This window comes from Stenotrophomonas sp. Steno-Z4 (genome assembly GCF_056393145.1).
This window is the reverse complement of sequence record NZ_JBWJPC010000001.1, coordinates 796,373-909,439: the sequence shown is the minus strand read 5'-3', so window position 1 is coordinate 909,439 and position 113,067 is coordinate 796,373. Positions and strand designations below refer to the sequence as shown.

General features: G+C 66.8%; 101 protein-coding genes and 1 pseudogene (2 of these 102 only partly in view). 68 read left to right on the top strand and 34 right to left on the bottom strand.

Going from position 1 to position 113,067, the window contains the following annotated elements; translation table 11 throughout:
* Together AC06E7_RS04025 and AC06E7_RS04020 are read right to left on the bottom strand one after the other, a co-directional pair.
* A protein-coding gene (locus AC06E7_RS04025; protein WP_095362992.1) for a DUF1415 domain-containing protein crosses the window boundary here: on the bottom strand, window positions 1-353 show its 5' portion. Its footprint begins 241 nt before the window's first position; 353 of the gene's 594 nt are visible here — the first part of the coding sequence; it begins with the start codon at window positions 351-353; the stop codon falls past the left edge of the window.
* A 6-nt stretch (window positions 354-359) separates the two neighbouring features.
* The gene (locus tag AC06E7_RS04020; protein ID WP_095362991.1) at window positions 360-842 is read right to left on the bottom strand and encodes a YajQ family cyclic di-GMP-binding protein; all 483 of its coding nucleotides are present in this window, start codon (window positions 840-842) and stop codon (window positions 360-362) included.
* A gap of 78 nt (window positions 843-920) precedes the next feature.
* On the opposite strand from AC06E7_RS04020, the gene AC06E7_RS04015 reads away from it, so the two are divergent.
* The 5 genes from AC06E7_RS04015 to AC06E7_RS03995 all read left to right on the top strand — a co-directional run bounded on the left by AC06E7_RS04015 (window position 921) and on the right by AC06E7_RS03995 (window position 4,368).
* Entirely contained in the window at window positions 921-1,817 is an 897-nt protein-coding gene (locus AC06E7_RS04015) for a DMT family transporter (protein ID WP_095362990.1), read from the top strand.
* Window positions 1,818-1,949: 132 nt separating this feature from the next.
* Window positions 1,950-2,957 (top strand): methionine ABC transporter ATP-binding protein, encoded by a 1,008-nt coding sequence (locus tag AC06E7_RS04010; RefSeq protein ID WP_217535859.1) that lies wholly within the window; start codon window positions 1,950-1,952, stop codon window positions 2,955-2,957.
* Window positions 2,954-3,643 (top strand): methionine ABC transporter permease, encoded by a 690-nt coding sequence (locus AC06E7_RS04005; RefSeq protein ID WP_217535714.1) that lies wholly within the window; start codon window positions 2,954-2,956, stop codon window positions 3,641-3,643. Before AC06E7_RS04010 ends, AC06E7_RS04005 begins: the two co-directional genes overlap by 4 nt.
* A gap of 132 nt (window positions 3,644-3,775) precedes the next feature.
* Window positions 3,776-4,054 (top strand): type II toxin-antitoxin system RelE/ParE family toxin, encoded by a 279-nt coding sequence (locus AC06E7_RS04000; protein ID WP_068854073.1) that lies wholly within the window; start codon window positions 3,776-3,778, stop codon window positions 4,052-4,054.
* 11 nt (window positions 4,055-4,065) lie between these two features.
* A complete protein-coding gene (locus AC06E7_RS03995) occupies window positions 4,066-4,368 on the top strand; it encodes a HigA family addiction module antitoxin (RefSeq protein WP_478063108.1) in 303 nt (100 codons plus the stop codon).
* Here the strand turns inward: AC06E7_RS03995 and AC06E7_RS03990 are convergent, their stop codons facing one another.
* The gene (locus tag AC06E7_RS03990; protein WP_068854071.1) at window positions 4,369-4,971 is read right to left on the bottom strand and encodes a lipocalin family protein; all 603 of its coding nucleotides are present in this window, start codon (window positions 4,969-4,971) and stop codon (window positions 4,369-4,371) included.
* A gap of 164 nt (window positions 4,972-5,135) precedes the next feature.
* Here AC06E7_RS03990 and AC06E7_RS03985 point away from each other — a divergent pair, with 164 nt between their 5' ends.
* Complete coding sequence (locus AC06E7_RS03985) at window positions 5,136-5,492, top strand: hypothetical protein (RefSeq protein ID WP_478063106.1); 357 nt, start codon at window positions 5,136-5,138, stop codon at window positions 5,490-5,492.
* 34 nt (window positions 5,493-5,526) lie between these two features.
* Complete coding sequence (locus AC06E7_RS03980; protein ID WP_478063105.1) at window positions 5,527-7,620, top strand: prolyl oligopeptidase family serine peptidase; 2,094 nt, start codon at window positions 5,527-5,529, stop codon at window positions 7,618-7,620.
* Window positions 7,621-7,755: 135 nt separating this feature from the next.
* Here AC06E7_RS03980 and AC06E7_RS03975 read toward each other — a convergent pair whose 3' ends face one another.
* Entirely contained in the window at window positions 7,756-8,943 is a 1,188-nt protein-coding gene (locus tag AC06E7_RS03975) for a pyridoxal phosphate-dependent aminotransferase (protein WP_478063103.1), read from the bottom strand.
* A 133-nt stretch (window positions 8,944-9,076) separates the two neighbouring features.
* Between AC06E7_RS03975 and AC06E7_RS03970 the strand changes: the two genes are divergently transcribed.
* The 8 genes from AC06E7_RS03970 to hslU all read left to right on the top strand — a co-directional run bounded on the left by AC06E7_RS03970 (window position 9,077) and on the right by hslU (window position 16,662).
* A complete protein-coding gene (locus tag AC06E7_RS03970; RefSeq protein WP_478063102.1) occupies window positions 9,077-11,158 on the top strand; it encodes a S9 family peptidase in 2,082 nt (693 codons plus the stop codon).
* 57 nt (window positions 11,159-11,215) lie between these two features.
* Window positions 11,216-11,632, top strand: a complete 417-nt coding sequence (locus tag AC06E7_RS03965; protein ID WP_068854066.1) for a YbaN family protein — start codon at window positions 11,216-11,218, stop codon at window positions 11,630-11,632.
* A gap of 127 nt (window positions 11,633-11,759) precedes the next feature.
* Window positions 11,760-12,005, top strand: coding sequence for an LPS translocon maturation chaperone LptM (lptM, locus tag AC06E7_RS03960; RefSeq protein WP_068854065.1), 246 nt, complete (start codon window positions 11,760-11,762; stop codon window positions 12,003-12,005).
* Entirely contained in the window at window positions 11,998-12,849 is an 852-nt protein-coding gene (dapF, locus tag AC06E7_RS03955; protein ID WP_478063100.1) for a diaminopimelate epimerase, read from the top strand. Before lptM ends, dapF begins: the two co-directional genes overlap by 8 nt.
* Window positions 12,846-13,523, top strand: coding sequence for a DUF484 family protein (locus AC06E7_RS03950; RefSeq protein WP_068854063.1), 678 nt, complete (start codon window positions 12,846-12,848; stop codon window positions 13,521-13,523). Before dapF ends, AC06E7_RS03950 begins: the two co-directional genes overlap by 4 nt.
* A 22-nt stretch (window positions 13,524-13,545) precedes the next feature.
* A complete protein-coding gene (xerC, locus tag AC06E7_RS03945; RefSeq protein ID WP_093533981.1) occupies window positions 13,546-14,436 on the top strand; it encodes a tyrosine recombinase XerC in 891 nt (296 codons plus the stop codon).
* A gap of 91 nt (window positions 14,437-14,527) precedes the next feature.
* Complete coding sequence (hslV, locus tag AC06E7_RS03940) at window positions 14,528-15,079, top strand: ATP-dependent protease subunit HslV (RefSeq protein ID WP_017356659.1); 552 nt, start codon at window positions 14,528-14,530, stop codon at window positions 15,077-15,079.
* 209 nt (window positions 15,080-15,288) lie between these two features.
* Window positions 15,289-16,662 carry an ATP-dependent protease ATPase subunit HslU gene (hslU, locus tag AC06E7_RS03935; RefSeq protein ID WP_095362980.1) on the top strand — a complete coding sequence of 458 codons (1,374 nt, stop codon included), beginning with the start codon at window positions 15,289-15,291 and terminating at the stop codon, window positions 16,660-16,662.
* Window positions 16,663-17,086: 424 nt separating this feature from the next.
* On the opposite strand, the gene AC06E7_RS03930 is transcribed toward hslU, so the two are convergent.
* A complete protein-coding gene (locus AC06E7_RS03930; protein WP_068854060.1) occupies window positions 17,087-17,755 on the bottom strand; it encodes a TetR family transcriptional regulator in 669 nt (222 codons plus the stop codon).
* A 160-nt stretch (window positions 17,756-17,915) separates the two neighbouring features.
* Here AC06E7_RS03930 and smeD point away from each other — a divergent pair, with 160 nt between their 5' ends.
* From smeD to AC06E7_RS03915, 3 genes are read left to right on the top strand one after another with little or no spacing between them, the layout of a single operon-like run.
* The gene (gene smeD / locus AC06E7_RS03925) at window positions 17,916-19,091 is read left to right on the top strand and encodes a multidrug efflux RND transporter periplasmic adaptor subunit SmeD (RefSeq protein ID WP_478063097.1); all 1,176 of its coding nucleotides are present in this window, start codon (window positions 17,916-17,918) and stop codon (window positions 19,089-19,091) included.
* Window positions 19,092-19,103: 12 nt separating this feature from the next.
* Complete coding sequence (gene smeE / locus AC06E7_RS03920) at window positions 19,104-22,280, top strand: multidrug efflux RND transporter permease subunit SmeE (protein ID WP_478063095.1); 3,177 nt, start codon at window positions 19,104-19,106, stop codon at window positions 22,278-22,280.
* Entirely contained in the window at window positions 22,273-23,667 is a 1,395-nt protein-coding gene (locus AC06E7_RS03915) for an efflux transporter outer membrane subunit (RefSeq protein ID WP_478063093.1), read from the top strand. Before smeE ends, AC06E7_RS03915 begins: the two co-directional genes overlap by 8 nt.
* Here the strand turns inward: AC06E7_RS03915 and AC06E7_RS03910 are convergent, their stop codons facing one another.
* The 3 genes from AC06E7_RS03910 to AC06E7_RS03900 form a co-directional block, all read right to left on the bottom strand.
* On the bottom strand, window positions 23,668-24,060 hold the full coding sequence (locus tag AC06E7_RS03910; protein ID WP_478063092.1) for a low affinity iron permease family protein: 393 nt from the start codon (window positions 24,058-24,060) through the stop codon (window positions 23,668-23,670).
* A 69-nt stretch (window positions 24,061-24,129) separates the two neighbouring features.
* The gene (locus AC06E7_RS03905) at window positions 24,130-24,462 is read right to left on the bottom strand and encodes a hypothetical protein (protein ID WP_068854055.1); all 333 of its coding nucleotides are present in this window, start codon (window positions 24,460-24,462) and stop codon (window positions 24,130-24,132) included.
* Between the two features lie 199 nt (window positions 24,463-24,661).
* Window positions 24,662-25,114, bottom strand: coding sequence for a nucleoside deaminase (locus AC06E7_RS03900; RefSeq protein WP_478063090.1), 453 nt, complete (start codon window positions 25,112-25,114; stop codon window positions 24,662-24,664).
* Between the two features lie 71 nt (window positions 25,115-25,185).
* Here AC06E7_RS03900 and ubiE point away from each other — a divergent pair, with 71 nt between their 5' ends.
* The 3 genes from ubiE (at window position 25,186) to AC06E7_RS03885 (ending at window position 28,871) form a co-directional block, all read left to right on the top strand.
* Complete coding sequence (gene ubiE / locus AC06E7_RS03895; protein ID WP_068854053.1) at window positions 25,186-25,947, top strand: bifunctional demethylmenaquinone methyltransferase/2-methoxy-6-polyprenyl-1,4-benzoquinol methylase UbiE; 762 nt, start codon at window positions 25,186-25,188, stop codon at window positions 25,945-25,947.
* 150 nt (window positions 25,948-26,097) lie between these two features.
* Window positions 26,098-28,029 carry a M1 family metallopeptidase gene (locus AC06E7_RS03890; RefSeq protein WP_478063088.1) on the top strand — a complete coding sequence of 644 codons (1,932 nt, stop codon included), beginning with the start codon at window positions 26,098-26,100 and terminating at the stop codon, window positions 28,027-28,029.
* A gap of 110 nt (window positions 28,030-28,139) precedes the next feature.
* Entirely contained in the window at window positions 28,140-28,871 is a 732-nt protein-coding gene (locus tag AC06E7_RS03885; RefSeq protein ID WP_320457949.1) for a hypothetical protein, read from the top strand.
* A 251-nt stretch (window positions 28,872-29,122) separates the two neighbouring features.
* Here AC06E7_RS03885 and AC06E7_RS03880 read toward each other — a convergent pair whose 3' ends face one another.
* Window positions 29,123-30,061 carry a carbohydrate kinase family protein gene (locus tag AC06E7_RS03880; RefSeq protein WP_095362973.1) on the bottom strand — a complete coding sequence of 313 codons (939 nt, stop codon included), beginning with the start codon at window positions 30,059-30,061 and terminating at the stop codon, window positions 29,123-29,125.
* Window positions 30,062-30,335: 274 nt separating this feature from the next.
* Between AC06E7_RS03880 and AC06E7_RS03875 the strand changes: the two genes are divergently transcribed.
* The 8 genes from AC06E7_RS03875 (at window position 30,336) to AC06E7_RS03840 (ending at window position 40,335) form a co-directional block, all read left to right on the top strand.
* Window positions 30,336-31,382: a rod shape-determining protein gene (locus AC06E7_RS03875; RefSeq protein WP_038686189.1), complete on the top strand. Its 1,047-nt coding sequence runs from the start codon at window positions 30,336-30,338 to the stop codon at window positions 31,380-31,382.
* Between the two features lie 159 nt (window positions 31,383-31,541).
* On the top strand, window positions 31,542-32,546 hold the full coding sequence (gene mreC / locus AC06E7_RS03870) for a rod shape-determining protein MreC (protein ID WP_478063085.1): 1,005 nt from the start codon (window positions 31,542-31,544) through the stop codon (window positions 32,544-32,546).
* On the top strand, window positions 32,543-33,028 hold the full coding sequence (gene mreD, locus AC06E7_RS03865) for a rod shape-determining protein MreD (protein WP_068854048.1): 486 nt from the start codon (window positions 32,543-32,545) through the stop codon (window positions 33,026-33,028). Before mreC ends, mreD begins: the two co-directional genes overlap by 4 nt.
* A gap of 1 nt (window position 33,029) precedes the next feature.
* Window positions 33,030-35,093 carry a penicillin-binding protein 2 gene (gene mrdA, locus AC06E7_RS03860; RefSeq protein WP_478063083.1) on the top strand — a complete coding sequence of 688 codons (2,064 nt, stop codon included), beginning with the start codon at window positions 33,030-33,032 and terminating at the stop codon, window positions 35,091-35,093.
* Window positions 35,090-36,202, top strand: a complete 1,113-nt coding sequence (gene rodA / locus AC06E7_RS03855; protein ID WP_068854046.1) for a rod shape-determining protein RodA — start codon at window positions 35,090-35,092, stop codon at window positions 36,200-36,202. Before mrdA ends, rodA begins: the two co-directional genes overlap by 4 nt.
* A gap of 465 nt (window positions 36,203-36,667) precedes the next feature.
* Window positions 36,668-37,813 carry a lytic murein transglycosylase B gene (gene mltB / locus AC06E7_RS03850; RefSeq protein WP_449324540.1) on the top strand — a complete coding sequence of 382 codons (1,146 nt, stop codon included), beginning with the start codon at window positions 36,668-36,670 and terminating at the stop codon, window positions 37,811-37,813.
* Window positions 37,810-39,057, top strand: coding sequence for a septal ring lytic transglycosylase RlpA family protein (locus tag AC06E7_RS03845; protein ID WP_320457952.1), 1,248 nt, complete (start codon window positions 37,810-37,812; stop codon window positions 39,055-39,057). Before mltB ends, AC06E7_RS03845 begins: the two co-directional genes overlap by 4 nt.
* Before the next feature lie 60 nt (window positions 39,058-39,117).
* Window positions 39,118-40,335 carry a D-alanyl-D-alanine carboxypeptidase family protein gene (locus AC06E7_RS03840; protein WP_478063079.1) on the top strand — a complete coding sequence of 406 codons (1,218 nt, stop codon included), beginning with the start codon at window positions 39,118-39,120 and terminating at the stop codon, window positions 40,333-40,335.
* 373 nt (window positions 40,336-40,708) lie between these two features.
* Here the strand turns inward: AC06E7_RS03840 and AC06E7_RS03835 are convergent, their stop codons facing one another.
* Window positions 40,709-41,770 (bottom strand): lipid A deacylase LpxR family protein, encoded by a 1,062-nt coding sequence (locus tag AC06E7_RS03835; RefSeq protein WP_093533521.1) that lies wholly within the window; start codon window positions 41,768-41,770, stop codon window positions 40,709-40,711.
* Window positions 41,771-41,962: 192 nt separating this feature from the next.
* Here AC06E7_RS03835 and AC06E7_RS03830 point away from each other — a divergent pair, with 192 nt between their 5' ends.
* From AC06E7_RS03830 to gnd, 7 genes are all read left to right on the top strand, one after another.
* Window positions 41,963-42,241, top strand: a complete 279-nt coding sequence (locus AC06E7_RS03830; protein ID WP_068854041.1) for a DUF493 family protein — start codon at window positions 41,963-41,965, stop codon at window positions 42,239-42,241.
* Window positions 42,229-42,936, top strand: a complete 708-nt coding sequence (gene lipB / locus AC06E7_RS03825) for a lipoyl(octanoyl) transferase LipB (protein WP_478063077.1) — start codon at window positions 42,229-42,231, stop codon at window positions 42,934-42,936. Before AC06E7_RS03830 ends, lipB begins: the two co-directional genes overlap by 13 nt.
* 18 nt (window positions 42,937-42,954) lie before the next feature.
* Window positions 42,955-43,965 (top strand): lipoyl synthase, encoded by a 1,011-nt coding sequence (lipA, locus tag AC06E7_RS03820; RefSeq protein ID WP_068854039.1) that lies wholly within the window; start codon window positions 42,955-42,957, stop codon window positions 43,963-43,965.
* Window positions 43,966-44,572: 607 nt separating this feature from the next.
* Window positions 44,573-46,750, top strand: a complete 2,178-nt coding sequence (locus AC06E7_RS03815) for a carboxy terminal-processing peptidase (protein WP_184125654.1) — start codon at window positions 44,573-44,575, stop codon at window positions 46,748-46,750.
* 116 nt (window positions 46,751-46,866) lie between these two features.
* Complete coding sequence (locus tag AC06E7_RS03810) at window positions 46,867-47,559, top strand: DUF2242 domain-containing protein (protein WP_478063074.1); 693 nt, start codon at window positions 46,867-46,869, stop codon at window positions 47,557-47,559.
* A gap of 13 nt (window positions 47,560-47,572) precedes the next feature.
* Complete coding sequence (locus AC06E7_RS03805) at window positions 47,573-48,859, top strand: hypothetical protein (protein ID WP_478063072.1); 1,287 nt, start codon at window positions 47,573-47,575, stop codon at window positions 48,857-48,859.
* Window positions 48,860-48,862: 3 nt separating this feature from the next.
* Window positions 48,863-49,768, top strand: coding sequence for a phosphogluconate dehydrogenase (NAD(+)-dependent, decarboxylating) (gnd, locus tag AC06E7_RS03800; RefSeq protein ID WP_478063070.1), 906 nt, complete (start codon window positions 48,863-48,865; stop codon window positions 49,766-49,768).
* Window positions 49,769-49,770: 2 nt separating this feature from the next.
* Here the strand turns inward: gnd and AC06E7_RS03795 are convergent, their stop codons facing one another.
* Window positions 49,771-50,814: an oxidoreductase gene (locus AC06E7_RS03795; RefSeq protein ID WP_478063068.1), complete on the bottom strand. Its 1,044-nt coding sequence runs from the start codon at window positions 50,812-50,814 to the stop codon at window positions 49,771-49,773.
* Between the two features lie 171 nt (window positions 50,815-50,985).
* On the opposite strand from AC06E7_RS03795, the gene AC06E7_RS03790 reads away from it, so the two are divergent.
* From AC06E7_RS03790 to AC06E7_RS03775, 4 genes are all read left to right on the top strand, one after another.
* The gene (locus tag AC06E7_RS03790) at window positions 50,986-51,363 is read left to right on the top strand and encodes a BON domain-containing protein (protein WP_184125644.1); all 378 of its coding nucleotides are present in this window, start codon (window positions 50,986-50,988) and stop codon (window positions 51,361-51,363) included.
* Between the two features lie 192 nt (window positions 51,364-51,555).
* On the top strand, window positions 51,556-53,379 hold the full coding sequence (locus AC06E7_RS03785; RefSeq protein WP_320457956.1) for a sensor histidine kinase: 1,824 nt from the start codon (window positions 51,556-51,558) through the stop codon (window positions 53,377-53,379).
* On the top strand, window positions 53,376-53,816 hold the full coding sequence (locus AC06E7_RS03780) for a response regulator (protein ID WP_184125640.1): 441 nt from the start codon (window positions 53,376-53,378) through the stop codon (window positions 53,814-53,816). The genes AC06E7_RS03785 and AC06E7_RS03780 overlap by 4 nt, the downstream gene beginning before the upstream one ends.
* 3 nt (window positions 53,817-53,819) lie before the next feature.
* A complete protein-coding gene (locus tag AC06E7_RS03775; RefSeq protein WP_184125638.1) occupies window positions 53,820-55,340 on the top strand; it encodes an ATP-binding response regulator in 1,521 nt (506 codons plus the stop codon).
* 50 nt (window positions 55,341-55,390) lie between these two features.
* Here AC06E7_RS03775 and AC06E7_RS03770 read toward each other — a convergent pair whose 3' ends face one another.
* Complete coding sequence (locus tag AC06E7_RS03770; protein WP_184125636.1) at window positions 55,391-56,128, bottom strand: proteasome-type protease; 738 nt, start codon at window positions 56,126-56,128, stop codon at window positions 55,391-55,393.
* Between the two features lie 84 nt (window positions 56,129-56,212).
* Here AC06E7_RS03770 and folK point away from each other — a divergent pair, with 84 nt between their 5' ends.
* Complete coding sequence (gene folK / locus AC06E7_RS03765) at window positions 56,213-56,695, top strand: 2-amino-4-hydroxy-6-hydroxymethyldihydropteridine diphosphokinase (RefSeq protein WP_478063063.1); 483 nt, start codon at window positions 56,213-56,215, stop codon at window positions 56,693-56,695.
* 288 nt (window positions 56,696-56,983) lie between these two features.
* On the opposite strand, the gene AC06E7_RS03760 is transcribed toward folK, so the two are convergent.
* Window positions 56,984-57,721 (bottom strand): pteridine reductase, encoded by a 738-nt coding sequence (locus AC06E7_RS03760; RefSeq protein ID WP_478063061.1) that lies wholly within the window; start codon window positions 57,719-57,721, stop codon window positions 56,984-56,986.
* 55 nt (window positions 57,722-57,776) lie between these two features.
* Here AC06E7_RS03760 and AC06E7_RS03755 point away from each other — a divergent pair, with 55 nt between their 5' ends.
* Window positions 57,777-58,961: a class I SAM-dependent methyltransferase gene (locus AC06E7_RS03755; protein ID WP_068854809.1), complete on the top strand. Its 1,185-nt coding sequence runs from the start codon at window positions 57,777-57,779 to the stop codon at window positions 58,959-58,961.
* Window positions 58,962-58,977: 16 nt separating this feature from the next.
* Complete coding sequence (locus tag AC06E7_RS03750; protein WP_478063059.1) at window positions 58,978-59,352, top strand: VanZ family protein; 375 nt, start codon at window positions 58,978-58,980, stop codon at window positions 59,350-59,352.
* A gap of 94 nt (window positions 59,353-59,446) precedes the next feature.
* Here the strand turns inward: AC06E7_RS03750 and AC06E7_RS03745 are convergent, their stop codons facing one another.
* The 3 genes from AC06E7_RS03745 to AC06E7_RS03735 form a co-directional block, all read right to left on the bottom strand.
* Entirely contained in the window at window positions 59,447-61,783 is a 2,337-nt protein-coding gene (locus AC06E7_RS03745; protein WP_478063057.1) for a family 20 glycosylhydrolase, read from the bottom strand.
* A gap of 115 nt (window positions 61,784-61,898) precedes the next feature.
* Window positions 61,899-64,562, bottom strand: coding sequence for a TonB-dependent receptor (locus AC06E7_RS03740; RefSeq protein WP_068854026.1), 2,664 nt, complete (start codon window positions 64,560-64,562; stop codon window positions 61,899-61,901).
* 62 nt (window positions 64,563-64,624) lie between these two features.
* Window positions 64,625-65,596, bottom strand: a complete 972-nt coding sequence (locus tag AC06E7_RS03735) for a glucokinase family protein (protein ID WP_068854807.1) — start codon at window positions 65,594-65,596, stop codon at window positions 64,625-64,627.
* 414 nt (window positions 65,597-66,010) lie between these two features.
* On the opposite strand from AC06E7_RS03735, the gene AC06E7_RS03730 reads away from it, so the two are divergent.
* The 6 genes from AC06E7_RS03730 to AC06E7_RS03705 all read left to right on the top strand — a co-directional run bounded on the left by AC06E7_RS03730 (window position 66,011) and on the right by AC06E7_RS03705 (window position 74,795).
* Complete coding sequence (locus tag AC06E7_RS03730) at window positions 66,011-67,303, top strand: sugar MFS transporter (protein ID WP_068854025.1); 1,293 nt, start codon at window positions 66,011-66,013, stop codon at window positions 67,301-67,303.
* A 42-nt stretch (window positions 67,304-67,345) separates the two neighbouring features.
* Entirely contained in the window at window positions 67,346-68,413 is a 1,068-nt protein-coding gene (locus AC06E7_RS03725; protein WP_068854805.1) for a LacI family DNA-binding transcriptional regulator, read from the top strand.
* A 7-nt stretch (window positions 68,414-68,420) separates the two neighbouring features.
* The gene (locus AC06E7_RS03720; protein ID WP_068854024.1) at window positions 68,421-69,449 is read left to right on the top strand and encodes an SIS domain-containing protein; all 1,029 of its coding nucleotides are present in this window, start codon (window positions 68,421-68,423) and stop codon (window positions 69,447-69,449) included.
* Entirely contained in the window at window positions 69,449-70,597 is a 1,149-nt protein-coding gene (gene nagA / locus AC06E7_RS03715) for an N-acetylglucosamine-6-phosphate deacetylase (protein ID WP_093533536.1), read from the top strand. The genes AC06E7_RS03720 and nagA overlap by 1 nt, the downstream gene beginning before the upstream one ends.
* Window positions 70,594-71,661: an acyltransferase family protein gene (locus tag AC06E7_RS03710; protein ID WP_478063052.1), complete on the top strand. Its 1,068-nt coding sequence runs from the start codon at window positions 70,594-70,596 to the stop codon at window positions 71,659-71,661. The genes nagA and AC06E7_RS03710 overlap by 4 nt, the downstream gene beginning before the upstream one ends.
* Before the next feature lie 152 nt (window positions 71,662-71,813).
* On the top strand, window positions 71,814-74,795 hold the full coding sequence (locus AC06E7_RS03705; protein WP_478063050.1) for an autotransporter family protein: 2,982 nt from the start codon (window positions 71,814-71,816) through the stop codon (window positions 74,793-74,795).
* A gap of 181 nt (window positions 74,796-74,976) precedes the next feature.
* On the opposite strand, the gene AC06E7_RS03700 is transcribed toward AC06E7_RS03705, so the two are convergent.
* A complete protein-coding gene (locus AC06E7_RS03700; protein ID WP_478063049.1) occupies window positions 74,977-76,197 on the bottom strand; it encodes a multifunctional CCA addition/repair protein in 1,221 nt (406 codons plus the stop codon).
* Window positions 76,198-76,260: 63 nt separating this feature from the next.
* Complete coding sequence (locus AC06E7_RS03695; protein ID WP_478063047.1) at window positions 76,261-78,240, bottom strand: transglycosylase SLT domain-containing protein; 1,980 nt, start codon at window positions 78,238-78,240, stop codon at window positions 76,261-76,263.
* A 205-nt stretch (window positions 78,241-78,445) separates the two neighbouring features.
* On the opposite strand from AC06E7_RS03695, the gene AC06E7_RS03690 reads away from it, so the two are divergent.
* The 8 genes and pseudogenes from AC06E7_RS03690 (at window position 78,446) to AC06E7_RS03655 (ending at window position 86,055) form a co-directional block, all read left to right on the top strand.
* Window positions 78,446-78,853: an ExbD/TolR family protein gene (locus AC06E7_RS03690; RefSeq protein WP_068854013.1), complete on the top strand. Its 408-nt coding sequence runs from the start codon at window positions 78,446-78,448 to the stop codon at window positions 78,851-78,853.
* Between the two features lie 378 nt (window positions 78,854-79,231).
* Window positions 79,232-79,366 carry a polymorphic toxin type 37 domain-containing protein gene (locus tag AC06E7_RS03685; RefSeq protein ID WP_478063620.1) on the top strand — a complete coding sequence of 45 codons (135 nt, stop codon included), beginning with the start codon at window positions 79,232-79,234 and terminating at the stop codon, window positions 79,364-79,366.
* Window positions 79,363-79,683 carry a hypothetical protein gene (locus AC06E7_RS03680; protein ID WP_478063045.1) on the top strand — a complete coding sequence of 107 codons (321 nt, stop codon included), beginning with the start codon at window positions 79,363-79,365 and terminating at the stop codon, window positions 79,681-79,683. The genes AC06E7_RS03685 and AC06E7_RS03680 overlap by 4 nt, the downstream gene beginning before the upstream one ends.
* A gap of 229 nt (window positions 79,684-79,912) precedes the next feature.
* Window positions 79,913-80,302: pseudogene (locus AC06E7_RS03675) on the top strand (IS3 family transposase); the annotation flags it as partial.
* Window positions 80,303-80,383: 81 nt separating this feature from the next.
* A complete protein-coding gene (locus AC06E7_RS03670) occupies window positions 80,384-80,824 on the top strand; it encodes an ankyrin repeat domain-containing protein (RefSeq protein WP_478063043.1) in 441 nt (146 codons plus the stop codon).
* A 416-nt stretch (window positions 80,825-81,240) separates the two neighbouring features.
* Complete coding sequence (locus AC06E7_RS03665; protein ID WP_478063042.1) at window positions 81,241-81,612, top strand: hypothetical protein; 372 nt, start codon at window positions 81,241-81,243, stop codon at window positions 81,610-81,612.
* Window positions 81,613-82,375: 763 nt separating this feature from the next.
* The gene (locus AC06E7_RS03660) at window positions 82,376-82,981 is read left to right on the top strand and encodes a hypothetical protein (RefSeq protein WP_478063040.1); all 606 of its coding nucleotides are present in this window, start codon (window positions 82,376-82,378) and stop codon (window positions 82,979-82,981) included.
* A gap of 203 nt (window positions 82,982-83,184) precedes the next feature.
* Window positions 83,185-86,055, top strand: a complete 2,871-nt coding sequence (locus tag AC06E7_RS03655; protein WP_426804300.1) for a TonB-dependent receptor — start codon at window positions 83,185-83,187, stop codon at window positions 86,053-86,055.
* A 75-nt stretch (window positions 86,056-86,130) separates the two neighbouring features.
* Here the strand turns inward: AC06E7_RS03655 and fhuE are convergent, their stop codons facing one another.
* Complete coding sequence (gene fhuE, locus AC06E7_RS03650) at window positions 86,131-88,293, bottom strand: ferric-rhodotorulic acid/ferric-coprogen receptor FhuE (RefSeq protein WP_478063038.1); 2,163 nt, start codon at window positions 88,291-88,293, stop codon at window positions 86,131-86,133.
* 310 nt (window positions 88,294-88,603) lie between these two features.
* Here fhuE and AC06E7_RS03645 point away from each other — a divergent pair, with 310 nt between their 5' ends.
* Window positions 88,604-89,083: a VOC family protein gene (locus AC06E7_RS03645; protein ID WP_478063036.1), complete on the top strand. Its 480-nt coding sequence runs from the start codon at window positions 88,604-88,606 to the stop codon at window positions 89,081-89,083.
* A gap of 48 nt (window positions 89,084-89,131) precedes the next feature.
* Window positions 89,132-90,010 (top strand): EamA family transporter, encoded by an 879-nt coding sequence (locus AC06E7_RS03640; protein WP_093533549.1) that lies wholly within the window; start codon window positions 89,132-89,134, stop codon window positions 90,008-90,010.
* Between the two features lie 162 nt (window positions 90,011-90,172).
* Here the strand turns inward: AC06E7_RS03640 and betA are convergent, their stop codons facing one another.
* From betA to AC06E7_RS03605, 7 genes are all read right to left on the bottom strand, one after another.
* Window positions 90,173-91,843: a choline dehydrogenase gene (gene betA / locus AC06E7_RS03635; RefSeq protein WP_478063034.1), complete on the bottom strand. Its 1,671-nt coding sequence runs from the start codon at window positions 91,841-91,843 to the stop codon at window positions 90,173-90,175.
* A gap of 25 nt (window positions 91,844-91,868) precedes the next feature.
* Window positions 91,869-93,341 (bottom strand): betaine-aldehyde dehydrogenase, encoded by a 1,473-nt coding sequence (betB, locus tag AC06E7_RS03630; protein ID WP_478063032.1) that lies wholly within the window; start codon window positions 93,339-93,341, stop codon window positions 91,869-91,871.
* A 37-nt stretch (window positions 93,342-93,378) separates the two neighbouring features.
* The gene (gene betT, locus AC06E7_RS03625; RefSeq protein ID WP_478063030.1) at window positions 93,379-95,358 is read right to left on the bottom strand and encodes a choline BCCT transporter BetT; all 1,980 of its coding nucleotides are present in this window, start codon (window positions 95,356-95,358) and stop codon (window positions 93,379-93,381) included.
* 80 nt (window positions 95,359-95,438) lie between these two features.
* Complete coding sequence (locus AC06E7_RS03620; protein WP_176472599.1) at window positions 95,439-96,176, bottom strand: endonuclease/exonuclease/phosphatase family protein; 738 nt, start codon at window positions 96,174-96,176, stop codon at window positions 95,439-95,441.
* Between the two features lie 53 nt (window positions 96,177-96,229).
* The gene (locus tag AC06E7_RS03615) at window positions 96,230-97,054 is read right to left on the bottom strand and encodes a thiol:disulfide interchange protein DsbA/DsbL (protein ID WP_478063029.1); all 825 of its coding nucleotides are present in this window, start codon (window positions 97,052-97,054) and stop codon (window positions 96,230-96,232) included.
* A 106-nt stretch (window positions 97,055-97,160) separates the two neighbouring features.
* Window positions 97,161-97,814: a thiol:disulfide interchange protein DsbA/DsbL gene (locus tag AC06E7_RS03610; protein ID WP_306987540.1), complete on the bottom strand. Its 654-nt coding sequence runs from the start codon at window positions 97,812-97,814 to the stop codon at window positions 97,161-97,163.
* Between the two features lie 108 nt (window positions 97,815-97,922).
* A complete protein-coding gene (locus tag AC06E7_RS03605) occupies window positions 97,923-98,723 on the bottom strand; it encodes a c-type cytochrome (protein WP_095362934.1) in 801 nt (266 codons plus the stop codon).
* Window positions 98,724-98,878: 155 nt separating this feature from the next.
* On the opposite strand from AC06E7_RS03605, the gene yihA reads away from it, so the two are divergent.
* Window positions 98,879-99,502, top strand: coding sequence for a ribosome biogenesis GTP-binding protein YihA/YsxC (yihA, locus tag AC06E7_RS03600; protein ID WP_068853999.1), 624 nt, complete (start codon window positions 98,879-98,881; stop codon window positions 99,500-99,502).
* 64 nt (window positions 99,503-99,566) lie between these two features.
* Here the strand turns inward: yihA and AC06E7_RS03595 are convergent, their stop codons facing one another.
* Both AC06E7_RS03595 and AC06E7_RS03590 read right to left on the bottom strand, forming a co-directional pair.
* The gene (locus AC06E7_RS03595; RefSeq protein WP_478063026.1) at window positions 99,567-100,544 is read right to left on the bottom strand and encodes an MBL fold metallo-hydrolase; all 978 of its coding nucleotides are present in this window, start codon (window positions 100,542-100,544) and stop codon (window positions 99,567-99,569) included.
* A gap of 101 nt (window positions 100,545-100,645) precedes the next feature.
* Complete coding sequence (locus tag AC06E7_RS03590; RefSeq protein WP_414715861.1) at window positions 100,646-101,470, bottom strand: helix-turn-helix transcriptional regulator; 825 nt, start codon at window positions 101,468-101,470, stop codon at window positions 100,646-100,648.
* Window positions 101,471-101,706: 236 nt separating this feature from the next.
* Between AC06E7_RS03590 and AC06E7_RS03585 the strand changes: the two genes are divergently transcribed.
* On the top strand, window positions 101,707-103,071 hold the full coding sequence (locus AC06E7_RS03585) for a glutamate--cysteine ligase (protein ID WP_184125583.1): 1,365 nt from the start codon (window positions 101,707-101,709) through the stop codon (window positions 103,069-103,071).
* A gap of 41 nt (window positions 103,072-103,112) precedes the next feature.
* Here the strand turns inward: AC06E7_RS03585 and AC06E7_RS03580 are convergent, their stop codons facing one another.
* Complete coding sequence (locus AC06E7_RS03580) at window positions 103,113-104,165, bottom strand: NAD(P)-dependent alcohol dehydrogenase (RefSeq protein WP_093533557.1); 1,053 nt, start codon at window positions 104,163-104,165, stop codon at window positions 103,113-103,115.
* A 104-nt stretch (window positions 104,166-104,269) separates the two neighbouring features.
* Here AC06E7_RS03580 and AC06E7_RS03575 point away from each other — a divergent pair, with 104 nt between their 5' ends.
* The 3 genes from AC06E7_RS03575 (at window position 104,270) to AC06E7_RS03565 (ending at window position 105,932) form a co-directional block, all read left to right on the top strand.
* Window positions 104,270-105,160: a LysR family transcriptional regulator gene (locus AC06E7_RS03575; RefSeq protein WP_095362930.1), complete on the top strand. Its 891-nt coding sequence runs from the start codon at window positions 104,270-104,272 to the stop codon at window positions 105,158-105,160.
* A 65-nt stretch (window positions 105,161-105,225) separates the two neighbouring features.
* On the top strand, window positions 105,226-105,627 hold the full coding sequence (locus tag AC06E7_RS03570; RefSeq protein ID WP_478063024.1) for a glutaredoxin family protein: 402 nt from the start codon (window positions 105,226-105,228) through the stop codon (window positions 105,625-105,627).
* 110 nt (window positions 105,628-105,737) lie between these two features.
* Complete coding sequence (locus AC06E7_RS03565; protein WP_320457984.1) at window positions 105,738-105,932, top strand: hypothetical protein; 195 nt, start codon at window positions 105,738-105,740, stop codon at window positions 105,930-105,932.
* Between the two features lie 17 nt (window positions 105,933-105,949).
* On the opposite strand, the gene AC06E7_RS03560 is transcribed toward AC06E7_RS03565, so the two are convergent.
* From AC06E7_RS03560 to AC06E7_RS03540, 5 genes are read right to left on the bottom strand one after another with little or no spacing between them, the layout of a single operon-like run.
* On the bottom strand, window positions 105,950-106,765 hold the full coding sequence (locus AC06E7_RS03560; RefSeq protein WP_478063022.1) for an SDR family NAD(P)-dependent oxidoreductase: 816 nt from the start codon (window positions 106,763-106,765) through the stop codon (window positions 105,950-105,952).
* Between the two features lie 11 nt (window positions 106,766-106,776).
* Window positions 106,777-107,334 (bottom strand): thioredoxin family protein, encoded by a 558-nt coding sequence (locus AC06E7_RS03555; RefSeq protein ID WP_478063020.1) that lies wholly within the window; start codon window positions 107,332-107,334, stop codon window positions 106,777-106,779.
* A gap of 11 nt (window positions 107,335-107,345) precedes the next feature.
* Window positions 107,346-107,762, bottom strand: a complete 417-nt coding sequence (locus tag AC06E7_RS03550; protein ID WP_478063019.1) for an organic hydroperoxide resistance protein — start codon at window positions 107,760-107,762, stop codon at window positions 107,346-107,348.
* A 33-nt stretch (window positions 107,763-107,795) separates the two neighbouring features.
* Complete coding sequence (locus tag AC06E7_RS03545; RefSeq protein WP_478063017.1) at window positions 107,796-108,851, bottom strand: alpha/beta fold hydrolase; 1,056 nt, start codon at window positions 108,849-108,851, stop codon at window positions 107,796-107,798.
* Window positions 108,852-108,869: 18 nt separating this feature from the next.
* Window positions 108,870-109,610, bottom strand: a complete 741-nt coding sequence (locus AC06E7_RS03540; protein ID WP_478063016.1) for an SDR family NAD(P)-dependent oxidoreductase — start codon at window positions 109,608-109,610, stop codon at window positions 108,870-108,872.
* Window positions 109,611-109,854: 244 nt separating this feature from the next.
* Here AC06E7_RS03540 and AC06E7_RS03535 point away from each other — a divergent pair, with 244 nt between their 5' ends.
* From AC06E7_RS03535 to AC06E7_RS03520, 4 genes are all read left to right on the top strand, one after another.
* Entirely contained in the window at window positions 109,855-110,598 is a 744-nt protein-coding gene (locus AC06E7_RS03535) for a response regulator (RefSeq protein ID WP_478063015.1), read from the top strand.
* On the top strand, window positions 110,595-111,959 hold the full coding sequence (locus tag AC06E7_RS03530; protein ID WP_478063013.1) for a sensor histidine kinase: 1,365 nt from the start codon (window positions 110,595-110,597) through the stop codon (window positions 111,957-111,959). The genes AC06E7_RS03535 and AC06E7_RS03530 overlap by 4 nt, the downstream gene beginning before the upstream one ends.
* A 37-nt stretch (window positions 111,960-111,996) precedes the next feature.
* Window positions 111,997-112,980, top strand: coding sequence for a glycoside hydrolase family 43 protein (locus AC06E7_RS03525; protein WP_249833089.1), 984 nt, complete (start codon window positions 111,997-111,999; stop codon window positions 112,978-112,980).
* 62 nt (window positions 112,981-113,042) lie between these two features.
* Window positions 113,043-113,067, top strand: partial view of a DUF2845 domain-containing protein gene (locus AC06E7_RS03520; RefSeq protein WP_143584386.1) — the 5' end (the start) only. Its footprint extends 245 nt past the window's final position; only the first 25 of its 270 coding nucleotides appear in the window; its start codon is at window positions 113,043-113,045; its stop codon lies off the right edge, out of view.

Here is a 113,067-nt window from a genome sequence, read left to right as displayed (position 1 = left end):
ACCTGCAGGATGCCCTGCAGGTCCAAGGCTTCGATCGCGGCATCGGCGTTGTCGAGGAAGTCGTTGTAATCCAGGAAATCGGTCAGCACGTCCGGGTGCACGATCAGCGTGGTGTCGATCTGCTCGGCCGGGGTATCGCGCAGCAGCACCAGCTCTTCGGCGAGTTCTTCCACCAGCGCTTCGACGGTGGTGGCGTCGCTGAGCACGAAGCGCACCTGGTCCTTCACGTACACCGCCTTGGCGAACGGGCACAGGTTCAGGCCGATGACGATCTGCTCCAGCCAACGCCGGGTTTCCGCGATGGGATCGCTGCCGTCCGGCGCGGTGTCGGCGATGAGGGGCATGTCATTCATGGGCAATCAGTCGCGGAAATTGTCGAACTGCAGAGGTACCTCGAACGTTCCCTTTTTCAGCAGGGCCATCACGTCCTGCAGGTCGTCGCGCTTCTTGCCGGTCACGCGCAGCTTGTCGCCGTTGATCTGGCTGTCGACCTTGAGCTTGGCTTCCTTGATTGCCGCAGCGATCTTCTTGGCGACCTTCTGTTCGATGCCCTGTTTCACGGTGATCTTCTGGCGGGCGCCGGCGAGGTTGGTTTCGATATCGCCGAACTCCAGGCAGGCAGCGTCGATCTTCCGTGCGGTCAGGCGCTGGCGCAGGATGTCGGTCATCTGCTGCAGTTGGAAGTCGCTGGGCGCGGACTGGCTGATGACGCTGTCTTCCAGCACGAACTTGGCATCCACGCCCTTGAAATCGAAGCGGGTAGACAGCTCGCGGTTGGCCTGGTCGACCGCATTGGTCAGCTCGTGGATGTCGACTTCGGAAACGACGTCAAAAGAGGGCATGGGGCAAACTCCTGCAGGTGAAGCCGCCATTCTAACAACCCTGCATGGACGTCCCGGCAAGGGCGGTGATAATGGGCCATGGAATCCCAACGCACCCCCACCCGTGCCGTCGCCTGGATGCTCATGGCCGTGGCCTGCTTCTCGCTGATGGATGCGGGCATGAAGCAGTTGTCCTCCAGCTACCCGACCCTGCAGGTCACCTTCCTGCGTGGCGCGGCGTCGCTGCCGTTCGTGCTGGTCTGGGTGCTGGCCACGGCCGGGCCGCGCTCGCTGATCCCGGTCCGGTGGGGCCTGCACCTGCTGCGCGGGCTGCTCGGCATGGCCATGATCGGGTGCTTCGTGTTCGCCCTGCGCAGCCTGCCGCTGTCCACCGCCTACACCATCTATTTCGTCGCGCCGCTGCTGATCGCCGCGCTGTCGGTGCCGCTGCTCGGTGAATACGTCGGGCCGCGCCGCTGGATCGCCATCGGCATCGGCCTGGTTGGGGTGCTGGTGGTGCTGCGTCCCGGCGTGGATGGCTTCATTTCCATTCCGGGCCTGATGGTGCTGCTGGCCGCCACCGCCTATGCGGTGGCGGCGATCACCGTCAGCATGCTGACCCGCACCGATACGCCGCAGTCGATGGTGGTCTGGTTCCTGGTGATCCTGGCGCTGGGCGCCGGGTTGCTGGCGATCCCGGACTGGCAGCCGCTGCAGCTGCGCCATGGCTGGCTGATCGCCGGCATGGGCCTGGCCGGGGCGGGTGGCCAGGTAGCCCTGACCCGCGCCTTCCAGCTGGGCGAGGCCTCGCTGATCGCCCCGCTGGAATACACCGGGCTGGTCTGGGTGATCGGCTGGGACCTGTTGTTCTGGGGCGTGCTGCCGGACCGCTTCACCTGGCTGGGCGCGGCGATCATCGTGGCCTCCGGGCTGTACCTGCTGCACCGCGAGCGGGTCCGCCAGGTGCGGGCGCCGCAGCCGCTGGACCATCCCTGAGCGCCGCCGGGCGGGCGATGACGCCGCCTTATAATCAAACGGAATATGATTCGCTGCTGCCGCGCGGGCCAGGGCCGTCCCGCGCTGGTAGGCTGCACGCCCCCTCCCGTCGATGCCCCGGTTGACCGCGAAGTGATCGAGTTCCAGCGCCTGCACAAATCCTATGCCGTCGGCGGCCGCGCGATCGCCGCGCTGCAGCCGCTGGACCTGACCATCGAGGCCGGCGAAGTGTTCGGCATCATCGGCCATTCCGGCGCGGGCAAATCGACGCTGATCCGGCTGATCAACCGGCTCGAAGAACCCACCGGTGGCCGCCTGCTGATCAACGGCGAGGACGTCACCGCGCTGGACACCGACGGCCTGCGTGCGCTGCGCCGGAAGATCGGCATGATCTTCCAGCACTTCAACCTGCTGTCCTCGCGCACGGTGGCGGCCAACGTGGCCTTCCCGCTGGAACTGGCCGGTACCCCGCGTGCGGACATCGACGCGCGCGTGGACGAACTGCTGCACACCGTGGGCCTGGAGGCGCACGCCAACAAGTATCCGGCACAGCTGTCCGGCGGCCAGAAGCAGCGCGTCGGCATCGCCCGCGCCCTGGCCACCCGGCCGCAGATCCTGCTGTGCGACGAAGCGACCAGCGCGCTCGACCCGCAGACCACCGCCTCGGTGCTGAAGCTGCTGGGCCGGATCAACCGCGAGCTGGGCCTGACCATCGTGCTGATCACCCACGAGATGGATGTGATCCGCCGCGTCTGCGACCGCGTGGCCGTGTTGGATGCTGGCCACCTGGTGGAAACCGGCCCGGTCACCGAGGTGTTCCTGCACCCGCAGCACCCGACCACGCGCCGCTTCGTCAACGAATCCGAGCAGGTCGACGAAGGCGAGCTGCACAAGGATTTCGACGCCGTGGCCGGGCGCATCGTGCGCCTGACCTTCCTCGGTACCGATACCTATGAGCCGGTGCTGGGCCGCATCGCCCGCGAGACGGGGGTGGACTACAACATCCTGTCCGGCCGCATCGACCGGATCAAAGACACCCCGTATGGCCAGCTGACGGTATCGCTGGTCGGCGGCGACGTGCAGGCCGCGCAGGCCGGCTTCGTTGCCGCCGGCGTTCACCTGGAGGAGCTGCGCCGATGATCATCGCTACTGCGGGTGGGTTCTTCCGCCACCTCGACGCCGCCAAATGGGCCGATATCGGCCAGGCCACCGTCGACACCCTGCTGATGCTGGCCGGCTCACTGCCGCTCACGCTGGCCATCGGCCTGCCGCTGGGCGTGCTGCTGTTCCTGACTGGTTCGCCGCAGCTGCACCGCAAGCCGGTGCTGTATGGCGGGCTGGCGCTGCTGGTCAACCTGCTGCGCTCGGTGCCTTTCATCATCCTGATGATCGTGCTGATTCCGATCACGCTGTGGATGATGGGCACCTCGCTCGGCGTGCGCGGCGCGATCGTGCCGCTGGTCATCGGTGCCGCACCGTTCTACGCGCGCCTGGTGGAAACCGCGCTGCGCGAAGTGGACCGCGGCGTGATCGAAGCCAGCCAGGCGATGGGCGCCACCACTTGGCAGCTGGTCAGCCGGGTGCTGCTGCCCGAAGCACGGCCGGGCCTGATCGCCGGCGCCACCGTCACGGTGATCGCCCTGATCGGCTTCACCGCCATGGGCGGCGCGATCGGCTCCGGTGGGTTGGGCGACCTGGCCTTCCGCGACGGCTACCAGCGCTCGCACACCGATGTGGCCCTGGTCACCGTGGTGCTGCTGCTGGTGCTGGTCCAACTGCTGCAGATGCTGGGTGACTGGCTGGTGGGGCGGTATTCGCGCAAGTAAGGGGGGCACCTGGCGCAATCATTGAGCCTGGCGATACGAACCGGCGATCGGATTGATCCGACGTTCGACCGCGTCGGCATTGCGTGATCTGCGTCTGTGCTATATTCCGTTCAGCGTATTACGCTAAACGGAATGATCCAGTCCTTCCGCTGCCGCCATACGCTTGCCCTGTTCGAAGGCCGATGCCCACGGCGGTTCCGCAGCATCCAGGCGGTTGCCGAGCGCAAGCTGCAGATGCTGGACGCGGCGCAGACCCTGCAGTTCCTGCGCAGTCCGCCCGGCAACCGTCTTGAAGCGCTGGCGGGCGAACGACGAGGGCAGTTCAGCATCCGCATCAATGTCCAATGGCGCGTGTGTTTCACCTGGACGGATGCAGGTCCGTGCCATGTCGAAATCGTTGATTACCACTGAGGATGCCGACCATGAGCCGTGCCGCCAACAAACTGAGGGCCATCCACCCGGGCGAAATCCTGCGGGAGGAATTCATGGTGCCGCTCGAGCTGAGCATCAATGCGCTCGCGCGTGCCCTGGACGTGCCGGCCACCCGGCTGCATGCCATCGTGCATGAAACCCGGGGCGTCACCGCAGATACGGCGGCCCGGCTGGCGCGCCATTTCGGCGGTGACGCCGCCTCGTGGCTCGCACTGCAGGCCGAATACGACCTCAAGACCCTGTCTACGTGGCCGGACATCGAACGCAGGGTCATGCCGCGCGTTGCGGCCTGATCACCTTACGTTCGGAACCTCGTAGCCCAGGCGGTCCACCTGCTCGGGGTGCTGCGGCACGCGCTTGAGCTTGTCGGTGTTGACCCCGTACTGGTCGCGCAGGCGGGTGGCCAGTTCCTTGTACAGGTCCTTGTCCATGTCCGGCTTGCGCGCAAAGATCCAGGCCATCTCGCGGCCCGGGTACCCCAGCATCGCCCACGAATAGTCCGGCGCCACTTCCAGTACGCGGGTATGGGTCGGCACCACCTTGTAGAACCAGGTGCGCCAGTTGTGGTTGCCGCTTTCCTCGTCCACGGAGGCGCGCACGGTCAGTTCCTGCTGCGGCTGCGAGAAGCCATCGCGGAAGCGATACGTGATGGCCACCTTCTGGTCGCCGCGCAGCGTGTACTGGTTGACGCTGGCCACGTGGCCGCGCTCGACCGGGTTCGGCACGCGGCCGATGACGTACCAGGTACCCATGAACTTCTGCAGGTCGATCGGCGCGCTGGCCGGGGTGCTGACCGTCGGCACCGGGGTCGGCTTGCTGTCGCCGAACGCACAGGCGGACAGCAGCGACAGCGTCGACAGCAGCAGGACAACGCGAAGCGGGCGGTTCGAAGACATGCGGCGAAAAGCTCCAGTGGTGGTACAGGCCATGGGTCGGTCAGCGTGGCTGCAGGCATGGTGGGTGGGACGGAAGAGAACGTCAATGGCGGGAATGCGAAGGTCGCAGCCTGTGAGATGGCAGCACGGCAAGGTGACGCATCACTTTCGCATGGAGCCCTGTCATGACCCTGTCGTCTTCGCGCCGTTCCCGCACCCCGCAGCCTGGCACCCGCGCCCTGCAGGCCCCCGATCCCCGCGTCCTGCGGGGCGTTCGCCAGGTGGCCTTGGCCGGTCTGGCCGTGGTGCTGGTGTGGCCGGCCGCGCGTGGCAGCAGTGAATGGGTGGGGTGGTTGCCGATGTGGCTGGTCGGCATGCCGTGCCTGGCGTGGTGGAGCCTGTACCGCTTCCGCCTGCCGACGTCGCTGTTGGCCTGGCAGGCCCGCCGCCGGCGCGGCCCGCAGGCGCGGCGCCGGGTGCGCCGCGCGGCTCCCCGCCTTCGCCCTGACCTTCGACAGGGGGGAGCGGGGCAGGCCGTGTGATAGCGTCCGGGGGATATGACCGCCTGGAGCCGCAATGTCACGACTCGCCTCTGCCTGCCTGATGGCAGGCCTGTTCTCTGCTGGTGCCGCTGGAACCGCGATGGCCGCTGAGACCCCCGCCGATCCCTACGCCTGGCTGGAAGATGTCACCGGCGACACGTCCTTGGACTGGGTCAAGCAGCAGAACGCCAAGTCCGAAGGCCGCCTGGCCCAGACCCCGGCCTTCAAGCAGATGGAAGCCAGCATCCGCGAGGTGCTCGATTCGGATGCCAAGATCCCGGGCGTGCAGAAGATCGGCGAGTACTACTACAACTTCTGGAAGGACAAGCAGCACGAGCGCGGCCTGTGGCGGCGCACCACGCTGGATGAGTACCGCAAGCCGGCCCCGAAGTGGGAGACCGTGCTCGACCTGGACGCGCTGAACAAGGCCGAAGGCGAGAACTGGGTGTGGCACGGTGCCGAATGCCTGCGCCCGGAGTACACCCGCTGCCTCATTGCGCTGTCGCGCGGTGGCGCCGATGCCGACGTGACCCGCGAATTCGACCTGGCCAACAAGCGCTGGATCAAGGACGGCTTCTTCCGTCCCGAATCCAAGGGCGGGCTGGGCTGGATCGACCGCGACACCGTGTTCGTCTACACCGATTTCGGCAAGGACAGCATGACCACCTCCGGCTATCCGCGGGTGGCCAAGCTGTGGAAGCGCGGCACGCCGCTGTCGGCGGCCAGCGTGGTCTACGAAGGCAAGTCCGATGACATGTACATCGCGGCGATGCACGACGACACGCCCGGCTATGAGCGCAACCTGGTCAGCCGCACGCTGGCCTTCTACAACAACGAGATCTACCTGCGCGCCGACGATGGCACGCTGACCAGGATCGATGCGCCGAACTCGGCCGAAAAAGGCCTGCGCAAGCAGTGGCTCACCCTGGAGCTGCGCGATCCGTGGACGGTGGGTGGCAAGACCTATGCCGCCGGTTCGCTACTGATCACCAAGCTGGACGACTTCATTGCCGGCAAGCGTGACTTCGAGGTGCTGTTCGCCCCCACCGCGACCACCTCGCTGGCCGGCTCGAGCTGGACGAAGAACCACCTGGTGCTGAACGTGCTTGATGACGTCAAGAGCCGCCTGCAGGTGCTGACGCCGTCGGCCGAGGGCTGGAAGAAGAGCGACTTCACCGGCGCGCCCTCGTTCGGCACCGTAGCGGTAGGCGCGGTGGATGCCGACGAAAGCGATGCGGTGTGGATGACCGTCACCGACTACCTGACCCCGACCACCCTGGCGCTGGCAGAGATCGGAAAGCAGCCGGAAGTGCTCAAGACCATGCCGGCGTTCTTCGATGCCGAAGGCAAGGTGATCGAGCAGCACTTCGCCACCAGCAAGGACGGCACCCGCGTGCCGTACTTCGTGGTGCATGCCAAGGACATGAAGCTGGACGGGTCCAACCCGACCCTGCTGTACGGTTACGGCGGCTTCGAGATCTCGCTGACCCCGTCGTACTCCGGCGGCATGGGCCGCGCCTGGCTGGAAAAGGGCGGCGTGTACGTGGTGGCCAACATCCGTGGCGGTGGCGAGTACGGCCCGCGCTGGCACCAGGCGGCGCTGAAGCAGAACCGGCACAAGGCGTATGAGGACATGGCTGCAGTCGCCCGCGACCTGGTAAGCCGGAAGATCACCTCGCCCCGGCACCTGGGCGTGCAGGGCGGCAGCAACGGTGGCCTGCTCACCGGCAACATGCTCACCCAGTACCCGGAGCTGTTCGGGGCGGTGGTGGTGCAGGTGCCGCTGCTGGACATGAAGCGCTACAGCCACCTGCTGGCCGGCGCCTCGTGGATGGCCGAATACGGCAACCCCGACACCGCCGACTGGGCGTACATTCAAACCTTCTCGCCGTACCACCTGTTCGATCCGAAGAAAACGTATCCTCCGGTGCTGTTCACCACCTCGACCCGTGACGACCGCGTCCACCCGGGCCATGCCCGCAAGATGGCGGCGAAGATGATCGAGGCGGGCAAGGACGTGACCTACTACGAGAACATCGAAGGCGGCCACGGCGGCGCGGCGAACAATGCGCAGGCCGCGCACATGTCGGCGCTGGCCTACAGCTTCCTGTGGGAACGGTTGAAATAAGAAGGTGTGCCGACCAACGGTCGGCACCTACCCTCGGTAGCCACCGACCGTTGGTCGGTGCACGCCTCCGGGTGGTGGGGCGTCTGGTTGGCTCCACCCCTTTTGAACGCCGCGCGTGATGCGCGGCGTTTTTTTTCAGCCCTTCCAGGTTTCCAGGCCGCGCGTGATCCTTGCCACGGCTTCTTCCAATCGCGGAATTTCCTGCGTATACGCCAGCCGCACGTGCTGGTTGGCGCGGTAATGCCCGAAATCCAGGCCCGGGGTGAATGCAACGTGCTCGGTTTCCAGGAAGTGCGCGCAGAAGGCCTGCGCGTCATCGGTGAACCCGCTGACGTCGCAATAGAGATAGAACGCGCCTTCCGGTTCGACCTCGATGCGGAAGCCCAACGCCCGCAGGGCGGGCAGCAGGTAGTCGCGACGTGCCTGGAAGGCGTGGCGGCGCTGCTCGAAGACGGCGATGGTGTCCGGCTCGAAGCAGGCCAGCGCGGCATGCTGGGCGATGCTGGAGGCGCTGATGTACAGGTTCTGGGCCAGCTTCTCCAGGTCCGCCACGGCCTGCGGCGGTGCCACCAGCCAGCCCAGCCGCCAGCCGGTCATGCCGAAGTACTTGGAGAAGCTGTTGAGCACGAACGCCTCGTCGTCGACCTGCAGCACGCTGGGCGCATCCATGCCGTAGGTGAGGCCGTGGTAGATCTCATCCACCACCAGGTGGCCGCCACGCGCCTTCAACGACTGCGACAGCGCAGCCAACTGCGCCGACGACAACACCGTACCGGTCGGGTTGGCTGGAGACGCCACCAGCGCACCGACGCTGGCGGCATTCCAATGGGTGTCCACCAGGGATGGGGTCAACTGGTAGGCGGTGTGCGGCCCCACCGGCACCAGTTGCGCCGTGCCTTCCACCAGCCGCAGGAAATGGCGGTTGCACGGGTAGCCCGGGTCGGCCAGCAGCCAATGGCGGTCGGGATCGACCAGCAGGCTGCTGGCCAGCAACAGCGCGCCCGAGCCGCCCGGGGTGACCAGGATCCGCTCCGGGTCCAGGTCCAGGTTGTAGCGGGTGCCGTAGAACCCGGCGATGGCTGCACGCAGGGCCGGCAGCCCGCGCGCGGCGGTGTAGCGGGTATGCCCGGCGGCCAGCGCGGCCTGGCCGGCCTGTACGATGGGCGCGGCCGTGGTGAAGTCCGGCTCGCCGATTTCCAGGTGGATCACATCATGGCCGGCCTGTTCCAACGCCTGCGCGCGGGCCAGCAGGGACATCACGTGGAAGGGTTCGATTTCCTGGCTGCGGCGGCTGTAGCCGGCCGTGGGGATGCGGGTGCTCATGCACCCCATGATAGGCGAGGGCCTGCGCGCTTGCCGTGGGTGCCGCCGCGCCGCCAGACTGGCCACCATTGCATTCACTGGCAAGGAGCCCTATCTCGTGAAATCCCCCATTCCTTTTCTGGTTGCCACCCTGATGACCGCTTCCGTGCATGCCGCCCCCGCGCTGACCCCACCCGACGCCGAGAAGCATCCGCACGCGGTCACCACTCCGTTCGGTGCGACCCGCAATGACGATTACTACTGGCTGCGGGACGACAAGCGCGAAGCGCCGGCCATGCTGGCCTATCTGAATGCGGAGAACGCCTACACCGACCAGGTGATGGCCCCGCTCAAGCCGCTGCAGGACACCCTGTACAAGGAGATCGTCGGCCGCATCAAGCAGGACGATGCCAGCGTGCCGGCGCGCGAGCGCGGCTACTGGTATTACAGCCGCTACGAAACCGGCAAGGACTACCCGATCCAGGCGCGCCGCAAGGGCAGCATGGACGCGCCGGAAGAAATCCTGCTCGACCTCAACGTGATGGCCGAGGGCAAGGGCTACTTCGACGTGGGCGATGCCGACGTAAGCCAGGACAACCACCTGCTGGCCTGGGCCGAGGACGACGTCGGCCGCCGCCAGTATGTGATCCGTTTCAAGGACCTGCGCACCGGTGAGGTGCTGCCGGACCGCATTGAGAATGTCTCGGCCAACGTGGTCTGGGCCGACGACAACCGCACGCTGTTCTACGTGGAAAACGACCCGGAAACCCTGCTCACCGTGCGGGTGAAGAAGCACGTGTTGGGTACCCCGACCCGCAGCGACGTGCTGGTGTACGAGGAAGCGGACGACAGCTTCTACATGGGCGTGGGCCGCACCCGTGACGACCGCTTCATCACCATCGACCTGCACAGCACCGTCAGCTCAGAAAGCCGCTACGCACCCGCCGCCAACCCGCAGCAGTTCACGGTGCTGGCGCCACGTGCGCGCGATGTGGAATACGACGCCGACCATTTCGGTGGGCGCTGGGTGATCCGCACCAACGATGCCGGTGCGAAGAACTTCAAGATCGTCACCGCGCCCACCGATGCCACCGCACGCAGCCAGTGGACCGACTGGGTGGCGCACGATGACAACGTGCTGGTGGAGGGCTTCGAATTGTTCGACGGCTTCACCGCGATCGCCGAGCGCTCCAACGCGCTGGAGCGGGTGCGCCTGCTGTTCGCCGATGGGCGCCAGGACTACGTCAAGGCCGACGAGCCGGCGTATTCCATGGGCCTGGCCGCCAATCCCGAAGCGGATACGCCGTGGCTGCGCTATGCCTACACCTCGCTGACCACGCCGACCACCACCTACGAGCTCAACACCACCACCGGTGAGCGCCGCCAGCTCAAGCAGCAGCCGGTGATCGGCTATGACCCGGCGCAGTACACCACCGAACGGGTGTGGGTGACCGCGCGTGACGGCGCCAAGGTGCCGGTGTCGCTGGTCTACCGCAACGGTTTCAGGAAGGACGGCACGGGCGCGCTGTATCAGTACGCCTACGGCAGCTATGGCATGTCGATGGACCCGGGTTTCAACCAGACCGTGGTCAGCCTGCTCGATCGCGGCGTGGTGTATGCCATCGCGCACATCCGCGGCGGCGAGGAAATGGGCCGTGCGTGGTACGAGGACGGCAAGCTGTTGAAGAAGCAGAACACCTTCAACGACTTCGTCGATGTCACCCGCGAACTGGTCCGGCAGGGCTATGCCGCCAAGGACCGGGTGGCCGCGTCCGGTGGCAGCGCCGGCGGCCTGCTGATGGGTGCGGTGGCCAACCAGGCCCCGCAGGATTACCGGGTGATGGTGGCACAGGTGCCGTTCGTGGACGTGGTGACCACCATGCTGGATGCCAGCATCCCGCTCACCACCAACGAATACGACGAGTGGGGCAACCCGGAAAACCGCGAGTACTACGACTACATGCTGGGTTACTCCCCGTATGACAACGTGCAGCGCCAGGCCTACCCGTCGCTGTTCGTCGGCACCGGGTTGTGGGATTCGCAGGTGCAGTACTGGGAGCCGGCCAAGTGGGTGGCGCGCCTGCGCGACGACAACACCGGCACCGCGCCGATCGTGTTCCGCACGAACATGGAAGCCGGCCACGGCGGCAAGTCCGGCCGCTTCCAGCGTTACCTGGAGCTGGCCGAGTCGTATGCGTTCGTGCTCGACCAGCTGGGCATCGATACGGCGCCGTAACGCTGCGTGCCGGCGCCGACCATCGCGGTCGGCGCCGGGCCTCGCTATCCTCACGGCATGACCCTGCCCGAACGCCCCGAGCACCCCGATGCCGCCCCTGCGCGGCCATCGGTACGCTTCCGCTGGGCCTGGTGGTTGCTTGCCTATGCCAGCCTGGGCACCGGCATCGTCGGCATCTTCGTACCCGGCCTGCCGACCACGGTGTTCATCCTGATTTCGGCCTGGGCCGCCTCACGCGGTTCCGAGCGCCTGCACACCTGGCTGCTGCAGCACCCACGGTTCGGCCCGGCCATCGGCAACTGGCAGGCGCATGGCGCGGTCAGCCGCAAGGGCAAGTGGATGGCCACCCTGACCATGGCGGTATGCGCCGGCATCATGCTGTGGTGCGTGCCGATCGCCTGGGTGAAGTGGCTGTCGATCGGCTGCATGACGGTGGTGGCGGCGTGGCTGTGGACCCGGCCGTTGCCGCCCTAGCACTGCCCGGGCCGGCCAACGGCCGGCGCTACCCATGGCGGCAGTCACCGGTCCGGGCGCACCGGTCCCATCTGGGCGTTCATTGAATCGGCACACCTGTCCTTTCGCGCGCCGCTATACTCGGGCCATGAGCATCCCCCATCGCAATCGCATCCTGATTCCGTTGGCAGCGCTGGCGCTGCTGTTCCTTTCGGCCTGTGGCAACAAGGGCCCGCTGGTCATGCCGCAGAAGCCGGTGCCGGTCGAAGAGCAGGCCGTCGAGCCGGCCGCCGATGCCGAGGCGGTGCCGGAAGACACCAACGCCACCGACGATCCGCCGGTCGTGCCCGATCCGGTCGACCCGCAGCTCAACTCCGACGACGGGAATGAGTAAGGCCGCCTCCACCGCGCTGCGCTTCAGCAAGATGCACGGCGCGGGTAACGACTTCGTCGTGCTCGACCTGCGCGACGGTACCCCTGCACCCACCCCGGCATTGGCGGCCCAGCTGGCCAACCGCCACACCGGCGTCGGTTGCGACCAGATCCTGACCATCGAACCGCCGCGCGCGGACGGCTCGGTTGCGGCCTACCGCATCTGGAATTCGGACGGCTCGCAGTCCGAACAATGCGGCAACGGCGCGCGCTGCGTCGCGGCCTGGCTGGTGCGCGATGGTGCGGCGCAGGGCGAACGTTTCAACATCGACAGCCCGCTGGCCACCCACGCCATTGAACGTATCGGCGCCGATCACTACGCGGTGGCCATGGGCGTGCCGCGCTTCGAGCCGGACCAGGTGCCGTTGCTGGGCTTTGCCCGTGCGCGCGAGGAATACCTGCTGCCGCTGCAGGGCGATACCGTGCGCTTTGGCGCGGTCTCCATGGGCAACCCGCATGCCGTGATCGAAGTCGGCCTGGTCGACGCCGCACCGGTCGAACGGCTGGGGCCCCTGCTGCAGCAGCACGCGACCTTCCCGCAGTCGGTCAATGTCGGCTTCGTGCAGGTGGTCGATCCGCAGCATGCGCGCCTGCGCGTGTTCGAACGCGGCGTCGGCGAAACGCTGGCCTGCGGCAGTGGCGCCTGCGCCGCCGCCGTGGTGATGATGCAGCGCGGCCGCCTGCAGCGTGACGCCACGGTGTCGCTGCCGGGGGGCGACCTGCGCCTGCGTTGGCCGGCCGACGACGCCCAGGTGGTGATGTCCGGACCGGCCGCATTCGTCTTCGAAGGGGAGTGGAACGCATGAGCGACACCATCGAGAAGATCGGCGCACATGAAGTCGCCGCGTGGCTGCGCCGGCACCCGGCGTTCCTGAAGCAGTTCCCGGACCTGGCCTTGACCCTGGTGGTGCCGCGCGACGATGGCCCCACCGCGTCGCTGGCCAGCTACCAGCTGGAAGTGCTGCGCGACAAGAACCGCGAGCTGTCGCGCCGGCTGGCCGACCTGGCGGCCAACGCGCAGGTCAACGAACGCCTGGCCGTGCGCACCCACCAGCTCACGCTGGCCCTGATGAAGCAGGACAGCGCCGCCGATACCCTGCGCGCGATGGCCGCCTCGCTGGAGGAAGACTTCGCCGGTGACCTGGTGCGGCTGGTGGTGTTGCACCCGGTGCAGGGCCTGGAGCAGGCGCCGTGGCTGCAGGTGATCGAAGAAGGCAGCCCGCTGCTGGCCTCGTTCCGCGATTGCCTGAAGGATGGCGAGCCGATCTGCGGCCGCCTGCAGCCGGAGAAGAACACGGTGCTGTACGGCGGGCGCGTGGATGAAGTGCAGTCCAGCGCATTGCTGCCGTTGCCGGGCGTGGGCCTGATCGCGGTGGGCAGCCATGATGGCAACCGCTTCTACCCGGGCATGGGCACGCTGTTCCTGCGCATGATGGGCGAGGCGCTGGCCGTGGCCCTCAAGCGCTTCGACCCGGCCTGAGACCGCGCCGGCGGCATCCCGCATGAACGCCGTCCAGGATTTCCTCGGGTACCTGCAGGTGGAGCGCCGCGCATCGGCGCACACGCTGGATGCCTACCGCCGTGACCTGGCCGCGCTCGATGCCTGGGCGATCCAGCAGGAGGGCAGCGCGGAAGGGCTCGATGGCGCGCAGCTGCGCCAGTTCATCGCTGCCGAACACCGCCGCGGGCTGGCGCCAAAATCACTGCAGCGCCGGCTGTCGGCCTGCCGCAGTTTCTACGCGTGGCTGCTCAAGCACCATCGCATCGCAGTCAGTCCCGCCGCCGGCCTGAAAGCCCCGAAGGCACCGCGAAAATTGCCGCAGGTGCTCGATGCCGACGAAGCGGTGCGCCTGGTGGAACTGCCCACCGATGCACCGCTCGGTCTGCGCGACCGCGCGCTGCTCGAACTGTTCTATTCCTCCGGCCTGCGTTTGAGTGAACTGTGCGCGCTGATCTGGCGCGACCTGGATTTCGCCACCGGTCTGGTCAACGTGCTCGGCAAGGGCAATCGCCAGCGTCGCGTGCCGTTTGGTTCGCACGCACGCGAGGCGCTGCTGGGATGGCGTGCGGAGAGCGGCGGCGGCGACGCGCAGCCGGTGTTCCCCGGGCGCAAGGGCGGGCCGATCACCCAGCGCGCCGTGCAGATCCGCATCCGCCAGCTGGCCCAGCGCCAGGGCCTGTTCAAGCACGTGCACCCGCACATGCTGCGGCACAGTTTCGCCAGCCATATCCTCGAATCCTCCGGTGACCTGCGCGGCGTGCAGGAGCTGCTGGGCCATGCCGATATCGCCACCACGCAGATCTACACCCACCTGGATTTCCAGCACCTGGCCAAGGTCTACGACGCCGCGCACCCACGGGCAAAGCGGCGCACGGGCGACAACGAAAGCTGAACCGGACCACTGCGTCACCCGGGCGCAGGGCAGGGCGGCTTGAAGGATCGGCCGGTGGCCCCACCTCTGTTCTTGTCACCCCGGAGGCTCCATGGACCCCAGTCAGAACCCCAACGTGTTTCACGCCACCACCATCATTTCGGTGCGCCGCAACGGTCATGTCGCCGTCGCCGGCGATGGCCAGGTCACCCTCGGCCACACCGTCATGAAGGGCAACGCGCGCAAGGTGCGCCGCCTGGGCCGCGAGGGCCAGGTGCTGGCCGGATTCGCCGGTGCCGCCGCCGACGCCTTCACCCTGTTCGAGCTGTTTGAAGCCAAGCTCGAAAAGCACGGCCAGCTGCAGCGTGCCGCCGTGGAGCTGGCCAAGGATTGGCGTACCGAACGCCGCCTGGGCAAGCTCGAAGCCCTGCTCGCCGTGGCCGACAAGGACACCTCGCTGATCATCAGCGGCACCGGTGACGTTATCGAACCGGAAGACGGCATCATCGCGATCGGCTCCGGCGGTTCCTACGCCTTGTCCGCCGCGCGCGCACTGCTGGCGCACACCGAACTGGATGCGCGCACCATCGCCACCGAATCGATCAACATCGCCGGCGACATCTGCATCTACACCAACCGCAACGTGGTGGTCGAGGAGCTTTGACCCTGCGGGTCAAATCGGTAGAGCCGACTGTTGGTCGGCAGCATGGATCAGCCGTAGTGCCGACTGTTAGTCGGCAGCATGGATCAGCAGCCGACTAACAGTCGGCTCTACCGGTCGGCTCTACCAGTCGGGTCCACCTCACCGTTACGTCAGTGCCGCAGGCCCGGACAGCCCTGCCATTTTCCCCAGAATTTTTTGTGAGCGCACCCATGCCGCACAACAACGAATCATCCTCCGCCACCATGACCCCGCGCGAAATCGTGCAGGAGCTGGACCGCCACATCGTCGGCCAGCACGACGCCAAGCGCGCCGTGGCCATCGCCCTGCGCAACCGCTGGCGGCGCATGCAGCTGCCAGCCGAGCTGCGCGATGAAGTGATGCCCAAGAACATCCTGATGATCGGCCCGACCGGCGTCGGCAAGACCGAAATCGCACGCCGCCTGGCCACCTTGGCCAAGGCCCCGTTCGTCAAGGTGGAAGCCACCCGCTTCACCGAAGTCGGCTACGTCGGCAAGGACGTCGAACAGATCATCCGCGACCTGGCTGATACCGCCGTCAAGCTGTACCGCGAAATGGCCAAGGTGCGCGTGCGCAACCAGGCCGAAGAGCGTGCCGAAGACCGCATCCTCGACGCACTGCTGCCGCGTCGTGCCGGCGGCATCGGCTTTGATCCTGAAGCCGCCCGCAACGAACCCTCCGCGCAGGACAACGAAACCCGCATCAAGTTCCGCCGCATGCTGCGCAACGGCGAGCTGGACGAGCGCGAGATCGAACTGGAAGTGGCCGCCAACATCGGCGTGGACATCATGACCCCGCCGGGCATGGAGGAAATGGGCCAGCAGCTGCGCCAGATGTTCTCCAGCCTGGGCGGCGGCAAGGCGCAGAAGCGCACCGTCACCATCAAGGCCGCGCGCCCGCTGCTGGTGGAAGAGGAAGCCGGCAAGCTGGTCAACGAAGACGACATCCGCAGCGCCGCGATCGAAGCCTGCGAACAGCACGGCATCGTCTTCATCGACGAGATCGACAAGGTCGCCAAGCGCGGCGACAACGTCGGCGGCGGCGATGTCTCCCGCGAAGGCGTGCAGCGCGACCTGCTGCCGCTGGTGGAAGGCTCCAACGTGTCCACCAAGTACGGCACGGTCAAAACCGACCACATCCTGTTCATCGCTTCCGGCGCGTTCCACCTGGCCAAGCCGAGCGACCTGATTCCCGAACTGCAGGGCCGCTTCCCGATCCGCGTGGAACTGGGTGCCCTGAGCAAGCAGGATTTCGTCCGCATCCTGACCGAGCCCAAGGCCGCGCTGACCAAGCAGTACGAAGCGCTGCTGGCCACTGAAGGCGTGACCGTGAACTTCACCGAAGACGCCGTGGATCGCCTTGCCGAAATCGCGTTCCAGGTCAACGAACGCCAGGAAAACATCGGCGCACGTCGCCTGCACACCGTGTTGGAACGCCTGCTCGATTCGCTGAGCTACGAAGCCCCGGACCGCGACGGCGAAACCCTGGCCATCGATGCGGCCTACGTCGACAAGCACCTGGGCGAGCTGGTCAAGGATCCGGACCTGAGCCGGTACATCCTGTAAGCGGCGGGTCAACGAGGCAGAGCCGGGCTTTGCCCGGCTGCTCTTCGCTCGAACGTCATGGCGCCTGATGGGCGGCTTCGGAACCTCTAAACGCCGGAATGTTGGCCGTGATCGTCGCGCAAACGCCTTCGGACGGTTGGTCCGCGCTACGCGCGGTGTCCGGCCAACGGCCGGGGCTACGAGTTGTTACGTAACGTCCGGAGATCTGGATATGCCAGCCGACGCCGATGGTTGATTGATCCCGATCCCAATGGCCCCGTAGAAATTCGTAGCCCCGGCCGTTGGCCGGACACCGCGCGCAGCGCGGCCCGAATGTCCGGAGCCGGTGACGTGCCCGGTCGGATTCATGCGTCCGGGTGTAAACCCAGACCGAAACCACCCACCAGTCACCCTTGTCGCCAGCACACGGGCGACATCGGACCAATCACGCCTCGTCGTCGGTCGGCAGGGCTTCGGGTGGGGCGCCCGGTACGAATACGCCAGGCTTTACGAAGGCGCCGAAAACGGCGTCCAGGGTCTGGGTGCCGTCGCGCTGCAGCTCGAACAGTTCCGGTTCCAGCATCGCGCTGTACAGCACGCCGGTCAGGCTGGTGCTGATGATGCGGGCTACCGTGTCCACGTCCACGCCCTCGCGCAGTTGCCCCAGCTCGCGCGCGCGCTCGAATGCCGCGCTGAAAATCGCCAGCTCCTCACGCGACGCCTCCAGCTGCAGCTGCTGCATCGCCTGGCTTTCCACCGAAAGGTCGTTGCGCAGCATGATCTCCATCATGTTGCGCAACCGCTCGTCCGTGGCCAGTTCCCGGAAGGAGACCAACAGCGCCGAGCGCAGGTCCAGTACCGGCGTGTTGCGCCGTGACGAGGTCGTCCGCCGCAGCCGCTCGATGAACGGCACCCGCTCGCGGTCGATCATCGCCGTCAGCACTTCGGTCTTGTTCTTGAAATGCCAATACACCGCGCCGCGGGTATAGCCCGCGCGCTCGCCGATCATCGCCAGGCTGGTGTTGGCGACCCCGAATTCGTGGAAGCAGCTCTGGGCCGCATCCAGGATGCCTTCCCGGGTGGCCTGCGCCGCTTCTTTGGTTTTTCTGGCCATGGCGCTGTGTGCACGTGCTGGATGAAACCGGCCTGAATTGTACCCGTTTACAAACAAACATGCATGTATGTATATTTACGCCCCACTGCTATCCGGTGAGGCGTGCGCGTACCCGCGCGGGCCCGGCCACCCCCATTCCCGTTCCTGCTGCGAGCCTCCCATGTCCCGTACCCCGTACCGTCTTCTCGCGCTGTCCCTCGCGATCGCCCTGACCGTGTCCGCCTGCGGCGGGGGAGGTGAAGAGGGTCCGCAGGGCGGGCCGGGGCAGGTCACCGTGGCCACCCTGAAGGCCGAACAGGTCGGCCTCACCCGCGAGCTGCCCGGCCGCACCAATGCCTTCCTGGTCGCCGAAGTGCGCCCGCAGGTCAGTGGCATCGTCGCCAAGCGGCTGTTCACCGAGGGCGGCCTGGTCAACGCCGGCCAGCCGCTGTACCAGGTCGATGACGCCAGCTACCGCGCCGATGCCAACAGTGCCCGTGCCCAGCTGGCCCGCGCCGAAGCCACCGCCAACGCCGCCCGCCTGAGCGCCAAGCGCATCACCGAGCTGGCCAAGGTCGATGCAGTCAGCCAGCAGGACCTGGAAAACGCCGTGGCCGCCCAGAAACAGGCCGAAGCCGATGTCGGCGCCGCCAAGGCCGCCCTGGACGCGGCCAACGTCACCTTGGGCTTCGCCCGGATCACCGCACCGATCAGTGGCCGCATCGGCAAGTCCAGCGTCACCCAGGGCGCGCTGGTCAGCGCCGGCCAGGCCGACGCGCTGGCCACGGTGCAGCAGCTCGACCCGATCTACGTCGACCTGACCCAGTCGGCCAGCGAACTGCTGCAGCTGCGCCGCGAACTGGCCAGTGGCCGCCTGCAGGACAACCAGAGCCTGCCGGTGACCGTACTGCTCGACGACGGCACCGAGTTCGACCACAAGGGCACCCTGGAATTCTCCGAAGTCAGCGTCGACCCCACCACCGGCAGCTACGCGCTGCGGGTCAAGGTCGCCAACCCCGACCAGGTGCTGATGCCCGGCATGTACGTGCGTGCGGTGGTCGGTAGCGGCGTGCGCGACAACGCGCTGCTGGTGCCCATGCAGGGCATCGCCCGCGACGCCAAGGGCGACACCAGCGCCATGGTGGTCGGCAAGGACAACAAGGTCGAAGTGCGTCCGGTCAAGGTCAGCCGCGCGCTGGGCAGCAGGTGGCTGGTCGAAGACGGCCTGAAGCCCGGCGACAAGGTCATCGTTGAAGGCCTGCAGAAGATCCAGCCGGGCATGCCCGTGCAGGCCACCGAGATGGGCGCCGCGCCGGCCAAGCCGGCAACGCCGGCGGCCGCGGCCGACAAGCAGTAAGCGGAGAATTCCATGGCTCGTTACTTTATTGATCGCCCCATCTTCGCGTGGGTGATTGCGATCATCATCATGCTCGCCGGTGCGCTGGCGGTGCTCAAGCTGCCGGTGTCGATGTACCCGGAAGTGGCACCGCCCGCCGTCGAGATCAGCGCGTCCTACCCGGGCGCATCGGCCAAGGTGGTCGAGGACTCGGTGACCCAGATCATCGAGCAGAACATGAAGGGCATCGATGGCCTGATCTACTTCTCCTCCAACAGCTCGGCCAACGGCCAGGCCACCATCACCCTCACCTTCGAGAGCGGCACCGATCCGGACATCGCCCAGGTCCAGGTGCAGAACAAGCTGCAGCTGGCCATGCCGCTGCTGCCGCAGGAAGTACAGCGCCAGGGCATCAACGTGGCCAAGTCCAGCAGCGGCTTCCTGCAGGTGATCGGCTTCGTCTCCAACGATGGCAGCATGGATGCCAACGACATTTCCGACTACGTCGGCTCCAATGTCGTCGATCCGCTCAGCCGCGTGCCGGGCGTGGGCAACATCCAGGTGTTCGGCGGCAAGTACGCCATGCGCATCTGGCTGGACCCCAACAAGCTGCACACCTACAAGCTGTCGGTGGACGAGGTCACCGCGGCGATCACCGCACAGAACGCCCAGGTGGCCATCGGCCAGCTCGGCGGCGCGCCGTCGGTGAAGGGCCAGCAGCTCAACGCCACCATCAACGCGCAGGACCGCCTGCAGACCCCGGAACAGTTCCGCAACATCCTGGTCCGCGGTGGTGCCGATGGCAGCGAGCTGCGCTTGGGCGATGTGGCCCGGGTCGAGCTGGGCGCCGAAAGCTATGACTTCGTGACCCGCTACAACGGCAAGCCGTCCAGCGGCATCGCGATCACCCTGGCCACCGGCGCCAACGCGCTGGATACCGCCAACGGCGTGCGCGCCGCGCTGGAGGACCTGAAGGAAAACTTCCCGGCCGGGCTGGAATCGGTAGTGCCGTATGACACCACCCCGTTCGTGCAGGTCTCGATCAAGGGCGTCATCAAGACCCTGATCGAAGCCATCGTGCTGGTGTTCGTGGTGATGTACCTGTTCCTGCAGAACTTCCGCGCCACCCTGATCCCCACCATCGCCGTACCGGTAGTGCTGCTGGGCACGTTCGGCATCCTGGCCGCGCTGGGCTTCTCGATCAACATGCTGACCATGTTCGCCATGGTGCTGGCGATCGGCCTGCTGGTGGACGATGCCATCGTGGTGGTGGAGAACGTCGAACGCATCATGTCCGAAGAAGGGTTGTCGCCGTTGGAGGCCACCCGCAAGTCGATGAGCCAGATCACCGGCGCGCTGGTCGGCATCGGCCTGGTGCTGTCGGCGGTGTTCGTCCCGATGGCCTTCATGAGCGGCTCCACCGGCGTGATCTACCGACAGTTCTCGGCCACGATCGTGTCCGCGATGGCACTGTCGGTGCTGGTCGCCATCGTGCTCACCCCGGCGCTGTGCGCCACCATGCTCAAGCCGCTGAAGAAGGGCGAGCACCACGTGGCGCACAAGGGCTGGTCCGGGCGCTTCTTCGGCGGCTTCAACCGCGGCTTCGACCGTTCCAGCGAAACCTACCAGCGCGGGGTCAAGGGCATCCTGGCGCGGCCGTGGCGCTTCATGGCCATCTTCGTGGCATTGGCCGTGGCGATGGGCGTGCTGTTCGCGCGCCTGCCCAGCTCGTTCCTGCCCAATGAAGACCAGGGCATCCTGATGGCGCTGGTGCAGACCCCGGTCGGCGCCACCCAGGAACGTACCCTGGAGGCGATGTACAAGCTGGAAGACCACTTCCTGAAGAACGAGACCGAAGCCGTGGAGTCGGTGTTCTCGGTGCAGGGCTTCAGCTTCGCCGGCATGGGCCAGAACGCGGGCATGGCCTTCATCAAGCTCAAGGACTGGAAGGAGCGTGATGCCGACCAGGGCGTAGGCCCGATCACCGGGCGCGCGATGGGCGCGCTGGGCCAGATCAAGGACGCCTTCATCTTCGCCTTCCCGCCGCCGGCCATGCCGGAGCTGGGCATCGGCTCGGGCTACACCTTCTTCCTGAAGGACAACAGCGGCCAGGGCCACGAGGCCCTTCTCAATGCGCGCAACCAGCTCCTCGGCGGCGCCGGGCAGAGCAAGCTGCTGGCCAACGTGCGCCCGAACGGCCAGGAAGACACCCCGCAGCTGCGCATCGACGTGGACGTGGAAAAGGCCAATGCACTGGGCCTGTCGACCAGCGCGATCAACAGCACCCTGGCCGCCGCGTGGGGCAGCAGCTACATCGATGACTTCATCGACCGGGGCCGGGTCAAGCGCGTGTACGTGCAGTCCGATGCGCCGTTCCGCATGAACCCGGACGACTTCAACCTGTGGTCGGTGAAGAACAACGCCGGTGAAATGGTGCCGTTCAGCGCCTTCGCCTCCAAGCGCTGGGACTATGGTTCGCCGCGCCTGGAGCGCTACAACGGCGTGTCGGCGATGGAAATCCAGGGCGAGCCCGCACCGGGCGTGGCCTCGGGCGATGCCATGGCCGAGATCGAACGCATCGCCAAGGACCTGCCGCCGGGCTTCGAGATCGAATGGACTGCGCTGTCCTACCAGGAACGCCAGGCCGGTTCGCAGACGCCGCTGCTGTACACGCTGTCGCTGCTGATCGTGTTCCTGTGCCTGGCCGCGCTGTATGAAAGCTGGAGCGTGCCGACCTCGGTGCTGCTGGTGGCGCCGCTGGGCATCCTCGGTGCGGTGCTGGCCAATACCCTGCGTGGCATGGAACGCGACATCTACTTCCAGGTGGCGATGCTGACCACGGTGGGCCTGACCAGCAAGAACGCGATCCTGATCGTGGAGTTCGCCAAGGAAAACCTGGAGAAGGGCGCAGGCGTGCTGGAAGCCACCATGCACGCGGTACGCGACCGCCTGCGGCCGATCATCATGACCTCGCTGGCATTCGGCCTGGGCGTGCTGCCGCTGGCCATCGCCTCGGGCGCCGGTTCGGGTGCGCAGCGCGCGATCGGTACGGGCGTGCTGGGCGGCATGATCGTCGGCACCGTGCTAGGCCTGTTCTTCATTCCGCTGTTCTTTGTCGTGGTGCAGAAGCTGTTCAACCGCGGCACCAGGAACGGTGGGTCCCGGCCGTTGGTCGGGACGAACTCCAATGAAGGTGACACCCATGAATAAGGCTTTCCTTGCCCTGGCCATGACCGCCGCCCTCTCCGGCTGCGCCATGCTCGAGCCACGCAGCACCGAGGTCGCCCCGGCGATCCCGGCACAGTGGCCGGCCACCACCTCCACCGCTGAGGCGGTGGAGGTGGCCGACATCGGCTGGCGCGACTACTTCGTCGACGAGCGGCTGCAATCGCTCATCGCCCAGTCGCTGGAGAACAATCGCGACCTGCGCGTGGCCGTGCTCAATGTGGACAAGGCGCGTGCGCAGTACCGCATCCAGCGTGCCGACCGGGTTCCCGCGCTCGGCGTGCAGGGGCAGATGACCCGCAGCGGTGGCGATGTGCCGGTCACCGAGCAGTTCAGCGCCAACCTCGGCGTGGTCGAGTTCGAACTGGACCTGTTCGGCCGTGTGCGCAACCTGAGCCAGGCGGCGCTGCAGCAGTACTTCGCCGAGGCGGCCAACCGCCGCAACGCGCAGCTGTCGCTGGTGGCCGAAGTGGCCAACGCGTGGTTGACCCTGGGTGCCGACAGCGAGCAGCTGAAGATCGCCGAGGCCACCCTGGCCACCCATGAGGATTCGCTGCGCCTGAGCGAGGCGCGCCACCAGCTGGGCGGTGCCTCGGCGCTGGAACTGAGCCAGACCCGCACGCTGGTGGAAACCGCGCGCACCGATGTTGCCCGCTACCAGGGCCAGGTCGCGCAGGACCGCAACGCGCTGGCGCTGCTGGCCGGTGGCCCGATCGACGAGGCGTTGCTGCCCGCCAGCGAAGCCACCGACGTGGCCGCCGTGCGCGCGGTGCCGGCGGGCGTTCCCGGTGAGGTGCTGCTGCGCCGCCCGGACGTGATGGCGGCCGAGCACACGCTGCTGGCGGCCAACGCCAACATCGGCGCCGCACGCGCGGCGTTCTTCCCGTCGATCAGCCTCACCGGCAGCGTTGGGTCCACCTCGTCGGAGCTGTCGGGGTTGTTCGATGCCGGCACCCGCGCGTGGAGCTTCATGCCCACGTTGAACCTGCCGATCTTCCAGGGCGGTAAGCTGCGCGCCGGGCTGGGCGTGGCCAATGCCAACCGCGATATCGCGCTGGCGCAGTACGAGAAGGCGATCCAGTCCGGGTTCCGCGAGGCCGCCGACGCACTGGCGCTCAACGACAGCCTGGATGCGCAGCTGGCGTCACAGCAGGCGCTGGTGGCGGCGGCCGAACAGGCACGGACGCTGTCGCAGGCGCGCTATGACGCTGGGCTGGACAGCTTCCTGACCCTGCTGGACGCGCGGCGGACCGCGTACACCGCGCGGCAGTCGCTGGTGACCACGCAGTTGAACCGGTTGTCCAACCAGGTGGCCCTGTACAAAGTGCTGGGTGGCGGGTGGTATGAACGCGGCGATGTGGCCGCGCGGTAACTACCGACTCCGCGCCTTTTCCAGGGCTTTGGTCGCATCGCGCGCCATCTGTTCGTAGGTGCGGCGGATCTCTTCCAGCCGCTCCTCGTCCAGTTCTTCAAGATCCAGCAGTTCGTTGTTGGCCGCCGCGGTCACCCGGATCAGCTCGTCGAGCTTGATCTGGATGGCGGCGGTGTCGGCGTTCTGGCTGTGCTGGATCAGGAACACCATCAGGAACGTGATGATGGTGGTGCCGGTGTTGATCACCAGCTGCCAGGTGTCGTTGAACTTGAATACGGGCCCGGTGAGGGCCCAGATCAGCACGATGCTGACCGCACCGAGGAAAGTCCACGGCGTACCCGCCGCGTAGGACGCCTTCTTGGCGACGAGGTTGAACACGCTGCGAAGTTTCATGGGAACCGGAACACTGGAACGGGTCCCATCAATGGCAGGCGCCCCGTGTAGGCGCCGTGCAGCCGTGGCTCAGGCGCTCGCGCTCAGGCGCGGACGCGCATTCTGGTCATGCTGGCTCATCAGGTAGACGTGTTCCCAGACGTCCTCGACGAATTTCCGCGCGTCATCCACGCTGAGTTTGGCCATGATCTGCGCCGCGTACTGGTGCTGGAAGGCTTCTTCGCGCTCTTCGTCGGAGGCCTTGGGGTGGGTGATCAGCGAATCGCAGGCGAACTTGATCCAGGGGATGTAATGCCCGAAGGACGCGGATTTCAGCTCGTCAGCGACATGCTTCTCGCGCCAGTAGTTCACCTCGGCCTCGACATTGATAACGGCGGGAATGGAGCGTGGGACGGAGGACATGGCTGCTTCGATTCGAAAGGAAGGAAGGGAAAGGCAACCTGATAGTGCGTAAAACCCGGTGCATGGCGCGTCATGGCGGTGTGCAGCGCGCGTGCGCGCACTGCCATTCAACTGAAGCATTCATGACTGCGTGGCGCCACACGCAGGCGGTGTGGCGCATCTGGCATGTTTCGCTACGCGGCCGCGCAGGAACCGGCGCTTACTCGCCGATGTCTTCGTTCCACACCTCGGGATGGGCCGAGATGAATCCGCCCAGCAGGTCGATGCATTCCTGGCTCTGCATGTCGATCACTTGCACGCCGTTTTCGCGCAGCCAGTCGATACCGCCCTGGAAGGTGACTGATTCACCCACCACCACCGTGCCGATGTTGAACTGGCGCACCAGCCCGCTGCAGTACCAGCAGGGGGCCAGGGTGGTGACCATGATGGTTTCCTGGTAGCGGCGCTGGCGGCCGGCCTTGCGGAACGCGTCGGTTTCACCGTGCACGGACGGGTCGCCCTCCTGGACCCGGCGGTTGTGGCCGCAGCCGAGCAGGCGGCCGTCGTTGTGGTACAGGGCAGCGCCGATGGGGATGCCGCCTTCGGCCAGGCCCTGGCGGGCTTCGGCGATGGCGGTTTCAAGCAGGGCGGCGTAGTCGGGGGTGGTGATCATGGGCGGTCCGTTCAACTGAAGGGGCCATCATAAGGTGCCGCCGGCCGGCCAGCGGTGCGATAATCGGGGCCATGAGCGAATCCCCCTACAAGACTGGCACCACCCATTTCGGCTTCCGCGATGTCGCCGCCAAGGACAAGCAGAAGCTGGTGGGCGAAGTGTTCACCTCGGTCGCGCGCAACTACGACCTGATGAACGACCTGATGAGCCTGGGCATCCACCGGGCGTGGAAGCGCTACTACGTGGCCACCGCGCAGGTGAAGCCGGGTGACAGCGTGCTCGACCTGGCTGGCGGCACCGGCGACATCGCCGCGCTGCTCAAGGAGCGCGTGGGCGACGACGGCCAGGTGGTGGTCGGCGACATCAACGCCGGCATGCTCACCGTGGGCCGCGACCGCCTGACCAACCGCGGCCTGGTGGCCGGCCTGGACTTCGTCCAGTGCAACGCCGAGGCGCTGCCGTTCCCGGATGCCAGCTTCGACCTGGTGACCATCGCCTTCGGGCTGCGCAACGTGACCGACAAGGACGCCGCCCTGCGCGAGATGTACCGCGTGCTCAAGGTGGGCGGCCAGGCGCGGGTGCTGGAGTTCTCCGAAGTCACCGCCGACTGGTTCAAGCCGATCTACGATTTCCATTCGTTCAAGATCCTGCCCAAGCTGGGCCAGCTGTTCGCCCGCGACGGCGACAGCTACCAGTACCTGGCCGAGAGCATCCGCAAGCACCCGCCGCAGGAGCAGCTCAAGACCATGATGGGCGAGGCCGGTTTCGCGCGCTGCCATTACAAGAACCTGACCGGCGGCATCGTCTCGATCCACTCCGGTTACAAGGTTTGAGACACCGGTCCGGTTCCCGCTGAGCCAAGGCGGCCGGTGGGGCGCGCCTGCCGTGCGAGGGTGACTGAATGGGGAATGGGTAGCCGGTCACATCCCGGGCGGGCGAAGTCAGGGGTAAACTGGCGGTTTCACCCTGATCGGTCCCGATTCATGCGATCCCCGTTCCTGCTGATTCCCCTGGCCGTCGCGCTTGCCGCCGGCTGCTCCAAAGAGCCCGCCGCCCCGACCGCGGCCCCCGCCGCCCAGCCGAGCGCCGACACTGCCGTGAAAGCCGTCAACCGCAGCCACGATGAAAGTTCCTACGCCGAACCGGACAAGGTCGTCATCAAGGACCTGGGCCTGGACCTGAAGCTGGATTTCGACAGCAGGCAGATCGGCGGCACCGCCACCTACACCCTGGAGTGGAAGGACAAGGCAGCCAAGCAGCTGGTGCTGGACACCCGCGAGCTCACCATCGAGAAGGTCGAAGCCGTCGCCGCCGATGGCAGCGCCGCGCCGCTGCAGTTCGCGCTGGCGCCGGCCGACAAGGTGTTCGGCAGCAAGCTGACCATCGACGCCCCGGCCCAGCCGGGCAAGGTGCGGGTGACCTACCACACCGCGCCGACCGCCTCGGGCCTGCAGTGGCTGGAGCCGTCGATGACCGAAGGCAAGCAGCTGCCCTTCATGTTCAGCCAGTCCCAGGCCATCCACGCGCGTTCGTGGGTGCCGCTGCAGGACACGCCGAGCGTGCGCTTCACCTACAGCGCGCACGTGGCTTCGCGCCCGGACGTGATGGTGCTGATGAGCGCCGACAACGACCCCAAGGCCGCGCGTGACGGTGATTACACCTTCAAGATGCCGCAGCCGATTCCGTCCTACCTGCTGGCCATCGCCGCCGGCGACCTGGTGTTCGAGCCGATCTCCGGTCGTTCCGGCGTCTGGGCCGAACCGACCATGGTCGGCAAGGCCGCCAAGGAATTCGAAGACACCGAGAAGATGATCGGTGCGGCCGAAAAGCTCTATGGCGAATACCGCTGGGGCCGCTACGACATGCTGGTGCTGCCGCCGTCGTTCCCGTTCGGCGGCATGGAGAACCCGCGCCTGACCTTCGCCACCCCGACCGTGATCGTGGGCGACAAGTCGCTGGTCTCGCTGGTGGCCCATGAACTGGCGCACAGCTGGTCGGGCAACCTGGTGACCAACTCCAGCTGGAAGGACATCTGGCTCAACGAAGGCTTTACCACCTACGTGCAGGGCCGCATCACCGAAGCGCTGTATGGCCAGGAAATGGCCGAGATGGAGCGCGAGATCGACCAGAACGACCTGCTGGCCGAGGTCAAGGACATGAGCCCGGCCGACCAGGCCCTGGCCCTGCCGCCGCTGACCGAGCGCGACCCGGACGAGGCGCTGAGCAACGTGGCCTACGTCAAGGGCTCGTGGTTCCTGCAGTTCCTGGAGCAGCGCTTTGGGCGTGAAGTGTTCGATCCGTTCCTGCGTGGCTGGTTCGATGACCACGCATTCCAGAGCGCCAACACCGACCAGTTCGTCGAGTACCTGAAGAAGAACCTGCTGTCCAAGAAGCCGGGCGCGGTGACCGACGCCGAGCTGAAGGCATGGCTGGACGAGCCGGGCATTCCGGCGTTCGCCACCAAGGCGCGTTCGCGCAACTTCTCCATCGTCGATACCGCGCGCATTGCATGGCAGGGCAGTGGCACGCTGCCGAGCGCGCAGATCACCAGCGAATGGGGTACCCAGGAATGGGTGCACTTCATCGACGGCATGGGCAAGACCCTGCCCGTGGACAAGCTGGCTGCGCTGGACAAGGCGTACGCGTTCACCGGTACCGCCAATGGCGAGATCGCCATGCGCTGGTACCCGCTGGCGATCCGCAGCGGTTATCAGGAGGCCAATGAAGCGGCCGGTGCCTTCATCGAACGCGTTGGCCGGCGCAAGCTGATCCTGCCGATCTACGCCGAACTGGTGAAGACCCCGGAAGGCCTGGCGTTCGCCAAGGCGGCCTTTGAAAAGGCCAAGCCCAGCTACCACCCGATCACCACGGCATCGGTGCAGGACATGCTGGACAAGGCAAGCGCGGGCAAGTAACCGCCAGCGCTGCGTTGAACAGGAACGGCGGGGGAAAACCCCGCCGTTTTTCATTGTTAAAGTAGGTAGGTGACGCCTCTTGGCGTCCTCGCTGACACCTGGAGCCCGTAATGAAACGACTGATCCTTGCCGCGGCCTGTGCACTGGCCCTGGCTGCCTGCAGCAACCCGGAAGAAGAGCGCAAGGCGCAGGAAGCCGCGACCGCCGCCGCCAAGGCGCAGCAGGAAGAAAAAGCCGAAGGCGTGGCCAAGCAGTACGACATGGCCGTGGCCGCGCAGGACTGGGAGCGTGCGCGCATCCATGGCGGTTCGCTGCTGGACCAGTACAAGGACACCGACGTCGCCGCGCGGATCGAGCCCGGCTACGCCGAGGTCAAGGCCAAGGCCGAAACCGCGCGCGAACTACGCCGCATGCAGGGCCTGTGGCAGTACAACCAGGTGCCGGTGGGCAGCAAGGGCAACCAGGTCTCGGCCTCGATCTACAGCAAGGAGCGGGTGGACGTGGACGGCAGCGGCCCGACGACGGTGCAGTTGATCTTCCGCGACCACCCGGAGTGGAAGCGCCACGCCTACCTGGTGCTCCAGGCCGGTGATTTCCGCTGCCCGCAGTGCACGGTGAAGGTGACGGTCGACGACGGCAAGCCGATCTCGATGGCCGCCTGGCGCCCGAAGACCGACGAGGCCATCGCGATGTTCATCACCGACCAGAAGGCGCTATGGAAGCTGGCCCGCAAGGCCAGATCCATCACCATCGAATTCCCGGTCAAGGCCGGCGGCACCCGCACCGCAGTATTCGAAACCGGCGGCGTAGACGCCAGCCGAATGCCGAACTGGTGGAATTAACCGAGCGGTGAGGCAAAGTGCCGACCAACGGTCGACACCTACCAACCTTGCGTGTCCCGGTAGGTACCAACCTTGCGTGTCCCGGTAGGTACCGACCGTTGGTCGGTACAGTCGGCGCGGTGCACCTCGCTGGAGGAACAGCCCCCTTTTGTTAAGGGGGCGCGCCGAAGGCGCGGGGATAGGAGACATGCCACGGGGCCCAGAATTCGCCGGAGGCGAATTCTGGGCGAGCAGGTCAACCAGCGATTCGGTTACGCGCCCAGCGCGTAACCGAATTGCTGTTTGAACTGCTCGTTGAATTCTTCGAAGGTGAACCGCTGGTTCTGCGTGCCCGGATGCTCCACCTTCAGCGCGCCCATCAGGTTGCCCATGCGGCCGATGGTCAGCCAATCGTAGCCCTTCTCGATGCCGTAGATCAGGCCGGCGCGGAAGGCGTCGCCACAGCCGGTCGGATCCACCACGCGGCGCTCGTGCGCCGGCGGGATGTCGTAGGTCTTTTCCGGGGTGTGGATGACCGCGCCCTTGGGGCCGCGGGTGGTGATGTAGGCCTTGACCCGGCTCACGATCTCCTTTTCGTCCCAGCCGGTGCGCTCCTGCAGCAGGTTGGACTCGTAGTCGTTGACCACCACGTAGTCGGCCTGCTCGATGAAGGTGCGCAGCTCCGGCCCGTTGAACAGGGGCATGGCCTGGCCCGGGTCGAAGATGAACGGCACGCCGGCCTCGAAGAACTCCTGCGAGTTCTGGATCATGCCCTCGCGCCCGTCCGGGCCGACCAGGCCCAGGGTCACGCCCGGCACGTCCTTCACATGGTTCTCGTAGGACCGCATCATCGCGCCCGGGTGGAAGGCGGTGATCTGGTTGTTGTCGTGGTCGGTGGTGATGAACGCCTGCGGGGTGAACAGCTCGTCGATCACCTTGATCCGGCTCAGGTCGATGCCCAGGCCCTGGAAATACTCGCGGTACGGGCCGAAGTCCGAGCCCACCGTGCCCATCGGGATCGGCTCGCCGCCCAGCAGGTGCAGGTTGTAGGCGATGTTGCCTGCGCAGCCGCCGAACTCGCGGCGCATGCGCGGCACCAGGAACGACACGTTCAGGATGTGCACCTTGTCCGGCAGGATGTGATTCTTGAACTGGTCCGGGAACACCATGATGGTGTCGAAGGCAAGAGAACCACAGATCAAAGCGGACATCGATTAAGGCCTATGCGGAAGGGGTTTGAGGCCCGGCAGGCGGGCAACGAAACGGCGCCCTGAGGCGCCCAATGGCGCAAAGGTTAACGGGTGCGGCGCCGCAGGGCCAGAACCCCGGCTGTCCGGATTGGGCTGAATGGCCGCCAAGGCTGGCGTTGACGGACATTTCTCCTTGCTCGCGCACAGGGGGATTGCTAGGCTTGTCGACCTCGAATTCTGCCCAATTTTTCGCCATCCCGCGTTGGGCGCGACACCCCTCAGGATCAACTCCCAGATGTTCAAGAAACTGCGTGGCATGTTCTCCAATGACCTGTCCATCGACCTGGGCACGGCCAATACCCTCATCTACGTGCGCGGGCAGGGGATCGTGCTGAACGAACCGTCGGTCGTGGCCGTTCGCCAGGACCGTGCCATCGGTGGCACCCGCTCGGTGGCCGCCGTCGGCGCCGAAGCCAAGCAGATGCTGGGCCGTACCCCGGGCCACATCACCACCATCCGCCCGATGAAGGATGGCGTCATCGCCGACTTCACCTACACCGAGGCGATGCTCAAGCACTTCATCAAGAAGGTGCACAAGTCGCGCTTCCTGCGCCCGAGCCCGCGCGTGCTGGTCTGCGTGCCGGCCGGTTCGACCCAGGTCGAGCGCCGCGCCATCAAGGAATCGGCCGAGGAAGCCGGTGCCCGTGACGTGTTCCTGATCGAAGAGCCGATGGCCGCCGCGATCGGCGCCGGCATGCCGGTCACCGAAGCCCGTGGCTCGATGGTCATCGACATCGGCGGCGGCACCACCGAAGTGGCCGTGATCTCGCTGAACGGCATCGTCTATTCGGCCTCGGTGCGCATCGGCGGCGACCGCTTCGACGAGTCGATCACCAACTACGTGCGCCGCAACCACGGCATGCTGATCGGTGAGGCCACCGCAGAGCGGATCAAGGTCGAGCTGGGCTGCGCCTACCCGCAGGCCGAGGTCATCGAGATGGAAATCTCCGGCAGGAACCTCGCCGAGGGCGTGCCGAAGATGATCAAGATCAACTCCAACGAAGTGCTCGAAGCGCTGCACGAACCGCTCTCGGGCATCGTCAGCGCGGTCAAGCTGGCGCTGGAGCAGACCCCGCCGGAACTGTGCGCCGACGTCGCCGAGCGTGGCATCGTGCTGACCGGTGGTGGCGCCCTGCTGCGCGACCTGGACCGCCTGATTTCCGAGGAGACCGGCCTGCACGTGCAGGTGGCCGACGACCCGCTCACCTGCGTGGCCCGCGGTGGCGGTCGTGCGCTGGAGCTGGTGGACATGCACGGCAACGAGTTCTTTGCGCCGGAGTAAGCCGTACCGGTCCTGTGTGTTGGACGCGCCCCTGCGGCGTGATGCCCGCTGCGTGCCTGCCACGCCGGGCATCGCAGCGCCGGGGCGTTGTTGCATCCCGGTGCCGCCGCACGTGGCGGCCCCGCGCTCCCTTTCCACCTTGTCCAGTCGAAGCCAGTCGTGCCGCCCTACGCCGGTCCTCCCGTAGCCTCCCGCCAGGGTGATGCCAGCAGCCCCCTGCGGCTGCTCGCCTATTTGGCCCTGGCCATCACCCTGATCGTGCTCGATGACCAGGCCGGCTGGCTGGCGCGCGCGCGCGCCCAGGCCAACGTGCTGGTGCAGCCGGTGTGGGCGCTGGCCGGCCTGCCGGGCCGGCTTGGCACCCAGGTCAAGGACAATGCGGCCAGCCACGGCCAGCTGGTCGATGAGAACCGCGAGCTGCGCAACCAGCTGCTGATCGCCAATGCGCGCCTGACCCGCCTGCAGACCGCCGCGCTGGACAACGCCCAGCTGCGCGAACTGCTCAACGTGGCCGAACGCAGCGGGCTGGACGTGCAGCTGGCGCCGATCCTGGACATCGACCTGGACCCGGTCCGGCAGCGCCTGGTGCTGGCCGCCGGCACCCGCGATGGCGTGCACATGGGGCAGGCGGTGATCGACGCCGGCGGCCTGATGGGGCAGGTGATCGCCACCACCGCCAGCAACGCCACCGTGCTGCTGCTCACCGATCCGGACCACGCGGTGCCGGTCACCGTGGCCCGCAACGGCGTGCGCCTGATCGTCTACGGCCGCGGCGACACCCTGGAACTGCGCGACATTCCGCTCAGCGCCGGGGTGGAAGTGGGCGACGAGATCGTCACCTCCGGGCTGGGCGGCCGTTTCCCGGCCGGCTTCCCCGTCGGCAGGATCACCGCCCTGCGCCCGGACGACACCCATGCCTTCCTGGTCGGCGAACTCAAGCCCGCCGCCCAGCTCGACCGCGGCCGCGACGTACTGCTTCTCCGCCCCGGCGCAGCAATTCGCGTTCCGCCCAATGTGCAACTGTCCGAAGCCGCAGGCGGACCGGCAGCGCCTGCACCTGCGGCGGCAACCCCGGTAGCGCCGACTGTTAGTCGGCCCACGGAAACCGCGCCACAACCGGCCCAACCCGCACCCCAGCCATCCCCAACCGGGCCCACCCCATGAGCCGCCTGCGCGACAAACCCTGGGTGCTCCCGGTCAGCATCGTGCTGGCGCTGCTGCTCGGCCTGCTGCCGTTGCCGGTGCTGCTGCAGCCGCTGCGCCCGTACTGGCTGGCGCTGGTGCTGGCGTACTGGGTCATCGAAGCCCCGGACCGGGTTGGGCTGGGCGTGGCCTTCGCCTGCGGCGTGATCGCCGACCTGCTGTACGGCGGCGTGCTCGGCGAACAGGCGCTGCGGCTGGTGATGCTCACCTTCATCCTGCAGCGCTTCCGTGCGCGCATCCGCTTCTTCCCGATGTCCCAGCAGGTGCTGGCCATCGGTGGCCTGCTGTTCAACGACCGCATCGTCAGCGCCGTGGTCCACATCGCCGTGGGCGAACCGACCCTGCCGTGGTCGTACTGGTGGGCGCCGCTGCTGGGCATGGGGCTGTGGCCGCTGGTGTTCGTGCTGCTCGACGCCGTGCGCTTCGGGCGCCGCGGGCGCTGACATGTACGTGCGCCGCCAGGCCAAGAATCCGCGCGCCGAAGCCGAGCAGTTCCGGCGCCGCGCCGCGCTGGGCTTCCTCGGCGTGCTGGTCTGCCTGGTCGGGCTGGGCGGGTGGTACTTCAAGCTGCAGGTGCTGGACCACGACACCTACGCCACGCGTTCGGAAGCCAACCGCATCAAGCCGCGGCCGGTGGTGCCCGGGCGCGGCATGATCTATGACCGCAACGGGCGGCTGCTGGCCGAAAACGTGCCCGCGTTCCGGCTGGACATCACCCCGGACAAGGTCAAGGACATGGACGCCACCCTGGCCGGGTTGGCGAAGATCCTGACGATCACGCCGGAAGACCTGGAAACGTTCAACAAGTCACGCAAGGCGCGTCGCAGCTTCCTGCCGGTGACGCTGAAGCTGCGGGTCACCGACGAGGAAATGGCGCGCTTCGCGGTCGACCGCTGGCGCTATCCCGGCGTGGAGCTGGAACCCTACCTGACCCGCCGCTATCCCTACGGCGATCTGTTCGCGCACATCATCGGTTACGTCGGCCGGGTCGATGACAAGGACCTGGAAACGCTGGGCGAGGGCAATGCCGCGTTGACCCATATCGGCAAGTCCGGCCTGGAGCGCTATTACGAGCAGCAGCTGCGCGGCAAGGTCGGCTACGAGCAGGTTGAAACCAACGTGCAGGGCCGCGCCATCCGCACCATCGGCCGGGTCGCGGCGCAGTCGGGCAACGACCTGCGCCTGTCCATCGATGCCGACCTGCAGCGCGCCATGGTGGCGGCCTTTGGCGATTTCGACGGCGCCGGCGTGGCGATGGATCCGCGCACCGGCGAAATCCTGGCCATGGTCAGCCTGCCGTCGTACGACCCCAACCTGTTCGTCAACGGCATCTCGCATGCCGATTTCAAGGCCCTCAACGACAACCCCTCGCGCCCGCAGTTCAACCGCCTGGTGCTTGGTGGCGTGGCACCGGGTTCGACCATCAAGCCGCTGATCGGCCTGGCCGGGTTGGACAGCGGGGTGCGCAAGCCCGAAGACAAGATCCTCTCCACCGGCATGTTCTACCTTCCGGGCACCTCGCGTGGCTGGGGCGATGCCAACCGTGGCGGCCACGGCTGGACCGACCTGCGCAAGTCGATCACCCAGTCGGTCAACACCTATTACTACAAGCTGGCGCTGGACCTGGGCATCGAGCGGTTCGACCACTACATGGGCTATTACGGCTTCGGCGAGCCCACCGGTATCGACCTCACCGGCGAGATCGGCGGCATCCTGCCGTCGCCGCAGAACAAGTACAAATCCCGCAAGGAACGCTGGTATCCCGGCGATACGGTCAACGTCAGCATCGGCCAGGGCGACTGGAAGGTCACCCCGCTGCAGCTGGTGCACGGCGTGGGCGGCATTGCCGACGGCCAGCTGCGCACCCCGCACCTGGTGATGCAGCAGCGCGAAAGCTTCGATTCGGACTGGGTGCCCACGCCGGCCGGCACGAGCAAGCCGGTCAGCCCGAGCCCGGGCAACCTCCAAGCCGTGCGCGAAGGCATGATGGGCACCATGCGCCCGGGCGGCAGCGGCGCGCGCGCGGCGGCCGGCGCGCCGTACACCATCGCCGGCAAGACCGGCACCGCGCAGGTGATCAGCCGCCGCGGCACCGCGGCGGTGAACCCCAAGAGCCTGCCGATGCACCTGCGCCACCGCTCGCTGTTCGTGGGCTTTGCGCCGGCCGAAAACCCGGTGATCGTGCTGGCCATTGCGGTCGAGGGCGGCGGCTACGGCGGCTCGGCGGCAGCGCCGATCGCGCGCAAGCTGTTCGATGCCTGGCTGCTGGGCAAGATGCCCGAGGGCATGGAGCCGCTGGACAGCCTGCGCGGCACCACCGCGATCGGCATCACCGCATTCGAGGGCGACAGTGCCGCGCGCGAGGCCGGCGATGCCGCTGCCGCCGTGCTGGAATCGCTGCCGGTGCTGGTCGGCCTGCCCGAACCGGTTCCCGCGCCGCCACCCGTGCCTGGCGAGCCACTGGCGCCCGCGGCCCAACCCCCCGCACCGCCGGAGCGCAGCCGATGAAGGATTTCCTGCGCTGGGCCAGCGACATGGTCGTGCGCTTCAGCAGCACCCTGGACTGGGTGCTGTGCCTGGCGCTGGGCGCGTTGATGCTGATCGGGCTTGCCGTGCTCAAGAGCGCCGGCGGCGATTCGCTGGTGTTCGCCCAGGGCGCGCGCTTCGTGGTCGGGCTGGGCGCGATGTGGGCGATTTCGCGCATGCCGATCCTGCGCATCCGCTCGGCCACCCCGCTGATCTACGCGGTGTCGATGATCCCACTGCTGGCCGTGTTCGTGCTCGGCACCGGCAAGTACGGCCGCCAGTGGCTGGACCTGAAGCTGTTCTACCTGCAGCCGGCCGAGCTGCTCAAGGTCAGCCTGCCGATGATGGTGGCCTGGTACCTGCACCGCATGCCGCTGCCGCCGCGCTTTTCCACGGTGATGGTCAGCGCGGTGATCATCGGGGTGCCGACCGGGCTGGTGATGCTGCAGCCGGACTTCGGTACCGGCGTGCTGATCGCCGCCAGCGGTGCGTTCGTGCTGCTGCTGGCCGGCCTGCCGTGGTGGTGGGTGGGCGTGGCCGTGGGGGGCGTCGCCGCCGCCGCACCCGTCGCCTGGATCTGGCTGCTGCGTCCCTACCAGAAAGACCGCATCATGATGTTCCTGGACCCGGAGATGGATGCGCTGGGCGCTGGGTGGAACATCATCCAGTCCAAGATCGCCATTGGTTCGGGCGGTTTCGATGGCAAGGGCTGGGGCCAGGGCTCGCAGTCGCACCTGAACTTCATTCCCGAGCAGACCACCGACTTTGCCTTCTCCGTGCTCAGCGAGGAGTTCGGCTGGATCGGCGTGGCGCTGGTGCTGTTCCTGTACCTGGTGGTGATCGGGCGCTGCCTGTGGATCGCCTCGCAGTCGCGCGATTCCTATTCGCGCCTGTTGGCCGGCGCCACCGGCCTGGCGTTCTTCGTCTACGTGCTGGTCAACGGCGGCATGATCTCCGGCCTGCTGCCGGTGGTGGGCGTGCCCATGCCGCTGATCAGCTACGGCGGCACCTCGGCGGTATCGCTGCTCGCCGGGTTCGGGCTGGTGATGGCCGCGCGCAGCCACAACCCGGTACACGGCGGCTACAGCTGACCGTCAAAAGATCGGCAAGTCGAGACGGGATCTTGCGCAGATTCGTTATTGGAGCGTGACGAATATGCTGAAATCGGCGGCGTGGGTGCAGAAGGTGTCAACAACCTGTCGGCAAACTGAGATGCAGCGCACAAATATGAATGCGCTTGATCAGGATCAATGGACTTGTCGTAAACGGCCTGCACAATGGCGGCCCGCAAGCAGCTGCGCATCGAGCCAAGCGACGCGCAAGGCGCTGCGGGACGTAGTTGACCCAACGGGTACAGGGGGTGCGGCGTTGCGCTGGGGAGTAGCGCGTCGCACCAGTATCGACCGGGTCGGTAGCCCGGTTGCGCCCATGGGGATGGGGGCGCAGCCGGAATACCTTTACACACGCTCTTAACGAACCCCCGAAACTTCGGGCAAATCGTTGGGATTCATGGTGTTAGGGGTTTTATTTCATCTTTGACCTGCTAACCTGCGGCGATGATTCGACGCACTTTGGCTTGCATGCTTACGCTCGGTTTGGTTGCCTGCGCGACCCAGCCGCACTCCCCGTCACCGCCGCCGCAGGCGTCAGGTGCGCCCAACAAGCCGGGAGTTGCCCACAAGGGGCCTGCCGAAGCCGCGCCGGAAGGGGCCGCAGCGACCGCGCCGCCGGTTGACCTCACCCCGGTGCCGTTCGAAGTGGCACGCGCCAACTTCGTGCGCGATACCGCCGCCCGCTACGGCATTCCCGCTGCGCAGATCGAGGCCACGCTCGCCCAGGCGCAGGTGCGCGCTCCGATCATTGCCGCCATGTCGCGCCCGGCCGAGCGGGTCAAGCCGTGGAACGAATACCGGCCGATGTTCATCAGCCAGGCGCGGATCGACGGCGGCAGGAAGTTCCTGGCCCAGCACCGCGATGAGTTGATGCGCGTGCAGGAACGTACCGGGGTGCCGGCTGAAGTGATCGTGGCGATCATCGGCGTGGAAACCAGTTACGGCGCCAACACCGGCAGCTACCGCGTGCTCGATGCGCTGTACACGCTGGCCTTCAATTACCCGCGCAGCGGCGACCCGGCCAAGCTGGAACGCGAAGTGCGGCGCGAACTGTTCTTCCGCGATGAGCTGGCGCGCCTGTTCGCGCTGAGCCGCGACGAGAAGCTGGACATCCTGTCCATCAAGGGCAGCTATGCCGGCGCGATGGGCATGGGCCAGTTCATGCCGTCCAGCTACCTGGACTTCGCCGTGGACGGCAACGGTGATGGTCGCCGCGATCTGTTCACCAGCTACGACGACGTGTTCTCTTCCATCGCCAATTACTTCGTCAAAAAGGGCGGGTGGGTGCGCGGCGGCCCGGTTGCGGTGCCGGCCACCTTGGCGCCCGGCCGCGCGCCGTTCGACCCCACCGACTGGACCCCGACCTGGACGCTGTCCGACCTGGCCCAGCGCGGCTACCAGCCCGCGGCATCTGTCCCGTCCGGGCTGACGGCCACCCCGATCACGCTGGAGGGCAGCACCGGCAAGCAGTACTGGCTGGGCTTCCAGAACTACTACGCCATCACCCGTTACAACCTGTCCAAGATGTACGCGATGGCCGTGTACCAGTTGTCGCAGGCCATCGCCGGCCAGGAGCTGCCGCCGGCATGAACGCACGCGCGCGCTGCAGATGGGCGGTTCCCGGCCTGCTGATCCTGGCGCTGGCCGCCTGCAGCAGTGCACCTAAAAAGCCGCCCAGCGCGAGCGGCACTACCGGCAAACCGTCGGGCGCGCTGGTGCAGGGGCAGGGCAAGGGCAAGGGCAACCGCCCTGCGCATTGCCCTGAAGGCTCGCCGTACAAGGCCGCGTCGGAGGATCCCAGCACGCGCGGCGATTACCGCGCGGGCGGGCTGTACAAGCCGGGCGTCAACGACAGCACGCCGACCTACATTCCCAACGTGGCCTGCATTCCCGAACCGGACGTGGTGGACCTGCCACGCTCGGCGATCGGCAACAAATCGCCTTACGTGGTGCTGGGCAAGAGTTACCAGGTACTGGACCGGCCCAAGGGCTATGCCGAAAAGGGCACGGCGTCCTACTACGGTGCCAAGTTCCATGGCCGGCTTACCTCCAACCGTGAGGTGTATGACATGTACGCCTTCACCGCCGCGCACAAGACCCTGCCGCTGCCGAGCTTTGCGCGGGTCACCAACCTGGACAACGGCGAATCGGTGATCGTGCGGGTCAACGACCGCGGCCCGTTCCACGACGGCCGGGTGATCGATCTCAGCTACGCCGCCGCCGTGCGCCTGGGCATCACCCAGCGCGGCACCGGCAACGTGGAAGTACGCGCGCTGACCCCGGGCGAGGACAACCTGCTGGCCGACAAACCCTCGCGCCGTGAGCGCCGTGCGGCGGAAGCGGCCGCGACCGTGGCGGCTGCAACGCCGCCGGCCACGGTGCGCCGCGCCAGCGACATGGACAAGCTGGTCGGCGCATTGCCGGCGCCTGCCGCGCGTCCGGCCGGCCCGGCCCAGCCGGCCGCGACCCAGGCGGCAACGCTGGAGACGGGCCCGGTCACGGTGAGCGCGCTGCCGGCGGCTGCGCCGGTGGCTGCCGCTGCCCGCCCCCTGCCTGCGCCCGTCCCGGCCGCCACACCCAGCCCCTCGTTGCAGCAGCAGGTCGGCAATGTGCTGCTGCAGGTGGCCAGCTTTGCCAGCCGCGAGAACGCCACCAAGGCCTTGGGTCAGCTGTCCTCGGCCGGCATCGTCGGCGCCAGCATCAGCGACATCGTCAGCGGCGGCCGCACCCTGTGGCGCCTGCGGGTGCCGGCGGCCGACCATGCCAGCGCCTCGGAACTTGCGGGCCGCATTGTCGGTCTGGGATTCGGGTCGCCGCAGATCGTGAAAGAGTAAACGACCTACAATGACCGTCCCCTGTAATTCCCTTGGCGCCCTCCTGGAGCTTGCTGTCCGATGAAATTCCGCTTTGCCGCTGCTGCCATGGCCACGACCCTGTTCGTGGGCATGGTCTCCGCCCAGACCCCCTTGCCGACCCCGGCCCCGGCACCCGCTCCTGCCGCCGCCGCCCCCGTTACCGTGGCCACCCCGCCGGCGCCCAAGCCCAGCGTGGCCAAGGCCTGGGTGCTGATGGATTACGCCACCGGCCAGGTGCTGGCCGGCGAGAACATCCATGAACAGCTGGCCCCGGCCAGCATCACCAAGGTGATGACCTCGTACGTGGTTGCCGCCGAAGTGAAGAACGGCAAGGTCCGTGCCGACGACCAGGTGATGATGAGCGAGCGTGCCTGGCGCGAAGGTGGCGCCGGCACCGACGGCAGCTACAGCGGCTTCCCGGTCAACCAGACCGCGCGTCTGGAAGACATGGAAAAGGGCATGGCGATCCAGTCGGGCAATGACGCCGCCATCGCGCTGGCCGAACATGTGGCCGGCAGCGAAGAAGCCTTCGCCTCGCTGATGAACAGCTACGCCGCCAGGATCGGCATGAAGGACTCGCACTTCGTCAACGCCCATGGCCTGAGCGCCGAAGGCCATCGCACCACCGCCTACGACCTGGCGCTGCTGGGCCGTGCGTTCGTGCGCGACTACCCGGAAACCTACGCCTACAACAAGGTGAAGGAATTCACCGTGGGCAACATCACCCAGCCCAACCGCAACCTGCTGCTGTGGCGCGACCAGAGCGTGGACGGCATCAAGACCGGACACACCTCCGAAGCGGGGTACTGCCTGATGAGCTCGGCCCAGCGGGGCGACCAGCGCCTGATCGCCGTGGTGCTGGGCGGTGCTTCGGAGAAGCAGCGCGCCGACGACAGCCTGGCGCTGCTCAACTGGGGCTTCCGCTTCTTCGAAACGCACCGTATGTACGAGCCGGGCAAGGCCGTGGCCGAACACAAGGTGTGGAAGGGCAAGGCCGATACGCTGCAGCTGGGCGTGGCCCAGCCGCTGCTGGTGAGCGTGCCGCGCGGCCGCTACAACGACCTCAAGCCGAGCATCGACGTGCCCAAGACCCTGGAAGCCCCGTTCACCGCGGGCCAGGCAGTGGGTACGCTGAAGGTGACCCTGGACGGCAAGGTGGTGGCGCAGGCCCCGCTGGTGGCGGTGGCCGCGGTGGAAGAAGCCGGCTTCTTCAAGCGCCTGTGGGACAGCTTCTGGATGTGGTGGGAATCGGAATAACGGTTCCGCCCGTATTCAATGAAAAAAAGACCGGCTCGCGCCGGTCTTTTTTTTCGCGCAATGGGTCCGTAACGGTTCCTTGCTCTTGGTTGATTGATCCCGATCCGGGGACGTTACGTAAAAATTCGTAGCCCCGGCCGTTGGCCGGAAACCGCGCGCAGCGCGGCCCAGGTATCCGGAGGCGGTTGCGCAACGATCGCGGTCAACGTCCCGGCGTTTACACGTTCCGAAGCCGCGCGTCGGGCGGTCATGACCGTGGAACGAAGAGCAGCCGGCCAACGGCCGGGGCTACGAATTCATACGTTCCGATCGGGATCCGGATCAATCAACCACGAGCCCGTCACCGTCACGGGCCCGTGGGGATTCCGGTCGCTCAGAGCGACCGGCTGATCGTGAAGGACCCGTAGATCGGCGACTGGTCCTGCAGGTCGAACTCGCGGGTGCTGTGGTAGCGGGCGAGGGCGAACTTCCAGCGGTTGTACATCACCGCCAGGCCGTAGCCGCCCTGGGCCACCCAGTTGCGCTTGTCCACGCTGTGGCTGTTGCGGAAGGTGTTGCCGTCCAGGGTGATGTCGCGGATCACCCAGGCCGCGTCGGTGGTGGCGAACAGGTGGAACGACCAGCCGGTCGGCTTGCCGCCGCGGGTCGGCGCAGTGTTTTCGCCGGCCGGGCGCAGCGGGGTGCTGCCGAAATCGTCCGGCAACTTCCAGCCGAAGCGGACTTCGCCGCCGGCATTGAGGTGGGTGGCGAGGTTGCCGACCGCACCGCCGTAGTGGCTGATCGCATCCCAGCCCCAGCCGGCCAGGTTGTCCTCGGCATCGCCCCAGCGGTGCATGCGCTCGTGGGTGAGCATGAACACCGGCTCGTTGTGCAGCTGGTTGTCCCAGCCCTGGAATTTCTCATCGCCCAGCGCGTCATGCACGGCGTCCTGCACTTCCTTGCCCAGCGCCCACGGCCCGACTACGCCGAGCGCGAGCTGGGTGGTCTGCAGGCGGTCGCCGCGACGGGCGTTGTAGCCGAAGCTGCCGATCAGCACGCCGGCATACGGCCGATCGTCCTCGATCACGTCGCGGCGGGTGAAGTCCTTGGGGGTGTAGATCTGCTGGGCGAAGCTGAAGATCATGTTCTGCTGCTCGAACTCGCCGGGGGCCAGCCGTTCGAGGTGGCGGTTGACCCAGCGGGCAAGCTTCGGCAGGCACGGATCGTCGGTGTAATCGACCAGGTTGGGCGAGACGAAGGTGATCTGCGCCCCGTTGGTGTAGCCCTGGTCCTGGTCGGCGCCGCCGAACAGATCGTTGTCGACGCGGAAGTTGACCTGCGGCGGGTGCTCGCGCATGGCGTCGGGCCCGCATTGTTCGGCTGCCTGTACCGCAGGCGCGGCTGCTGCAAGAACACCGGCAAGTGCGGCCGGTAACGCGAATCGCTTCAGAAGCATAAGATTCCCGCGGATGGTTTATTCATTTTTAAGCGGGAGCAGGGTATTCACGGCGTGATGCCCTGACCAGCACCGCGCACGCACTGGTGCGTCTTGTTCGTGAAGGCCGATCTTCACGTATCGTTCGGCGCAGCTGTGCGCACGATCATGCAGGTCTTGGGTTCAGACGCTTCCGTCCCCATAATCGCGGTCATGGAAATCAAGTCTGACAATCCCGAACACGGCTTCCAGTTCCCCGGTCAATTCGAGCTCAGCGCCATGGGCGCCGCGAACATCGGTCTGGAGCACGAACTTCCGCAGCTGCTGCATCTGGCCGGCATCCAGGTGCTCAAAGAGCGCATCACCTGGAAGACCTCGTCCAACGGCAAATACGTGTCCGTGAAGCTGGTCTTCATGGCCGAAAGCCGCGAGCAGCTGGACCTTGCCCACACCGCGCTGCGCGATCACCCGGAAGTGAAGTGGACGCTGTAACCAGCTGCGAAACCAGCGCTGCACCGGGCCAGCGCCCGGCGCAGCCGGCGATCGTGCGCGACCTGGGCCGCCAGCCCTATGCGCCGGTCTGGCATGCAATGCAGCGTTTCACCGATGCGCGCAACGACGACACCCCGGACGAGCTGTGGGTGGTCGAGCACGATCCGGTGTTCACCCTGGGCCAGGCCGGCAAGGACGAACACGTGCTGGCCCCGGGCGATATCCCGGTGCTGCACGTGGACCGCGGCGGCCAGGTGACCTACCACGGGCCGGGCCAGATCGTGGTCTACCCGCTGCTGCAGCTGCGCCGGCTGGGGATCGGGGTGCGCGATTACGTGTGCCGGATCGAGCAGGCGATCATCGACACGCTGGACGAATGGAATATCGGGGCTGAACGGCTGGACGGCGCGCCGGGGGTCTACGTGGGCGGGGCCAAGGTGGCCGCGCTGGGCATCCGGGTCCGCCGCGGCTGCACCTTCCATGGGCTGGCCTTCAACGTGGCGATGGACCTCGAGCCGTTCCACCGCATCAACCCCTGCGGCTACCAAGGGCTGCAGGTCACCTCGATGGTAGACTTGGGGGGACCGTCCGGCATGGCGGCCGTCAAGCCGGTACTGCTGGGCCATCTGGCCCGCCAGTTCGGGTTGGACCTCCAGCCTGCCACGGACCTGCCCGATCTGACTGACGCGGCCTGAGCGCCGCCGACCAAGGCCATGACTGAAACCACCGCTCGCATCATTCCCCTGCAGGTCGTGCAGGGCGACACGCCGTCCGCCGCGCCGTTGCAGGCCGGGGTCAAACAGCTGGGCGGTGACAAGATCGGCCGCTCGCCGGTGCAGTTCGCCGACGCACCGGTGCTGCGCAAGCCGTCGTGGATCCGGGTCCGGATTCCGTCGGGCAACGCGGTGCAGACGCTGAAGGCCAAGCTGCGCGAGAACCGCCTGGTGACGGTCTGCGAGGAAGCCAGCTGCCCGAACATCCATGAGTGCTTCAGCCACGGCACGGCAACGTTCATGATCCTGGGCGAGGTCTGCACGCGGCGCTGCTCGTTCTGCGACGTGGCCCACGGCCGACCGAAGCCGCCGGACGCGGGTGAACCGGCCAGCCTGGCCCAGACCGTGGCCGACATGGGCCTGAAGTACGTGGTGGTGACCAGCGTGGACCGCGATGACCTGCGCGACGGCGGTGCCCAGCACTTCGCCGACTGCATCGGGGCGATCCGCGCCAAGTCGCCGAACACCCGCATCGAAGTGCTGACCCCGGACTTCCGCGGCAAGGGCCGCATGGAGCGGGCGCTGGACATCCTGGCGACCAACCCGCCGGACGTGTTCAACCACAACATCGAAACCGTGCCGGACCTGTACCGCAACGTACGCCCGGGTGCGGATTACCAGTGGTCGCTGACCCTGCTGAAGAACTTCAAGGCGCAGCACCCGTCGATCGCGACCAAGTCCGGCATCATGCTGGGCCTGGGCGAGGACATGGACCAGGTGCGGGCAACCATGCGCGACCTGCGCGCGCACGACGTGGACATGATCACCATCGGCCAGTACCTGCAGCCGACCGCACACCATCACCCGGTGCTGCGCTACTGGACGCCCGAGGAATACAAGGAACTGGAGGTCTACGGTTACGAGCTGGGCTTCAGCCACGTGGCCTCCGGCCCGATGGTGCGCTCGTCGTACCACGCCGACGTCCAGGCAAAGGGCGCAGGCGTCGCCTGAGCCTTGGTGCTTCTCCCGTCTGATGGGAGCGCGCGCTCCGATCAGACGCGGCTGCCGGTGAATCGAGCGCCGGGCCCCCATGCCCTTTCCGGCGAATGTCCCCCGGCGTCGGCCTGCGGCCGACACCTCCTCCTTCAATTCGCCTCCAAGGGCATGGCGACCCGACACTCGACCCACCGGCGTTGGCCCCCAGGCTCCTGCTTTTCCAGTGCGAACCGCAAGCCGAGCCCCGTCGCGGCCGGCAGGCTCCTGGCAAAGTAAAGGAGGAGGCCGTCGCCGCAGGGCGACCGCCGGGGGACATTTGCACAGGGGCCTGCCGGCCGCGGCGGGGCCCTCAACGCGCGCGATGGACCTGGTCGAAGACCATCAAGCTGCTCCGGCCTGAATGCCTGCCGACCGCCAAATGGTCCAGACCGCCGCGCGGTTCAGCCCGTAAACCCCATTGCCCGCGGCAATTCCGCGTCATTCACAATTTGATACAGCCCCGCGTTTAGGCTGGAAATCCGCGTTCTGACGCGGTGGATGACAAACCCCGCAACTTTCGGCACTGTCGTGTGGTCTGATCCGCACGCAGTCTCCCCGTTGGCAAGGTGCCATGAGCAAGTCGATGAAATTCAAAGCCCCCGCATTCCTGATGGCCCTGGCGCTGACCGCGCCGCTGGCGCTGGCTGCCTATGCCGATTCGCCGGCCCTGCCGTCGGCGGCCACGGCCGACCAGGTGACGACCTCCAAGCTGGTGTACGGGCTGCTGTCGGACAGCCGCTATGCGTACCGGCCGCGCGCGCTGGATGCGGCGACCTCCAAGGACGTGTTCAAGCGTTACCTGGAATCGCTCGACGGCAGCAAGCAGTTCTTCACCCAGGCGGACATCACCAGGTTCGCCCCGTTCGAATCGAATATTTCGTCCGCCATCCGCGGCGGCGAGCTGGAGCCGGCGTTCCAGGTGTTTGCGGTCTACAAACAGCGGGTGGGCGAGCGCGTGGGTTACGCGCGCAAGCTGCTCAAGCAGGATTTCGATTTCAGCAGCGATGAGCGCTTCGAGTACGACCGCAAGGACGTGCCGTGGGCCGCCAGCAGCGCCGAACTCGATGACCTGTGGCGCAAGTCGGTGAAGAATGACTGGCTGCGCCTGAAGCTGGCCGGCAAGCAGCCGGCCGACATCCGCAAGACGCTGGACAAGCGCTATGCGCAGCTGGAGAAGTCGGTCAATGAGCTGAAGGGCGAGGACGTGTTCCAGTTTTTCCTCAATTCCTATACCAGCGCCGTTGATCCACACACCGATTACTTCACCCCGCGCACGGCCGAGAACTTCAACCAGGCCATGTCGCTGTCGCTGGAAGGCATCGGCGCGCAGCTGCAGCGCCAGGACGACATGGTGGTGATCCGCGAGATCATCGCCGGTGGGCCGGCCTCGGTGAACGGCACGCTCAAGCCCGGTGACCGCATCGTGGGCGTGGGCCAGGGCAAGTCCGGTCCGGTCGAGGATGTGATCGGCTGGCGCATTGACGACGTGGTGGCCAAGATCCGCGGCAAGAAGGACACCCAGGTGCGGCTGGAATTCATTCCGGCCGAAGAGGGCGTGGACGGCAAGCCGCACATGCTGGTGCTGACCCGGCAGAAGGTGCGCCTGGCCGAGCAGGCCGCCAAGGGTGAAACGCTGACCATCCCGGCCAAGGATGGGGCGCCGGCGCGCAAGGTGGGCGTGATCAAGCTGCCGACCTTCTATCAGGACTTCGAAGGCCGCCGCCGCAACGCGACCGATTACGCCTCGGCCACGCGCGATGTGGCCAAGCTGCTGGCCGGCTTCAAGAACGACAAGCTCGATGGCGTGGTGCTGGACCTGCGCAACAACGGTGGCGGTTCGCTGGATGAGGCGATCGAGCTGACCGGCCTGTTCATCGAACAGGGCCCGGTGGTGCAGGTGCGCGAATCCGGTGGCCGCGTCACGGTCAACAACGACCGCAGCGAAGCGGTGGCATGGGACGGCCCGCTGGCCGTGCTGATCAACCGCGGTTCGGCCTCGGCCTCGGAAATCTTCGCCGGTGCCATCCAGGATTACGGCCGTGGGTTGGTCATTGGTGAAACCACCTTCGGCAAGGGCACGGTGCAGAACATCGTGGACCTGGACCGTTGGCCCAGTGGCGAAGCCCAGCGCTTCGGCCAGGTCAAGCTGACCATCGCGCAGTTCTTCCGCGTCAGCGGCAGCAGCACCCAGCACAAGGGCGTGGTGCCGGACCTGGCCTTCCCGGCCAGCGTGGATGCCAGCGAGTACGGTGAAAGCACTTACGACAACGCGCTGCCGTGGACCCGCATTGCCGCCGTCCCGCACACCCAGTACGGCAACTTCGGCCCGCTGCTGCCGAAGCTGGAAACCCTGCATGCCTCGCGCATCGCCTCCGACAAGGAGTTCCAGTGGTGGAACGAGGACGTGGAGCAGTTCCGCACCGAAGCGGCCAAGAAGTACATTTCGCTCAACGAGGCCGAGCGCCGCACCGAGCGTGAGCGCCAGGAAACCCAGCGCAAGCAGCGCCAGGCCACCCGCAAGGAACTGGGCCTGGACCTGGACCCGCTGGCCGATGACAGCAACGATGATGGCCTGACCGGCAACGAGCGCGACATCGTCAAGGATGCTGCCCGCGAGAAGGCCGCCGAGAAGCGCCCGGACCCGCTCCTGCGCGAGTCCGCCGCGATCCTGGCCGACGCGGTGAACCTGCTGGCCGAAGACCGCCCGCTGTCGGCGCAGGTGCTGCCGCAGTCGACCGCCGCAGGCCGCTGGGCCGATTGATCGGGTGAATCAAGTGAAAACGAGGGGCCGGCGGAAACGCCGGCCCTTTGCTTTTAGACCCCACGCATACGCTGCCGGGCCTATGCTTGCGCAATCATCCTCCTGCAGGAGCGCCCATGCGGCTGTCCCATGCACTCCCGGCCGGCCTGCTGGCCCTTGGCCTGTCCGCCTGCGGCGGCAAGGCCGCTGACAGCACGCTGCTGCGCGAATCCTTCGATTCGGGCGACACGTACTCGCGTACCGTTCCCGGCACGCCGGCGCAGGCCTGCGAAGCCGCGCGGCGTACCCTGCTCAGCCAGGGCTATGCGATCGCACGTGCCGACGCCGACGCGGTGGAAGCGAACAAGAACTTCCAGCCGACCGAGGACTCGCACGAGCAGCTGGTGCTGCGCATTTCCTGCGCCGCGCGGGGCGACGAAGCACTGGTGTTCGTCAGTGCCGTGCAGGACCGCTATGCGCTGAAAAAGAGCCCCACCTCGGCCAGTGTGGGCGTGGGCGCGCTGGGCTCGGTGTCGCTGCCGTTCGGCAGCAACGACGATTCGCTGGTGAAGGTGGCCAGCAGCACCGTGCAGGACGGCGACTTCTACCGCCGCTTCTTCACCCGCCTGCAGCAGTACCTGCCGGCGGCCAAGACCAGCACCCCGGAGCCGGTACCCGCGCCGGTTCCGCCGGCCCCGGCGCCGCCGGTGACGCCTGTTCCCGAGCCTGCGCAGGCGCCGGTTCCTGCATCGGTCCCCGCACCACCTGCCGCGCCGACGCCAGCGCCGCCCCCGGTTCCTGCCAGCGATACGCCAGACGACGCGCACTGAGCGGGCGCGAAGCATGCCGGGCAGGGGTCGTCATCCCTCGCGCAGGCTGCGCGCAGTGGGCGTTCTGCTGACTGCGGTGATGGGCCTGCTTCCGGCGGCGGAAGGTCGCACGGACCCGGGCGCCTGCGTGCAACGGCTGATCGAACGACTCGGCTGGCAGCTCCAGGACGCCGACATTGCCACGCCGCGCGTGCACGGTGGCCCCGTCTGTGAACGGGCCGACCTGTCCCAGGCGCAGGCTGCCGGCGATCTGCGCGTGCAGCTGCCGCGTGCCTGGGCCGCCCCGCAGCGCGAGCGCTTCCTGCAGACGCTGCTGGACGATCCGGCGACCGTGTGCGCCTACGCCTTCGAGCTGGGCAAGGCCACCCGCCGCGCCGCCACGCGCCTGCAGGACAACCCCGGTTACCGGTTCTCGGCGCTGCAGCTGGGCTGGATCGGCTTCGGCCCCGGCGGCGCCCGGTCGCAAGGCTGGGAGGGCTTTCGCAGCTTCGGCCGCGGTTACCAGCCGCACGGGTCCAACAGCGCGGCCGTGCAGGCGTTCTATGACGGCCGGGTGCGCAGTGAATGCGGGGTGGGCCGGCAGGTGGCGCAGCTGGCCACCCAGCGCGAGCTGTATGGCGATGCCGCCTTCGATGCCGGGTTCACCCCGGGCGAACTGTCCATCGGCACCTTCCTGACCCTCCATGACACCGACAGCATTCTGCTCGGCCATCACGCCGGCGAGTTCTTTGCCGATGGCAAGGCCGTGCGCACCTCGCAGCGCGGCCGCCAAGCGTTCGTGGGCGCCCCGGGCTTCATCGAACATGTGTTCGATCCGGTGTACCTGGACGACATCAACAACCAGGCCGAGAACTTCGTGATCGTCGACGTCGGCGCAGGCGCAGCCAAGGCGCTGCGCGAGCACGGCGGCTTCGCCCACTACGACCGCATCAACCGCCGCATCTGGGAGCTGGCCAGCCGCATGCCCGGCCCCGGGCTGCGCCGCTTCGAGCGCCTGCTGTTCGAACGCGACCCGGCCCTGCGCGCGGCACTGCCGGCCGGCCAGCAGCCGCTGCTGGCTGAACTGGACGCGCTGCTGGACGATCCGTTCTATCGGGAGTTCGTGATTTATGTGCACCCACGCGGTATACGTCCGGTGGGCTATCACATCGCACGCCTGCTCGACCGCAATCCGCGCACGCCGTTCGCGTTCGAGCTGGGCCTGCACAACCTGCACACCACGCTGTACCGCCGCTGGATCCAGTCGCAGCTCCAGCAGTGCGCGGCAGCGTCGACACATTCGCAAACCGAGCAAAGGTGAGACATGGAAATTGCAATGATTGGACTGGGGCGCATGGGCGCCAACATGGCCGAGCGGCTGCACCGCGGCGGCCACCGAGTGATCGGCGTGGACCCCGGTGAAACGGCCCGAGCCAGTGCCGCTGCGCGCGGCTTCGACGTAAGCGCAACGGCGGCCGAGGCGCTGGCGAAGCTGTCGGTGCCGCGCGTGGTCTGGCTGATGGTGCCGGCCGGTGAGGTGGTCGACCAGACCCTGGCGTCGCTGTCGCCGCACCTGTCCGAAGGTGACGTGGTGATCGACGGCGGCAACTCGTATTACAAGGATTCGATGCGCCGCGCCACGCAGCTGCTGGAAGAAGACGTGACCTACCTCGACTGCGGCACCAGCGGCGGGGTGTGGGGGCTGCAGGAAGGCTACAGCCTGATGATCGGTGGCGATGCGGCGGCCGTCGAGCGCGTCGGTGCGATCTTCCGCACCCTGGCCCCGGCCGAGGATCGCGGCTGGGTGCACGCGGGGCCGAGCGGGGCCGGGCACTTCTGCAAGATGGTCCACAACGGCATCGAGTACGGAATGATGCAGGCCTATGCCGAAGGCTTCGCGCTGATGCAGCGCAAGACCGAATTCAACCTCGACCTGGGCCAGGTCGCGGCGGCCTGGCAGCACGGCAGCGTGGTGCGGTCCTGGCTGCTGGACCTGAGCGCCGACGCCTTGACCCGCAACCCGCAGCTGGACGGCATCGCGCCGTTCGTGCCCGATTCCGGCGAAGGCCGCTGGACGGTGGCTGAAGCGATCGACCTGGACGTCTCCGCCCCGGTGATCACCCTGTCGCTGCTGGAGCGGCTGCGCTCACGCGAAAAGAATTCCTTCAGCGACCGCATGCTCTCCGCACTGCGCAACCAGTTCGGCGGCCACGCGATGGTCAAGGAATAACCTTACCGAAGATCCACGCGCCGGCCGCTGCCGGCGCTTTCGCGGCCTGCTTCCAGCAGCCGCATCAGTTGCAGTGCTTCTTCAGTACTGACTGGCGCTTCGCCCTCGCCGAGCATCGCATCGCGGAACGCGGCGTAGAACCGGCGATAGTCGCCGACAGCATTGTCCACAGTCTGCCGATGTACCTTTCCTTCGGCATCCACCTGCACCAGCAGCCCATGCTGCGGATCCAGACCCCAGCCCGGCGCGCCGGGAGCGATGCCCTGGCGCAGCTGGTCTTCCTGCACATCCAGGCCTTCCTTCAGGTAGCTGCCGGCGCTGCCGTGCACGGCAAACCGTGGCGCCGATGCGGCCACCAGTGAACCGGCGTGCACGATCGCGCGCATCGCGGGGTAATGCAGCACCGCATGGAAATAATCATCACTGCGCGCGCCGTCGCGCTGCGCGGTGATGTCGGCACTGATCGCTTCGGGCCAGCCGAACAGCTGCAGCATCTGGTCCAGCAGGTGCGGGCCCAAATCCATCCACAATCCGCTGCCGGGTGCATCGCTCTCGCGCCAGCGATCGCGCACCTGCGGGCGGAAGCGGTCAAAGTGCGAATGGCATTCGGCAACGCGGCCCAGCGTACCGGACGCCAGCACACTGCGCAGGCTGAGGAAGTCGGCATCGCAGCGGCGGTTCTGGAACACGCACACCACGCGCTCCGCGTCGCGCGCGGCATCCACCACCGCCACCGCTTCGGCCGCGCTCAACGCAAACGGTTTGTCGACCAGCACGTGCTTGCCTGCACGCAATGCCGCCAGCGCGAGGGGTGCGTGCTGTTCATTGGGCGTCGCGATCACCACCGCGTCCACCGCCGGGTCGGCCAGAAGAGGCGCCACATCCGCGTGGATGTGCACATCGGTGAAGCTGCGCAGCAGCCGCTCGCGCTGCGAACTGACGATGCTGTGCAGCGCCAGGCCCGGCGTGTGCTGGATCAGCGGCGCATGGAAAACGCTTCCAGCCAGCCCGTATCCGATCAATCCCACTTGTGCGATCGTCGCCATGTGCGTACCTGCCGTGTTGCCTTGGATAAGAATAGTTGCAAATGATGCAGTGCGGGAAACCTGAACTGTTGGGATTGAACCTGACCGGTTCACGGCAACGTGATCTTGCAGCGACGTGCTGTCCACGCATCGCAGCCGACACTGGGCCCACTAACCAGGGAGACACCGCACATGACCAACACTACCCGTAATCTGCTTGCTGCTTCGCTCGCTTTCGGCATGCTGCTGGGCACCTCGGCGGCAATGGCCAAGGATCCGCCGAAGACCACCGACAAGGCGGCGATGACCCACGCAGACATGCATGATTCTGACGAGCCGGTCACCGACACCTGGATCACCACCAAGGTCAAGAGTGACCTGCTGGCGAGCAGCAAGGTTCCCGGCACGGAAGTAAAGGTCGAAACCGTGAACGGCGTGGTATCGCTGTCGGGCACCGTGGCGACCAAGGCCGAGCATGACAATGCCATTGCCAAGGCCAAGATGATCAAGGGCGTCAAGAGTGTGGACGCCAGTGCACTGAAGGTCTCCGCGGCCGCTGCCAAGCGCTGATCCGCGACAGCACCTGCACAGACACCGGGGCGCGCCGTCAGGCGCGCCCTTTTTCGTGGACGGCGCCGCTGTCCGGTCCCGTCCCGTATTCACGTTGGTGTGGAGTATATTCAGGACTTCGCCCCTGCGGGCGTCGTTCCGGCACCGGGGTGGCGCAGGCGGGGAGGGGAGCATGCAAGCCAACGAGGGTCTATGGCACTGGTTTTCAGTGATGAACGCTGGGACCGCTGGCGGTTGCCGGCCCTCGGCCTGGCGGCTGTGGCCATCATCGTGGTCCCATGGCTGACCCTGCGCAGACTTTCCGCAGACAATCTCGACGCGATGCGCTGGGTCACCCATACCCAGGACGTCGGGGTTGCCGTGTACCAGCTGCAGGCCGACGTCCGCGACGTGGAATCGGCGGCGCTGACCCTGTCCAAGGGCATCGATGCCCCCGGGTTGCGCGAGCGGCTTGGGCAGGCCCGCCACATTCCGGCGCGGCTGGCGCGGCTGACCGAGCTGACCCGCGACAATCCCGAACAGCTGGTGCGCATCGGGCGCATCCAGTCACTGCTGGACCGGCGCATGGAACTGGCCGGCGAGCTGGCGCGCTCCAGCCCCGACGACGAACAGCGCCAACTGGTGCAGGACCTGACCACCCGGTATCCGATCCGCGGCCTGATCGAGGAACTGCAGGACCGCGAGGAGGAACTGCTGGCCCAGCGTTCAGCCGTGTTCGCCCAGCAGCAGCGGCAGGGCGAGCTGGTGTCGTGGACCGCGCTGGTCGTGCAGCTGCTGCTGCTCGGGCTGGTGCTGTGGCTGTTGCATCGGCAGATGCTGCACCGGGCCACCGCCGAGCGTGCCACGCGGCGCGCGTCGGCACGTGCGGCATCGGTGCTGCATACCGTACGGGAGCCGATCGTGCTGCTTGACCGCGAACTGAAGGTGCAGCTGCACAACCCGGCGTTCTCCGAGTTGTATGGGCTGCACGATGACGCCACCACCGACGGCCGCGCCCTGGAAACGCTGGGTGATGGGGCATGGAGTGATCCGGCGGTACGCCAGCGGCTGATGGACGTGCTGCTGCGTGGCCGTGAACTGTGGGACTTCGAACACCAGCAGCGCACCGACGACGACCAGGTGCGCACCCTGCTGATCAACGCCCGCCGCATGCCGTTGCCGGACCGCGACGACGAAGTGGTGCTGATGACGATCAGCGACGTCACCGTGCAGCGTGCCGTTCAGCAGCGCGTGGAAGAACTGAACCGCCAGCTGGAGGGCAAGGTCGAGCAGGTGTCGGAGGTCAACCGTGAACTGGAGGCCTTCAGCTACTCGGTGTCGCACGACCTGCGCGCGCCGCTGCGCCACGTGGCCGGCTTCTCGGACAAGCTGGCCCGGCACCTGGGCGAGGACGCGGACGAGAAGTCGCGCCATTACCTGGACGTCATCTCGGGCTCGGCGCGGCGCATGGCGACACTGATCGACGATCTGCTGGTGTATTCGCGGCTCGGCCGGGCGGCGATGCGCCTGCAGGCGGTGGACATGCAGTCGCTGGTCGCCGACACCCGCGCGCTGCTGGATGCCAACGTGAAAAGCGAAGCCGAACACGGCGGCGCGGCGCGGCGCATCGAATGGAAGATCGCACCGCTGCCGATCCTCGTCTGCGACGACAACATGATGCGGCAGCTCTGGCTGAACCTGCTGGGCAATGCGGTGAAGTACTCGGCCAACGCCCATCCTGCGCGGATTGCGGTGGAGTACGCGCGCCAGCCTGATGGCAGCCACCTGTTCAGTGTGCGCGACAACGGTGCCGGCTTCGACATGGCCTACGCCGACAAACTGTTCGGCGTGTTCCAGCGCCTGCACAAGGCCAGCGAGTACCCCGGCACCGGCATCGGCCTGGCCAGCGTTCGCCGGGTGCTGGCCCGCCACGGCGGCCGCATCTGGGCCGAAGCGGCGCTGGACCAGGGCGCCACGTTCCACTTCCTGCTGCCTTCCTCTCTCGACGCACTCAACCACAAAGGTCCCGTCCCATGACCGCTCTGCGTACCATCCTGCTGGCCGAGGACAGCCCCGCCGACGCCGAAATGGCCATTGATGCGCTGAAGGAAGCGCGCCTGGCCAACCCGATCGTGCACGTCGAAGACGGCGTGGAAGCGATGGACTACCTGCTGCGCCGCGGCGCTTTCGCACACCGCGAGGAAGGCCTGCCGGCGGTGCTGCTGCTGGATATCAAGATGCCGCGCATGGACGGGCTGGAAGTGTTGCGCCAGATCCGCAATGCCGAGGAGCTCAAGCGCCTGCCGGTGGTGATCCTGTCGTCCTCGCGCGAAGAGAGTGACCTGGCCCGCAGCTGGGACCTGGGCGTCAATGCCTATGTGGTCAAGCCGGTGGACGTGGACCAGTTTTTCGGTGCGGTGCAGACGCTCGGCAAGTTCTGGGCGCTGATCAACCAGGCCCCGGAGGTCGAGTAACCCATGCCGCTCACCGGCCCCTCGCTGGGACACCTGCGCATCCTGCTGGTGGAGGATTCGCCCGAAGATGCCGAGCTGATGTGCGGGCAGATGCTCGACGCCGGGCTGGAGGCCAGCTTCGAGCGGGTCGAGACCGCTGCCGAACTGCGCGATGCGTTGCTGCGGTTCGCGCCGGACATCGTGCTGTCCGACCTGGCCATGCCCGGTTTTTCGGGCAACCAGGCGCTGGAGATCGTGCGCGGCTGGCACCCGGACGTGCCCTTCATCTTCGTGTCGGGCACGATCGGCGAAGAGAATGCCGTGGCCGCGCTGCACCAGGGCGCCAACGACTACATCATCAAGCACCAGCCGGCGCGGCTGCCGTCGGCGGTGGCGCGTGCCGTGCGCGAGGCGCGCGGCACCATCGACCGCCAGCGGGTGGAAGCCGAGCTGATGCGCGCGCAGCGACTGGAAAGCCTGTCGCTGCTGGCCGCCGGGCTCAGCCACGACCTGCGCAACATCCTGCAGCCGCTGCTGATCATGCCCGAGCTGCTCAAGGCCCGCACCGATGATCCGCAGCTGCACCACCTGGCCGACGTGATCGCCGAATGTGGGCGGCGCGGGCATGAAATGGCCGAATCCATGCTGTCGTTCGTGCGCGGCTCGCGCACCCCGAGCGAGCGGATCCAGATCGCCCACCTGTTCGAGGCGATGGAACTGCTGCTGCGCAGTACCTTGCCGGCGCAGGTGAGCCTGCATCTGGACGTGGACGACCCGGCCCTGGCGGTGGATGCCAACTACACCGAGCTGCAGCAGGTGCTGTTGAACCTGGCGCTCAACGCGATCCAGGCCATGCCCAATGGCGGGCGCTTGTCCTTGCGCGCGGCGGCCGCCCCGGATGCGCATGGCCAGGACTGGCTGCACATCTCGGTGACCGACGAGGGCGTGGGCATGAGCGCCGAGGTGCTGGCGCACCTGTTCAACCCGTTCTTCACCACCAAGGTCAACGGCACGGGGCTGGGCCTGATCTCCTGCAAGCGCATCATCGAAGGCGCCCAGGGCAGCATCCGGGTGGAAAGCACGCCGGGCGTGGGCAGCCGGTTCGAACTGCGGCTGCCGATGCGCCAGGCGCCTGTCGATGCGGCCCCACAGGCACAGCCGGTAGCGGCGGGTGCGGGGCAGTCGATCCTGGTGGTCGATGGCGAAGCCACCCGGCTGTCGCTGCTGGGCAATGCCTTGTCCAGCCAGGGGTATCACCTGCAGCTGGCCTCCGATGGCGGCGCTGCGCTGCGCTGGATGCAGCAGGAGGCGATGCCGGCGCTGGTGATCGCCGATGCAGGGGCAAAGCTGCTTTCAGCCAGCCACCTGCTCGATGAGATGGCCACCTTGGGCTACCGCGGCCCGGCGCTGGTGCTGGAAGACGCCGAGGTTCCGGTGCCGCTGGACGCGTTCCCCGAGGGCGTGGAGGTGCACGTGCTGCGCAAACCGCTGGAAATGCAGCAGGTGTTCCGCTCGGTGGCCGAGGCGCTGGCGTTCACGCGGTAGGTCACGACCGTTGGTCGTGACGCTGGGGAATACCGACCAGCGGTCGGTATCTACGCATCTTCCCACGGGAAACTGGGCAGGCTGGCCACGGCGTGTTCCAGCCGCCGCGACCAGTTGCCATGGATCTCCGCGTACAGCGGGCTGTCGCCGGCCAGGCGCATGCGGTGGCTGATGCGCAGGTCGCCAGCGCGCAGCAGTACCAGGTCGACCGGCAGGCCCACGGAAAGGTTGGAACGGATGGTCGAATCCAGCGACACGATTGCCGTGCGCGCGGCATCGTCCAGCCGGGTCTGCGGGCGGATGATGCGGTCCAGGATCGGCTTGCCGTACTTGGATTCGCCGATCTGCAGGAACGGCGTTTCCGGCGAGGCGGCAATCGCGTTGCCCAGCGGGTAGATCATGTACATCCCGGGGTGTTCACCGCCGACCTGGCCGCCCAGGATCAGGGTCGCCTGGGTGTTGACCCCGTCATGGCCGTGTTCGGGATTGCTGCATTTGACCTGGCTGTCCACCAGCACCCGGCCCACGTACTCGGCCACCTCGAACAGGTGCCGGTAGGCGCGCAGGTTTTCCGGCCGCTGTTCCTCCACGTCGCGGTGGAGCCGCGAGATCAGCAGCTGGGTGGTGGCCAGGTTGCCGGCGGCCATGATGACGAAGACCGCTTCGCCCGGAAACTCGAATTCGTGCAGCTTGCGGTGCACGCGTACGTCGTCCAGCGACGCGTTGGTACGGGTATCGGCGGCGAAGACAAGGCCCTCGTCCACCGCAATGCCGACGCAATAGGTCATGTCGGTGTCCTATGATGTGCACCCCGATTCTATGCGGAGCCCCTGTTGGCCCCGTGTGGATTCGCCCCACGTACGCTGAATACCATGACCACTGTGCTCCTGAGCCTGGGCAGCAACCTGCAACCGCAGCAGCATCTTCACGCTGCGGTGGCCGCGCTGCGCGGGCGTTTCGGCGATATCCGGGTGTCCCCGGCCTACCGCACCGCCGCCGTGGGCTTCGATGGCCCGGCCTTCCTCAACAACGCGGTGGCAATCAAGACCGACGAGCCATTGGAGGACCTCGACCGATGGCTGCATGCCGTGGAAGACGCCCATGGGCGTGACCGCAGCGGGCCGCGTTTCAGCGACCGTACGCTGGACATCGACGTGGTGTTCTACGGGAACCTGATCGTGGAAGGCCCGGGGCACCTCCGGATTCCGCGGCCGGAGCTGAAGCACGCGTTCGTGCTCAAGCCGCTGGCCGATATCGCGCCGGACTTCATCGACCCGGTCAGCGGCCTGGACCTGGCCACGTTGTGGCGGGCGCATCGGCAGTTCGGTGACGCGTTCGAGGTGGTCGAGCTGTGACGACCAACGGTCGTCACCTACCTGCGGTGGCCGTGGGTCGATACGATCCCGCGGTGGCCGTGGGTCGATACGATCCCGCAGTGGCCGTGGGTCGATACGATCCCGTGGTGGCCGTGGGTCGATACGATCCCGTGGTGGCCGTGGGTCGATACGATCCCGCGGTGGCCGTGGGTCGATACGATCCCGCAGTGGCCGTGGGTCGATACGATCCCGCGGTGGCCGTGGGTCGATACGATCCCGTGGTGGCCGTTGGTAGGTATCGACCGTTGGTCGATACGATCCCGGCGGTCAGGTCAGCTGCCGCCCGCCGTCCACCCGCAACGTGTGCCCGGTTACGAACGGGGCGTCGTTGACCAGCCAGTAGACGGCCTCGGCGATCTCCTCCACCGCCCCGGTGCGGCCCAGCGGGGTGCGTGCCAGCAGCGCCTGCTGGGCGAAATCGTCCTTGCCCTGTTCGGGCCACAGGATCGCGCCCGGCGCCACGGCGTTGACCCGGACTTTCGGCGCCAGTTCCAGCGCCAGCGAGCGGGTGATCATTTCCAGCGCGGCCTTGGCGGCGGCGTAGACCGGGTGGTCTCGCATTGGCTGGGTGCCGTGCAGGTCGGTGAGGTTGACGATGCAGCCCTGGTGGCGGCGCAGCTGCGGCGCGGCGGCCTGCGCCAGCAGCAGCGGCGCGCGGGCGTTCACCGCGAACAGGTCGTCCCACTGGTCGGCGGTGATCTGGCCGAGCAGGGTGGGGTAGAAATTGGAAGCGTTGTTGACCAGCGCATCCAGCCGCCCGAACTGGGCCACGGTCTGTTCGACCAGGTCGGGCAGGGCATCGGCGTCGCGCAGGTCGGCCTGCAGGGCCAGCACACTGCCCGGGCGCAGCATGTCCAGGTCGAAGGCCATCTGCTGCAGCTCGGCGGTGGAGGTGTGTGCGTGCAGCACCACCGACCAGCCACAGGAATGGAACTGGCGGGCGATGGCGGCGCCGATCCGGCGCGCGCTGCCGGTGATCAGCACGGCGGGTGTGGTGGCGGTCATCGGGGCTCCTTCCTGCTCGGCTATGCTGTGCATTGTCACCGCAATCGCCCGCACCATGCATACCTCCCTGCCCACGCCCGACGCCGACGCCCTGGCCCACAGCGACGAACTGGCCGCTGCCCTGCGCGCGGAAATCCTCGCCAATGGCGGTGCCATGCCATTTGCCCGGTTCATGGAACTGAGCCTGTATGCACCTGGCTGGGGTTATTACAGCGCCGGTGCCAGCAAGTTCGGTGCGGCGGGGGATTTCACCACTTCTCCGGAACTGGGCCCGCTGTTCACCGCCACCGTGGCCAACGCAGTGGCCCCGGTCATGCAGCAGCTGGGGCCGCAGGCGCGCTTCCTGGAACTGGGCGGCGGCAGCGGTGCGTTCGCCGAGATCCTGCTCAAGCGCATGCTGGAACTGGATGCGCTGCCGGAGCGCTATGCGATCCTGGAACCCAGCGCGGACCTGCGCGAGCGCCAGCGCGAGCGCCTGGAGAAGGCGCTGGTGCCGCCGCTGTTCGCCCTGGTGGAATGGCTGGACGGCCCGTTCGACGACGACTGGGACGGCATGGTGTTCGCCAATGAAGTCATCGATGCGCTGCCGACCCCGCGCTTCCTGGCGCGCGACGGCATGGTCTACGAAGAAACCGTGGAACTGGATGCCGACGGGCGCTTCATGCGCGGCGCGCAACCGGCCGATGCCATGCTCACCTCGGCCGTGCGCCATCTGGAACGCTACCGTGAGAAGCCCTTCGCCGATGGCTACCGTTCCGAACTGCTGCCGCACCTGCCGTACTGGATCCAGGCGGTCGCTGGCGGGCTGAAGCGCGGCGCGATGCTGTTCGTGGATTACGGCTACCCGCGCAACGAGTACTACCGCGATGACCGCGATGACGGCACCGTGCGCGCCTTCTACCGTCACCATGTGCACAACGACGTGTTCCTCTGGCCGGGCCTGCAGGACCTGACCGCGTCGGTGGATTTCACCGCGCTGGCCGAAGCGGGCACCCATGCCGGCTTCGAGTTGGCCGGCTACTGCACCCAGTCCAGTTTCCTGCTCGGCAACGGCCTGGATGGGTTGCTGGCATTGGCCGAGGAACGTGCCGACGAGATCGGCAAGCTGCGCCTGCGTGACCAGGTCAAGAAACTCACCCTGCCCAGCGAGATGGGCGAGCGCTTTCAGGTGATGGGCTTCCAGCGCGACGTGGACTTCGATCCGGCGTTCCTGCTTGGCGACCTGACCTGGCGGCTCTGAAATGACTGCGACCGGAATGTTGAAGCCGCTGCGCTTCCCGCGCGTGTGGCTGGGGCTGTGGTGGTTGGCGATCGCGGTCACGATCGTGGTCTGCCTGATCCCGCCACCGCCGCTGGCATTGCCGCAGAACAGCGACAAGGTCGAGCACTTCCTTGCGTACTTCCTGCTGGCCTCGGCGGCGGTGCAGATCTACCGCACGCGCGCGGCACTGCTGTGGGCCGGCGCCGGGCTGGTGCTGCTGGGCGTGGGCATTGAATTCCTGCAGGGCGCGCTGACCACCGATCGCATGGCCGACCCGATGGATGCGCTGGCCAACAGCATCGGCGTGGTGGTCGGCATGGCAACGGTATTCACGCCGTTGCGCGACCTGCTGCTGCGCCTGCGCGGGTGAGCGGGGTGACGACCAACGGTCGTCACCTACCGGTCTGTCGGAGTTCCGCCAACCTGCTTCGAGCGGTAGGTGCCGACCGTTGGTCGGCACGCTCCTAGCGCGGTACCAGCTCGAGCGTGTCCAGCACCCACATCGTGGGACGGGTGTCGCCGGTGAAGCGCACGCACAGGTCCTGGCGGCCCTTCAGTGAACGCGGCAGCGCCGCTTCCAGCGTGATGAATCCATCCGCGCCCGGGGTGGCCGGCAGCGGCACGCTGGCCAGCGGCTTGCCATCGCACTGCGCATTGAGGACGTCCATCTCGCCGTGTGCGCTGCGTGCCTTCACGAAGCGCCGCTGCGGTTCGTCGTGGGCCAGCTGGAAGTAGTACGGAATCTGTCCGGCACGCACCCGCAGCTTGGCGATGCCGTCCATGTCCGCGCCTTCCCACAACCAGCAAGGATTGAAGATGTTCACGTTAAAGATGGCGCGCGCGCCGTCGGCCGGGCCGTCGTCTTCCAGCCGCAACAGCAGCTTGCCTTCGCCCGGGCACATTGCCAGGTGTTCGTCGGTGCGGCTCAGCAGCGACTGCGCGGTGACGTCGAAGCGGCTGGCCGCCTTGGCCAGCGCTTGGCCGTCGAAGAACGTGGCGGCCTGGACCCCCACCGGCAGCGGCTGGGTCAGCGGCGCGGTGTAGCGCGGCGACGCCGCGGTCACCGGGCTACCGTCCACGCTGTAGCGGATCTCGTAGTTGAGCGGGTTGCGCAGTGCCAACGTCGCGGTGCCCGCCTTGCGGTCGTCGCTCACATCCGCTTCCACTTCGAACGGGGTCTGCGCATACGCGATGCCCATCGCCTGCCAGCGCTGCAGCTGCGACGGCAGGCGCGCCAGGAAGTCGGCGAAGTCGCGGCGCTCACGCGGCGACCAGCCGGTTTCGGCGACTGCGGCCAGGCGCGGGAACACGTTGTGGTGCAGGCGCGCGACACTGCGGGTGTGCTCGGTGAACATGTTGGCCTGCAGGCCCAGGATGTGCTGCTGCTTGTCGCGGGCCAGGCTGTCGGGCACCGGCTCGAACCCGTACACGCGGCCCAGCGGGGTTGTCAGCGGGCGGCCCGGCGGCTCGTTTTCCGAGTTGGTCTGCAGGTAATCCATGTACATGTCGGTGACCGGCGACATCACCACGTCGTGGCCTTCGCTGGCGGCCTTCAGGCCACCTTCGGTACCGCGCCAGGACATCACCGTGGCTTCCGGCGGCAGCCCGCCTTCGAGGATTTCATCCCAGCCGATCAGGCGGCGATCGTGCTGTTCGAGGAACTTCTCCAGCCGCTTGATCAGGTGCGCCTGCATCTCGTTTTCGGTGCCGGCGCCCACTTCGCGCATGCGTTCCTGCACGCGCGCGGAGGCTTCCCACTGGTCCTTGACCGCCTCGTCGCCGCCGACATGGACGTACTTGGCGGGGAACAGCTGGATGACTTCCTCCAGCACGTTCTCCAGGAACTCGAAGGTGCTTTCTTCGGTGTTGAACAGGTTCGGGAACACGCCCCATTCGCTGAGTGGCTGCAACGGCGTATCGATCGTGCCCAGCTCGGGGTACGCGGCGATGGCGGCGGTGGCGTGGCCGGGCACGTCGATCTCCGGGATCACCTGGATATGCCGCGCGGCAGCATAGGCGATCACTTCACGGATCTGGTCCTGGGTATAGAAGCCGCAATACGGGCGCGGCGCACCGGTGGCCGGGTCGCGCCCGCCATCGCCGGCCGGAATGCGGCAGCTGCCCACGCCGGTGAGCTTCGGGTAGCGCTTGATTTCCATGCGCCAGCCCTGGTCATCGGTGAGATGCCAATGGAACGTATTGAGCTTCTGTTCGGCCATCGCGTCGAGCACGCGCTTGATCTCGTCCAGGCTCTGGAAGTGGCGCGCCGAATCGAGCATCAGCCCGCGCCAGCTGAAACGCGGCGCATCGTCGATCTTCAGTGCCGGCACGACACCGTCGCTGCCGCCCGTGAGCAGCTGCGACAGGGTGGCCGCGCCATAGAACAGGCCCGCTTCGGTGGCGGCCTGCACGGTCACGCCGCGCGCATCGCTGCGCAGCTGGTAACCCTCGGCGCCAGTCTTCAGGGTGGCGTCGAGCACGAAGCGGATACCGTCATTGCCGCGTGCGGTGGCCACGACCAGCGCGGGACCACCGCTGTGCTGCAGCTGGGTCGCGAACAGGCCGGCCACGCGCTGGGCGGCCGCGCCCTGCGCGCGCAGCGCGGTCGTGGAGGTGACGGTGTAGCCCGCGCCCTCAAGGCGTTGCAGCTGGGCGGGGGCGGGAATCAGTGGCAACGAGCCGGGCAGGGCGCGCGGGCCATCGGGGGCCTGGGCATCGGTGGCATGTGCCAGCGGGGCCAGCGAGAGCGCCAGGGCCAGCGGCAGCAGTGAAAGCGAGGTACGACGGGTGCGGGTGTGCATCGGGTCATTCCTTTGGTGCGGGTTAAAAAAAACGGGCCCGGTTCCGGGCCCGTTTTCAGTGGGCCGTAACGGCCCACCGGGTAGCGCCGGCGTTGGCCGGCACACCAATGCCACATTAGTACTTGAAGCGGAAGTTCAGGTAGTACTGGCGACCGTTGGAGTAGAACGAGGTCGGAATGGACGCGCTCTGGTAGTACTTGTAGGTCGGGTTGTTGAGGTTCAGGCCATCCAGGGTGATGCTCATCCACTTGGTGGGTGCGTAGCTCAGCGAGGCCGACAGCGTGCCGAAATCATCCTGGTAGTACGGGTTGGCACCGGACAGGCTGATCAGGAACGAGGAACGGCGGGTGTAGCTGACGCGTGCACCGAAGGTTTCATTCTCGAAGAAGGCGCCCACGTTGTAGGTGTTCTTCGAGGTGCCCAGCAGGTTGTGGCTGCCGTCGGCCCAGGTGTGCGCCGAGCTGCCGTTGGCGTAGGTGTAGTTGGCGTTGATGCCGAAGTTCTCGCCGATCGGCTGTTCGTAGGCCACTTCCACGCCGGTGACCTTGCCGTCGGCATTGATCGGGGTGGAGACCGCGTAGGTTTCAAGCTGGTTGGTCAGTTCGCTGAAGAGCTGGCGGTTGACGACGTCGAAGGCGACGTAGTCCTTCAGGTCGATGTGGTACGCACCAACCGACAGCAGGCCGCGCGGCATGAAGTACCACTCCAGGTTGGCGTCCAGGTTGCTGCCGATGGTCGGCTTCAGTTCCGGGTTGCCGCCACCGCCGGTCTTGTTCAGGTCCGAACCCCATGCAGAGGCACCCAGCGCGGAGTAGTCCGGCAGGGTCTGGGTCTGCGACGCGGCCACGCGCAGCACCAGGTTGTCGTCCAGGTCGAACTTGATGTTGGCGCTCGGCAGCACGCGGCTGTGCTTGTTCTGGAACGCCTGGCGCTGCCACATGCCAAACAGGCTGCTCACGTCGGCACGGGCGGCATCGCTGACCGCCAGGTAGGTGTCGATGTCCTGCTTGATGTCCACGTAACGCAGGCCGACGTTGCCGCTCCACCAGTCACCGGTGAAGTTGGCCTGCACGTAGCCGGCGAAGTTCTTTTCCTTCACCTTCCACTCGGCGCCGTAGTTGTGGCGGCCGGTCGGGCCATCGTTGTTGGACAGCCAGGTGGAGTTGTTGAGGATGGCGGTCTTCAGCGCGTCGGGGGTGTAGTACCAGATGTCGCGCGGGAAGGTGCCGCCGATGCCGCTGGCGAAGTTGCTCGGGTACTGGCCGGTGGCGCTGCCCTGCAGGGCCGACCAGATGTCGCCCGGGCTGGCGCCTTCCGGCGACAGCGCTTCACGCTCGTGGTCGGCGAAGCGCAGGCCGAAGTCGATCGAGCTCAGTGCACCGCCATCGCCGAAGTACTGGTTGAAGTCCAGCGACGCCCAGTCTTCCTTGTCTTCCGCCTTGACCTGCTGGTTGCCCCAGGTGCCGAAGCTGCTGACGCCGCCCGGGCTGGTATCGCCGCCCACGTTCCAATCCACCGGCGAACCTGCGCCATGGGTGGCCCAGCTGGCGCCGCCGCCCTGGCCCAGGGTCACTTCGGCAATGAACTGGCGCGGCGTCTCGCCGGTGCCCTTGGTGGTGCCGGCCTGGAACTTGGCGCCCAGGTTGTCATTGATCTGCCAGTCGGCATCGAAGGTGACGTAGCTGGTCTTGGCCGTCGCCTCACGGTAGATCATGTCGTACACGGCGTAGTTGGTGCCCGGCACGCCCGCGTAGGTGGCATTGGTGAGTACGCCGTCCTTGATGGTGTAGCCCGGGTTCGGCGCCTGCGACGCGGCGAAGTTGCCGCCCCACATCATGTAGTTGCGGTTGTAGTTGTTCGCTTCAAGTTCGGAGGTGAAGCCGCTCAGGCCGAGGGTCAGGTCGTCGATCGGCTTCCACTGCAGGGTGACCAGGCCGCCCTTGCGCTCACGGGTCTGCTCGAACAGGGTCGAACCCAGCAGGCCCGGCACGTTCACGCCGACCAGGTCCGGGTTGGTCGCCGCCACCGGGTCGGTGGCCTTGATCTTGAAGAAGCCGCCCGGGATTTCCTGCGCTTCGCGGCGCAGCTCGCGCTTCTGGTAGAAGCCCTGCACCATCACGCCGAAGGTGCTGTCGGCGTTCTTGTAGTTGAACAGACCCGAGAACTGCGGGTCGTTGGAATCGGCCTGGTCCGAACGCACCACGCCCAGCGAGGCTTCGGCACTGAGCTGCTTGGAGAACTGCAGCGGCTTGCGGGTGATGATGTTGACCGTACCAGTGGTGCCGCCGTCCTGCAGCTTGGCCTGCGAGGACTTGTTCACTTCCACCGAGCTGACCAGTTCCGACGGCAGCAGCGAGTAGCTCACGCTGCGGCCGACGTTGTTGCCCTGGCTGAGCACGAACCAGTCGGCCGAGCCGACGCTGTGGCCGTCGATCAGGGTCTGGGTGAGGCTGGGGCTGGTGCCGCGCAGGCTGACGCGGTCGGCTTCGTCGAAGCCGCCTTCGTCGGCGCTGGCCGAGCTGATGTTCACGCCGGGCAGGCGCTGCAGGGTGTCGGCCACGTTGTGCGCCGGCAGCTTGCCGACGTCTTCGGCGGTGACCACTTCCAGGCGCGCATTGGCATCACGCTTGGTGTCGAGGGATTTCTCCATCGAACCGCGAATACCGGTGACGACCACGGTGTCCAGGTCGGTGGCGGTGGGCTGTGCTTCCTGCGCATGGGCGCCGAAGGCGATACAGCTGAAAATGGCTGCCGAAAGCAGGCTCTTGCGGTGGTTCATGATGTCTCTCCTCATCAATCGTTGGTGCGCCAGCGACGGCGTGCGGTTTGCGATGCGTGCGATCAAGCGTCCGTGCGGCCGAGGTACCAGCTGGCGGCGCCGATGACGCCCAGCTGCCCGTGCTCGACCACCTTCACGGGTATGCGTTCCAGCGCCTCGCGCATCGGACCCTTGTTGAGGTACCGGGACACGAAGGTGCTGTTCAACAGGTATTCGCGGATCTGCGGCAGGATGCCGCCAGCCAGGTACACGCCACCGTGGGCGCCGTACTGCAGCGCCATGTCACCGATGGTGCTGCCGAGCAGGCCGCAGAACACGTCCAGGCTCTGGCGGGCCAGTGCGTCCTGGTTGCCCACGGCCGCGGCGGTGATCGCATCGGGTGTGGCCAGCACGGCCGGCTGGCCTTCGATCGCGCACAGGGCGCGGTAGAGGTTCATCAGGCCCGGGCCGGACAGCGCATGTTCGACCGAGACGTGGGCGAGGTCGCGCTGCATCTGCCGCACGATCGCCATTTCCAGCTCGGTGCTCACCGCCAGCGTCGGCTGGCCGGCTTCGGTGGCCAGCACCACCGCGCCATGCGCGGTCGGGATCCACAGCGCCGCACCCAACCCGGTGCCCGGGCCAACCACCAGGGTCGGGCCGCGCGGGGCGGTGGCCGGGCCGGTCAGCTGCAGCACGCCGCTGGCATCGACCTGCGCGGCGGCGTAGGCCACGGCTTCGAAGTCATTGACGATGTACACCGTTTCCAGGCCGAGGTCGGCCTCGATCTGGCGCGCCGACAGCGGCCACGGCACGTTGGCGGTGATCACCGTGCCGTCTTCGCGGGCATACCCGGCGGTGGCCACCACGCAGTGCGCGGGGCGCTCGCCGTCGGCGATGAAGGCCTGCAGGATCGCGCTCAGGCCGGCGTAGTCGGCGTTGCGGAACTTGCGGTACTCAAGCAGCTGGACCGGATGGGCCGGGTCCGGGCTGGCCTGTACACGGGCCACGCGGACATGCGTGCCGCCCACGTCGGCCGCCAGGAAGGGCGGCATCGAGAGGGGGGCGTTGGCCGATACGGCGTGGGCGGCTGCGGTCACACGGGCTCCCTTGGGATACGTACGGCCAGGTCTGGACCCCGGCGATTGAGCGGAGTCTGTAATCGTTCTGACAACGATGTCAACGACAACCTCACACTTTCGATGCTGCGGCGCAGCGACCTGCGTCACAAGAAAACGTTTTCAGTCCACTCCCGTCAAGATTTCGTAAAGCCGTTGCAATCAGGGGCCGTGTGAAGGCACAGCGGGGCGTTGCGGGGTTTCTGTGCAGATGCAGCATGCGGTTTTCGGCGATCTGCGCGGAAACCAATTGTTGACAAAGCCGGGTGGCCCATCGAATAAATGTGACAACGTTGTTCCCAGCCACTCTTCCGACGCCGCCCGCGTGCCGTCGATGCAGGAGCCCTCCAGATGTCTGCCGTGCCTGCTGCTACCGCGCGTTCGAGCGTGGCCACTTCGATCCTCATCATCGGGGTGCTGTTCTTCCTGATCGGCTTCTTCACCTGGCTCAATGGCCCGCTGATCACCTTCGTCAAACTGGCCTTTGAACTGGACGAGGTCGGCGCCTTCCTGGTGCTGATGGTGTTCTACCTTTCGTACTTCTTCCTGGCGCTGCCGGCCTCGTGGATCCTCAAGCGCACCGGCATGAAGAAGGGCCTGAGCCTGAGCCTGCTGGTGATGGCCGCCGGTGCGGTGGTGTTCGCGCACTTCGCGCAGCAGCGCTGGTATCCCGGTGCGCTCAGCGGCCTGTTCATCATCGGCAGCGGCCTGGCCCTGCTGCAGACGGCGGTGAACCCGTACATCAGCATCCTGGGCCCGATCGAAACCGCCGCGCGCCGCATCGCGCTGATGGGCATCTGCAACAAGATCGCCGGCATGATCGCCCCGTTCCTGATCGGCACCCTGGTGCTGCACGGCATCGGCGACCTCTCCGAGCAGGTGGCCAGCGCCGACCCGGTGACCCGCAACGCGCTGCTGGATACCTTCGCGGCCAAGATCCAGATGCCGTACATGGCCATGGCCGGCCTGCTGGTGGTGCTGGCGGTGGGCGTGCTGTTCTCGCCGCTGCCGGAAATCAAGACCGCCGAAGCCAACGCCACCCCGGCGCGCGCGCCCGGCCTGGCCGAACGCAGCAGCATCTTCCAGTTCCCGCACCTGTGGCTGGGCGTGCTGTGCCTGTTCGTGTACGTGGGCGTGGAAGTGATGGCCGGTGATGCCATCGGCACCTACGGGCACGGGTTCGGCCTGCCGCTGGACCAGACCAAGCTGTTCACCTCCATCACCCTGTTCGCCATGCTGGTGGGCTACCTGGCCGGCCTGGCGCTGATTCCGCACCTGGTCTCGCAGCAGCGTTACCTGAGCATCTCGGCCAGCCTGGGCGTGCTGTTCTGCATCGGTGCGCTGTTCACCCATGGCTATGTGTCGGTCGGCTTCGTGGCCGCGCTGGGCTTTGCCAACGCCATGATGTGGCCGGCGATCTTCCCGCTGGCGATCCGGGGGCTGGGCCGCTTCACCGAAACCGGCTCGGCGCTGCTGGTGATGGCCATCGCCGGTGGCGCGATCATCCCGCAGGCGTTCGCCGTGCTGAAGCAGCATTTCGACTTCCAGTGGGTGTTCGCGGGCCTGATGGTCCCGTGCTACCTGTACATCCTGTTCTACTCCCTGCGCGGCCACCGGGTCGGGCTGCCCCGCGACGGGCAGTGATCGGCGATCATGGACGCCCAACCGGTGAGCCAGGAAAAGAGCATGCGTAGAGCGACCATCAAGGATGTCGCCGAACGGGCCAAGGTGTCGTTGAAGACCGTTTCGCGGGTCATCAACAACGAACCGTCGGTCATGCAGGCCACGCGCGCGCGCGTGCTGCGCGCCATCGCCGAACTCGATTACGAGCCCGATCCCGCCGCACGCAACCTGCGCACCGGCACCACGCTGGTGATCGGGCTGGTCTATGACAACCCCAACCCGTACCACATCATCGGTGTGCAGAACGGCGTGCTGGCCGCGTGCCGCGAGACCGGCTTCGGGCTGCAGATCCACCCGTGCGATTCCAGTTCGCCGATGCTGGCCGAAGAGCTCGCCGACTGGGTGCAGCGTTCGCGCTTGGCCGGGCTGGTGCTGACCGCGCCGATGTCCGAACGCCGCGACCTGGTCGCCGCGCTGACCGCGCGCGGCATCAAGCTGGTCCGCATCATCGCCGCCACCGCCGATCCGCAGGATGGCGCGTGCGTGTTCGTGGACGACCGCGAGGCCGCCTACGAAATCACCGAACACCTCATCCAGCTCGGCCACCAGCGCATTGGCTTCCTCTGGGGTGGCTCCTCGCACCGTTCCAGCGGCGAACGCCACGCCGGTTACGAAGCCGCGCTGCGCGACTACGGCATGACCGTGGACAAGCACCTGGTGGTGCAGGGCGACTACACCTTCGACGACGGTTTCCGTGGCGCGCGCCGGCTGCTGGCGCTGCGCGAGCCGCCCACCGCGATCTTCGGTTCCAACGATGAAATCGCCGCCGGCGTGCTCGCCGCAGCCAAGTCGGCCGGCATGAACGTGCCCTACGACCTGTCCATTGCCGGCTTCGAGGACAGCCCGTTCTCGCGCCAGTCGTGGCCGCCGCTGACCACCGCAAAGCAGGCCACCGAAGACATCGCGCGGCATGCCGCGCGCCTGCTGATCGCGCAGCTGCGCAGCGATGCGTATGACGATGCGCCGCTGCAGCTGCAGAACCAGGGCTTTGTACCGCAGCTGGTCGTGCGCGGTTCGACCGCGCCGATGCGGCCGGTCGGCACGCGGCCCCCCACCCCTGAAACCACCTGAGTCCCGCATGTCCCTGCCAGCCCCGCACGACACCCTGATGTTCCGCGAAGCCGCCGAAGCGGCCGACGTGATCGCCGCGCAGTTCGCGCGCAACGAAGCGACGGTGCAGACGCTGGCCGCGACCCTGCGCGCGGCGCCGCCGCCGTTCGTGGTGACCTGCGCGCGCGGCAGTTCCGACCACGCCGCCACGTACGCCAAGTACCTGCTGGAAACCAAGCTGGGCCTGGTGACGGCCTCGGCCTCGCCGTCGGTGGGCTCGGTGTACGAATCCCCGCTGCAGCTGCGCGGCGCGCTGTACATCGTCATTTCGCAGTCGGGCAAGAGCCCGGACCTGCTGCGCAACGCCGAGGCCGCGCGCGCGGCCGGTGCGCGCGTGGTGGCACTGGTCAACGTGGAAGATTCGCCGCTGGCGCAGCTGGCCGAAACCGTGATTCCACTGGGCGCGGGCGCCGAACGCAGCGTGGCAGCCACCAAGAGCTACCTCGCCTCGCTGTCGGCGATCCTGCAGCTGGTGGCGTACTGGAGCCAGGATGCCGGGCTGATCGCCTCGCTGCGCACGTTGCCCGACGCACTGCGCCAGGCCTGGAACAGCGACTGGTCCGCCCTGACCGACGGCCTGGTGCCGGCGCACAACCTGTTCGTGGTCGGCCGTGGCCTGGGCCTGGGCGCGGCCCAGGAAGCGGCGCTGAAATTCAAGGAAACCTGCGGCCTGCACGCCGAAGCGTACAGCTCGGCCGAGGTCAAGCACGGGCCGATGGCACTGGTGGGCCCGGGCTTCCCGGTGCTGGCCTTCGCCCAGCCTGATGAAACCGGCGCAGGCACCCGCGCGGTCGCCGCCGAGTTCGCCGCGCGCGACGCGCAGGTCTGGCTGGCTGCTCCGGATGGCGACCTGCCGCTGCCGCAGGCACCGCACCCGGCCTGCGCGCCGCTGCTGACCGTGCAGGCGTTCTACAAGGCCATCAACGCACTGGCGCTGCGTCGCGGGCACAACCCGGACCTGCCGCCGCACCTGAACAAGGTTACGGAGACCGTCTGATGAAGACCGTCCTGCGCAATGCCCGCATCCTTACCGCTGACGGCTTCCGGGATGATCTCGCGCTCGTGATCGAAGCCGGGCGCATCACCGCGCTGGTGTCCGACGCCGCCCCGCAGCTGGGCAGTGCGGCCGAACAGGTGGATCTGGGCGGTGGTTGGCTGCTGCCTGGGTTCATCGATGCGCAGGTCAACGGTGGCGGTGGCGTGCTGTTCAACAACACGCCCGACGTGGAGAGCCTGCGCACGCTGGCCGCCGCACATCGTCGTTTCGGCACCACCGCGCTGCTGCCGACGCTGATCAGCGACGACGTGCAGGTGATGCGCACGGCGATTGACGCGACCCGCCAGGCGATTGCCGATGGCGTGCCCGGGGTGATCGGCATCCACCTGGAAGGCCCGTACATCGCGCCGGCCCGAAAGGGCACCCATGATGCGAACAAGTTCCGCGTGCCCGATGCCGATGAGATCGCGATGGCGGCCTCGCTCGACAACGGCGTGACCCTGCTCACCCTGGCCCCGGAACGGGTGCCGCTGGACAGCATCCGCGCGCTGGTCGAACGCGGGGTGATCGTCGCCGCCGGGCACACCGCTGCAACATATGAGGAAGCACGCGCGGGGCTGGAGGCGGGCATCCGCGGCTTCACCCACCTGTACAACGCGATGTCGCCACTGACCGGGCGCGAGCCCGGCGCGGTCGGTGCGGCGCTGGAAGATCGCGGCAGCTGGGTGGGCATCATCGCCGACGGCGTGCACGTACACCCGGCCAGCCTGCGCGTGGCGCTGGCAACCAAGCCCCAGGGCAAGGTCATGCTGGTCACCGATGCGATGCCGCCGGTGGGTGCCGACAGCCCCAGCTACGAACTCTATGGCGAAGTGATCACCGCTGTGGACGGCGTTGTGCGCAATGCCGCCGGTTCGCTGGCCGGTTCGGCGCTGGACATGGCCACCGCCGTGCGCAATGCAGTGAACCTGCTGGGCCTGTCGCTGGAGGAGGCCGCGCGGATGGCCTCGCGCTACCCGGCGCAGTTCCTCAACGTGGATGATCGCCTCGGCGAGATCGCCGAGGGCTACCAGGCCGACCTGGTGCTCCTCGACGACGCGCTGCAGGTGCGCGCGACCTGGATCGCCGGCGAGCGCGAGGACGCATGAGCACGCCTTCCTCTTCGCGCATGGGCTCGATCGATGCCCTGCGCGGGCTGACCGTGGCTGCGATGCTGCTGGTCAACAACCCCGGCGACTGGAGCCATGTGTTCGCACCGCTGCTGCATGCGGACTGGCACGGCTTTACCCCCACGGATCTGATTTTTCCGCTGTTCCTGTTCATTGCCGGGGTGTCGCTGGCCTACAGCCTCGCACCGCGCGCGGCGGATTCCACGTTGCGGCCGGCGCTGGCCCGCACGCTGCTGCAGCGTGCGCTGCGCATCCTGCTCGCCGGTGCGCTGCTGCACGTGCTGGCATGGTGGCTGTTCGAGCTGCCGGCGTACCGGCTGTGGGGCGTGCTGCAGCGCATCGCCGTGTGCGTGGCGGTGGTCGGCCTGCTGGCGGTCCACACCCGCGCGCGCACGCAGTGGGCCGTGCTGGCCGGCCTGCTGCTGGGTTACGCCGCATTGCTGCTGGGCGCGGATACGCTGGCCCCGTGGTTGAACCCGGTCAGCCGGGTGGACACCGCACTGTTTGCTCCGTTCCTCTATAAATACGACGCCGTGACCCGGCTGGGCCACGACCCTGAAGGCCTGCTCAGCACGGCCGGCGCTCTCGCCACCACGCTGCTGGGCCTGATCGCCGGCCGCTGGCTGCGAGCCGGCAACGTGGGGGCGCTGGGCGGCCTGGGACTGGTGCTGCTCGGCGGCGGACTGCTGCTGGCGCCGGTGCTGCCCTTCAACAAGAACCTGTGGACGCCGAGCTACGTGCTGTGGACCGGCGGCCTGTCGATCGTCGCGCTGCTGCTGGCCCACCTGCTGGTCGACCGCTGGCACTGGCCGGCACTGGGCCGCCGATTCGGGGTCAACGCGATCGCGGCCTACCTGGGTTCGTCTGTGATGGCGCTGGTGCTGATCGCCAGCGGCGCATGGGCCGCGTACTACGCGGCGCTGGCCCGCGCGCTGCCGGGCATGCCCGCGTTGGCGTCGCTGCTTTGCGCCGTGGGGTTCGTGCTGTTCTGGTGGGTCGTCGCGTGGGCGCTGGACCGCCGCGGGGTGTACCTGAAAATATGAATGCGCGGACCGTTTCCGTGAATATCCAGAAACCGCCCAAATTTTACCTCCGCCTCACATCCGGACAGTAAAAGTACCTTCGCCGGCCTGCGTAAGGTTACGGGGGACGCATCGGCAAACCGTAATTCCCTTCATTGGAAAAGGAACGGTCAATGCGTCCCATGAATGCGACTCCGCCACGTTCCCGTCTGGCGGCAGGCATCGCGCGCAGCCTGCGCGTGGCCTGCGGCGGCCTCCTCCTCGCTACCACGACCGCGCCGGCCTGGGCCGGGTGCGACAGCACCTCACCTACGACCGGACAGACCGTTACCTGCACGGCAGCGGCACCGAGTCCGCAGACCACGCCCATTGCCAGCGTGCCGGGCTCCAGCAATGTCACCGTCAACGTGCAGGCCGGCGCCCAGCTCGGCATCGCCAGTGGTGCTGCGATCGCGCTGGACGGCGGCAGCGGTCACCGCATCGACAACAGTGGCAGCATCACCAGCGCCAGTGGCGTGGGCATCCTCACCAACGCGGCGACCACGGTGGTGAACCGCGGCGTCATCAGCGGCAGCACCGCCGGCATCATCTTTGGCGCCGGCGCCGACCGCCTGGACATGCTTGGCGGCAGCATCAGCAGCAGCGTCCTGCAGGGCGCGGGCAACGATGCCATCACCCTCAGTGGCGGCACCGTCGGCAGCATCGACCAGGGCGCCGACGCGGACAGTCTGGAGGTCTCGGGCGGCACCGTGTCCGGCACCGTGCAGCAGGGCTCGGGCATCGATACGTTCCTGATGACCGGCGGCAGCATCGGCGCGCTGCTGCAGGGCGATGGCCTTGACCGCTTCCGCATGACCGACGGGCGCATCGTCGGCGCGTTCGATGATGGCGATTACGGCGAAATGACCGGCGGCCGCATCGGCCGGGTCAACATGAAGCTGGAAGACAACACCTTCCTGATGTCCGGTGGCACCATCGACGGCAACCTGGTTACCGGCTTCGGCAACGACACCATCGTGCTCTCCGATGGGTACATCGGCGGCAACATCAGCGTCAGCGGCGGCAACGATTCGGTCACCATCACCGGCGGCACCGTGCGCGGCGAGATCCGCCTCAGCTTCGGCGACGACCGCTTCGACTGGCGTGGTGGCGGGGTGGTGCACGGCCTGGTCGATTTCGGGGAAGGCAACGACACTGCCACGCTGGCCGACCTCAACGTCTCCTACCTTGGCGCGCTGCCGGGCTTCGACGGCGGCCTGGGCACTGACACGCTCAACATGGACAACGTCAAGACCGATGGCGTGGCCCGCTTCACCGGCTGGGAATCGATGGCGCTGGCCAATGACAGCCAGCTGACCTTCGACGGCGACCTGCGCCTGGGCGATACCGGAAGCGGTACCGGCGCGCTCGACGTGGACGCGACCAGCACGCTGTTCGGCGGGGGCGTCAACGCCAGCATTGTCGCCTTCAACGCAGCACTGCCGGTCAACGTCACCAATGCCGGCCGCATCGACCTGACCAACGGTGGTGGCGGCGCCGGCGATGCGTTCACCATCGCCGGCAACTACACCGGTAATGGCGGTGCGCTGTACCTGGACACCGTGCTGGGTGCCGACGACGCCGCATCGGACCGGCTGGTGATCTCCAATGGCGTGGCCAGCGGGACCACGGGGGTGGGCATCCTCAACGCGGGCGGTGCCGGTGCCGAAACCGTGGCCGACGGCATCCTCGTGGTGCAGGCGATCAACGGTGCCAGCACCAGCCCGGGCGCGTTCGCGCTGTATGCACCGGTTGCCGCCGGCGCGTACGAGTATTTCCTGTTCAAGGGTGGCGTCAGCGCAGGGAGCAGCGAGAACTGGTATCTGCGTTCGACCGTAGTCAACGGTGTGGTCGCCGCGCCGGCCCCACCGCCCATCGGTCTGGGCTCGGTGACACCTGAGCCACCGCCGCCGGAGGCGTTGGGGACGCCGCCGCCTGCGCTGCCGCCGCCCCCCTCACCGGACGTTCCCGAAAACCCCGACCCGGTGGCGGCCGAGCCCGCGCCGCCGCCGGAGCCGGCCCCGCCACCGCCGGCCGCGCCGCCGCAGGACGACGTGCCGCCGCCGGTGCCGACCGAAGTGGCCGCCGTTCCCGGGCCATTGGCAGAGCCGCCCACGCCTGACGCACGCCCGTCGGAAGAGGCCATCGTGCCGTTGTACCGGCTGGAAACCGGCCTCTACTCGGTGGTGCCGCCCCTGCTGCGCGAGACCAGCCTGGCCAGCCTGGGTACCTTCCACGAGCGCCAGGGTGAGCAGCGCATCCTCGCCGGCCAGGGCGGCGTGCGGGCCGCATGGGCGCGCCTGGTCGGGCAGAGCCACGAGCAGTACTGGGAGGGCGATGCCCAGCCCGGATTCGATGGCGACATCCAGGGGGTACAGGCAGGTCTGGACCTCTATGCGAACGCAGGCGATGCGCACCGCGACCAGTTCGGCGTGTTCGTCGGCCGTACCCGCGCGCAGGGCAACGTCAACGGCTTTGCGATCGGCTGGGAAAATGTCGCGGTGGGGCGCACCCGCCTGGACGACAAGCACGTGGGCCTGTACTGGACACGTGCCGGCAGCGCCGGCGGCTACCTCGACGTGGTGGTGATGCAGAGCCGCTACGACGGCGAGGCGACCTCCGCACGCGGCATCGGCATCGACGTGGACGGCGATGGCACCACCGCGTCGGTGGAAGTGGGCAAGCCGCTGCTGCGCTTCGGCCAGTCGGCCTGGTGGCTGGAGCCGCAACTGCAGGTGATCTGGCAGCGCACCTCGGTGGACGATGCCGCCGACCGCATCGCGCAGCTTCGCTTCAACGCCGACAACGCCTGGACCGGGCGCGCCGGCGTACGCCTGGCCGCGGACTACGAGATCGCCGGCAACGGCTGGCAACCGTACTTCAAGCTCAACTACTGGCAGACGCTCGATGGGGAAGACCGCATCGACTTCGATACCAACCGCATCATCAACCAGCAGGATTCACGTGCGCTGGAGGTCGGCTTCGGCGTGGTGGCGCGCTTCAACGCCAACGTCAGCGCGTTCGCGGTCGCCGACTACACCCGCGACCTGGAAAGCAGCCGGCAGAAAGAACGCAAGGTGGTCGAGGGGAACATCGGGCTGCGTTTGGACTTCTAGCCGGTAGGGTCGCATCCGGATCGACCGCCGTGGAATCCCCAGCGCCCGGTTACGGCATGACCTTTGGTGAAGCCGGATTTTTTGCTTCACCGCCGGTCATGCGTTACCGGGCGTGGAATCGCTGAGGACGGTTGTTCGGGAACCAACCCTACCTCGACCTGCGTCCGGTGCGCCGGCGCGTTCACCGGGCTGCAGCAATCGCCCTGATGCGGGCCTGCGCGAGTGCTTCACCCACCGCCGGGCCCTTCAGGTGGGCAAGGTCAAGATCGCGGGCCTGTACTGACAACGCTGCCTGGTGCAGCCGCTTGAGTGTTTCACCCTGCGGGTACGGCCGATCTTCGAAGCCGAGGCGGCCACGCGCATCCGCCTCGCAGCACACCGCGATCCTGGCGATCCGTTCCGGCCGCCGGAACCCATCGCAACGGCCCAGCAGCTCCAGCACCGTGCCATCGCGCAATTCGTCGATGCGGTGCACGTTGAGATGGTCGCGGCACACCGCCTCGGCCAGCTGACGGTGATCCAGCGGCACCTTCAAGCGATCACACAGCGCACGCAGCGGTTCCAGCCCGCGCTGCTCATGCATCACATGGCGCGGCCATTCCGCCTGCGGAGTCAGCGCCTTGCCCAGGTCGTGGGTAAGCGCGGCGAATCCCACCAGGTCATCGCCCGGCGCCAGCTGCGCGGCGATATCGCTGACCATTTCCTGGTGCACGCCCGTGTCCACCTCCGGGTGGTACTCGGCACGCTGCGGCACCCCGTACAGCGCGTCCAGTTCGGGCAACACCGCCTCCAGCGCACCGGCATCGTGCAGCGTGCGCAGGAAGGCCGACGGTTGCGCCGAACCGAGCACGCGGCGCAGTTCCTGCCAGACCCGTTCGGGCACCAGCGCATCCAGCTCGCCGCTGTCGGCGATCTGCCGCATCAGCTGCATCGTTTCCGGCGCCACCGTAAAGCCCAGCGGTGCAAAGCGCGCCATGAAACGCGCCGCGCGCAGCACCCGCAGCGGATCTTCCACGAAGGCGGGGCCCACATGCCGCAGCACGCGCCGTTCAATGTCGCGCACGCCGCCGTACGGGTCCACCAGTTCGCCGCTGGCCTCATCGCAGGCAATGGCGTTGATGGTGAAATCCCGCCGCAGCAGGTCTTCTTCCAGCGTCACCGAGGGATCGGCATCGACGACGAAGCCCCGGTAGCCGCGGCCGGACTTGCGCTCGGTCCGCGCCAGCGCGTATTCCTCGCCCGTATCCGGGTGCAGGAACACCGGGAAATCCTTGCCCACGGCCTTGTAGCCCAGCGCTTCCATTTCCGGCTGGGTAGCGCCCACGACGACCCAGTCGCGGTCGCCAGGCGGGCGGTCGAGCAGGCGGTCGCGAACCGCGCCGCCAACGAGATAGATCTTCATGGGGGAATCATGCCACGACCGGCCTGGCACCGATCCCCCGCAGAACCTCGGCGCTACCGCGGATCAATCCCCGCCCTTGTCTGCGTCGGTTGGGCAGGCGAACGCCTTCCGCTTCGCCTGCAGCCGCCCGTTCATGCGGTCGGTGACCGGCAGCGCGTCGCCGTTCAGACGCCAGTCGTAGATCACGCTGAAGGCCAGGATCCGCGCCACGTATTCGCGGGTTTCCTTGTAACTGATGGTCTCGATCCAGATATCCGGATCGAAGCCCGGCCGCTGCGACTGCCAGCGCGCGGTCGGGGTCGGTCCGGCGTTGTAGGCGGCGATGGTCACATAGGGCAGGCCTTCGTACTTGTTCATCAGCTGGCGCAGGTAGGCAGTGCCGATGGCGATGTTGGTGTCGGCGTCATACAGGCTGGCCGCACCGCCATAGTTGGTCAGGCCGATGGTCTTGGCCACGCTCGCACCGGTGGCCGGCAGCACCTGCATCAGCCCCATCGCATTGGCCGGCGAGCGGGCCTTCGGGTTGAAGATGCTCTCGGCGCGGATCTCGGCGGCCACCCAGGCCGGGTCGATCGCATTGCGCGCCGACTCACGGCGGATCGCATCATCGTGGTGCAGCGGGAAGCGCAGGCTGTACAGGCGCTGCTCTTCCGGGGTCTTGCCCAGCGAGAACACCGCGCGGTCGAACCAGCCGTTGTCGCGCGCCACTTCCACCGCAATGCGGCGCTGGGTGGTGTCGAAGCGGGTGAGGGCATCGTTCCACTCGGCCACGGCCCAGCCCGAACGCTCGATCTTGAACAGCTCCATCGCGCGCACGATCGCCGGGTCACGTGCCACCGTGGCCTGCGCCTGCGCACTGTCCTTGGGCTCCACCGGGCACAGCGTGTAGGTGCTCTGGCCCAGCTGGTCGGCGGCCAGGAAGCCATGGAAGGTGGCCGCGCGCGCCGCTTCGCGGTACAGCGGCAACGCCTCGTTGCGCTTGCCGGTCTTGTCCAGCATGCGCGCCTCGAAATAGCGCCAGCGCGAGTCGCTGCGCTGCTTCGGCTCCATCTTGCGGATCGCCACCAGCGTGGCCGGCCAGTCGCCGCGCGACATCGCCTCGCGCGCCCGCCACTCGTGCAGGCGCTCGTCATAGGCCGAATCCGGCACGGCATTGAGCCGGCGTGCGGAATCGGGCCCATAGGACGCCACCGTCCACAGCGCGATCTGGTACTTCACATCCGCCTGCTGGGCGGCGCTCAGCTGCAGCGCGTTGGCGTACTGCGGCAGCTGCTGCTCGGTCGCGTCCGGGTCGGCCTTGGCCAGCTTGGCAAGCCCATCGGTGGCGATGCGCCGGCTGCGTTCGTTGCGCGGCCAGTTCAGCGCGCTGGCATTGGGCTTGTCCACGAACGCGGCATAGGTGTTGGCCAGCGCCAGGTCGGCGGCCGGCAGCCCGCGGGCGGCACTGCGCATTACCGCCGGCTCCTGCGCGTCGGCTGCGGCATCGATGCGCTCCCAGCGCAGCTCCGCGCTCATTCCGCCCTTGGCATCCAGCACCGCAAACACGGGATCGCAGGCATCGGGCAGGGATTTGCCCGTGCTGCGCCAGATCGCCTGCGCTTCACTGACCCACTGCGCATCGGCCTTGCCGGTGGCCTGGCGCGCATTGAGTTGGGCGCAGCGCAGGCCGACATTCTCGGTGGGTGCCCAGTTCGCCAGCAGGGTGGGCCAGTCCTGGCGCCGGGCCACCGCCGGCAACCACACGCTGCGGAAGCTGCTGGCCACGGCCTGGCCGTTGTAGCGCTTGAGGAAGTCCTGGGCCTGGGCAGTGGTGACCGTATCGATGTTGCGGCGCAGGTTGGCGTACTCCAGCCAGCCATACAGCGGGTGCTTTGCCAGCCCCGCCGCCTGGCCGGGATCGAACTGGCCGCGTTCGGCATTCTCGATGGCCGCCTTCATCTGCGCGCGCTGGGCGTCCAGGCTCTGGGCGCCGGCATCGGCGCCCACGCCCGTGCAGGCGAGCAGGGTGGCGGAACTGAGGATCAGGAGGGGGAGTCGGTTCATGCCGAAAGGATAGCGGGCAGGGGTGAAAGCCGGTGACGGCAAGCCAACTCAATGATGAACAGCACCCGTCGCCCCCCTGAACAGGCGCTACACACGGGCGTAATGTCAAAGGCGCCAGCCCCAACGGCTGCAGGAGACTCAAACGAAACGGTAGCGCCGGCCGTTGGCCGGCCCGCAGGAAAAACCAACAACAAGGACCCACACCATGGCATTCAGTGCAGCAGGCAACTCCGGACCACTGGCCGACATCAACGTCACCCCGTTGGTGGATGTAATGCTGGTGCTGTTGATCATCTTCATCGTGACCGCCCCGATGGTGTCCATGCCCATCCCGGTCAACCTGCCGCAACCCACCACCGTGGTACCGCCCACCGCACCGCCACCGCCGATTGAATTGCGGGTGGACGCCAGCAACCAGGTCAGCTGGAACGGCCAGATGGTTGCGGTCAGCTCGCTGCAGCAGCGCATGCAGGACGCCGCACAGGCCAACACCGGTAACGTTCCCGAACTGCGCATCGCCACCGACCCGAACGCCGAGTACGACGTGATGGCCAAGGTATTGGCGGCCGCCAACAACGCGCACATGGAAAAGATCGCGTTCGTTAACCCGTAGCAGAATGAGCGGCCCGCCGAACGGTGGGCCGCTTCCGCGTCACCAACAACTGCCCCGGTAGGTACCGACCGATGGTCGGTACTCTCTCTGACTGCACCGAAAGCGACACCGCCTCCATCACCAGCCACTGTCGCTGCGCCTATCGTCTTGTAGGAAATCCCCGCGTAAGCCTGTAAGACAACCCGAAAATCGCGGCAAAAGAAGCGCCAGTCACACCATTGAGTGAGAGTGGTCACACTTTCCCGCCTTGCCTACAACGCATCCATCGCGCATAAACCTCCCTGTCACTCACCGCCCGCGCAGTCGGTCTAAGCGGTGACGCCCGAATGATGTTTCCAGTCAAACGCGCAGTCTGCCTCCAGGAAGGAGTACAGGGATATCCAGCTCAACCCCGCACCGCACGCGCCAACGCGTGCTCGTCAGGGTAGCGGAGCGCACGGAGGTCCCCATTGGGATGTCCAGAAGAAAAACGGTGGCTATATAAACGTGTATCCAGAAGGTAGGACGCGATGAGCAATGATGGCTTGGTTGAATTGAAGGCGGATGCCGTCACTTACTACTCCGCGCGCGATGAGTATGCATTTTTTGACTGGCTTGGGAAGATGGTATGCGTTAAAAATCACTATGGAAAAGGTACGGAGCTCTACATTGTTGTAGATCGGGCGGCCGTATCACAGGGCGAACTCTTGGATCTGATTGCATTCTTCTACAGGTACAATATGTCAATGGCACAGTTGCGCGAGTTTGACGTGCCTGAGTTCTCTGGCTGGTTTCGCCGAAAGGACGCATACTGGAATAGTCGGGTTTTCGGCGGAGTCGATGCACCCTGAGGAGGTGTAAAGGCGGTTTTCGCCTTGGTTGCCCGTCGTTCGGCGGGCTTGTTTCGAACGTCGTTGTCTTCAAGTTCGCCGTTGATGAAGCGAAGGTCGAAAATGATGATCGTGGTGGTTATCCTTGCGTTGCTGTTGGTCAAATTCTGGCTGCGACGGCAGTTATCAATTGATAGCCCTCTAGCCGCTGGCCACCTGACGGCGCCTGCAGATGCTGACCCGATGAGAATTCGCGAACGCGTCTTACCGTGACCGCTGCTGCAAGTTCGGCGGCATGAGCGTGCCCGACGCCAAGCGGCCCAAGGACCTGGAGGCGGAGAACACACGCCTGGAGAAGCTACTGGCAGAACAGTTCTTCGAGAACGACGTCATCAAGGATGCGTTGCGAAAAAAGTGGTGACCGCACCGGCGCGCAGGCTGCTGTTGCGCAGCATGGTCGAGAAGGGGTTGAGCGAGCGGCGAGCGCTGACGGTGGTGCGGATGAGCGCTGCCGCTGCGCTATGAACCTCGAGCCGACCACAACGTTGAGCTGCGCGAGCAGATCGCCGCGCTGGCGCATCGGCACAGACGCTATGGGGTGGGCATGATCCATTTGAAACTGCGACAGAAAGGGCCGGTCGAACATGGAGACTGATCGCTACGTTATACCTAGAGGAAGCAAGGTGATTCCCGGTGAGCTTCTACAGTTTGAGCCGGCGCGATGAGGCGGACGGTTCACCTCATGCTGGTAACCCTATTGACGCTTTCCGGGTGTGGGCGGACGACGCAGGCCCAAGTCATATATGACGCGCTTCGGACGGAAAATACCGCTCTGCTGGATGAGAAGTTGGCGCAGGGAGTAGACGTAAACGGTGCTGTGCTCGACGGTTGGACGCCACTCCCATTCAGTGTGGCAAATGGAAAGATGGCGTCAGCGGAATGGCTGATAGGCAATGGCGCCGATGTAGACTCGATGGACGGTGGGGGGAACAGTGCTCTCTTTTGGGCAGTGAAATTGAAGAATGAAAGGGCAGTCAGGCTCTTGACCCAGAACGGGGCCGACCCGTGCCTCGCGGGTCCACGGGGCGAGACGGCTGTTTCCATGGCGATGGCGTATGGCAAAACTAAGCTCGCAGAGGAGTTAGGGCGCTGTCGGATGTAGTGCCTGCCGAATGTGCGGTGCTTCAGCGGCGATAGTCGCATGAGCGAGGTCAAACATGCCGACACGCTATTGGAGGCCTGCGCGTACAACCAGCGAGGAGAGCGAATACTGCGTTCCGCAAACTCAGGCGATGGCTGGATTCTGGCTGAGTAGCCAGTCACCAATTGATGGTTGCTTGGATCAGGGTGGAGGCTGGAACTACAGCATCTCGCAGTGCCAGGGCAGCTGAGCCCTCCAGCTGATGCTTGCGTGAGGGCGAAGCAGATGCTGATTCAATGAGGGCTGGCGCACGACTTGGCGTGCCTGCTTCTGGCGGCATGTTTCGAAGGCGTTCGAATTGTTTTCAGTGGAGATCGCTTGAATATTGGCCTTCAATAGAGTCTATGTCCTGGAGGGTGCGCGGGTGAAGGTTTTCTATGTCGATCAATTATGAGGTTCTGCTTCGTTTGCTGCCACGGCCATCCAGCTCCCATGTCGTCTTCGACGATGGTCGTGTAGTGATTCAAGGGCGAGATGGCGATGATCGCGTGATCTTGGAGATAGCGTTTTCGTCGGTAAACTTCATCTGTGTTTCTGATGAAGGTGCTCGGCTGAGGCTTTTTGCTGATATGGGAGAGGTGCGTGGTGCCTTGGTTCGGTGTCATGAGGGAACAATGATGAATTACTACATTGAGGAATCACTGGGTACGGCCTCCGGCCCTGGGTTGCTGCACTACATTCTCATGATAGGTGAGGAGGTGATTGACGTGATCTCTCCTGGTGAGCCGGAAGTGCTTCTGAGTTGTTAGTCGAGTTGGCGCACAGGGGGTTTTAGCTTTGGTTTTTGTCAACATATCGCTTCGTGCATAGGTACGACGAATGGCAGGAAGTTTGCGTAGCAGAGTTCGGTCGGTTATCACTCTTGCATCGGTCGTTACGCTGTTGACTGCATGCGATGATGGAACTAGGGGAGAGCTTGATTCCAAGAAAATATATGGAGACATGAGTGGCCTGTACTATGGCGCGATGTGCGAATCTGGAAGTCAGGAGCTGAGCAATCTTCGATCCAGGGCGGTACGGATTGCAGTCGATGGGGATGGCTGCGCAGTTCTCTACTTGGACGGTGTTGATCCTGAAGGAGCGCTGCTGGTATATCCCGGGGGGGACGGCGTCAGGCTTGAGTGCAGTGGACTCGAAGCCAAGCTGAAGAAAAGTGATGCTCACACCCGTGTCCTAAGTCGGGTTCGAGAGAAGTGCGGTGCGAAGTGAGTGGAGATAGCTTCGGATCCATGTCCTGTATGGAAATCAGGCTTACTGCGGCCAGATTCGGACCGAATATTTCATATGGTTGGGGCGGTGCCTCGAGAGGATCAGCCAGTACGACGACTTCATACGCAGGCTGGTGGAGACCGGTGGCGAAGTTGAGTTCTATGTAAGTGCGTTCTTGAGCGGATTGTGTGGGTTTCAGTTCCATAGCGCATTGCTCGGTCGGATCGCTGCGGCCGGGATAGGCCTATCGGTTGAGCTGTATCCGAAGGACGATTGGGGAAGCAACGCATAGGGGGCACTGCGATGAAGTCGCTTGGCTGCTTGCTCGTTCTTGTTGTGCTGGGGTTCCTACTTCTGCCCGCGCCCGCACTGGCGGCGGTTTCCGTTGGGGTGCGCGTTGCCGACCACGAGCGAACCCTGCCTCAGCTCAGCGCGGTGACAGTGGCGCAGGACACTGCGCTGCAGACCCGTCTTGGCGCGCAGCTGGCCCGCCACCTGGCCGGGGCCACCACCGGTTACCAACGGCTCGACGAGCTGTCGATGAACCTGCACGAGCGCAGGCTGAAGCTGTACGACAGGTTGGGCATGGGGCCGCTGCGGGTCGACCTTGTCTGGCCTGACCGCTCCCGCACGGTCTACTCCATGGACGGCAACAGCAACCGCCGGGCCGGCTATGTCACGGGTCAAAGCCGCGACCCCTACGGCAATCAGCTGCCGGACCAGAGTGCTGCCCAGCGCGCGGGTGCGGTGTCGCTGGTCGGGTCGTACCAGTTCCAGAATGTCCGCAACCGCCAGGCGTGGGTGCGGGCCGCGCGGGCGCAGGGCATCCCCGTGCAGGTCGACACCCCTTCAGCCACCCGCCTGCAGTGCCGATGGTCGGGCACCGCTTTGAGCTGCCATACGGAATAGGGCGCTTCCGTCCGGAATTCGGCTGCTGCGCAGCCGCTCGTCGGCTCAGATCGGCCGCTCGGTGCCGCATCCGTAACGTCTGCGTGAAATCCACACTTTCATCACGCCTTCATCTTTACAGGTTGTTTACAAAGGAGACGCTGCCGCGCTTCAAGGGGGAGGCGAGGCGGCCCCAGCAAGCCATTCCTTTGGAGAGAGAGCGAATGAACAACCTGCATTACCGCCCCTTGGCGGCTGCCGTAGCGCTGTGCCTGCTGTCCGTCCCCACCCTTGCCACCGCGCAGGATGCTACCCGCACCACCACCGAACTGGACCGGGTGGAAGTCACCGGTACCCGCATCAAGCGCGCCGAGGTCGAAGGCCAGGTGCCGATCCAGACCCTTACCCGCAGCGAGATCGAACGCACCGGGCTGAATTCCATCGGCGAGGTGCTGCAGCAGCTGACCGGTTCCGGTTCGGCGCTGAATGCGAAGTTCAACTCGTCGGGCAACTTCGGTTTCCCGCCTGATGGCAGCGGCGTGGGCGCCGGTTCGGCCCAGGTTGACCTTCGCCACCTGGGCGCCAAGCGCGTGCTGGTGCTGGTCGATGGCATCCGTTGGGTCAACGAATCCTCCGCGTCCGGCGTGGGCGCGGCCACCGACCTCAACACCATTCCGCTGGCGATCGTCGAGCGCATCGAAGTGCTCGAAGACGGCGCCTCGTCGCTGTACGGTTCGGACGCGATTGCCGGCGTGGTCAACATCATCACCCGCCGCGAGTTCGATGGCGGCCAGGTCACCGTGAACTATGGTGAGTACAGCAAGGGCGATGGCACCCAGAAGGGCGTGGACCTGGCCTGGGGCACCAGTGGCGACCGCTACAGCCTGTTCCTGGGCGCCAGCTGGACCAAGCAGGACGCGGTGTATGCCAACACCCGCGAACAGTCGCGCTACCCGGTTCCCGGCACCGGCCTGTCGTTCGGCAGCTCGGCCACCCCGACCGGTCGCTTCATGTTCACCGACCCGAACACCGGCATCGCCTACAACATCACGCCCAATACCGGCGCCACCAGCCCCACCTTCAACGGCGTGGGCGGTTGCGACCGCACCGACGATTACCACTGCTTCACCACGGCGGACCGCTTCAACTTCGCCGAGTACAACCTGCTGCTGACCCCGTCCGAGCGCAAGGGCATCTTCGGCCAGTTCCGCTTCGACATCACCGACAACGTGCAGTGGTACATCAAGGCGCTGGCCAACCGGCGCGAATCGACCAACCAGGCCGGCCCCGAGCCGCTGTTCTTCGGCCCTGATGGCGCGACCGGCAACCCGTTGGCCGACAACATCGTCATTTCCGCGCTCAACCCGTACAACCCGTTCGGCTTCGACCTGGATTCGTCCAGCAACCTGAGCATGATCGGCCGCCGCCCGGTGGAAGGCGGGCCGCGCATCTTCGAGCAGGAAGTGAACACCACCTACTTCGCCACCGGGCTGGTGGGGCTGTTCCAGGCCGTCGATCGCAGCTGGTCGTGGGACGTCAACGGCATGTACAGCAAGAACAAGGCCGAACAGACCAACTACGGCAGCTACAACATCTACAACGCCAACATCGCGCTGGGTGATCCGGCGATCTGCGCGGCTACACCGGGCTGCGTGCCGCTGAACATCTTCGGCGGCCCAGGCACCATCACCCGGCCGATGCTGGACTGGATCCAGCCGGTGGTGCACGACCGCAGCCAGAACGAACTCACCCTGTTCACTGCCAACCTGAGCAGCGACCTGCTCACGCTGCCGGCAGGCCCGCTCTCGTTCGCCACAGGGTACGAGTACCGCAAGTACGAAGGCGAATACCAGCCCGATCCGATCACGGTGCGCGGCCACTACAACGGCGTGCCGTCGCTGCCGACCTCCGGTTCGTACGACGTCAACGAGGTGTACCTCGAACTGGCGGTGCCGATCTTCGCCAAGAGCGCGCTGGGTGAAAAACTGGACCTGAGTCTGGCGGGACGCTATTCGGATTACTCCACCTTCGGTGGCGAGTTCACGCCCAAGTACGGCCTGCGTTGGCAGGTGACCGACGACTTCGTGCTGCGCACCAGCTATGCCGAAGGCTTCCGCGCCCCCTCCATCGGTGAGCTGTACGGGTCAGCCGCGCGCGCGGATCTGCAGCTGTTCGATCCGTGCTCGGTGGGCCTGGGCGGCACGCCGCCGCGCGGCAGTGCGGCCAACTGCGCGGCGCTGGGCGTGCCGACTGGCTTCCAGCAGGCGAATTCGCAGATCTCGGTCACCACCGGCGGCAACGACCAGCTGGATCCGGAAACCTCGCGCAGCTTCAGTGCCGGTTTCGTGTGGAGCCCATGGTTCGGCAACAACGCCTCGTGGTCGGAGCGCTTCGACGTGGAAGTGACCTTCTACCGCCACAACATCGAAGGTGCTATCCAGGCGATCAACGCGCAGACCCAGCTCGACCTGTGCGTGGACACGCTGGACGCGCTGTACTGCGATGGCATCACCCGTGCATCGACCGGCGCGGTGAGCGGCTTCAACAACCGCCTGACCAACCTGGGCTCGATCAAGACCGACGGCTGGGACGTGGACCTGTTCTGGACGCTGCCGCAGACCGATGTCGGCCAGTTCAAGATCGGCTGGCAGAACACCTTCGTCGGCCGTTACGAGGCAGTGGGTGCGGCAGGCCAGCGCCAGCCGCAGGAACCGGGCGTGGAAGTCACCGACAGCTCGATTCCGGAATGGACCAGCAACGCGTCGCTGAGCTGGAACATGGGCGCCTGGAATGCGTCGTGGACCGTGCGCCACATTTCCAAGCTCACCGAGCAGTGCGGTGATGCCGCCGCGTTCCCGGTGTGCAGCGACCAGGCGGCCGGCACCAACGAACTGGCGGCAACCACCTACAATGACTTCCAGGTGGGCTACAAGTTCGACTGGATGAAGGGCCTGCAGCTCAGCGCTGGCTTGAACAACGCGTTCGACAAGGATCCGCCGATCTGCCTGTCGTGCTCGTTGAACGGGTATGACGCGTCTACCTATGACATCCCGAAGGGACGTTACTGGTACCTGCGTGCGGACCTGCGGTTCTGATTGAAACGCAGAAAGCCGGGCGTGGCCCGGCTTTCTGCTTGTTACCGAGCACCCGACCAGCGGTCGGGTGCTACCTCAGAACGACCAGGTGAAGGTGATCGAGCCGTTGCGGCCGTCGCCGTAGGCACCGTAGCCGTTGATCTGCGAGAAGTATTCCTTGTCCAGCAGGTTGTTGAGGTTGGCCTGCACGCTGAACTGCGGGGCCAGGCGGTAGCGCACGAAGGCACTGACCAGCGCGTAGCTCTCCTGCTCGATGCGGCCGTAGGCCGGCACCGGGTAGTAGATGCCGTTCTGCCAGTTCACGCCGCCACCGACGGTCAGGTCGCTCAGCGCCTGCGGGGTGTAGCTGGTGAACAGCTTGATGGTGGTCTGCGGCAGGTTGGTGTTGATGTCCGCGCCGTTGATGTCCTTGGCCACGTAGCGCGAGGCACCGAAGGTGGCGTTCCAGCCCGTCGCCAGCTCACCGTTCAATTCCAGCTCGAAGCCACGGCTTACCGTGCCGCGCGCGGCGATGTAGGCGAACTCGTTCAGGCTGCCCTGCACCGGAATGGTGGTGGCCTGGCCCACGTTGTCCTGCTCGATGCGGAACACCGCGAGCGAGGCATTCAGGCGGTTGTCGAACCAGGCGGCCTTGACGCCCACTTCGTAGCTCTTGCCGTCCACCGGATCCAGGTAGCTGCCGTTCTGCTGCTTGAGCGTCTGCGGCTGGAAGATTTCGGTGTAAGCGGCGTAGGTCGACCAAGTGTCGTTGAGGTCGTAGACCAGGCCGGCATAGGGCGTGGTGACCTTGTGCGAGCGGTCCGCGCCTTCGCCTTCGCTCTTCCAGTCGGTGTAACGCGCGCCAAGGATCAGCTTCAGAGGATCGGCCAGCGACAGGCGGGTGGCGGCATAGCCGGCCTTCTGGGTGATGGTGCCTTCGCTCTGCAGCGGCAGGGTGTCCAGCCAGTTGGGTTCCGGGAAATCGGCAACGCCGCCCAGGTAGTTGTCCAGCGGCGCCCAGCCCCCCTGGTAGTCACCATAGTTGGCGTAGCGGCGCTTGTTGTAGCTCAGGCCGGCCATGACCTGGTGCTCGCGGCCGAACAGCTGGAACGGGCCTTCGACGTAGCCGTCCACCGCATCGACCTTGCGCTCGGTGTTGTAGAAGCCGGCCGACGGGGTGACGCCGGCGCCGGTGACCGGGTCCAGCAGCGAAGCACCGGTGGTCCAGTCGTTGTAGGCCGGGTAGAACAGCTTGTCGTCGGCCTTGGTCTCGTCATGGGTGGCGCCGACGCGAACCTTCCAGTCGTTGGCGAAGCCGTGTTCCAGGGTGGCGAACAGGCGCTTGCTGGTGGTGTCCCAGTAGGTCCAGCGCGGGTTGGCGCTGAACGATTCGTCGAACGGGGTCGGCGAACCGTCGGAGAACAACATCGGGAAGCCGCCCCAGGTAGCGCCGTTGGCGCGCTTCTGCTGGTAGTCGTAGCCGACGCTCAGCTGGGTGTCCGGGGTCAGATCCGCATCGATCACCGCATAGCCCAGCGTCTTGTGCTGGTCGTAGCGGTCCATCTGCGATTCGGTATCGAGGTAGCTGCCGATCACGCGCGCGCGCACCGAACCACTGGCATTCAGCGGGGTGGTCACATCCACGGTGTTGCGGGTGCGGCCCCAACTGCCGACGTTGACCGACACGCTGCCGGTCAGTTCGGCGCTGTCGGCGTGCTTGCGGATCAGGTTGACCGACGCCGACGGGTTGCCCGCGCCGGTCAGCAGGCCGGTGGCGCCACGCACCACTTCCACGCGGTCGTACAGGGCCAGGTCCAGGCCGGAATCGCCGTAGCTCCAGTTCTGCACCATCTGGGTGGGAAGGTTGTCGTACTGGTAGCTGTCGATATAGAACCCGCGCGAGTAGAACTCGGTGCGCTCGGTATCGGACTGGGTGCTGCTCACGCCGGTGGTGTTGGCCAGCACGTCGATGATGTCATCGAGGTTCTGGTCCTCGATGCGCTGGTGGCTGATGATGCTGATCGACTGTGGGATCTCGCGCGGGGCGAGGTCGAAGCGGGTGCCGGCCGAGGTCTTGCGGACCGAATAGCCCTCGGCGCGCTCGCCCTTGACCACGATCTTGTCCAGCGTGGTGGCGTCGGCGCCGATGTCCTGCGCGAAGGCGGGAGCCGCAGCCAGGGTGGCCAGGGCGATCAACAGCGCCTGCGGCAGGCGGCCTTGCGGCAAGGTGCGGGACGGCACAGCGGAAGTACGGGTCATCAGCGTTTCCTGGGCGGCGGCGCGCACCAGGCGGCCATCCTCGGATGCCGGGCGCTGCGGTCAAAGTGGGGGCAGTACGCGGCTGGCGGGTGCCGTGAAAACAGGCACGGGCGTTGGCAACTGATCGCCGCTGCGCCTCCCTGGCGCGAACGGGATCTCATTATGTTAATGCGAATCAGTCCTATCCGCAATGTCTACCGGTCGCAAGTGGGGGGGGGTCCCGATCAACGGTCCGGACCTACCAGCGCTTAACATCGGCGGGCCTACCGTTGGTCTCACCCGGGCCGTGGCCCGATCCCAGGAAACGGTGATGATCGCCAAGAACACCCTGTGTCTCTGGTATGACGGGACCGCCGAAGAAGCGGCGGCGTTCTACGCAGCCACCTTCCCAGACAGTTCGGTGCAGGCCGTGCACCGCGCGCCCGCCGACTTTCCCGGCGGCAAAAAGGGCGATGTGCTGACCGTGGAGTTCACCGTGGTGGGCATTCCCTGCATCGGCTTGAACGGCGGTCCGGCTTTCAGGCACAGCGAGGCGTTTTCGTTCCAGATCGCCACCGATGACCAGGCCGAGACCGACCGGCTGTGGAACGCCATCGTCGACAACGGTGGCCAGGAGAGCGATTGCGGCTGGTGCAAGGACAAGTGGGGGCTGTCGTGGCAGATCACCCCGCGCGTGCTGACCGAGGCGTTCAACAGCACCGACCCGGCCGTGGCCAAACGCGCCTTCGAAGCGATGATGACCATGAAGAAGATCGACGTAGCCAGGATCGAGGCGGCAGTGCGCGGGTAGCGACACGGCAGGTATCTCGCAACGGGTGCCCCGGCGTATCCTCGCGCGATGACTACGTCGCGCCTTTCCACGCTGTTCCCCGTCCTGGCCGTGCTCGGCTCGGTCACTTCGCTTGCCGTGGGTACCTCGTTCGCCAAGGATCTGTTCCCGGTGATCGGTGCGCAGGGCACCAGCGCGCTGCGCGTGGGCTTTTCCGCGCTGGTGCTGCTGGCGGTGTTCCGGCCGTGGCGCTGGACCACCACGCGCGCCGATGCGGGCGCGATCTTCCGCTATGGCATCACCCTGGGGGTGATGAACCTGCTGTTCTACATGGCGCTGCGCACGATTCCGTTCGGCATCGCGGTGGCCATCGAGTTCTGCGGTCCGTTGGCGGTGGCGATGTGGTCCTCGCGCCGCCCGATCGATTTCGTCTGGGTGGGGTGTGCGGCCGCCGGCCTGCTGCTGTTGCTGCCGCTGGGCCACGGCGAGCCGCTGGACCTGACTGGTGTGCTGTACGCACTGGGCGCGGCGGTGTGCTGGGCGCTTTACATCATCTTCGGCAAGCGCGCCGGCCACCTGCCGGCCGGTCATACGGTCTCGCTGGGCATGTGTGCGGCGGCGCTGGTGGTGGTGCCGGTGGGCGTGGCGCATGCGGGCATGGCGCTGCTGGACCCGAAGATCCTGCTGTTCGGGCTGGGCGTGGCGGTGGTGTCCAGCGCGATTCCGATGTCATTGGAGATGGCGGCGTTGAAGCGCTTGCCGAAGGAAACCTTCGGCATCCTGATCAGCATGGAACCGGCGGTGGCTGCACTGCTGGCGATGGGTCTGCTGGCCGAGCACCTCACGCCGCTGCAGTGGGCGGCGATCGGCTGCACGGTGCTGGCGTCGGTGGGGAGCACGTTGACGGCGAACCGGCGGGCGCCGGCGCTGCCCGACCCGGCGGGATGAATCCAATGGTTAGCCGAGGGGGTAGAGCCGACCGGGTAGAGCCGACTGTTAGTCGGCTTCTTTCCGCGGCGATAGCAATACCATCGCGCTTCGCGCGATAGCCGACTAACAGTCGGCTCTACCCCAGTCGGCTCTACCCCCTTCGGGCAAGCATTTTGTGCATCAGCCGCGCACCGGCGCGTCGCCGGCCACGTAGTACGTGGCCGTGCTGCGCGGCAACGGCTCGCGGCCCCGGATGCGGTCGGCGATCTTCTCGGCAATCATAATCGTGGTCGCATTGAGGTTGCCGGTGATGATGCGCGGCATGATCGAGGCGTCCACCACGCGCAGGCCCTGCATGCCATGCACGCGGCCCTGGCCGTCCACCACGCTCATCGCATCGGTGCCCATCGCGCACGAGCAGGACGGGTGGTAGGCGGTTTCGGCACGGGCACGTACGAAGGCATCCAGCTCCGCATCGGTGCGGCAGTCTGCGCTGGGGCTGATCTCGCGGCCGCGGTACTCGTCCAGCGCGGGCTGTGCGATGATCTCGCGGGTGATCCGGATCGCATCGCGGAACTCCTGCCAGTCCTGGTCGGTGGACTGGTAGTTGAACAGGATGGACGGATGCTGGTGGGGGTCCAGCGAACGCGCATGCACGCGGCCACGGCTGGGCGTGCGCATCGACCCGACATGCGCCTGGAAGCCGTGTTCCTTCACCGCGTTGGTGCCGTTGTAATTGATCGCCACTGGCAGGAAGTGGTACTGGATGTTGGGCCAGGCGAAGTCGTCACGGGTGCGGATGAAGCCGCCGGCCTCGAACTGGTTGCTGGCGCCGATCCCGGTGCCGGCGAACAGCCATTCGGCGCCGATCGCCGGCTGGTTCCACCACTGCAGCGCCGGGTACAGCGACACCGGCCTGGTGCAGGCGTACTGCATGTACACCTCAAGATGATCCTGCAGGTTTTCCCCCACGCCGGGCAGGTCGTGCACCAGCGGCACGCCCAGCGAGGCCAGCAATGCCGGCGCGCCCACGCCGGAGCGCTGCAGGATCTGTGGCGAGGCGATGGCGCCGGCGCACAGCAGCACCTCGCGCCGGGCCTCGACATCGATCGGTTCGGCGCTGCCGCCGGCCAGGTAGCGCACGCCCACTGCGCGCTTGCCGTCGAACAGGATGCGGTCGGTGGTGGCGTGGGTGACGATCTCCAGCCCGGGACGGCCCTTGGCCATGTCCAGGTAGCCGCGCGCAGTACTGGAGCGGCGCCCGCGCGGGGTCACGGTGCGGTCCATCGGGCCGAAGCCTTCCTGCTGGTAGCCGTTGAGGTCGTCGGTGCGCGGGTAGCCGGCCTGTACGCCGGCCTCCACCATGGCGTGGAACAGCACGTTGTTGTCGTTCTTCGGGGTGGCCACGCTGACCGGGCCATCGCCGCCGTGGTAATCGTTGGGCCCGATGTCGCGGGTTTCGGCCTTGCGGAAGTAGGGCAGCACGTCCAGGTAGCTCCAGTCCTCCAGGCCATCGAAGGTGGCCCACTGGTCGAAATCCAGCGCGTTGCCGCGGATGTAGCACATGCCGTTGATCAGCGAGGAGCCGCCCAGGCCCTTGCCGCGCCCGCATTCCATGCGCCGGTTGTCCATGTGCGGTTCCGGCTCGGTTTCATAGGCCCAGTTATAGCGCCGGCCCTGCAGCGGGTAGGCCAGCGCGGCCGGCATCTGCGTGCGGAAATCCAGGCGGTAGTCCGGGCCGCCAGCTTCCAGCAGCAGCACGCTCACGCCGGCGTCTTCAGTGAGGCGCGCGGCCAGCGTGTTGCCGGCCGAACCGGCGCCGATGATGATGTAGTCGTACTCGCGCTTCATCGCGGGGTCTCCTGGTCAGGCCGGTTCAGAACACCGACGCGTAGCGGTCCAGTTCGATCTGGACGGATTTGGTGCGGGTGTAGGCACGCAGCGTGGCCAGGCCGTTCTCGCGGCCCACGCCGGACTGCTTGTAGCCGCCCACCGGCATCGTGGCCGGCGATTCGCCCCAGCAGTTGACCCAGCAGATGCCCGCTTCCAGGCGGTGGATCAACCGGTGTGCGCGGCTCAGGTCCGGCGTGACCACGCCGGCCGCGAGGCCGTAGTCGGTGGCATTGGCGCGGCGGATCGCCTCGTCTTCATCTTCATAGGTCAACAGGCTGAGCACCGGCCCGAAGATCTCTTCGCGCACGATGCCCATGTCGTCGCGGCAATCGCTGAAGATGGTCGGGGCAACATAGCAGCCCTTGCCCAGCGCGCCGTCGGTAAGGCGCTCGCCACCGCACACCAGGCGCGCGCCTTCTGTCTTGCCGCTGTCGATGTGCGCCAGCACCCGGCGCATGTGCGCGGCGCTGACCAGTGGGCCGAAGTTGGTGTCTTCGGCCAGCGGATCGCCGATGCGGATACGGGCCACGCGCTCGCGCAGCGCCTGCTCGACATCCGCCTGCAGGGCGTGCGGTACGAACACGCGGGTGCCGTTGGTGCAGACCTGCCCGGAGCTGTAGAAGTTGGCCATCATCGCCACATCGGCGGCCAGGTCGATATCCGCATCGGTGCAGATGATCAGCGCCGACTTGCCGCCCAGCTCCATGGTCACCTCCTTGAGCGTGGAACTGGACGCGCTGGCCATCACCTTGCGCCCGGTGGCAGTGCCGCCGGTGAAGGAGATCTTCTCGATGCCGGGGTGTTCGGTCAGTGCGGTGCCGACCCCGGCGCCATCGCCGGGTAGTACATTGAACACGCCATCGGGCAGGCCGGCTTCGGTGAAGATTTCGGCCAGCTTCAGCGCGGTCAGCGGGGTCACTTCGCTGGGCTTGAAGATCATCGCATTGCCCGCCGCGAGCGCAGGGGCCGCCTTCCACAGCGCGATCTGGATCGGGTAGTTCCAGGCCCCGATCGCGCCGACCACGCCCAACGGTTCCTGCCGTGTGTAGAAGAAGCTGCCTTCGCGCAACGGCACCTGGCTGCCTTCCAGCCCGTGCATCACCCCGGCGTAGTACTCCAGCGCGTCCGCGCCGGTGACGATGTCCACGCTGCGGGTTTCGCTCAGCGGTTTGCCGGTGTTGAGGCTTTCCAGTTCGGCCAGGTCGTCGTTGCGTTCGCGCAGCAATGCCACCGCGCGCAGCAGGATGCGCGAGCGCTCCACCGTGGTGAGCGCGGCCCAGGCCTTCTGGCCGGCATGGGCGCTTTCCACCGCGGCATCCAGGTCGTCGCTGTTGGCGCTGTGCACGTTGGCCAGCACCTCGCCGTTGGCCGGGTTGACCACTTCGAAGGTGCGGTTGCCCTGCGAGGCCACAGGGCGGCCGCCGATGTACAGCAGCTGGTCGGGGAAGGTGGGCATGTCGATGACTCCTGTTTGCGTCGGGAGACCAGCGGGTTCAACGGGTCAGATGCAGGAACTGCAGGTGGCGCTCGTACTGGTCGATGATGTCGTTGATGATCTGCTGGCGGCTATAGCCGACCAGCTCGTAATCCTGTCCACCTTCATACAGGTGCACTTCGGCGCGGTAGTAGCGCTGGTTGCGGAAGCGCTGCGCGGCGAACGAGGGGGTGAGGTAGCCCTTCATCACCACCTGGTAGGTGAACACCTGCTGCTCGCCATGGTCCACGGTGAGCTGCATGTCGCCTGGCTCGAAGCGGGTTTCCACGTCCAGCCCCTTGTCGCGCAGCTGCGCGGCCACGGCCTCGAGTGCCGGGCGCACTTCTTCATCCATGAAGCGGTACACCTCGTCGCGTGCCGGGAAGTGCACGGCCTGGGTGATGCGCTGGCGCCAGCCGCGCTGGTGCCGTGATTGCCCCACCACGGGAATGGGCGAGTATTGCGAGGCTTTCTTCCGCTGCGATTCCTCGCCCAGTGCGCGGGTCAGCCCCCACAGCATCAGCAGCAGCACCACCGAGAACGGCAACGAGGCGAGCACCACCGCCGATTTGAGCGCATCCATGCTGCCGGCCAGCAGCAGCCCGGCGGTAACCAGCGCGGTCATCACCCCCCAGAACACCCGCAGCCAGCGCGGTCCATCTTCCTCCGGCAGGCCGCCGTGCGAGGACAGGGTGGACAGCACCACGGTGCCCGAATCGGCCGAGGTCACGAAGAAGATGAAGCTGACGATCACCGTCACGGTGATCACCGCGCGGGTCCACGGGTAGTTGTCCAGCAGCGCGTACAGCACGGTCGGCGGGTTATCCACGGCCATCTGCGCCAGGTGCTCCTGGCCGTGGTGCAGCACCTGGTCCAGCGCGCTGTTGCCGAAGATCGACAGCCACGCCAGGGTGAAGCCGAGCGGGATCAGCAGCACGCCGAACACGAATTCACGGATGGTCCGCCCGCGCGAAATGCGGGCGATGAACAGCCCCACGAACGGCGCCCAGCCGATCCACCAGGCCCAGTAGAACACCGTCCAGTTGCCCAGCCAGTCGGCGCGGCCGCCGTAGGCATACACGTCGAAACTCTTGCCCACCACATTGCCCAGGTAATCGCCCAGGTTCTGCATGAAGGTGCTGAGCAGGTACTGGGTGGGGCCGGCGAACAGCATGAACAGCAGCAGCGCGATGGCCAGCAGCATGTTGATGTCCGACATCCAGCGCACGCCCTTCTCCACGCCGGACACCGCCACGAGGATCGCCGCGCCCATCATCAGCGCGATCAGCGCCACCTGTACCCACGGCGCGTGCGGGATCGGCAGCAGCACGTTCAGGCCGGCATTGAGGTGCAGCACGCCAAAGCCCATGTCCGCGCCGATGCCGAACACGGTGGCCACGATGCCCAGCGCATCCACGGTGTAACCGATGGGGCCGTTGATGCGCTTGCCGATCAGCGGGTACAGCGCCGACCGCAGCGCCAGTGGCAGGTTGTGGCGGTACGCGAAGTAGGCCAGCGCCATCGCCGCCAGTGCGAACACGCCCCAGCCGTGCAGGCCCCAGTGCAGGAACAGGAGCTGCATGGCCTGGCGCGCGCCGGCTTCACCACCACCCACGCCACCTTGTGGCGGCTGCAGGTAATGGGTGAGCGGTTCGGACACGCAGAAGAAGAACAGCGTGATGCTGATCCCGGCCGCGAACAGCATGCCCGCCCAGGAGAGATAGCTGAATTCCGGCTCGTCATGGTCCGCGCCCAGTTTCACCTGGCCGTAGCCGGACAGTGCCACCCCGACCACGAAGACCAGGTACACGGTCATTGCCAGCAGGTAGTACCAGCCGACGTTGCGCGACGCCCAGGTCTGCGCTTCCAGCAGCAGCACGCCGGACGAAATGGGAAACGCGGTCACCAGAATGGCGAATGCCGCCACGATCGTGGCGGCAAGCAGGAAGACCGGTCGAAGCGTGCGCACCTCGCTGGGAGGCGTCTCCACGATGTTCATGGATGAAGGGGCTCACGGTGCCGTTGCCGGCAGACCCCACGCATTAGCGCATACGCGCTGTGGACATCCCGTTTACGCGGTCAGCGCAGGGCGTCGCTCGGCACGTCGATCTCCATGGCCAGTGCCAGGTGATCGGAAAACGCCGCCGGTACCGCTTCGGCACTGCGTTGCTGCAGGCCGCTGCTGAGCAGGATGTGGTCGATGGCCCGGTCCGGCCGCCAGCTCGGGAAAGTGGGTACCGCGCAGCCGGGCGGTTGCAGGTTGGTCTTCTGGTACAGCACCTGCATTTCCGGGCGTTCGGCCAGGCAGTTGAAGTCGCCCATCAGCACCGCGTTGGAATGCTCGGACAACAGATCGGCGATGAAGGCCAGCTGCGACATGCGCGAGTTGGTGCCCAGCGACAGGTGCGCCACCGCGACCGCCAGGCCCTCGTTGCCATCGCCGAACTTGGCCAGCAGCACGCCGCGCCCGCCGATCCGGCCGGGCAGTGCGTGGTCCTGGACTTCCACCGGTTCCAGCCGGCTCAGCAGGCCGTTGGCACTGGAGGCCACCCCGCCCATGCGGCGGTTGGGTTGGTGGCTCCAGTAATTGAAGCCGGCGCGCTCGGCCAGGTAGTGGGTCTGGTTGGTGAAGCCCGAGCGCAGGCTGCCGGGGTCGGCCTCCTGCAGGCCGACGATGTCGTGACCGCGGGCCAGCTGGGCGATGGCGTCCAGGCTGGTCCGCTTGCGCCCCGCCGGCAGCGCATGCGACCAGCTGCGGGTCACGTAGTCGCTGTAGCGGCGGGTGCTGGAGCCGGCCTGGATGTTGGCCGTCAGCAGGCGCAGGGTCCGCGTGTTGGGGGAAGTCACGACGGTCGCTTGCTCTTGGATGCTCAGTTGCCCTTGGCGGCGCGTTCGCGGGCGATCAGGTGATCGGCGATGCGCAGCATGTCCGGGAAGCTCTTGCCCTTGACCAGGTACTTGCCGTTGACGATCACCGACGGCGTGCCGGTGATCTGGCTGCGCTGGGCGAACTGCTTGGCGGCACTGGTCTTGGCGCTCACCGCGAAGCTCGACATGGCGGCTTCGAACTGCTTGGCATCGGCACCGTGCTTGGCATAGAACGCGGCGATGTCCTGCACCGAATCACGGCCGCGCTCGCCCTTCAGGGCCTGGTCGACGTGGATGGCCTTGTACAGCGCTTCGTGGGTCTTGTCTTCCAGGTTCAGCGCCTGTGCGGCGTAGAAGGCCTTGGCGTAGTCATCCCAGGTGCCGCCGAACATGGCCGGCACGTAGACGAAGTTCACATCGCTCGGCAGGCCGGCTTTCCACGGCCCGATCAGCGGCTGGAACGCGGCGCAGGCCGGGCAGACGAAGCCGAAGACTTCGGCCACTTCGATCTTGCCGGTGGCCGGCTGGAACGGCTTGCCGTTGGCGATGACCACGTAGTCGGCGCCTTCCACGGGCGCCGGACCGGTCGGCTGCGAGGAAGCCGGGGCCGGGGTGGTGGCTTCGGCAGCGGCGGTCTCGGCGGCGGCGGTTTCGCCGCTGGCGGCCGGTGCGGCCTCGGTCGGGGCCGGGGCGGTTTCAGCCGCCGGAGCGCTGGTCGGCGCAGCCGGTTCGGTCGGCGTGGCGGTGTTGGCGGTGCCGTCCTGCGCCTTGCAGGCGGCCAGGATCGGCAGCAGGGCCATGAGCATGAGGGCGAAACGGGTCTTCATCGAAGCGTCTCCAGCAGAGCATGTTGGGGCCGGCGCGTCGGGCGCCGGCCAGGGGGGAATGATGACACGCGGCCGCCGGGGCGCCGCGTGCAGGGTGCGTGACGGTTCAGCGAGCCTTCGCGGCGCGTTCGCGTTCGCGTGCGATCAGGGCATCGGCGTTGCGCAGCATGCTTTCGAAGGACGTGCCCTTGACCAGGTACTTGCCGTTGACGATCAGCGACGGGGTGCCCTGCACCTTGACCCGCTGCGCGAAGGATTTGGCCACGGCAAGCTTTGCCTCCACTTCATCGCTCTTCAGCGCGGTGGTGAACTGCTGTTCGGTCACGCCGTAGTCCTTGTAGAAGCCGGCCAGCTCCGTGGGCGACACGTTGGAGAGGGGCAGCGAGCCCTTTTCATGCAGTGCATCGAACATCGCCACATGACTGCGCTTGGCCACGCCCAGCTGGTCGGCGGCGTAGTAGGCGCGGGCATAGGAATCCCAGTAGCCACCGAACACGGCCGGCACCGGCGTGAAGCGCACATCCTTAGGCAGCTTCTTCTGCCAGGCCTGCAGCAGCGGCTCGAAGTGGGCGCAGTGCGGGCAGGTGTAGCCGAACACTTCCGCTACTTCGATCTTGCCGGCCAGCGGCGCAAGCGGGCCGGGTGCCTGGATCACCTCGTAATCCTTGCCTTCCACCAGTGCGGCGGGGGCGGGCGCGGCCAGTACGGACAGCGGGCTCAGGGCCAGCAGCAACAGCATCAGGCGGGGCATCAACGTCATCTACATCCATCTCCATCGGAAAAAACAACGCCGGCCCAGTGCCGGCGTGGCAGTGAACATAACCCGCCGCTTGGGCGGGGCGCATCTGTCATCGGTCCCGGACAGCCGTCATTGGCGTGCACCACCCACGGCCGAACGCGGCGCGGCGGTGGCCACGTCATCGGCGCGGTTGTGCAGGCCCTGCAGGTAGCTGCCCAGTGCCTGGATTTCCTGCTCGGTCAGCGACTTGGCGATGGTGGCCATGATCTGGAAGTGCGCCTTGTCGGTCTGTTGGGTCACGCCCGCCTGGTACTCCTGCAGCCGCCGCGCCACATAGGAGGCGTGCTGACCGCCCACGTGCGGGTAGGCCGGGCCCGGGTTGCCGGCCCCGGTGGGGCCGTGGCAGGCCATGCACGCCGGAATGCCACGCTGGGCATCGCCGCCGCGGTAGAGCTGCTGGCCGATTTCGTAGAACTTCTTGTCCTTGTACGGACCTTCGGCCACCAGGCTGTCATCGGCAAGCCCGGCGCTGGCCTTCTGCGTTGCGAAATACGCTCCGATGTCGCGCATGTCCTGCGGGCTGAGGTCCTGCACGAACGGCACCATCGCTGCCGATGCCCCCGACGTGCGCTGGCCGTTGGCGATCAGGGCCATCTGCTGCGAAGAGTAGCGCTCGCTCTGGCCGGCGATGCTGGGATACATCTCCACCGTCGAGTTGCCATCGGCCGAGTGGCACGCCGCGCACGCGGCAGCCTTGGTCTGGCCCGCCTTGGCATCGCCCCACGTGGTCTTGCTGAAATCGACTTCGAGCGACGCCGTCCTCACCGGCGTGTTGTCCGGCAGCGGGGTCACTGCGGTCTGGGCATAGGCAACAGCGGCGAGCAACGATACAGCGACAGCGGAAACGGCAAGAACGCGAGCATGGCGCATGCGGAAGCTCCGTGTGGACCGGCCTGGCGTGTGCAGGCTGCACACGCGGGGATCGCCCGATTATCCATGCCGTTTCACGCCGGGGTCAACGCGGCAGTGCGGCAAAACCCGTGACCGGCAGCACGCGGCGGGCCCGGACATGCGATCCTATGCCCATGTCATTGCTCCTCGAACGCGCCCATTACCTGCTCTCGGCCCACAATACCCGGCAATTGCCGGACGACGTGGGGGCCGAAGTGGCCTTTGCCGGCCGCTCCAACGCCGGCAAATCCAGTGCCCTCAACGCCCTGACCCGCCAGAACAGCCTGGCCCGGGTGTCCAAGACCCCCGGCCGCACCCAGCAGCTGGTGTTCTTCGAAGTCACCCCCGAGGCCAAGCTGGTCGACCTGCCCGGTTACGGCTACGCCAAGGTGCCGCTGGACCTGCAGGCGCACTGGCAGGCCTTCATCGACCAGTACTTCCGCACCCGCGAGGCCCTGCGCGGGCTGGTGGTGGTGATGGACATCCGCCACCCGCTCAAGGACTACGACCGGCAGATGCTGGCCTACGCGGTCCGGCGCGGGTTGCCGGCGCACGCGCTGCTGACCAAGGCCGACAAGCTCGGCCGTGGCCAGCAGGGCATTGCCCTGCAGAAGGTGCGCAAGGAACTGCAGTCCGCCTTTGGCGACACCGTCAGCGTGCAGACCTTCTCCGGCCCGGCCCGCCAGGGCGTGGACGAGGCGCGCGGGATCATCGGCGGCTGGCTGGGCCTGAACAAACCGGCGCCCGACGCGCCCTGATTGCTGTCACCCGACCACCGGTCGGGTGCTACCGGCAGGTACCGACCGTTGCTCGGTGCATGCGTCAGCGCGCAGGCAAGGGTGCGAATTCGCCCGGCACCCAGGCGAAGGCTTCGCCTTCCCGACGGACATGCCCCAGGCCCGGGAACGGCAGGTGGGCACCGGCGACCCACCACCCCCCATCGGCGGCCTGCGCCATCATCGCGCGACGGCTGGCAATGGCGGCCGTGCGGTCGCTGTCGGCTTCGTAGGCGGCCTGCGGCTGGGCGAACTGCACGGCGTGGAAGTGCACGATGTCGCCCCACACCAGGACCGCCTGCCGCTCACCGCCGTCGATCTTCCAGGACACATGGCCCGGGGTATGCCCGTGGCTGTCCAGCGCGGTGACGCCGTTCGGCAGCGCCTGCCCGGGGCGGAAGCGGTGCAGCTTGCCGCTGGCCACGTAGGGCGCCACGGCCTTGCGGGCCAACGCGAAGGCAAAACGCACGCCCTGCGGCGCGCCGGCCTCGCTGGCCGGATCCAGCCAATACGCAGCATCGGCGTCGGACAGCCACACGGTGGCATTGGGATACGCGACCTGGTCCTGCGCATCCAGCAGGCCACACAGGTGGTCGGGGTGGGCATGGGTGAGCAGGACATCATCCACCTCGGCCGGGTCGTAGCCGGCCTTGCGCAGGTTGCCCAGCACCTGGCCCAGCCCCGGGCCGAAGCAGCCGGCGGTGCCGGTGTCGACCAGGGTGAGGTGGTTGCCGCGCTGGATCAGGTAAGCGTTGACCGCGGTCTGCAGGCCCTTGCCGTCTTCGGGCACGTAGCGGTGGTCGAGCAGGCGGGTGACCGCGCCCGGTGCAATGCCGACCAGTTCCGAGCGACCCAGGGCCACGGTGCCGTCGAACAGGGCGGTGACTTCCAGGTCGCCGATCTGCTGGTGGTACACGCCGGGCACCTGTTGCAGCGGGTGGTGGGTGGTGGTGGCGAACGCAGGCGCGGCAACCGCGGCCAGCAGCAGGGCGGTGGCAAGGACACGCACACGGGGGAAGGACATGATCGTTTCCGTACAAGGCGGCAGCGCCGCGGTGCCTGCATGGTGCGCGGGGCGGGCGCGGCGTTCCGCTCAGAATGCGCGGCGAAACGCTCGCGGTGCGCTCAGCTGTTGCCGATCGCTGTCGGTTCCAGCCCGTAGCGCGCGGCGAAGCGCTTGCTGAAACTGCCCGGCGAGCGGTAGCCGACCCGCGCGGCCACGGTCTTGAGCGGCAGTTGGGTGGTGTAGAGCAGGTTCATGGCGTGGGCCAGGCGCGCATCGGCGATCAGCTCGCGCACGCTGGACTGCTCGCTGGCCAGGCGCCGCCGCAGGGTGGCGCCGCTGAGACCGAGCTGGTCTTCGAAATCGCGCGATTGCCAGTCGCGTTCGGGCTGGGCCGCGATCAGGTCGCGGATGCGTTCGCCCAGGCTGGGCTCGGGTGGCACCAGCAGGCTGCCGTGGCCGCGCCGGCAGAATGCCAGCACCAGCGAGGCCAAGGCCAGGCGGGCTTCGGTGTACTGGGCGTGCTCCAGTGCCTGGCGCCATTGGCGCAGGGTGTCGGCATGGTCGTGCAGCGACAGTCTGGCCAGTGCGTCGCCGGCCTCGGGCAGCGGCTCGTTCCACAGCACGCGTGCGGCCGACAGCGCTTCGGCGCACAGCGGCACGATCGCGCTGAGGTACAGCCCGGTCTGCGGATCGGGCGTGTTGACCACGTCGATCCGGCAGCGTCGGGTGATCAGGAACAGATCGCCGGGCACCAGTTGCAGGATCTGGTGCGCGGTGCGCACCTGCTTGCGCCCCTGCAGCAGGATGGCGAACTGCGGTTGCGGAATGTCCACCGACTGGGCGCCGTGTTCACGGCGGGCGGTGATGCAGGCATACCCGCCCGCGCGCTGGCAGTCGGCAAGGCTGGCCATCTCGGCCAGCAGCGGATCGGGGGTAACGGGCATGTCCATGACGATGCAGTATCGGCCAAGCGGCCGCGCCATGCTGCTGCCACGCGCCGGGCCAACGCGCGCAAGCCAATGGCGGCGGGCATGGCAGGCGGTCAAGTCCCATCCAATAGGATGCAGAAAACCGTCACGGTGGCATGACGGCCGGAACCGCCACCCTATACTGCGCCCTTGCGATGCGGGGCGATCAGCCCCACATCCCCGTCCAGTCCAGAATCCCTGCGAGCCTCCCCTTGTCGAGCCCCAGCCACGTCGCCGAGACGCCGATCACCGACCGTAATGAACTGGTCGCCACGTTGGCCTCCGGCGAAAAGCCCAAGGCGCAGTGGCGCATCGGCACCGAACACGAGAAGTTCGGCTTCCGGCTGGACGACCTGCGCCCGCCCACCTTCGATGGCGAGCGCGGCATCGAAGCGCTGCTCACCGGGCTGACCCGCTTCGGCTGGACGCCGGTGCAGGAGAACGAGCGCACCATCGCGCTGCTGCGTGACAACGCGTCGGTGACGCTGGAGCCGGCCGGGCAGCTGGAACTGTCGGGCGCGGCGCTGGAAAGCATCCACCAGACCTGCGTGGAAACCGGCACGCACCTCAACGAGGTGGCGCAGGTGGCGGCGGAGCTGGAGCTGGGCTTCCTCGGCATGGGCTTCCAGCCGAAGTGGACGCGCGAAGAGATGCCGTGGATGCCGAAGGGTCGCTACCGCATCATGCGCGACTACATGCCGAAGGTGGGTTCGCTTGGGCTGGACATGATGACGCGCACCTGCACGGTGCAGGTGAACCTGGATTACGCCACCGAAGCGGACATGGTGAAGAAGTTCCGGGTGTCGCTGGCGCTGCAGCCGATCGCCACGGCGTTGTTCGCCGATTCGCCGTTCACCGAGGGGAAGCCGAACGGTTACCTGAGCTACCGCTCGCACATCTGGACGGATACGGACGCGGACCGTACGGGCATGCTCGACTTCGTGTTCGAGGATGGCTTCGGTTACGAGCGTTACGTGGATTACCTGCTCGATGTGCCGATGTATTTCTCTTACCGCGATGGCGTGTACCACGATGCCAGCGGGCAGAGCTTTCGCGATTTCATGGTGGGCAAGCTGCCGGTGCTGCCGGGCCAGCTGCCGACACTGCGCGACTGGTCGGACCACATGACCACGGCGTTCCCGGAAGTGCGCTTGAAGAAATACCTGGAAATGCGCGGGGCCGACGGTGGCCCGTGGGCGCGGCTGTGTGCGCTGCCGGCGTTCTGGGTAGGGTTGCTGTACGACGATGCGGCGCTGGATGCGGCGTGGGACCTGGTGCGTGACTTCAGCCTGGTGGAGCGCCATGCGCTGCGCGATGGGGTGCCGAAGCATGCGCTGAACCTGCCGTTCCGCGGTGGCACGGTGCGCGACCTGGCGGCCGAGGCGTTGAAGATCGCTGTTGCTGGCCTGAAGCGGCGCGCGGCGCGCAATGCGGACGGCCAGGATGAAAGCCACTTCCTGGACGTGCTGCAGGAGATCGTGGCGTCGGGCATCACGCCGGCCGAGCGCAAGCTGGCGCTGTACCACGGTGAGTGGAACCAGAGCGTGGACCCGGTATTCAAGCAGTTCGCGTACTGAACCCCGAAAAAAACCCCGGCCAGGCCGGGGTTTTTTCTACATCATGCCGCCAACGTTGCCATGTCGATCACGAACCGGTAACGCACATCGTTTTTCGCCATGCGCGCCCAGGCTTCATTGACGGTCTTGATGTCGATCACTTCCACGTCGCTGACGATGTTGTGTTCGGCACAGAAATCCATCATTTCCTGGGTTTCGGCCATGCCGCCGATCGCCGAGCCGGTCACGTGCTTGCGGCCGAAGATCACGCTGGAACCCATCAGTGGCGGGTCCAGCTCGGTGATCACGCCTACCAGGCACATGGTGGCGTCGCGCTTGAGCAGCTGCATGTACGGATTGGTGTCGTGGCTGACCGGGATGGTGTTGAGCAGGAAGTCGAAGCTGTTGGCATGGGCCTTCATCTGTGCCGGATCGCGCGAGACCAGCACTTCGTCGGCGCCCAGGCGCTTGGCATCGGCACCCTTTTCCGGAGTGGTGGTGATCATCACCACGGTGGCGCCCATGGCCTTGGCGAACTTCACGCCCATGTGGCCGAGGCCACCCAGGCCGATCACGCCGACCTTCTGGCCGGGGCCGACCTTCCAGTGGCGCAGGGGGGAGTAGGTGGTGATGCCGGCGCACAGCAGCGGGGCGGCCGCCTTCAGGTCGAGCGTGTCGGCGACCTTCACCACGAAGCGCTGTTCAACCACGATGTGGTCGGAGTAGCCGCCGAAGGTGAGCTGGTCGCTGCCGCGCTCCTTGCTGTTGTAGGTGTAGGTCGGGCCCTTTTCGCAGTACTGCTCCAGGTCGTGGTCGCAGGCGTCGCAATGGCGGCAGGAGTCGACCATGCAGCCGACGCCGGCGAAGTCGCCGACCTTGAAGCGGGTGACGTTGGCGCCGACTTCGGTGACCCGGCCGATGATTTCGTGGCCCGGCACCATCGGGAACTGGGCGCCGCCCCAGTCGTCGCGGGCCTGGTGCAGGTCGGAGTGGCAGATGCCGCTGTAGAGGATCTGGATGCGGACATCGTCGGCACCGACCGGGCGGCGCTCGAAGGAGAACGGCACCAGCGGCGCAGTCTGGTCATGCACGGCATAGCCATGGGCAAGGGACATGGAGATATCCTGGGATTTATGGAAAGGCGCTTTACAATACGCCCGCTTTCCATGGGTATACAGTCAATATATCGGCATGATTCATCAAGGCAGACTGCACAATCGTGGCTACTGACAACCTGACCCACCTGGCCGCGTTCGCCGCAGTAGCCCGCCACCGCAGCTTCCGCCGTGCCGGGGCGGAACTGGCGCTGTCGACCTCGGCGGTGAGCTACGCCATCCGCGCGCTGGAAGAGCGGCTGGGGGTGGGTCTGTTCCACCGCACTACCCGCAGCGTGGCGCTGACCGAGGCCGGGCAGCGGCTGCTTGATCGCCTGCAGCCGGCGCTGGGCCAGGTGCATGACGCGCTGGAGGAGATGAACCACTTCCGTGCGGCGCCGGCCGGCCTGCTGCGCATCAATGCCACCCGCGCGGCGGTGCATACCGAGCTGGGCCCGCGCCTGGCGCATTACCTGCGCGCGCACCCCGATGTACGGCTGGAGGTGGCGCAGGACGATGGCCTGGTGGATATCGTGGCCGAGGGCTACGACGCGGGGGTGCGGCTGCATGAGTTCGTGCCCGAAGACATGGTGGCGGTGCCGCTGGGGCCGCCGCTGCGCGGGCTGATCGTGGCATCGCCGGCCTACCTGCAGGGCCGGGCGGTGCCACTGCACCCGCGCGAGCTGGCGGAGCATGAGTGCGTGCGCTTCCGCTTTGCCAGCGGCCATCTGTACAAGTGGCAGTTCGAGCGCGATGGACAGACGCTCGACATCGATGTGCCGGGCCGGCTCACGCTCGGGGATCAGCACACGATCCTGCAGGCGGTGCTGGACGGCCTGGGCCTGGCCTACGTGCTGGAGGATGCGGCGCGCCCGTACCTGGACGACGGCCGGCTGGTGGCGGTGCTGGAAGACTGGAGCGAACCGTTCGCCGGCTGGGTGCTGTACTACCCACGCCAACGGCAGATGTCCTCGGCATTGCGCGCGTTCGTGGATATGCTGCGCGAGCGCGATTGAGGGACGCGCGGGCGGCGTGCTAGCGTCGCCTGCATTGCATGGGGACACGGATGTCGATGAACCGCATGATCGTACTCTTGATCATTCTGGGCCTTGCCGGCGGCCTGCTGCACGCCAGAAAGACCTTCTTCCCGTCGCGCGCGGAACGGGCGCGCGCAGCAGAGGTGATGCCGGTATCGGTATCGGTCCCGCCCGCGCAGACCGTGCGCGGCCCGGCGGTGGACGTCTACGGTCGCGATGGCTGTGGCTACACCCGGCGCATGCTGGCCGACCTGCAGGCAGCCAACGTGCCAGTGCGCTACTACGATATCGACCTGCCTGCCGTGGAAGCGCAGTTCCATTCGCGCTTCAAGCATGAAGGCATCATGCGCGATGGCGGTTACGAGCTGCCGGTGGTGGCAGTGGCCGACCAGTCGTTGGCCCGGCCGGAACCGGCATCGGTCATCTACCGCTTTCGCTCGCGTTGAACGCAATCCTGCTCGGCGGCTGCTGATCCCTTCGCAGCCATTGCCAGGGAATCGTAGAGCCAGGCCCTGCCTGGCTGCCACGCCTTTCCGCCGACGTGGGCTACTTCACCGTGAGCGTCGACGACATCGACGGCGATATCTATTTCGGTCGCGCCGGTGTGGAATGGTTCCCCTGGGAGCGCACCGGCTTCACCCTCGACTACACCTACACCCGGATCGAGGCAGACGCCGACAAGGACAGCTTCAGCGGCAACGTCGACTTCAAGGACGCAGGCCTGCGGCTTGGATTCGTGTATCGGTTCTGAGGCGGCCGCGGCGGTCACTACTGCGCGAAGTCGGTTGATTCACTCAGTGCACGCCAACGGTCGCGCTCGGCCAATCGCGCGGCATCGGCCGCACTGATCGCAGCGAACGCGTCGCTGCCAAGTGCCAGCCTCAGTGGCGGCGCATCCAGGGACGCCAAGGCGAGCAGGACCTGCGCTGCACGGGCGGGGTCACCTGGCTGCTGTCCGTCGTAGGCGCGTTGTCGGCGGGCGGCGGCGCCCACCACGGCATCGTAGTCTGCGCGACCTTCCTCCAGGGACGTCGATGGACCGGCAAAGTCTGTGCGGAATCCGCCCGGCTCGACCAGCGTGACATGCACGCCGATCAGCACCATCTCCAGTGCCAGGGATTCAGAAAATCCCTCTACTGCCCACTTGGCGGCCGAGTAAGCGGCACGTCCTGGCGCGCCAAGGCGCCCGCCCACCGACGACAGCTGCAGGATCCGACCGCTATGCTGGGCGCGCATGACCGGGATGGCGGCTTTGGTCAGGATGATGGTACCGAACAGGTTGGTCTCGATCTGTGCGCGGAAAGCGTCCAACGAGGTGTCTTCCACCGAGTTCACGTCACCGTAGCCAGCGTTGTTCACCAGCACGTCCAGTCCACCGAAGGCCTTCACTGCCGTCTCCACGGCCAGCTGCGCGGCTACTGGATCGGTCACATCCAGCGCCACCGTCCGCACCGTCTCCGGAAAACGCGCGGTCAGGTCGTGCAACGAATCAGGGTTGCGCGCGGTGGCGACCAGCCGATTGCCCGCCGCCAGTAGCGCTTCGGCCAAGGCGCGGCCAAGGCCACGTGAGCTGCCGGTGATCAACCAGGTGGATGTCATGGCGAATGCTCCGTTGAGGCGAGGAGTTTGCGGATATGCGCTTCGGTGGCCGCGTAATCGCCTTCGCCGAAATGCCGGTACACGATGCGACCTTCCTGGTCGATCAGGTACAGCGCCGGCCAGTACTGGTTTCCGTACGCGCGCCAGGTCTCGTAGGCGTTGTCCTGCGCTACCGGCCAGGTGACACCGAGCCGCTTCACTGCCGCTTCCACGTTGCGCGGCAGCTTTTCATAGCCGAACTCGGGGGTGTGCACGCCGATCACGGTCAACCCCCGGCTGGCGTAGGTGTCATGCCACCGCCTCACGTGCGGCATCACGTTGAGGCAGTTGATGCAGGAGTAGGTCCAGAACTCCACCAGCACCACCTTGCCGCGCAGCTGCTGCAGCGATTGCGGCGGGCCGTTGAGCCAGTGCTCGATGCCGGTGAACTCCGGCGCCTGCGGCGCCGGCATGTTGGGGCTGGGCGGGACCGGGTCGGCCGCTGCGCCCGGCGTACAGGCGCTGGCGGAGATGCACGCGGCCAGCAGGGTGATGATCGGGCGAAGCATGCGCATGGTCTTTCTCCTCAGGCGATCGAGAGCTGCACGTCGATGTTGCCGCGCGTGGCCTTGGAGTACGGGCAGGTGCGGTGCGCAGCCTCCACCAGTGCCGTGGCCTGCGCGCGGTCCATGCCGGGCACGCTGACAAGCAGCCGTGCCTGCAGCTGGTAATCCTCGCCGACCATGCCGAGGTCCACTTCGGCGTCAACGGCGGTGTCGGCGGGCAGGGTCAGGTTCAAGCTGCGCGCGGCCTTGGCCATCGCGCCCTGGAAGCAGGCTGACCAGCCGGCCGCGAACAGCTGCTCGGGATTGGTGCCCGGCTTGCCGCTTCCCGGCGGGGACAGCGCGATATCCAGTTGGCCGTCGTCGCTGTACGCGCGTCCGGCGCGACCGCCGACGGTGTGGGTCTTGCCGGTGTACAGAACCTTGTCGATTGCATTCATGGGGATTGCCTCGGTATGGATGAAGGGGGCGGATCAGAGTGCAGCGGCGTCGATCACCGCCTGGACGAAGGCCTGCGGTGCTTCCTGCGGCGGGTTGTGGCCCACGCCGCCCTGCAGCAGGCGATGCTCATAAGGCCCGGTGAACTTGGCGGCATAGGCCTCGGCCTTGGGGTGCGGCGCGCCATTGGCATCGCCCTCCAGGGTGATGGTCGGCACGCCGATGCTCGGCGCCTGCGCCAGCCGCTGCTCCAGCGCGGCGTACTTCGGTTCACCGTCGGCCAGGCCCAGGCGCCAGCGGTAGTTGTGCACCACGATGGCCACGTGGTCGGGGTTGTCGAGCGCGGCGGCACTGCGCGCGAACGTGGCATCGTCGAAGCGCCACTGCGGCGAGGCCAGCTGCCAGATCTGGCGGGCGAAGTCGTGCGTGTAGCGTGCGTAACCGGCCTCGCCGCGATCGGTGGCGAAGTAGAACTGGTACCACCACTGCAGTTCGGCCTGCGGCGGCAACGGCGCCTTCCCTGCCTCCTGGCTGCCGATGAGATAGCCGCTGACCGAGACCAGCGACTTGACCCGTTCCGGCCACAGCGCGGCAACGATGTCCGCCGAGCGTGCGCCCCAGTCGAAGCCGGCCAGGTTGGCGCGCGGGATGTGCAGGGCATCAAGCAGGTTCAGCACATCGGAAGCAAGCGCCGCCGGTTCACCATTGCGCGGCGTCTGCGCCGACAGGAAGCGGGTGCTGCCATAGCCACGCAGGTGCGGCACGATCACCCGGTAACCCTTGGCCGCCAGCTGCGGCGCGACCTCGGCATAGGCATTGATGTCATAGGGCCAGCCGTGCAGCAGTACGACCACCTCGCCGTCGGCCGGGCCCAGCTCGGCGTAGGCCACGTCCAGGTCGCCAGCGACGACATGCTTGTTCGCCTGCAGCGGGGGCGGCGCGTGTGCGACGGCCACCGTCGGCGCAGGGACGGGCAGGGCAGGTGATGCGATGGCGGATGCAGAGGCCGCCAGGGCCATCGCCATGCCCAGCAGGGAGGCGCCGAACGACCGCGGCGAATGGGACAGCGGGAAAGAAGAAGGGGTGTGCATGGTGCTCTCCGTTGACGTTCAGATGGCCCAGCCGCCATCGATGGTCAGGCTGGAACCGGTCATGTAGGCCGCTTCATGGCCGGCAAGCCAGGCGGTGAGTCCTGCGACTTCATCGGGCTGGCCGACCCGGCCAAGCGGGTTGCGCTGCACCAGCTGGTCGACGAAATCGGCGGTGATGTCGGTGGCGATCGGTCCGGGCTGGATGTTGTTGATCGTGATCCGGCGCGGCGCCAGGTCCAGCGCCAGTTCGCGCACCAGCGTGGCCACGGCGGACTTGGTCATCGCATAGACGCTGCTGCCGACCGCACCGCTGCGCACGGCGGTGTTACTGCCGATGGTGATCAGGCGACCGCCATCGTTCATGGCAGCGGCGGCGGCCTGCACGGCGAGGAACACGCCACGCACGTTCACGGCCAGCATCCGGTCCAGCAGGTCGGTGGGAAAGTCGGCCAGCGGGCTGCCCTGGTAGATGCCGGCATTGACCACCGCCACCTGCAGCGGGCCAAAGGTGTCCACTGCTTGTTTGACCGCTGACGCGATGGCCTGCGCATCGGCGCTGTCAGCCTGCAGGGCCATGGCCTGGCCGCCGTCGGCCTGGATCGAGGCGACCACCGCGGCGGCTTTCTCGGGCTGGGAGACGAAGGTCAGCGCCACGGGATGACCCTCACGGGCCAGCCGCCTGGCAATGGCGGCACCAATGCCACGGGAGCCGCCGAAGACCAGCGCGGTGTTGGAACGGGGGGAGCCGGTGGCATTCATGCAGATGTCCTCGGGATAGGCGGCCAGCGGAGGAGCCGCCGGCGTTGGAGGCCATTCAACGCCTGCCCCGTATCCGGCAGGTGTCGGCGAACCCGGAGATTTGTCGCCTTTCCGCACCACGGCGGCGGTTGATACACAGTCATACAAATGGATGTCCCCGCCGGCCCGCAGCACCGCGCCGGCGGCGATACCATGCGTCCACGGGCCCGCAGCGGGTCGCCGATGGCCACCACGCGGAGCAGGCATGAGCACCCACACCGACCACATTCTGGTTGTCGATGACGACGCCGATATCCGCCAGCTGGTCGGCGACTACCTGCGCCGCAAGGGCCTGCGCGTGAGCCAGGCGGCCGACGGGCGCGAGATGCGCGTCACGCTGGAGACCAGTGACGTGGACCTGATCGTGCTGGACGTGATGATGCCGGGCGAGGACGGGCTGTCGCTGTGCCGCAACCTTTGTGCCGGCAAGCACCGCGCCGTACCCGTGGTGATGCTGACTGCGCGCGATGATGAAACCGACCGCATCATCGGCCTGGAAATGGGCGCCGACGATTACGTGGTCAAGCCGTTCTCCTCGCGCGAGCTGCTGGCGCGCATCACTGCGGTGATCCGGCGCGCGCGCATGCTGCCCCCGAACCTGCAGGTGAGCGAGGCCGCACGGTTGATCCGCTTTGGCAGCTGGCGGCTGGATACCAGTGCGCGGCACCTGCTGGATGAGGCCGGCACGGTCTATCCACTCAGTGGCGGCGAGTTCCGCCTGCTGCGGGTGTTCATCGACCATCCGCAGCGCGTGCTCAGCCGCGACCAGCTGCTCAACCTGACCCAGGGCCGCGACGCCGAACTGTTCGACCGCTCCATCGACCTGCTGGTCAGCCGCCTGCGCCAGCGCCTGGGCGATGGTGCGCGCGAACAGACCTTCATCAAGACCGTGCGCAGCGAAGGCTATGTGTTCAGCCAGCCGGTCGTGCTGCTCGACGAGGACGCATGAGCGCCCCCGCGCATCGCCGTAGGTTCTCCTGGTTGCCGCGCACGCTGGGTACCCGCCTGTTGCTGATCCTGGCCGCCGGCATGCTGCTCGCGCACGGCCTGTCGTTCGCGCTGCTGTTCCACGAGCGCGCCACCGCTACCCGCGCGATGATGTTGAGCAACATGGAGGACGACGTGCCGCTCAGCGTGGCGCTGCTCGAGCATCTTTCACCGGCCGAACGCACGTCATGGCTGCCGCAGCTGGAACGGCGCACTTACCGCTATCTGCTGCGCCCCGCCCAGCCGGGCAGCGCGCTGGCCAGCGACCGCGCGCGCCAGGTGGCCGGGCTGATCGATGATTCGCTGGCGCATCGCTACGCATTGCGGCCGCGCGCGGTCTCCGCCTCGCCGGAGCGATACGAAGTGGAGCTGACCTTGGCCGACGGCCAGCCGTTGACCATCGAAGTCACCCCGTCGCTGCTTCCGATCGCGCGCTGGCTGCCGTGGGTGCTCGCCGCGCAGGTGCTGGTGTTGCTGGGCTGCGTGTGGCTGGCGGTGCGCCTGGCCACACGCCCGCTGGTACGGCTGGCCGAAGCCGCCGACCGCCTGGACGTGGCCGGGCAGGGCGATGCGATCAGCGAACAGGGACCGCAAGAAGTGGAGGCCGCGGCACGCGCGCTGAACGCGCTGCAATCGCGCGTGGCCGCCCACGTCAGCGAACGCATGCAGATACTGGCGGCGATCTCGCACGACCTGCAGACGCCGATCACCCGGCTGCGCCTGCGCATCGAATCGCTGGACGAAACGCCCGCGCAGGAGCGCCTGCTGGGCGATGTGACCCAGCTCAGCCAGCTGGTGCGCGAGGGCATCGATTACGCGCGCAGCGCAACTGTCAGCATGGGCACTCCCGTGCAGCTCGACCTGCCCGCGTTCCTCGACAGCGTGGTGGGCGACTACGAGGAGGTGGGCAAACCGGTGCGGCGCGTGGCCGGTGCGCAGGCCACGCTGCCGACCCATCCGCAGGTCCTGCGGCGGGTGGTGCAGAACCTGATCGACAACGCGCTGGCGTACGCCGGCAGCGCCGACGTGGGCCTGACCGTAGGCGCGCACGGCGAGGTGAGCATTGATGTGATGGACCGTGGGCCGGGCATTCCCGAGGCGTCGCTTGCGGCGGTGCTGCAGCCCTTCCATCGGCTGGAGCCTTCGCGCGGCCGCGCCAGTGGCGGCACCGGGCTGGGCCTGGCCATCGCCGACCAGCTGGCCCGGGCGCTGGGGGGGCGGTTGATCCTGGCCAATCGGGAGGATGGCGGGCTGCGCGCAACCTTGGAGCTGCGCCGGGAAAATGCTGCACTGCGCACAAAGCCGGCGCTTGAATCGATCTAAACTGGCCCCTCGATGATCTGGCATGGGAGGGCAGGGCATGGGGTTTCGCAGCACGATGATGGTGGCCGCAGCACTGGCGGCAGCAGTTTCATTTGGCGCGGTGGCCGCGCCGATGTCCGGCAACCCGATCCTGCCGGGCTGGTATGCCGATCCTGAGGCGGCGGTGTTCGGCAAGACCTATTGGATCTTCCCGACCAGCTCGCGACCGTATGCCGAGCAGACCGCGTTCGACGCGTTTTCCTCGCCCGACTTGGTGCAGTGGACCCGGCATCCGGGTGTGCTGAAGATCGAGGCGGTGTCCTGGGCAAAAGAAGCATTGTGGGCCCCGTCGGTGGTGGAGAAGGACGGAAAGTACTATTTCTTCTTCTCCGCCAACGACATCAAGAACGACAGCGAAGTGGGCGGCATCGGCGTGGCCGTGGCCGACCGGCCCGAAGGCCCGTACCGCGACCTGCTGGGCAAGCCGCTGATCGGTTCGTTCCACAACGGAGCGCAGCCCATCGACCAGTTCGTGTTCAAGGACGACGACGGCACCTGGTACATGCTCTACGGTGGCTGGAAGCACGCCAACATCGTGCGGTTGAAGGACGATTTCACCGGCATCGTGCCGCTGTCCGACGGCACGCTGTACAAGGAGATCACCCCCGCGCCGGAATATGTCGAGGGCTCGCTGATGTTCAAGCGCGGCGGCCGCTATTACTACATGTGGTCCGAGGGCGGTTGGGGCGAGCCTGACTATTCGGTGGCCTACGCCATTGCCGACGCGCCCACCGGGCCGTTCAAGCGGATCGGCCGGATCCTGCAGCAGGACCCGGCGGTCGCCACCAGCGCTGGCCACCACTCGCTCATCCATGCGCCTGACGATGACAGCTGGTACATCGTCTACCACCGCCGCCCGCTGGGCCGGACCGGCCGCAATGAACGGGCCACCGCCATCGATCGCATGGAGTTCGATGCGCAGGGGCATATCCTGCCCGTGAAGATGACCCACGAAGGCGTGCCGGCGCATCCTTTGCCCTGACGCGGTTTATGGCAAAGTTGCGCCATGGCTTACCCGCCATGGCTACAAGGAGAGCAGGGATGATGAACAGGAGCGTATGGGTGCTGG

Excerpts from the sequence above, each read along its gene's own strand:
- AC06E7_RS04020 (WP_095362991.1), bottom strand. The coding sequence starts at position 842 with ATGCCCTCTTTTGACGTCGTTTCCGAAGTCGACATCCACGAGCTGACC.
- AC06E7_RS04015 (WP_095362990.1), top strand. The coding sequence starts at position 921 with ATGGAATCCCAACGCACCCCCACCCGTGCCGTCGCCTGGATGCTCATG.
- AC06E7_RS04005 (WP_217535714.1), top strand. The coding sequence starts at position 2,954 with ATGATCATCGCTACTGCGGGTGGGTTCTTCCGCCACCTCGACGCCGCC.
- AC06E7_RS04000 (WP_068854073.1), top strand. The coding sequence starts at position 3,776 with ATGATCCAGTCCTTCCGCTGCCGCCATACGCTTGCCCTGTTCGAAGGC.
- AC06E7_RS03995 (WP_478063108.1), top strand. The coding sequence starts at position 4,066 with ATGAGCCGTGCCGCCAACAAACTGAGGGCCATCCACCCGGGCGAAATC.
- AC06E7_RS03990 (WP_068854071.1), bottom strand. The coding sequence starts at position 4,971 with ATGTCTTCGAACCGCCCGCTTCGCGTTGTCCTGCTGCTGTCGACGCTG.
- AC06E7_RS03985 (WP_478063106.1), top strand. The coding sequence starts at position 5,136 with ATGACCCTGTCGTCTTCGCGCCGTTCCCGCACCCCGCAGCCTGGCACC.
- AC06E7_RS03980 (WP_478063105.1), top strand. The coding sequence starts at position 5,527 with ATGTCACGACTCGCCTCTGCCTGCCTGATGGCAGGCCTGTTCTCTGCT.
- AC06E7_RS03975 (WP_478063103.1), bottom strand. The coding sequence starts at position 8,943 with ATGAGCACCCGCATCCCCACGGCCGGCTACAGCCGCCGCAGCCAGGAA.
- AC06E7_RS03970 (WP_478063102.1), top strand. The coding sequence starts at position 9,077 with ATGACCGCTTCCGTGCATGCCGCCCCCGCGCTGACCCCACCCGACGCC.
- AC06E7_RS03965 (WP_068854066.1), top strand. The coding sequence starts at position 11,216 with ATGACCCTGCCCGAACGCCCCGAGCACCCCGATGCCGCCCCTGCGCGG.
- lptM (WP_068854065.1), top strand. The coding sequence starts at position 11,760 with ATGAGCATCCCCCATCGCAATCGCATCCTGATTCCGTTGGCAGCGCTG.
- dapF (WP_478063100.1), top strand. The coding sequence starts at position 11,998 with ATGAGTAAGGCCGCCTCCACCGCGCTGCGCTTCAGCAAGATGCACGGC.
- AC06E7_RS03950 (WP_068854063.1), top strand. The coding sequence starts at position 12,846 with ATGAGCGACACCATCGAGAAGATCGGCGCACATGAAGTCGCCGCGTGG.
- xerC (WP_093533981.1), top strand. The coding sequence starts at position 13,546 with ATGAACGCCGTCCAGGATTTCCTCGGGTACCTGCAGGTGGAGCGCCGC.
- hslV (WP_017356659.1), top strand. The coding sequence starts at position 14,528 with ATGGACCCCAGTCAGAACCCCAACGTGTTTCACGCCACCACCATCATT.
- hslU (WP_095362980.1), top strand. The coding sequence starts at position 15,289 with ATGCCGCACAACAACGAATCATCCTCCGCCACCATGACCCCGCGCGAA.
- AC06E7_RS03930 (WP_068854060.1), bottom strand. The coding sequence starts at position 17,755 with ATGGCCAGAAAAACCAAAGAAGCGGCGCAGGCCACCCGGGAAGGCATC.
- smeD (WP_478063097.1), top strand. The coding sequence starts at position 17,916 with ATGTCCCGTACCCCGTACCGTCTTCTCGCGCTGTCCCTCGCGATCGCC.
- smeE (WP_478063095.1), top strand. The coding sequence starts at position 19,104 with ATGGCTCGTTACTTTATTGATCGCCCCATCTTCGCGTGGGTGATTGCG.
- AC06E7_RS03915 (WP_478063093.1), top strand. The coding sequence starts at position 22,273 with ATGAATAAGGCTTTCCTTGCCCTGGCCATGACCGCCGCCCTCTCCGGC.
- AC06E7_RS03910 (WP_478063092.1), bottom strand. The coding sequence starts at position 24,060 with ATGAAACTTCGCAGCGTGTTCAACCTCGTCGCCAAGAAGGCGTCCTAC.
- AC06E7_RS03905 (WP_068854055.1), bottom strand. The coding sequence starts at position 24,462 with ATGTCCTCCGTCCCACGCTCCATTCCCGCCGTTATCAATGTCGAGGCC.
- AC06E7_RS03900 (WP_478063090.1), bottom strand. The coding sequence starts at position 25,114 with ATGATCACCACCCCCGACTACGCCGCCCTGCTTGAAACCGCCATCGCC.
- ubiE (WP_068854053.1), top strand. The coding sequence starts at position 25,186 with ATGAGCGAATCCCCCTACAAGACTGGCACCACCCATTTCGGCTTCCGC.
- AC06E7_RS03890 (WP_478063088.1), top strand. The coding sequence starts at position 26,098 with ATGCGATCCCCGTTCCTGCTGATTCCCCTGGCCGTCGCGCTTGCCGCC.
- AC06E7_RS03885 (WP_320457949.1), top strand. The coding sequence starts at position 28,140 with ATGAAACGACTGATCCTTGCCGCGGCCTGTGCACTGGCCCTGGCTGCC.
- AC06E7_RS03880 (WP_095362973.1), bottom strand. The coding sequence starts at position 30,061 with ATGTCCGCTTTGATCTGTGGTTCTCTTGCCTTCGACACCATCATGGTG.
- AC06E7_RS03875 (WP_038686189.1), top strand. The coding sequence starts at position 30,336 with ATGTTCAAGAAACTGCGTGGCATGTTCTCCAATGACCTGTCCATCGAC.
- mreD (WP_068854048.1), top strand. The coding sequence starts at position 32,543 with ATGAGCCGCCTGCGCGACAAACCCTGGGTGCTCCCGGTCAGCATCGTG.
- mrdA (WP_478063083.1), top strand. The coding sequence starts at position 33,030 with ATGTACGTGCGCCGCCAGGCCAAGAATCCGCGCGCCGAAGCCGAGCAG.
- rodA (WP_068854046.1), top strand. The coding sequence starts at position 35,090 with ATGAAGGATTTCCTGCGCTGGGCCAGCGACATGGTCGTGCGCTTCAGC.
- mltB (WP_449324540.1), top strand. The coding sequence starts at position 36,668 with ATGATTCGACGCACTTTGGCTTGCATGCTTACGCTCGGTTTGGTTGCC.
- AC06E7_RS03845 (WP_320457952.1), top strand. The coding sequence starts at position 37,810 with ATGAACGCACGCGCGCGCTGCAGATGGGCGGTTCCCGGCCTGCTGATC.
- AC06E7_RS03840 (WP_478063079.1), top strand. The coding sequence starts at position 39,118 with ATGAAATTCCGCTTTGCCGCTGCTGCCATGGCCACGACCCTGTTCGTG.
- AC06E7_RS03835 (WP_093533521.1), bottom strand. The coding sequence starts at position 41,770 with ATGCTTCTGAAGCGATTCGCGTTACCGGCCGCACTTGCCGGTGTTCTT.
- AC06E7_RS03830 (WP_068854041.1), top strand. The coding sequence starts at position 41,963 with ATGGAAATCAAGTCTGACAATCCCGAACACGGCTTCCAGTTCCCCGGT.
- lipA (WP_068854039.1), top strand. The coding sequence starts at position 42,955 with ATGACTGAAACCACCGCTCGCATCATTCCCCTGCAGGTCGTGCAGGGC.
- AC06E7_RS03815 (WP_184125654.1), top strand. The coding sequence starts at position 44,573 with ATGAAATTCAAAGCCCCCGCATTCCTGATGGCCCTGGCGCTGACCGCG.
- AC06E7_RS03810 (WP_478063074.1), top strand. The coding sequence starts at position 46,867 with ATGCGGCTGTCCCATGCACTCCCGGCCGGCCTGCTGGCCCTTGGCCTG.
- AC06E7_RS03805 (WP_478063072.1), top strand. The coding sequence starts at position 47,573 with ATGCCGGGCAGGGGTCGTCATCCCTCGCGCAGGCTGCGCGCAGTGGGC.
- gnd (WP_478063070.1), top strand. The coding sequence starts at position 48,863 with ATGGAAATTGCAATGATTGGACTGGGGCGCATGGGCGCCAACATGGCC.
- AC06E7_RS03795 (WP_478063068.1), bottom strand. The coding sequence starts at position 50,814 with ATGGCGACGATCGCACAAGTGGGATTGATCGGATACGGGCTGGCTGGA.
- AC06E7_RS03790 (WP_184125644.1), top strand. The coding sequence starts at position 50,986 with ATGACCAACACTACCCGTAATCTGCTTGCTGCTTCGCTCGCTTTCGGC.
- AC06E7_RS03785 (WP_320457956.1), top strand. The coding sequence starts at position 51,556 with ATGGCACTGGTTTTCAGTGATGAACGCTGGGACCGCTGGCGGTTGCCG.
- AC06E7_RS03780 (WP_184125640.1), top strand. The coding sequence starts at position 53,376 with ATGACCGCTCTGCGTACCATCCTGCTGGCCGAGGACAGCCCCGCCGAC.
- AC06E7_RS03775 (WP_184125638.1), top strand. The coding sequence starts at position 53,820 with ATGCCGCTCACCGGCCCCTCGCTGGGACACCTGCGCATCCTGCTGGTG.
- AC06E7_RS03770 (WP_184125636.1), bottom strand. The coding sequence starts at position 56,128 with ATGACCTATTGCGTCGGCATTGCGGTGGACGAGGGCCTTGTCTTCGCC.
- folK (WP_478063063.1), top strand. The coding sequence starts at position 56,213 with ATGACCACTGTGCTCCTGAGCCTGGGCAGCAACCTGCAACCGCAGCAG.
- AC06E7_RS03760 (WP_478063061.1), bottom strand. The coding sequence starts at position 57,721 with ATGACCGCCACCACACCCGCCGTGCTGATCACCGGCAGCGCGCGCCGG.
- AC06E7_RS03755 (WP_068854809.1), top strand. The coding sequence starts at position 57,777 with ATGCATACCTCCCTGCCCACGCCCGACGCCGACGCCCTGGCCCACAGC.
- AC06E7_RS03750 (WP_478063059.1), top strand. The coding sequence starts at position 58,978 with ATGTTGAAGCCGCTGCGCTTCCCGCGCGTGTGGCTGGGGCTGTGGTGG.
- AC06E7_RS03745 (WP_478063057.1), bottom strand. The coding sequence starts at position 61,783 with ATGCACACCCGCACCCGTCGTACCTCGCTTTCACTGCTGCCGCTGGCC.
- AC06E7_RS03740 (WP_068854026.1), bottom strand. The coding sequence starts at position 64,562 with ATGAACCACCGCAAGAGCCTGCTTTCGGCAGCCATTTTCAGCTGTATC.
- AC06E7_RS03735 (WP_068854807.1), bottom strand. The coding sequence starts at position 65,596 with ATGCCGCCCTTCCTGGCGGCCGACGTGGGCGGCACGCATGTCCGCGTG.
- AC06E7_RS03730 (WP_068854025.1), top strand. The coding sequence starts at position 66,011 with ATGTCTGCCGTGCCTGCTGCTACCGCGCGTTCGAGCGTGGCCACTTCG.
- AC06E7_RS03725 (WP_068854805.1), top strand. The coding sequence starts at position 67,346 with ATGCGTAGAGCGACCATCAAGGATGTCGCCGAACGGGCCAAGGTGTCG.
- AC06E7_RS03720 (WP_068854024.1), top strand. The coding sequence starts at position 68,421 with ATGTCCCTGCCAGCCCCGCACGACACCCTGATGTTCCGCGAAGCCGCC.
- nagA (WP_093533536.1), top strand. The coding sequence starts at position 69,449 with ATGAAGACCGTCCTGCGCAATGCCCGCATCCTTACCGCTGACGGCTTC.
- AC06E7_RS03710 (WP_478063052.1), top strand. The coding sequence starts at position 70,594 with ATGAGCACGCCTTCCTCTTCGCGCATGGGCTCGATCGATGCCCTGCGC.
- AC06E7_RS03705 (WP_478063050.1), top strand. The coding sequence starts at position 71,814 with ATGCGTCCCATGAATGCGACTCCGCCACGTTCCCGTCTGGCGGCAGGC.
- AC06E7_RS03700 (WP_478063049.1), bottom strand. The coding sequence starts at position 76,197 with ATGAAGATCTATCTCGTTGGCGGCGCGGTTCGCGACCGCCTGCTCGAC.
- AC06E7_RS03695 (WP_478063047.1), bottom strand. The coding sequence starts at position 78,240 with ATGAACCGACTCCCCCTCCTGATCCTCAGTTCCGCCACCCTGCTCGCC.
- AC06E7_RS03690 (WP_068854013.1), top strand. The coding sequence starts at position 78,446 with ATGGCATTCAGTGCAGCAGGCAACTCCGGACCACTGGCCGACATCAAC.
- AC06E7_RS03680 (WP_478063045.1), top strand. The coding sequence starts at position 79,363 with ATGAGCAATGATGGCTTGGTTGAATTGAAGGCGGATGCCGTCACTTAC.
- AC06E7_RS03670 (WP_478063043.1), top strand. The coding sequence starts at position 80,384 with ATGAGGCGGACGGTTCACCTCATGCTGGTAACCCTATTGACGCTTTCC.
- AC06E7_RS03665 (WP_478063042.1), top strand. The coding sequence starts at position 81,241 with ATGTCGATCAATTATGAGGTTCTGCTTCGTTTGCTGCCACGGCCATCC.
- AC06E7_RS03660 (WP_478063040.1), top strand. The coding sequence starts at position 82,376 with ATGAAGTCGCTTGGCTGCTTGCTCGTTCTTGTTGTGCTGGGGTTCCTA.
- AC06E7_RS03655 (WP_426804300.1), top strand. The coding sequence starts at position 83,185 with ATGAACAACCTGCATTACCGCCCCTTGGCGGCTGCCGTAGCGCTGTGC.
- fhuE (WP_478063038.1), bottom strand. The coding sequence starts at position 88,293 with ATGACCCGTACTTCCGCTGTGCCGTCCCGCACCTTGCCGCAAGGCCGC.
- AC06E7_RS03645 (WP_478063036.1), top strand. The coding sequence starts at position 88,604 with ATGATCGCCAAGAACACCCTGTGTCTCTGGTATGACGGGACCGCCGAA.
- AC06E7_RS03640 (WP_093533549.1), top strand. The coding sequence starts at position 89,132 with ATGACTACGTCGCGCCTTTCCACGCTGTTCCCCGTCCTGGCCGTGCTC.
- betA (WP_478063034.1), bottom strand. The coding sequence starts at position 91,843 with ATGAAGCGCGAGTACGACTACATCATCATCGGCGCCGGTTCGGCCGGC.
- betB (WP_478063032.1), bottom strand. The coding sequence starts at position 93,341 with ATGCCCACCTTCCCCGACCAGCTGCTGTACATCGGCGGCCGCCCTGTG.
- betT (WP_478063030.1), bottom strand. The coding sequence starts at position 95,358 with ATGAACATCGTGGAGACGCCTCCCAGCGAGGTGCGCACGCTTCGACCG.
- AC06E7_RS03615 (WP_478063029.1), bottom strand. The coding sequence starts at position 97,054 with ATGAAGACCCGTTTCGCCCTCATGCTCATGGCCCTGCTGCCGATCCTG.
- AC06E7_RS03610 (WP_306987540.1), bottom strand. The coding sequence starts at position 97,814 with ATGACGTTGATGCCCCGCCTGATGCTGTTGCTGCTGGCCCTGAGCCCG.
- AC06E7_RS03605 (WP_095362934.1), bottom strand. The coding sequence starts at position 98,723 with ATGCGCCATGCTCGCGTTCTTGCCGTTTCCGCTGTCGCTGTATCGTTG.
- yihA (WP_068853999.1), top strand. The coding sequence starts at position 98,879 with ATGTCATTGCTCCTCGAACGCGCCCATTACCTGCTCTCGGCCCACAAT.
- AC06E7_RS03595 (WP_478063026.1), bottom strand. The coding sequence starts at position 100,544 with ATGTCCTTCCCCCGTGTGCGTGTCCTTGCCACCGCCCTGCTGCTGGCC.
- AC06E7_RS03590 (WP_414715861.1), bottom strand. The coding sequence starts at position 101,470 with ATGCCCGTTACCCCCGATCCGCTGCTGGCCGAGATGGCCAGCCTTGCC.
- AC06E7_RS03580 (WP_093533557.1), bottom strand. The coding sequence starts at position 104,165 with ATGTCCCTTGCCCATGGCTATGCCGTGCATGACCAGACTGCGCCGCTG.
- AC06E7_RS03570 (WP_478063024.1), top strand. The coding sequence starts at position 105,226 with ATGATCGTACTCTTGATCATTCTGGGCCTTGCCGGCGGCCTGCTGCAC.
- AC06E7_RS03555 (WP_478063020.1), bottom strand. The coding sequence starts at position 107,334 with ATGCGCATGCTTCGCCCGATCATCACCCTGCTGGCCGCGTGCATCTCC.
- AC06E7_RS03550 (WP_478063019.1), bottom strand. The coding sequence starts at position 107,762 with ATGAATGCAATCGACAAGGTTCTGTACACCGGCAAGACCCACACCGTC.
- AC06E7_RS03545 (WP_478063017.1), bottom strand. The coding sequence starts at position 108,851 with ATGCACACCCCTTCTTCTTTCCCGCTGTCCCATTCGCCGCGGTCGTTC.
- AC06E7_RS03540 (WP_478063016.1), bottom strand. The coding sequence starts at position 109,610 with ATGAATGCCACCGGCTCCCCCCGTTCCAACACCGCGCTGGTCTTCGGC.
- AC06E7_RS03535 (WP_478063015.1), top strand. The coding sequence starts at position 109,855 with ATGAGCACCCACACCGACCACATTCTGGTTGTCGATGACGACGCCGAT.
- AC06E7_RS03530 (WP_478063013.1), top strand. The coding sequence starts at position 110,595 with ATGAGCGCCCCCGCGCATCGCCGTAGGTTCTCCTGGTTGCCGCGCACG.
- AC06E7_RS03525 (WP_249833089.1), top strand. The coding sequence starts at position 111,997 with ATGGGGTTTCGCAGCACGATGATGGTGGCCGCAGCACTGGCGGCAGCA.